A 115,343-nucleotide genomic window follows, 5' to 3' on the forward strand; every position below is an offset into this window, starting at 1 on the left:
AAAGCAAAAAGTTATTGTAACTTTGATATACCTAATTATATAAACTTTGAACCTTTATTAAGAGAAGTTGAAAAACAGCTTAAAAATAGAAAGTTATCTGATTTTTATAATGGAGCAAAACCAAGAGATTTTGAAAATGTTAACCATAAGATTTTAAATAATAAAGATGGTAAATACTCTTGGAGACCATTTCAGCTAATACATCCAGCACTATATGTCGACTTAGTAAAATTAATCACTGAAAGTCAAAATTGGCAACTTATTCAGGCAAGATTCCAGAAATTTTCTTCTGACGAGCATATTCACTGTTTAAGTATCCCGTTTCGCTCCAATTTAGGTACTTCTAATAAGTCAGAACAAGTAGCAAATTGGTGGATTGCAGTTGAGCAAAAATCGCTAGAGTTAGCATTAGATTTTCAATATATAATACAGACAGATATCAATGAGTGTTATAGCTCAATTTATACTCATTCAATAGCATGGGCAATTCATGGCAAAACTGACGCTAAAAGCAAACAAAAAGATAAGGCATTGCTAGGAAATAAAATAGATAATCTTCTACAAGATATGCACCATGGGCAAACTAATGGAATCCCTCAAGGGTCTGCTTTAATGGATTTTATAGCAGAAATTGTCCTAGGGTATGCCGATGAACTGTTAATTGAAAAGTTAAAAAGTATTGAGTCTCAAAATGATTTTTTAGGCGAATATCTCATACTAAGATATAGAGACGATTACAGAATTTTTGTAAATAGTCCAATAACAGGTGATGTAATAATTAAATATCTTTGTGAGGTGTTATCTAATTTAAGTTTAAAATTGAACCCGGGAAAAACTTCTGTTAGTTATGATATTATAACTGAGTCAATTAAATCGGATAAATTATTTTGGATGAATAGTAAGCATTATGATAAAAATCTTCAAAAGCATTTACTAATTATTCATTCTTTATCCAAAAAATTTCCTAATTCCGGAAGCCTAATAACAGCCTTAAAACAATACTATGAAAGGCTCTTCAAAATAAAAATTGGCTTGGGGAATGTGAAGGTATTACTAGGGATTACTGTTGATATCGCACAAAAAAATCCTCGCTCCTATCCAGAATGTGCAGCGATTATAAGTTGCTTGATTTCTAATATTAAATATAAGAAACAGAAAAGTGAACTGATAAATAAAATTCATAGAAAATTTGAAATGACCCCTAATACAGGGCATTTAGAGATTTGGCTACAAAGGGTATCCCTGCGTTTTTATAAAGAATTTAAATATGAAGAGAGTATTTGTAAAAAAGTTATGGGTAAAAAAATCAACATTTGGAATTGTGATTGGTTAAGCACTAAATTATCTAGGTTAATAAATGAGTTTGATATAGTTGATCAAGAAGTTCTAAATAATCTTCCTGATATAATTAGGGCGAATGAAGTTGAACTATTTCATACTAGACAGGATTATTAAAAAGGATTTGATATGGCTAATAGAATTTTATTAACCGGTGCTGGGTTTACTCATAATTTTGGGGCCCCTTTAGCTAAGGATATGGCTACACATATATTTAATTCTTTAAATTATCCTGAAGAAAAGAATATTAAAAAAATTTTAAGTGAAAAAGCATATGACTATGAAAGCGCATATCAGACTATTATCTCGGAAGAGTTTTCATCAGAAGAACAATTAGCTATGAAAACAGCATTAATTGAAGCTTACAACTATTTAGATAAAATTATCAATAAAATAGGTAATGACTATATCCATACTATATATTCTATTGAAAATGAATTAATTAAAAATCTACAAGTTAATCGTAAAGGTTCAGGTTTTATTTTTACTTTAAACCAGGATTTAATTATAGAAAGAAAATTTAGGCGTAGTGGTGGTATTACATATACCCTTCCTGCTGCAAAAACACAATTTTTAAATAACAATAATATCACGGAAGATTTTGAAAATAGTTTATATTCACAAAATAATAATTTACAGCAAATTGAAGAAGAAAAAAAACAATTTATTACTAAATTAGATAAAATTAGAAAGGGAACTAATCATACCAATTTAATTGCCTATGTAAAGCTCCATGGCTCAATGGATTGGCTTTCAGATGAGAATAATCAACTAATGATCGTTGGTGGTAATAAAGCCGAATATATAGATAAGTTCCCCTTACTTAAATGGTATTATGAATTATTTAAAATTGAGATAAAGAAAACTGGCGCAAGATTACTTATCATTGGGTATAGTTTTATAGACGAGCATATAAACTTAGCCATAAAAGAGGCAATTGAGAAGAATGACCTTAAACTTTATATAATAAATCCTACTAAACAAACAGATTTTGAAAAAGAGTTAAGCAATAAAAAATATGGGAAGGAAATTTTAGACGCTATAAAAGGTTATTATCCTTATGAGCTAAGTGTGATTTTCCCAAACGATCCATGCGATCCAATAACAGCTCAATGGCTTAATATTAAAGAACAATTTTTTAATTAATCATTCTAGTTGAATAACTGCATTTCGGCTCTACGCCCTTTAAGGAAGCTATTTAATCTAAGTTAATTTACGCTGTAATCTGTCTACATGAAAATTCTGAATTTCGCTGATAAATTCTAATTAGAAGTGCTTGGTTCTAATAGTGGCAAGAGGTAGAGTCGAGCCACTGACGCAAGGATTTTAAATCCTCAGGCTCAATCTTCAATACTTGATTATTAAAAATCTTCTGCGGGATTTCTCTATAAATTTCGTAATGTGGCGTATGGTGTCCTCCTTAAATATGATTTCCAAAAGGAATATTTATTGTGAATTTTAGTATATTACACATATAAGTTAATTAAATAACATAGAATGAATGAAAAAATAAATTATTAAAGTTAAGCAGGTTGACTACTATCATTAATGAGTCTTAGCCAAAGAAAAGGATTAACTGGTGTTTTAAAATGCCTTGAAGCAATTATTGATAAAATAATACTATGTGGCTCTTGCCAGTCTGTTTCTAATTGATCACTTTTCTGTGAGAAGCTTAATAATGATTCAATTCTTTGTTTTAGTTCTGATAGATCCTTAGGTAAATAGATAGGCACTTCAGAAACCCCATAATCATTACCAGTATAGCCTAATGATAAATTTTCTTTTATTCCTTTTGTAGGGTACCACATTTGCAAGTTACAATGTTGAAGAGCATTTTGTATTAAATCAAGCAACATATTATATATATCAGTGAAATTAAGAATTGCACACCAATATGCAATTGTAGGTAGCAGAGAAGACATTGACGTCATGTCTTCTTTAGAATGTTCTTCGTTATATTCAAATTCAATTAATTTATCAATGGAGTCATGAGAAACCGGGAACCCTCTGCCTAAAACGTATGAAAATGAAAACCTATCTATTATTCTTTTAAACCATCCTCTGAGAAAGTCATGTTCCCCTTGAAGTGCCAAAAGAAATACAGCTAGACAAATCTCTATAGTAAAACCATCAAAGGCAGGTGAATTAGAAATGCTGTTATTTTGAATTAACGACATTAATGCTTTAGTGATAACTTGATTATTCTTTGCTGATGGGGCACAAAATATTAAAATTAATCCATAGGTACTTAGTAATCCAATTTGCTTAAAAACAACTTCTGAAGCTCCAATTCGTTCATAGCAATTTTTACATATGCCATTTTTTACAAAACATGAAGCATATATTTTATTAAAATATACTTCACTAAAATGAGCATACATTTGGAGGACTTTATTATATTGTTTAACTATTTTACCTTTTGGTTTATCAAGGTTATTCTGTTGAATAAACCCCCAAAATTTTAAGATACAGTATTCTGTTGCAACAATAGAATGTATTAAATTTTTATTTTCATTCGAATACTCATTAATCATTCCTAAACAAACAGAGATCATGCTTAGAGTTTTTTCTACGAAATTATGCAATTTTCTAGGTTTAATTGATTTCCAGTCCTTTTTAAAAAGAAGTTCATCGATCATTACCTTAAAATGAACTAAGTCGTAGTTTACATCAGAAAGAAGAACTAACGTTCTTCTCATTTTCTTTTGTTCTTCTTCAAATATGATTAATTCATTTAAAAGATTATCTTGAATGTCTCTTGATAAACTACTTCCATTCCATAAGTCGAATTCATAATCATATTTTTTTTGGTATGCGTCCCAATTTTCTTTAACTTCTTGATTTAACATACCACCACAACAAACTATAATTTTGATTGGCAGATTTTTTTCATGTTTACCCATTCTATTCTGAATATAAACATCAATAATTTCATCTAAACTATCGCGTATACCGGTATTTCGTTCATTCCATATAGTTCGATTAATATCCCCTCTCTTAATAGTAATTAAAAAATTTTTTCTAATGCCGTCTTCATCTTTACCAATAGCATGTATATCCACACCACTTTGTCTTACCCCTTTCTGAGGCTTTGCTCTAACTTTCATCCCCATTGATGTTACAAGTGAATTTAGCAGTGATTCTAATTCGCCATCCTCTCTTAACATACTTAAATATTCTTCAATAAAGCGTCTCAAGATTCATTCCTTTTTGCACGTTGACATGCATACTTTTCCAGATAATAACCAATTTCATCGAGCATCATTTCTTGAGGAAATTCTAAGGTATGTGAATGTTGATACATTGGTATAATTTGGGAATACTCTCCATTATTATAAAAGAAGCACCCATTTCCAGCCTTTATTGATCTTCTTTCCATAATACTCATTAATGGAGAGCTCCTTAATGCATCATCTGAAGCTTTATGAATTAATTTTTGAAAGGCCTGTGATAATTTAATTTGCTGATCGATGTTTGGTTGCAATTCATTTAATTTCCCTAAAGATTCCAGTGTTTCAATTTTATCGGTAATTTGCTTAAAACATGTATTAATTATAGATCTTGCTTTTCTAGAATAGGCGCATTTACTTTTTAATAAGTTTTCTAAAATTATTTTTGTTTTTAGCGGCGCTCTATCGCCATATACTTCAACTAATACCTCAGAAGTTATTTTTTCTATATCAGGAGTTATTTTCTTTACTTTCAATATAGATGTAATCAATTTAATGGCTATATAATAATCGTCGATATATCCCAGAATCTTTTTTACTATGTATAATATGTCATTAAATTGGAGTGTGTTTAATATATTAGAGTCTAGCTCTATTGATTTATGAGTATATGTAGATAAAGATTCAAATATACTCGTCAAGGCATAATGATAACGTGAGTCATCAGAGTTGAGCCAATTAGTGGTTAGTTTTTTCATAAGCTCATTATTCTGAAACATTTCATGAATAGATAGATTGAATATTGTTGTAATATTTGCTTTTTTTATTACTTCGATTGAGTGAAAATATATCCAATTATTTAATATTTTAAGTAAGTTTGGTATATCTTCCTTTTTCACTAATTTATAGCAGATTGAATCAATATAATTAGAGATTTCTCCTAACTTAAGATCATATTGGCAGATATTAAAAATTATTTCCAAATCCGTTTGATCTATATCTTCTTTAGTACTTAATAATCTTATTATTTCAAGTTGGATCTCTGGTACCTTTTTCTCGGATAAGAATAGAATTTTTTCTTTAATATCCTGCTCGTATTCAATAAGTTTATAGAGTGTAAAAACTGCACTAGAAGCTATATTTGTATCTTCAGAATCACAGAATTTTAGACAGATTTTTTTTATTTCTAGGAACAGTTCTTCTGGAATATTAGGGAGAGAACCTAGCCCTCGTAACCCATAAGAAATAAGATACTGGTCACCTGACTGAACCATACTCATTAATCTTTTATATCCAATTGTGAGATCCCTAGTTGCAAACCCAATATAAATAATATTTAGATATCCATATAATCTTTGCTCTCTTTGTTCAATAATTTCTATTTCTACGTTTTCTAAGCCATTATTTATATTTTCTGCCAGTTTTTTTATCGGCTCATAAAACATGTTTGAAGCATAATCATTTATTGATTTTTCATAAAATAATATTAAAAAATTAACAAAAATTTTAGGATTTATTATTTTGATATTATTTGCCATTCTTGAAAGAAGATTCGCGACGATAAAAACGTTTTTTCCTTTTGAGATTACAATAATAGCCGCATCATAAATATCTATTTGTTCATTATTAATAAAATTTGATATCTCATTATAAAACTCTATATTTTTATAAGATATTTCTTTTTCTAATGATAAAAGTTCTTCTATTAACTTACAGGGATCATTTTTTGCTTTTTGTAGTCTATTTCTAATTTTTGTATATTCCATTATAATCTAATGTTTTATTATTACTGCTGTGGTTTTTTTTATTTTAATGTACTACATTTTCGATGTTTATAAAACAAAGAAATAGAGAGCATGGTATAATTAGCATTTGCTAATACTTATAGATATGTTTAGATTTTTATGAGTCACCATTTATACCTCGACTACTTTAATCATTTTTCTTAGTTGGTTCTGGATTATTATATTACCTGATTCTAATAATCCTGTAATAGAAACCTCAAAAAATTGTATTAACTTCGGGAGAAGCAAGGTTCTAAGTTTTTTAGTTTTGTCTGATAAAAGATGATGTATCGTAGGTTGAGGAAAATCAATTTACCTAGATAAATTACAGGCGCAACCCGGGTTTATTTAATGGATTTAACACAATATTTTTTTAAAGGCATAAATTAACTCAATTATCTACGAATCTGATAGAATTTTACTGCCGCAGCCTTTCCGTGTCATTAAGTAAGCATGTATTTAAGAACGGAGAATAGTTTTACCTTATAAGCTTATTAACTTGATTGATAACACTCTCATTATCTTCACAATACTTTGAAGTTAAAGGAAGCGGTATCCTAACTTTATAAAGCTCTCCACCATTCACCAAAACAAATGCCTGCCCCTTGGGCAAAGAAATAATATCATTCACCTCAATCATAGGTACGGAATTAGTTTGAACTCGATCTTCATTTGTCGTATTAAAATAAACGCCATCTTCACCATGTGGCGTATCATTAACCATAGATACTTGTGTATGTCCGACTACACCAACTTGGGGTAATACTTTTACTAAAAGATTAGCCGTTTCTTCATTCTTAACTCTTAGCATAATCAAAGTATTGAAGTTACCTTCGGAAACATCAGCTTTTGCTTTTGAGCCAAGTGCTACTTCCATATCTTGAATTGTTTGCGCATAGGCTGTGACTTGGAAACCTGCGCCACCGGCTTTATTTAAGATTTTCACAAATGAATCTTGGATAATTTCTGAGAGTTCATCGCAGTGGAGATTTAAACGGTAATGAGCGTTACTTTCTTTATATATTTTTCCAGCAGTTGATACTAAGTCAGATAGAAAGGCTTTACCCACAGCTTGAGCGATATTGGGATTGGTTAAGCTATCAAGGCCTATATAAATTACTTCCTTTTCTTTAATTGCTCTCATTAGCTCAATTTCATTGTTACTTTGATTAAATGAAAATACCTTTGAGGCATTACTTTTATTAATTTCAGACAGAACGGGGCCAACGCTTGCGGTAATTTTATCGTAGTAATGTTTATCCATAATAGCGGCATCATAGAGATCAATGAGTATTTGATCGTGTAGGCTTTCTACGTTTCCAGAGCTGATAGTTCTAGAAATATAGTTTTTCAGGTATTCAATGACCGCTTTTGTTCTATCCATAGGCGCTATATGTTTCTTCTTGCGGTTTGATTTCTCTTCATAAGTAGTAAGAATTTCTTCAATTTGGGAATGGTAGTCGGAATAATGTTGTGGCATGATCGTGTCAGCATAGGCCATAAGTAATTGATTTAAGCGGCTAATGTAAAAAGCAATGGATTTATAAGTGATTGGCTGCTGCATTTCCTCGAGGCAGATGGCTACAATATTGACGTACTTCCAAGCAAATGCAGCAAACTGCTTGCCTTCTCCTTCGGCAGCGATTGCATCTGTGATGCGTGTTGCTACTTCGCTTACTTGATCATAATTTTTTAATGGGTTGTATTGGGCAGACAAGTTAGGGAAGCCTAAGTGTACAATACGAAAATCTTTTAGCCGCCCTGATACTTCACAAGCAGCGTACATATCATGAACTAAATCTAAGTCGCCTTTAGGATCAACAACAATAACTGCCTCACCATTTCTAATGTCTTGATTAATTAAAATACTAGCTAGCCTTGTTTTTCCTACACGCGTTGTGCCAACAACGAAAGTATGCCCCACACGAACCTCTTGCGGAATATAAATGGGGGAGTCTTTCTCACCTAAGCCATGCAGATAGGGGCTACCGCCTACGGGTGGATCGGGCCTGAAGGGATTAAGTTTAGTAGGCCAGTTAAGCCACTTAGCTAAAAAGTAATTTTCATGGTTTTGACAAAATTCTCTGGCTTTCCGGTAACATTTCCCTCGTTGCATAAATGATTCATTTTCAATTTGCTTAATCTGATGCAAACGTTGAGTATGATGAGGTAACCAGCGAAAGCCTTTGCCTAAAAACAACCATTTTTTTGATAAAGGAATTTGGGCAGTAGATAAGGCGTAGTAGGGCATAGCTAATAAACGCCAATGAAAGCGCTTAACTTTTAAGCCTTGTAATCCTCTTAATATACTTAAATAGCTTAGTCCTGTTGCTGCATAGCATCCCATGCTTTGTGTCAAAAGAAAAAGATGAGGTTTATGTAGTGCAAGGAAAGCTAGAGCAGCACAGGTAAAACTAGTATAAAGTTCAGTAGGCTCACGAAGCAAGTTTTCAACTGGGTAATCTGCCATACTTATCTCCACCAAATTAAAGCTTCTAGGAATAATATTATGCCAAGTAAGTACCAGCGCACGCTTAAGGCTAGCTTCATTTGTAATGGAGTAATGTCATACCCTTTATAATAAATGAGAGTTTGAATGAATTTTGGCCAAAGCATATAAAGAAGAAAGCAGAATAAAAGATGGCTTACTAAAAGAGTAATTTGATGAGCTTGTAAAAAATGTTGTACTTCATTTAAAGGCTTGCTTAAGTGTATTAACTGTGGCGTAAGTAAAAAGAGTAGAAGGGCTGGTAGGAATATTTTAATTAAGTTTATAATGATTGAACGAAAATAATAAAACATGGAATGTCTCCTTATGATTAAATTTATCAAAAGTCATCAATCCATGGCTATTACGGCATTAAAAATCCTTTGGAAGGGAATACTTATAGCATTACAAGTAATGCTTATGTTTGCTTCTGATCGTCGTTCTAATTCGCGCTATTTGCCTTATCAAGCTCAAGATTTATATAAAAAAGGATTGATAAGTGCTGCTGAATACAATAAAGCAATAAAGGCTGATTCATTATAATCTTCCTGCGCTAGCTACCTTAACACCTGCTTTTAAGGCTTGAGCACCAGAGTGTGCTGCATTTTCACTATGAGTGTTAGCTTCATTAATTAATCCCATAAGACCTGCTCCTGCCTCGGTGCCAAAATGGCTGGAAAGCTTAAGTAATAAGAAAGGAGCGATAAAATAGAACATAACGGCTATATTGCGCATCGCAGAGAGTGCATCGTTTTTTCCAAGGGGATCGAGTACGCTTCGTTCTACAAAGCCTACTAAGTGCCAGAGATACTGGATAAAAATAGCCATAATAAATAAGCCGCATAAGCTTCCTAATGCTCTAGTACTATAGCCACTTAGCGCTAAGATGAAGGGTGTCATAATAATTAAGAAGAAATAAATAAAGGCTTGCATAACAGGTAATGTTTGCATAATTGATTCTCTTTTTAATGGTGTAGAAGTCCAAGATTTGGCCCACTGACCCATATTAATCAATTCTTGCGTGATAGTGCTGCTGACTGAGCCATTTGTATTATCAATAAGGTTTCTAACACTGTTAATTTGCATGTCCTTGCTATCATTTAATAGCATTTTGGCAATATAGTCCTCAGAACTTAAATTTGAATTCCATGCTTTAGGGTGCTTATTCTTATACTCTCGGACGCGATCGAGAACAGCAAAATAGTTAAGATGGCTATCAAACATACCAGCTTTATTAGCTACATCAACTAAGTCACTACGAAGCTTTAACCACCACTGATTACAGGTTGGATAACCTTCTTCAGGTAGATGTTTTGTATCAATATCACCACGCTCAGCTGCGTTTTCTAAATTACTATTAGGCGCTTCTTTAAAACTAAATCCAGGCACAGGTTGGCGGGCATGGATTTTGTCATAGTAAATCGTTTGATAGACTTTTGATCCTATCCATTTGAGATCTTCCTCACCGCCATATTTTTTAAGAATATCCTCAGCTTTTGTTTTATCATGAGATTCGCTGTAATAACTGTTTCTCGCTTCTAAAAAACATTGACGATGAAATTTTAGCGCTGATTCACGAACATCCGCTGGAAGATAAGTTGATATTAAATCGCCTTCTATGGCTTGCAGGCTATCTGTACAGCCAGTTACTTTCATTAAGCCATAGGTTAATCCTGACATGTAGTTTTGAAGGATAGCAAAGCCAATTGGCATTTTAACATCTGATGTTAATACATCAGCAAATGCTTCATCATAAGTTGTGCCAGTATCTTTTAAGATAGATGTTTTAACATTGCCTTTAAGTCCGCACATTGGTTTAAAATTTAGAGCTTTTTCTTCTAAGGGTACACAGGGATAAACAAAGATAGCACAGATCAAAAAAGTCACTGTTAACTCATAGAGAAAATTATTAAGGGCGTATTCAGCGGCATGATGAGTTGATCCTGAAGGAGCTAATACATTTTTTAAGAAACGATACGCCACCATTAAAAAGCCTAAATAAAGCGCTCCTGTTTGCCAAAGAGCATTAAATAGGATTTCATACTGTTGCCAGCCTAAGTAAGTGGTATAAAGAGATAAAGGGCTAAAGACAACCATATCAAGCTCCTTTATTCTCAGGTTTTAAATAGACGGCGCCATTCTTAATGATGGGTTGCTCGTGATCGTCACCTGGTAAACCTTTCGCAATATCTTGATGGCGTATGTCCATTAACATGCCTAATGTTTCTGTCATCATTTTCTTGCGAACTTCATTTTCAAAAGCAAGTGAATGAATGTCATCATCAAGCTTTTTTAAAGCGAAGCGCACCATGTCTAGAGCTGGTTTTAAATTTTGCACTTCTTGTACTTGTAATCCTGTCTGTAAAATACGTCGCATCATTAATGCTTTATCCAACATATTTTGCACGGCAATTTCTTCAGCAAGTTTAGAAGTGGTTAAAATCTGTTCTTCTCGCGGCATACGCTGTACGGTCATGATAATTTCATCAGTAATCATCAGGGTTGATGCGCTAACAAGTTTTAGTTTATCCTCGGTAAGTGGCCATTTCTTATCGACTAATTGCCAAAGAGCTTTGGAAACGTTATTGGTGCAAGTATTGCTGCTATCGCAACTCTGTAATAGGGCAGATAAACCTATACCCGCTTTAGCATCATGATTAGCTGTTTTTGATTTATCTTCAGTGGCACTGACATGAATATCACCTAAGACTTTTACGGCCCAATTTGCTGCTTCAATTGGATTTTTCCAGCTTTGGGTTAATGGTGTTTTGACTGTAGGCGCTTGTTGAGTATCGAGCGGTGTTCGGTTGAGTAAGATATTGTAGCCAGCAATAACCACATCATTAATTACTTTAATTGGTCTTTGATATTTTCCACCAGCGTTCCCTTTTTCATGACCTATCCAAGGTAGGCCATATTCATCTCTCTTTTGAGCGATTGTTTTTGCTGTTTCGCGTACATCTACATTACTGGTTTTAGCACGCTTAGCTGCTTCAAGCCAACCTTGACTGTCTGAAACAGACAGTATGCTTTCCATTGGCGATTGTCCTTCTTCTAGTGTTTTTTTGATGTCCTGGCAATCTTTAACTTTGATTAAAAACTCATTTTGTGCCCCAGCTGCGGTGTTTTGTAACACGTTATATAAAGCTGGCATCGATTGCTGCAATTTATACATAGGAAAACCAGCTACAGAACCTTTTAAGTTCTCAATAATGCTGCCTGGAATATTCATGGCGGATGACTTCATATCTTGAAAGGTATTGGTAATGGAGACCACAGGATTAAAGCCATTGCAAGTGAAGCCAAGTCGACTATTAACATGTCCACCTATGGTTATCGTTTGATCATTGTTCACAGGTGGGATATATAAATTAGAAACGCCGCCTAATTTATAATAATATTCAGATTCATTAGGAAGAAACGAGCCAGCTAAGACAAGTGATGAGGTTAAACTGGTAATTAATATAATTATGGGCTGCTTCATTGCTACACCTACCTTTTTTCTGGATGTTTAACTTTTGGGAAGGATAAGGATGCGATGTATTTACCACGATGCTGAACGCAACCTCGATATTTACGCCAAACTACGAAAATATAATTACCGTTACCCGCTGCCTCATCAGCAATGCCGAAATCATTTGCATTGGCCGCATTGATATTACGGTTTCTAGGATAAACCTCTTGCCAGATGACATGTCTTTGGCGTGGGTCAAATGTAACGTTGGCAACAACGCAGTTTTTGCCACATGAATTTTTAGTGCTCTGTGTGACATGGAGACTATTCTTATTGGTAACGATATCAGCAGCATGCATTGCAGCAACTACTGATGCACGAAAGCGGGAGGGCTGAGTAACACGCATCAACCTTGGAACTTCGTGCCCCCATATTTGCCCAATGCTACCAATATCATGATTAATGAGTAGCTGAGCGTGGGTAAGCATATAAGCTATTTCTGCTACTTCTGTTCTATCAGAAACCGCATCGGCTTCACTAATATAATATGGGGAGCCATAATGAGTTTCTGCTCGATGTGAAAGATAAGGAATTCGATACAATCCAGCAGGGCTGCCAATGACATCAACGACTCGAGTACGCTCGTCATTAATATGCATGCTATTAATTTGGCCAGCATCCTCACCAAAACCTAAAGTAGAGCCAGTGGCTAGTTTATAAGTGTGTTGATAAACGGCTTGACTTGCAGAATTTTCAAATAATGCTTTTGCTTCAATCCACGGATTAGTCTCAGGCTTGTTAGCAACCGTCACAATTAAATCAGGTAAAAATTGTTCCACTGCTGGAACAGCAACAAGTTTTGGTGGGAATTTTCCTTCAGCCCAAGTGCAGCTACCGATAATTTTATAATGTGAATTACTTAGTGTTTTACTTATAACGCGTGTTGCAATAGTAAACGTACTAATTGGATGAGGTGGCTGAATACTTTCTTTAGCTTGTACAGTTAAACAAGTTATTAGTGTTAAAATTATTAGATTAATCGTTGTAAAAGCAGTCCTCTTGTTTTTGCTTTTGACTTTTGTTTTCCAAGCGTTTAGCAATAATTTCTGCAGCTTCAAGGACATCATGTTCATTCTCCAAAGCATTTCGCTCAGCCTTTTCTGCCTTTTCATTCATAAGCAAGGCAAGTAGGTAGCGCGGTGGAATAACACGAAATAATCCTTGATAACGTGAACCTAATAAGACAGCTTCTGCATACAGGCCTTTTTGTGAATCAATATCCCTGATTAAGGCTTCCTGCTGCGAGGTTAACTGTTTAAATCGTTTAACATCATTAATTTCTTTTTCATCTAGGCCTAACAAAATCCAAGTTTCAATGAGCGATAAAATTTTGGTAGCTTTTTCAGAATTCATATCGGTAACGTTTTGTGTAATAGCAGCAAGCCACAATCCCAGTTTTCTTGCGACTTTGGCTACCAATAAACAGGCTGTGACAACTGAAGGAATCTGAAATTGCAAATGTGATTCGTCAATAAATAGAAAAGTGGGCCGATTATCATTTTGTGTTGCTTCTGCCATGCCAAGTATTCTTGGCAGCAAAGACACCATCACTAATGCTAGTTTCCCTGGCTCGTCTTTAATGGCTGAAATGTCAATATGAAAAATATCAAAATCACCTAAAGGTTCAGTAGGTACATTAAAAAAACGGGATTTCGCACTGTTAATGACATAACTGTTAAGGCGATCGTGCATATCTAGGATACGGTCTTTCTTACGTGCAACTGTTTCTTTCTCCATGCGCCGTTTAAAGGCTGCTACAACATGTTCAGTTAACATTTGCGGTATATCATTATTAAATGAAGTTAAAATAGCATCACTTAAGACTTCAATTAAAAGTGTTTCATCAGCTAGAGTAAATTGCTCTTCCTCTAAAGGATTTGCTTCGGTAATCATAGTACGCAAAGCTAAAGCAAGTTCAGCAAGGTAGGAGCGAGAATCATTGCATGCAAGATCCGCAGGATTGGCAGGCTGCTTTAGGTTTTCTTGCATATCTATTATCTTTTGCGCAATCAAAGCTGCCTGCTCTGAATTCAGATTATCTGTGATTTCAGGGATAGCTTTGTAAGCCTCGCAAAAAGGGTTTAACGGAACGGCTTCACCTTTTTTATTGCTAAGCAATAACTGTTTAGTATTTTTACCATAAGCCTTAGCATGAATAAGCATACGGTCAAAGGAATTACCCATTTCAAATAACACAATGCGGGCATTTTTAATCGCCATTAAAGTATTAATCATCCAGCCAATTAAGACTGACTTACCACCACCTGAATTAGCAAATATGGCACAGTGAGAATTTTGACTAATAAATTCAGTATGTAATAAATCAAATAAAACAGGCTCACCTAAGCGATTAAAAAAAGTAAAGCAGGGTAGGTGCTTTGTACCTTGGTTGCGGCCATAAACAGGCAGTAAGGCAGCAAGCTCTGATGCATAAAGCAGACGGTCAAAGCGTAAATATTTTCGCGCGAAGGCCGGAGCAAAATTAAAAGGAAGCGCACAAAGATAACTATTTAGTGGATGTAAATCATACTGCGATGGTATGAGTGGCATTTTAGCGTCCACGAATAGATCTTTTAATTCTTTTTCAATGTGAAGCGCTTTTTCTTCTGTCTCTGCGCGATAGAAAACAGCTTGAGTAACCCAGAAGAGTCGATTGCCTGTTGCTAATTCATCACGTGCTGTTTTGATATCTTGTTTTACTTGCGTTGGCTTTAAACTTGTTCCAATAATACCTTTTTCTAAGCGCATTAAGTGCGCATCAAGCGCTTCATCATTGCTAAAAATTACTTGGATTGTGTAAGTAGCTCCTTCAGGTAATTTATCGAGTAGCGCATAGCGATGTTTAGGATTGGCTTGTAGGCGCTCTCGTGACAGTAAACCAATATCTGGTGCCTCACGTAAGCCATCGACATATAAAATGCGATGATAGTAGTTATCAAAAATAAAGCTCCGATTATCACTTTGAGGAGGCGTAAAAAACACAGCTTGGGCAAGGGTATATCCTGCAGGTTTTTTCTTTATTGGATAGGGAAAACGCGCAAGTAATTCCTCTATATTCCCTTGGGTTAATTGAGGATTAGGATTAAACCATCTTAACCACCAGTAGTAATAATCTTTACCGGTTAAACGTTTTAATTGTAATCCGGGCGAGCGCAATTTACTTTCAATTTGTGCTATTACCTCTACGTGTTCAGTAAGAGTATGTTCTCTCGTTGGCTTAAGTTGTTGATATAAGCGATAGAAAAGAACTCGAATTCGCCGACGCCGTCCTCGATAGGGCATATTTGTTTTAGGATCATGAAAAAGCCCTTCGGGCTTGGTCATTTTAGTCATTAAGCTAGCCAACCGGTGACAATAATCTTGAGTAAAGGGATTGTTGGCAAGACTAGGATCAAGGTGGCCTTTAATATGTTTAAGCACGGGATTTAAGCTGTAGTCATCATTAACATACATTTGCATAACCCACGGGTCTTCTTTGTAAAGTGGTACAACTGAAGCAAAGGTTTCTTTTATTTTTTGAAAGATTACTTCCAGGTGGTCAGGTGCGGAAGCTTCTGCTGGAATACTAGCAAGTTCAAAACCAGAACCGATGCTAATCCCATCTTGTAATAAGAAAAGATTTTCCTTATCGCAGAAATCGACAATAGCCCATTGATCAGGTAATGAAAGTAACTTATTTTGATAACGTGCTTTAACTGCTGCTTCAGTAATTGGGCAGGGGTTACCTTCTCCAATCAACCAGTTATTTAATGATTTTAGCCATTGCTTCATAACTTTCCTTAGTAATGCTCGGACGCTAAAGCAAATTGATTTTGCTTATACAGGAAGAAGCTGGTTGTATAGCCGGGTTTAATTAATTGCTCATCACCAATTAGTGCTACATGTGGAAAGACATAGATTGGAATGTGCGGATTATCTAAGGGCTTAAATAATGACTGAATTTCATTTGCTGCTGTACGAGTATAGCCAGCATAATTGACCAGCTTTGCTTGCTTCACATTCCAGCGCTCTATAGGCTTTTCAATACTTTTTTGATAAAGCTCGCTAACTGTTAAACCGCCTTCTGGTAAAGGCTGTGTTGATTTTATAGACGAAGCACAAGCGCTTAAGGCAAGGGCACTAGCGCAGACTAAAATCGTGTAGCGTTTTTTGTGATTGACCATAATCTAATACTCTCCCGTTGACATCTTTATCTAGGTGAATGGTTTGGGTAATATGAAGCGATAATTGTGTAGGTTTATAACCGCTTGGCGTTAAGAAGCTAGCTGGTACAAACACCATGTCAAAGCTGCCTTGAATGCGCTTTTCAAGCCATTCGGCTCCTTTTATAGTGCCTTGTGATAAAGCGCCACCAAGCGCATAATTTCCCAGCGAGCCTGTTGGTATGCTTGTGGTGCCATTGATATTAGCGTTGTAAGACATTTGCCATTGCGATAAGGCGTTGCCAAATCCTTTTATGCTGTCACTGGCGACCATTGTCGTTAAAAATTGTGGCGCGTTAGTAAAGTACTGCCCTTTAATACAAGGATTGCCGAAGGCGGTAGTGAGATAGCCTAAGCTTTCATTATTAACAAGTTCAGCTGTACCAGTCATTTTTTCTTTTCCTACCGTTACGAAGTGGCCATCAGTAAATACAAATAAGGCAGACGTAACGTAAGCTCGCACACAGCTGATGTTATCGAGAAAAGAACCAACCCCAATCGCATAACCATTTACTTTCATGCCAGAGATAGTTGGAGGTAGGGCGATGCCATTGGCTGCTATTAAATCACCACGATTAATGATTGCAGAAAAAGGAAATAGAGGTTGCATTAATTTTCCCTCAACGGGGACTTCTCCGATTAAGGCTGACAGTAGAGTGGTATGTCCTAAATCAGATCCTGCAGGAATGGTATAGTAAGGAATGGTTGTTTTTTCGCTCTTCTTTTTAGAGAGTGTTGTTTTTTTAGTAGTAGTTTGCCGCTTTGCCTTAAGTCGTTCCCAATAAGCAAGTTCGGCTTGATTACTTTCTTGCTTTATAAGTATTTGGTCAATGTCTTTAATTCCAGCGCTAGGTGATGGTTTTAAGTCTTGTGTGTTTTCAATAGAGTAGGTAGTAGATTCTGATCCATGCGTTGGCTTTATCGATAGTATTTGTTCTTTAAGTGTATTTAATTCTTCAAGTAAGTTTGTATCAAGTGAGGCTTGATTCTCTGAGGATTTGTTATTTGTTGCTTGATGTTCTGCTTCTAAAGATAATAACTTTTGTTCAGTCTCTTGTAAGCGAGCAGCGACATCCCGGATATTGTCGTTAAACTGACTGGCAATTGCCTCATTAAAATTATTCGGATTAGCGATTGGTTCGTGCGTTGACGTTACTGTATGATGACTGCTATTGAAAAAAATTAAAGCAGTAACGCCAACTACACTTCCTGTTAATACTTTTAGGCCTAGGTTTTTTGTCATCGTACGAACTCCTTATCGGCGGTAAAGGCCTCATTAAAAAGACGCTCTGAGACGAGAAATACGGTCGTAGTATCGTATTCACCGCGAGGCTTGAGTGTATTTGTAGGATAAAAGGAAGCTGTTTGCCAACGGCCAAGAAGGCGGCGAGGATCTAAAATAATTTCTTTATTTAATAAATTTTTTAACTCAACCGCAGTTACATACAGATCGCCACCTTGCCATGAGATTAAAGGATATGCTTCCACACTAGCTCCATAGAAAAGATTAATTTGGCGATAGGTTTGCATAGGTACACGATTGACTCCTTCTGGAATAGTTAGAAGGCGAGCTGGTACGTAAAGAGATTGGATGGCAAAGCGGGTAAGCGTAATTGCGTTAAAATCGAAATCATTAATAGGTTGGTTTTTGTCTTGTTCGGTATTATTGTTTTCAAGTAATACATCAATTGGTTTAACTGCTGATATTGTTTCTGAAGCAGATAGGGTTAACATGATAACCTCACCTTGCGGCATCAGCTGCACAAGTAAGCGCTGATTAACAAAGGGCTCTTTTGCTTTTACATAAAGGCTATCTTGTACTTTTAATACAGCTACTTTCTCAACTGCTTCATTATCAATAATACTAATGGCTTGTGGAAAGTGAATAAGCCGCTCTTCACTTAGAGAAAGCGTTACGGGAATTGGCGTTTTATCCCATAAAATATGCTCGGCATCGAATGCAAATAGATTAAAATTACAACCTAGCATGATTAAAATCATAAAAAGCTTAAATCGAATCATGTGATTTATTCTCCAGCGGGTTAGCGAGCAGGTCTTCTAGCAAGGTCTCAGGTTGGGTATAACCATCTAGGGCTAGTTGGAATGGGTTCTCAAGGCGAGATAGATTTACTTTAACAACACGTACGTGGTAATCGACAATTTTATCGGTGATAACAATGGGGCTGTTATTTTTTAATCGTTGTGTAATACGTAAAATAAGGTGCACTTCCCAGGCATTATTACCCAGCGGTTTAACATCATTACTCTCAATAAAGCGATAAAGACTGGCTACTTGTGTCCTATTAAATAACTGAGCATCTTTATAAGCTGTAAGTGCTTGGTCTAGGAGCTTGCGATGACGAGCAGTAAAATAATAATGAAAACCAGCTAAATTAGTAGAGAATTCTTTTTTGCCACCATTTGACCAAGTATTTAAAGCGGGCATAAGGGTAGCAACAAATCCATGAATGTATTCTGCTGGGATTTGTTCTGCTTTGATGAGTCCACCATTAGCTGCCATGCTAGGCGAGAGCCAGAACTCGTAGCGTTTTGGTAAAGAATAAAGTGTGGTAATCAATCCTAAAATTATTACTAACAGTGAAGCAGTAAAGGCCAACAACAAGCGATTTAGCTGATTTAAACTGTCAATTTTTTGCCAGTATTTAAACATCATGTTGACCTACCAATTTACTTATTTGCCAGGCCCCTTGATAATGAAGATAAGGTGAGCGTTTAAGCCCTAAATGTGTAAGTGTAAGAAGTGTTTTTTTCATGACATACCCATAAGGTTTTCCTGCTTTGATGCGAGAAATCCACTTAGGGATAATGGTGATGGCTAAAATAAATCCCAGAAAAAAACCGACGCATCCTAAAGCCAGCGGATAGCTTAAGAAAAAGCCAATAAAAGTCATTAATAAACTAGTTGCTGGAGTTGCTAGTAAAACAATCCAAAATAATTCACGTAAACTTAGCCCTTTATAAGCTTTATAGTCATGAGAAAGATGCCTTGAGGAAGGTCGGTTCATGGTGCTCACCTTAGATTTTAAATTTAGTAATCATCATGTAGCCGACGTAACCTGCAACAATGCTTATAGCAAGATAGGTAATACCCATAACGGCAAACATACCAAATGACACCATTGAGCCGTCATTCTTCTTAGCTTCTTCAATACCATGTTGTACAGTGGTGATGAATTTAATAAAGCTAATGACTGATGCAATAAAGAGTAAAAGGCCAAGCCCCTGTTTAACGTAGTTACTTGTCACAGTCATTAAGCTTTTATTACCGTCGCTAATATCATCTGCATTAGATACTTTAGGAAACCAATTATCGGCTAGCAGGGCTGGTGCATAATTTAAGCTAATAAAGCCTAAACCTAATCGCTGCGTCCATTGTCTTAGTTGGTTAATCTGATTTTTCATGGGTAATTCCCCTTAACGATTAAAATGAGTATGAATAGACACAGTCCTATGACTAAACGCACTAGGCGTGAGCCAAGAATAATGAGGAATCCTTCTTGCGCTTTTTCAGCGCTATCCATGAAATAATTAATGCACCAAATGATAGCGATAATGGTGAGCATAATGGCGATAAAGCGAATACAATTAGAGAAAGTGCTAGCAGTGATATCGCCTGTAGCTTGTCTGAAACTTTCTACAAATGTTTTTGCAATATCTATTTTGCTCATATCTATTTTCCAATATAGTCAAGCGCTAACGGCTTAACCGTTTTGGGTTCTATTGCTGGTTTATTAATGTATTCAATTAATGAATTGCGAATTTCTAATAAATCTTGTCGTAAGCCTGGATGGGAATTTCCATCAGCACTTTTAAAAGAATCAATATGTAATTGCAGGCGAGTGTTAGGCTCTATTTCATTGTTTGCTTCATCTAGTAAGGGCATAATTGCATTGATTTGGTTTATTACGCGCACTAAAGTTTTATTTAGCGCAGCTTCACTAGCATAAAGACAGGTGTTAAAAATTAATGCAGATAATAAAAGCCAATATTTCATTTCATCTCCCTACAAGTATTTTTTAAATCGGCTAGTTGTTATTGACACCATCACACTCAAAAGAATACTTAGTGGTACAAAAAACAATGCAGGATTAACACTAATAGGCATAGCTAGCCATAAGGTTAAGAGCAACAATAAGCCATATTTAAAATAGTGATTTAACCGGTGAAAAACGTAAGATGATTCACGCCCGAGAGAGGCTGTACGTATGGCACGCTGATTTAAGCCATCAACTAAGCCAGCAGTAGTAGCCATTGTAAATAAAGGAAGGCTAGCAACTAAAATTATGAACTTAATGTATATCACTTCTGTGGTTATACACATAAGATTCCAGATTTGCTGGATTACTTGAAATGCATTTATAAAAAGATCATCAAAATCAGAAGCTGTGTGAGTTAGCAAATTATCAAATTCGCTTTTTATAAATACACGAGTACTTTCTACTTTATTTGTTAGCTTTTGTGTAGGTACGGTCTTTATTTTAGAGTCAATGTAGTTAGCTATAGAGGCATCATTAAACTCTAGAACAGCAGAAGATTGTTGTTTAGCTAGTTTATAAATACGCTGCCAAGCAGTATTAAAATCTTTTAATCCCCAAAGGGCTAAACCCCAGCTTAATAAAATCAGCCAACTTAGAAAAACAAGTAGGAATGAATTTAAGAAAATTCTTTTTGAGTGTTTTTGCTTATCTTTCTCTACTGCCATATTTCATCCTTATAAATAATAAAGGGGTAATGGTTTTCATGAAATATAACAAGTAGCTCATCAATGTTAGCTGGTAGAAGAGGTGCTTTAGTTAGGCGTTGAAATTCTTCTAAGCGGCTAGAGTTATCAATATTAGTTATAAAACCAATAGCGTGTTTTTCTTCTAATTCAGTGGCATGCTCTTTAAGCCAGTTAAATGAGAAAGGATCGCCGCCTAGGATAAAAAGAGGCTGAGAAAAACTAGATAGATCTATTTTGCGTTTTGTAATATGACCTACTTGTGCTTGACTAGTTACTGGTAGTCGAGCATCCAGTTTCTCTTCTAGTTTTAGAGATTCTTCAGTAATCTTTTCTTTTTGTTGGCTAAAGCAAACCGTTGCTATTAACAGACTAATTAAAAATAGAGATATTTTTTTCATTTAAAATCTCCCTAAATCAACAATATTGGATTTGCCATCTTTTGCTAAAATCAACAAAGGGGTTAATTTGTTTTTTATCTGAAGTGACTGGAAATGTAGATCACCATGGTTAAGGGTAATGCGACCATTATTAACTAACTGCTGTGAAAGTTGATGTTGGTTAGCCCATAATTGGATAGCTATATCATCGGACTCTAATAGCATGATGTGTAGGTAGGTATTGGGCGTGCTGTTAATAGCATCAACAATACTTAAAATAATGCTTACAACTGGGTCATCAGGTTTAATAAAGAGATATAACATCTCCCCCGGACTTAATTGGACAGGTTTATGTGCATAAGGAGAGTAAGGAGTTGGATCGAAATCTCCAACAACTGAAATATTGGCAAAAAGTTTGTTATAGGCCTTATAAAAAGCATTATTCCAAGCAATATTTTTTGCTACTTTTTGAGCTTCTTGCGCTGCTGCTAATTCTGCAAAATGATTACGTTCTGTTTCATTACGGGCATTAAGCCCAAGAATATCTAAAGGATTTAATCTTAAACCCTTATAATAAAACTGACTTCTATTTTGCATGAGAAAAACATAGCGTTTCTCTTCTTCTATTGTTAATCCCCAAACCTTAGCCTCATGTATCTGTTTAGGATTTAAAACAAGCTCATTGAGATTTTGATCAGAGGTTATGTCATCTTGATTTGACGTTAAACCAGCCCGAGCTAGCGTTTGATCCTGTGTGGCTAAAGGATTTAAATTTTGAGAGCTGATACCAGGAATAAGTAGTTCAGCTTGTGCTGCTTGAGCTATTATCCAAAGAAGTGGTAGAAGAATGTTTTTAGTCATGTTGCTCTATCCTCATCAAGGTTTACAACAACACGCTTTTTATCTTTATTTTCAAACTCAACACATTGTTTACCAAAATCGATATGAGTAACTATCCAGCCTGCTAACGTGTCACCTTTTTCTAAAGGTATCGTTTTGTAATCGTAAGTTACACTTACAACGCTAACTTGTTGGATACTATCAATGCTTAGAAGCTTAAAAGGTAAAGCTGAGGTAGGAAGATAGTGAACAGGGTTTTCTTTTTTATCTAAAGAGTTTACAACTTGATGTATATCTTTTAACTGTTGCGCTACCTCATTACGGTTATCAGTTAGTAATTGACTAAGTTGATTTTCTCCACTTATTTTAAGTTGCTCAATTTTAGTTGTTAGAGCATTAAAATTCTGACTCAGTGGCGTTAAATCAATTGTTTTATGGGGCTGTCTTAATTCTTGATGAATACTGCTAAGCTGTGATTGAATATCATTTAAAATGATATTTGTAATGTTAATCTTTTTAGTGATTATTTCGCCTTCATTTTTAATTAAAAGGCTTAGACAAACTAACAGAACAAGCAGAGCCAGAGAGGCTAAATATTTATTAAAGCATGTTTTAAAGTAATTCATATTTCACCCTTTGATGGATGTTTCATGGTTTGCTGATAAGCAGGCTTTAATTTAAAATTAACTTCGCGTTGTATATGATCTTCTGACAAGATAAAAATTTGCGGTCCAACTAATATTTCTAACCCTTCTCTAACCGATAGCGGGCCTAAATTTCTTTGGATTTGTGGTAATTTTTTACCCATTACCGTTTGTAATATTGCTGGTTGCTTTTCCTTAGGTGCTAGCGTGTAACCTGAATATTGCAACCAGTAATTAATTGCTTCGGCAATGGTTTTAATATCCTGAGAAAATCGTATTTGCTGTATCGCTAGCAGAGGATTAACTTGTGCCGCTAAGGGTTTATTAGCTACAGTTGTGTAACGATTAATTTGAGTAACATTGGCCGTTTGCGCCGTTAAAGCACAAAGGCTGAATGAAATAAGCAAAAACACTTTAAACATACACAAACTCCAGCCGGGCTTATGCCCGGTTATTTAATTTGGTTTGGCTAATGATTCTTGGCTAGCTAATAGTTGTAGACTTTCTCTTTTTTTAAGAAAGATCTCTTTGCGATCGACATCAATATGCTTAGGAGCCTTAATACCTACAGCGATATTACCTCTGCGGATATACAAAATTTTAATTTCAATTTGACCCTTATCGATTAAAATTTGCTCACCAATTCGGCGGGTAAGAACAAGCATGAAATTCTCCTTATTTAACCTCTTAAAATGTCTAACATGGCTTTAATATTTAGTTCAGCTGCCTCTAGGAAAGCTTGTTTATCAAATTCTTCAGTTGATTTGCGAAATATATTTGTCTGGGAAATGGCTTTGCAGCACTCAATGAATTGGGGCAATGTTGGTGGGAACTGATGACGCTCGCGAAAAATCAGCAATGCTTCTTTAATAGTTCGGGTATCAAAGCGTTGTAGACCGGAAGACCATTCTTTTTTTGTAGTAATAAGTGCATGTTCACTTTGTAAGCTACTCCACCACATATAACCATAAATAGCGCCTAAGCGGGTAAATAGCGTATCAATACGTTTATCTTGCATATCAGTTTTGTCTGAAGGCAACGACATTATCTGAGCTTGATTGTCTTGATTCATCTTCATCGAAGTCGAAGTCGGTCCCAGCACACTCCTGCCAGAAAAATTCGCTTGAAGATTTTTTTCGAGAATATGTTGTAGTTTTTGCATGATTACGCTCCAAGGTTGTAATAGGTGTAAGTTCATCATTCCAGCATTGCTGCGCAAGCCAGTTAGCTGGATATTTCCATGGAGGAATCCAGTTTCCAGTTAGTTGTAAGTCGTCACGATTTTTAATCTGCGCATGAAGTGCTTGAAGCATTTCGCTCAGAAGATTTTCATTGGGATTAATTCTTTGAAACTCTTCTAGTGCTTTATCTTTGGATTTTTTGTGTGGATAACTTGCCCAAAATTTTTCGAATTTTTGTAAGATATATAAATAATTATTATCTTTATGAGGTGTGTCGGCTTTTTGTAATTTACCCATGTCGGCTTTTAAATGCTTTGCAGCTTCTTGCCCAGTTTCTTCAAGGGCTTTAGCAGCATTTACCATGACGCTTTGGGCTGACGGCTTTGTGACGGCTTTTTTTTGAACAAAATAATCCGACGAGGCTAATAAACATTTTAAAATTAATTTCTCGCTTGTTGATTGCAACTGAATTAAGCCCGCACGTTCAAGGCCAGCAAGGGCACGCCTAACTTGCGCACGAGAGTAAGTGACACTTTTAATGCCTTGGTGAGATTCAACAAAAAGTTGTTCAGCAATAGATTGATGGCTAATGCCGCGCTCAAGTCCAACGATACCTGTCTTTACATTCATATAGGGCCTAATGCCTCTTAAGTAAGCCAGCTGCTGTATATGAGGTAGTGTATACAGTGCTGCTAGTTCTTCTCCGTTGATCATGAAGTACATTGAATCCTCTTCAATTTTGTAGTCTAATTACACATCATTTCGGGTAGAAAATTGATGGAAAATAGTCGAAATAGCTCCAAACGTATATTAATGCTCGATTCGAGTATTAAAAATTAAACATTAACACATATTGAGAAGTAGTCAATATCTGTTATGATATTTTTGAACGGTATGGATCGTGAGTAACTTATGAGCATTAAAGAGAAAATAGGAAAGCGTATTAAGGATGAGCGCATCGCAAAAGGGTTAACTAGAAAAGCATTGGCGGGATTAACCGATGATTTAAATGTGTCGCGCATTAATAATTATGAACGCGGCGAAAGAACGCCAGGTCCACTGGAAATAAAGCAGCTTGCTAGAGCACTAGAAGTCTCACCCGCGTTTTTAATGTGTTTATCTGATGACAAGCAAGGCGCTTTGAAAAAATCACCTGGACTAGGTGCTTTAATTCCTATATTAACCTATCAACAAGCCTGTAACCCCATCCACACTATTGATCAAATTAAAGAACCTAGCTATTCAGAAAAGTTAGATTTAATTCCTATTGCGCCTAAATTAAGTGAGCGAGTTAGTGAATATGCTTTTGCCTTAGAGGTACAAGATTCAAGTATGACTCCAGAATTTAGAGTAGGGGACATTCTTATTGTTGATCCACAATTGTTACCAAAGCCTGGTGATTTTATTGTTGCCAAGCTCAATGAAGATAAAGAAATTTTAATTCGTAAATATAAGCAGCTTTCTGCTGTAAAAATGAATCCAGAGTTTGAACTAATTGCACTTAATGAGGATTGGGCAAAAATATCTGTTAATTCGGATATCACTATTAAAATTATAGGAACAGTAGTTAGCTTAAATAGGATAATTATCTGAAAGTAGTTATCAATTAGCTCATTAACGTTAATTCTTATTTTAATAAAATTATAAAGAAGAGATTGATTGAGAAATCAAATGACAATTATTCTAGAAACGAAAAGATTAGTTCTAAAAACAATGACAGCCAAAGATTTAGCTTGCTTATTTAATCTACGCTCTAATCCTAGAGTAATGAAATTTATTGGTAATGGTAAAGTACAAAAAAAAGAGCAAGTCAAAGAATTTATAAAGCTTGCTCCAAATTATTTTAAAGAATATGGTTTAGGATTTTTTAACGCGTTTAAGAAAGAGAATGGCAGTTTTATCGGTCAGGCAGGATTGTTTCATTTAGGCTTTGATGTTAATCAACCTGAAATAGAACTTGCTTATCGTTTGCTTCCAGAGTATTGGCATCAGGGTTATGCAACTGAGTTAGCGACAGCTTTAATTAAATGGGGCTTTAACGAAAAAAAGCTTAAGCGAATTATTGCTATGGTTCATCCTGAAAATGAGCGTTCCCGGCGAGTCTTAGAAAAATCAGGTATGAGCTATTTAGGGATGATAAACTTTCGTGAGGAGCGAAATCCCTGTTATGAAATTAAAAAAACTATTATCTTTTCTGATCGAATAAAATTACAACCTGCTTCTATAGATGATTATCCTATCATTCAAAATATGACTTCTTATTATGCCTATGATGTTAGTGAGTATATGCAGTGGCCTATGGAAGAGACTGGTGTTTGTGATATTGGCCTAAATTATTTACGTTATTTTAATAAGGAGAATACTTATCCTTTTTTGATTCGTTATGATGGGGAGCTAGCGGGTTTTGCTATTATCGATAAAGAAGTAAGCGATAGCAATAATGACTACAATATGGCGCAATTTTTTATTATTAGAAAATTTAAAGGATGCGGATTAGGTAGGCAAATTGCTTTTCAGTGTTTTAATCAATTCCCAGGGCGTTGGGAGGTTTTTGTGATGCCGGGTAACGAAGGCGCTTATCGCTTTTGGCGCAAAATTGTGAGTGAATATACTAATCATAATTTTCATGAAGTAAGTCGTGAGGTTAATCAATATCCCCGAAACATTTTTATTTTTAAAAGCAGCAAGTTGAAAAAATAAAGACCAATTAGTTTAGATCTATCTTATTTCTAAAATTTAATACCAGTGGATTTAAAACATTCAAGCAAATAACCCAAGGTTAGAGCTTCTTTTGAAAAGAAGCTCATGCAAAAACAAAATTAAATTCCAATTTGTATTTCAATTAAAGGGTAAATGAGCTTTGATTCCTTGCTTTTTCTACCTGAGCATTTTCAATTATTTCGCTTAGCTTTCTTTGAACATCTTTAGCAGGTTGTAAATCACTTAACAAGAATTTCTCTTGCGTTAAAGGATTAGCTCTGTAACCTTCTTTATCTACCTTCAAGTTAGTCAAGGTATCTAAATCAAATAAATCACCATCTAATCTAACGGGCTTGTTAACAATTTTATGAGTATATGAATCTTTAAATTGTTCTAATTGTTTTTCATCAACATTAAGCTCTGCTAATAAAGATGTATTTGACTCTTGCTTATTAATTAGTTGAAGAAAAGCTTTTAATGAAGAGCTAAATTCATTATTGACTAAAACAGCTGGTAAAAACTCGAGTTCTAAATTTACACCACGCTTAATCCGAGATACATATTCATATTGGGAATTCGCCATAGTAATGAATGCATCATTACCTAATTTCTTTAAATAAGAAAGGGGGTCATTCTTACCTTGTTTATATAAAGCCGACATGATTTCTTTAGCAGCATAAGTATTGTTGAGGTATAAATGACGAGTAGTAGGATCCAAATCGAAAAAAGTTTGTAATGGGTTTGAATAATTTATTTTCTGAAAGAAATTAATAAGTTCAAATGAATTATAGTGATTATCTAATACAAGTTGACGGTTCTGTGGCTCTATAGAAAAGAAAGTTAAAAATGGATCGCGATGCCCTAGCTTTAATAAAGACTTCATTACTTCAAAGCAATTATAATGATTGTTCACAAGCACATTATTCTGCTCAGGAGTAAGCGCTAAAAACTTATTAAATGCATTTTGATACCCTAGTTTCGCAAAGCCTTTTATAACCTCAAAGCAATTATAATGATTGTTCACAAACACATTATTCTGCTCAGGGGTAAGCTCTATAAACTTATTAAATGCATTTTGATATCCCAATTTCGCAAATCCTTTTATTACCTCTAACGAATTATAATGATTATTAAGGAGATTTGTTAATTTTGATGCTTCTATTGAAAGTAGTAATGTTAGGGCATCTTGATAACCAATTTTTATTAATCCTTTTAAACATTCACCTGCATTATAAGCATTTTCTAATAAAATATTTAAATAAGTGGGCTCTATATTCTTTAAAGTAGTAAGTGGTGATTTATATCCTAATTGATTAAAAATTTTTACTAATTCTTTAATATTACTTGCTTTTTTTACAAGCGTTACCAATTGGTCTTCTTCCCAATTTTGCAAGTCTTGTAAAGCATCTGTATGGCCATACTGCTTACAAGAAGATATTAGTTTAGCAAAATCAGAAGCATTGTTTATGATAGCTAATTTTACTTTTTCTGAATTAAATCTATCTAAAGAGATATCGTTTTTCACTAAGATTGCACGAGCATAAGTGCGGTATAAGTCAGAGTCTTTAGCTTTTTCAGAACAAATACTCCAGAAAGTCTCCCGTGTTGATTGTGGCATATTAACTACTGCATTAGGGTCATCTAAAGAATAGCGGTGTCCATCGATTTCTAATAGATTAGTAGAGTGAGTTTGGTTAAATGTTATAGACGAACCATTAGAGAAAACCACACTTGTTTGTCTAGAACTATTAAAAAATCTTGTATCACTTAATAGTTTTAATATATCAGCTGTATTACTAGCCATAACCAACTTCTCCAATTTGTTAATTTTTAATTATTCAGGCTGCGGATTTTATCTTAATTCTTTTCCAATAGAATAGAGGAATCATTTGATTTAAATTTAATATTTAAAAGTAATAGTTAATTCATGAATAAATTGGTCAACATCTACGGGACTTATGATTTTGATTTGAGACAATCTAAATGATTAATAATAGAATGAATAGCGTCTTTGTTAAAATCTGGACAGAAACGAGGGTAAGTCCTGCCTAATCCATAAGACCATTTTTCTAGAAGGTCGTGGTTATACACTAACATATCATCCATGATATATCCCTCATCATAATTTGCCTCTGTATGAATGCCAATACCTCCATCATACAGTTCACCTGTTGGCAAACGTATCGCAATATGCCAGCACTCTTCTTTTGACGCTACCATCACAAACACAATATGTACTTTTTCTTTAAATCGACTATTCCAAGCATCAAAAAATAATTTGGCAAAAACGCCACAGGGGCCATAGTTGATTCGCGGTGTCCCTTCATGAAAGCCTAGAAGCTGATTAACATCATTTTTCAAATCATTAAGTATTTTAGTTTGCTCTGCATCCATGGGTATGTTTACCTTATTTAAGCGGTTTTCTAGCTAAAATAACCTGACTCATTTAAAAGGAGTCAGAATTTATAGTTATTATTGCTTTACTGTAGGTTCCCAGGCGCCATGAGAAATATAATTAACTTCATCACTGCCTGGCCAGGGTGGCATGGTGACACAAATAAAGACCAGATCATCTTCGTCACTTCGATATTGAAAACTTGTTCCTAACGGAATATCGATACTCATTCCTGCTGACAAAGGTGTAATTATCTCTTCATCGCTATTCTTGCGCCAAATTGCGCCTTTTCCAGAAAGAATATGCCAAAATTCAGAAACAGTTTTATGGCAGACCACTTTTGAAATAGTTCCAGCTTTTAAAGTACAATGCGCCATGCCGCCTAGATGATTATTCATCAATAAACGTACTTCTGCACCGGCGGGCGAGGTGTGCTGATAGTCTTGTGGTATAGCTTGTGTCTTCATTCATAACCTCGATTATTTTCTACATTCATAAACGATACTTTCATCATGTGTACTGGGAGATTGGGAGCGGTCAAAGGCTTTAATTAATTCAATTTGCCTAAAGCCAACTCTTTTAAGTAGATCAAGCAAAAAGGTGGGATCATTGTAAAGACGAATCTTGTATTCTTCGATTTCAGTTTGAATAATAGAGTGACCGTGAATAAGCTCATACTTGCCGATTGAGTAACAGATATCTTCTTCAAGCATAGCTAACTGACTAAGTAAAATAAATTTGTTATTGTCTAAGCGCCATCTTGAACCACGCCATAGTCCTAATTCTTTTGGTAATGCAGCAAAAGTTTCTACTTCAAATACAAAAAGACCACCGGGAACCAAATGTCTATAAATGGCTGTTAGGGCATTTTTGATTGTTTGCAAATTAGTTATTAAACCAAATGAGCCACTAGGAATGAAAATTAATTCATAGGTTTTAGGTTGATTAAGATCTTCAATTAAACCTTGCCAAATAACAGGCTTAATTTTCTTTGCAGATGCTTTTGTTTTTAATGCGCTTAACATGCTAGAACTTGCATCGAAACCTTCAATAGCAAGGCCGTCAGCTAGCATAGGAAGGAGGAATCGTCCAGAACCACACATAGGCTCTAAAATGGCGCCATTAACTTCTTTAACATAGCTTAAATAGAAATCATAAGCTTCTTTTGGTGGATTTGGTTTACTTAAATCATATACTTGCGTACATAAATCTAAGTAAGTATCTAGCGATTGATTCATCCATAGACCTCTAAACTGTCATGATATTTTTAGGTTAATTTACTTTCTTTTTCATAATACAAATTGCTAAAAAGAGGTTGAAAACCAATTCTTTTATAGACATTTAGTCCTAATGCTGAGGCTTCTAAGAAGCATGTTTTTATTCCAAGATTGGTTGCATGACGTAAAGCTGCATGAATAAGCTTAGTTGCATAACCTCTTTTTTGATAAGCAGGTAATGTTGCAATATCATCTAATCGTGCACTATTTTCATCGATAGTTAAGGTAAGGGAGCAAATAGGATTATTTTCGACAAAACCCGAGAAATGGTAAATGTTGTCATTAACATATACTGCACTTTGATGTTGTTTAGTATAAATACTAGTAATTGCTGGTGTAGATTCAAATCCATACAGTATTGGTATGCTCCAGGTCTCTAATTCATGTTTCATTTCTTTAATTTCTAGCTCTAATGGTATTGAAACATATGACTTTAAATCGAGTTCCATTGCCACACCTTTATCAACGAGTGATAATTTCTGAGCGTCAAGCAAAGTGGAACTATCTGCAGTTAATAAGTAATCAGGTAAAATTAATGCCCAAGGTAAATTTTTCTGCAAATAAAAACATTCACAAGTTAATAAATGGTTTTCAAGAAGAGGCTTAACTGAATTTACAATAGCAGGGTTTAAGTTGGGCGCTTTTACGCCAGTTGCAAAGGCAGTTAAACATCCTAAGTCAATTTTTTCAAAACTAAGTAGTGAAAAAAATTGCTGTTCAAGTTTATGGTAGGAAGTAAATTTATGCATGTTTTTATAGCAGAAAAGCCTTACAATATTAGTAGTGGGTATTCAAATCGTTCAAATCTAATTTGAGCATATAAACAAATAATATTTTTATTACTTTACATAATACGATGGATTCATTGATTAGTTTTTATAAAAAACAATTTGGTCTGCAGCATGCGACATTCATTCGTATTGAGCATAATGATACAATGGTTGCCATTGTTTATAAAGTTATAGTGCCATCTAGTTTGCCACTTATTCTAAAAATAAGTACGCGCCCTGGTGACTATTATCGTGAAGTCTATTTTTTAAATTATCTCGCTAATAAATTACCTGTACCTCGTTTACTTGATAGCAGTGCACCTTCGGAGAGCGCTTACGGCGCAGTGTTAATGGAATGCTTATCTGGTGATCTACTTATACTATCTAATTTCTCAAATATGGCTTATCAAGTTGGCGTACTATTAGCTAAGATTCATGCAAACCGTGTAGATGGCTATGGTGATTTAATTCATCCTCCTTTAAGTTCTAACCCATGCAGTGATTTAATATTTAAATTTGAAGAAGGATTAGCTGAATGTGCTAATCACTTACCACAAGCTTTACTTGAGCGCTGCCGTCATTATATTAATGAGCGACTTTATATACTTACAGACGCTGACGGGCCTTGTATCACGCATCGCGATTTTCGTCCTGGGAATATTATTGTTGAGAATAATAAGATAAGCGGAATTATTGATTGGGCTTCAGGGCGGGCTAGTTTTGCTGAGGAAGATTTTTACTCTTTAGAACATGCACGTTGTTTCTCTTCACTTAAGGCCAAACAATTATTTTTACAAGGCTATGCCAGCGTTCGGCCTCTACCTGATTATGATAAAATGTTGCCAATTTTAAGCTTAAGCAAGGTAATCGGTATGATTGGTTTTATGGTTAAAACAGGAACCTGGAACACAAGCCATAAAAAATTATATCAATATAATTACCAGCTTCTTGAACAGATAATGACTACCAATAAGGGTTATGGCTTCTAGTTTTTATCAAGTACACCCATATTACAGTTGGCTGTTTCTATATTCTTTATCCAATCCGCTATTTTCCAAGCAACTTCTTTTAAAGCGAGAGCTGTTGTATCAAGAATCAGAATATTATCTAAGTGACTATAATTTTCTAGCTGATTAAATCGACTAAAATCCATCATACTTGCCGCAGATTCTTGAATAACATGTACAGCCCATGTTGGGTCTTGATGATGCATACGAAGCCACGCAGACCAGTTAAGCATATTCTGATCTGCGCCATAGGTGTTGCGCTTTTTAAGACGTTGAATACGCTCAAAATCACTGACATCTAGAAGACAAAAGTTAATTTTATCAATCTGCCTGGCAGAAGGGCTACTTAGAATTTCACCTAAAACGATTTGTCCTAGCAAACAAGCATCTTTGCCTTCATTTAGTAATTTTTTGATCCATCTCTCAGTTGATTCCTGACGCCATTTTTTATCAGCATTCTCAGGAACACCAATATCATCAAAATCATAAACAGCAATATTATCTCTTAAAATTTCTTTTAGATATGGCATTACAGCTGTTTTACCACTGCCACTGGCACCACCTATAAAATATAATTGAGTCATGAAATTAATCCTGCTTTGATTGGAAACTTAAGATATCTATAGTAGATTGATGAGAATCATAAGGAATCCGGTACACTTTTCCAAGTAATCGTCATGGCTAAACACTGAAATGACTTTTCACCAGGAATTTAATGCTGGTTTATAACTATTAGTCTAAGTTTTTCACCATATACACCATATTCCATTCATACTTCTTCGGCTTTAAATCAAAAAGAGGATTAAAACCAACTGATTGATAGAATAAGTACGTTCTAAGATAATTCTCATCTGATTCAGAAGGACTTAGTGTTTCAACGGTTATAGTTCTAGCACCTTTTATTTTAGCAAATTGGCAAGCTGCTTCGATTAATTGCTTTCCTATACCTTGACGATGAAAGTTGCGTTTTACAGCCAGCCAATAAATATTGGCATTATTAGGATAAGGAAAATCAATAGAAACTAGACCAATCGTGTTATCCTCATCTTTCGCTGCAAAATTAGTACGTGATTTTACGCCTATTATGTAATGCTTATTCGCTTCTGGTAAGCCAAAATATTCAGGTAAATCTTCTGTGATTGTTCGACATAAGGTTTGAGCCAATTCTCCCGTTATTTTTTCAATTTGAATCATAATATCTTCCCTACTGCAATATCTCGACCATCCCCTTTATAGTCGTCCGGATCATCAAACGGCATATTAATATAACCATTATTTCTATAAAATTTTAACGCAGCGGGTGAGGACTCAACATGCAAGCTATGATAGCTCTGGCTTTTAAGCCACTTTTCGCATAAAGCCAAAAATTGGCTACCGTATTGATGGTTTCTCTTAGGCTCATCAATAACAATGATCCGTAATGCTGCTCTGTTATGAGGCCATAGTTGCAAGTGTGCATAACCAATAATGTCACTTCCTTGAAATAAAACAAAATGGACATGAGAATTATGATCAAAAGTCCAAATGTAAGGGTCTGAAATCCCAGCCGTGTCAAAAAAATAAAATTGCCTGAAATAGCGTACCTTATCCCATTCATGAGGCGTTAAGGCCTTAACCACTCTTAGTCCATTAAATCCTGTTTTTTTATTAATGGTTGCAATAAAGTTCTCTTTTCCCAAACAATAGGCGTTAATATCATAGGGGTGTTGCTGCGCCAACGTTTCTTTTAAGCGTGCATAAACCTCTTTATCTTCTGAATGCGTTCTCATCCAGTCCCTAAATTTTAAATGCCGCTCAATTTCAGAATTGCCTAATTCATAAACATGAACATGGTGTGTTCGTTGATTACCCCCTTTTTGAAAATAGCGGCGAAAAGGCATGCCATATTCTCCTTTTGCTTCATAGCCAAGTGTTTGCATAGCAGCATTGGCGTTTTCTACCTTAGTAATATCTAAAACAACAGGAATCATATCAATAACTGGTTTTGCAGCTAAACCCGGTACAGAGGTTGAACCGATATGATGAATCTCAATGCAATTATTACCTAATGCTGCTTTAACTTTCTCTGCTTCTTCATCGAATTTTATAGGCCAATTAGTATCATAAGGCACTACTTCGATGCGTCGTTCTTTTTGTTTGACTGACATTACTTAGTCTCCTTAAATTTACTGAACTATGTCATTGGTTTTAGGGTGGATAGTAGTTCAGTTAATAAATCACTCATGGTCAAAAATAGGTGAGTAATTTATTCATAAACTATCTCACTAGCTAAGTTTTTCTTATATTGCTTACTTGGCAAAAAACCACCAACTTGAGCATTCCAGAGAGTTTTATACAACCCATCTTTCTTAAGCAATTCATGGTGGGTACCATCTTCAACAATACGCCCTTTGTCAAAAACAAGTATTCGGTCCATCTGCAAAAGTGTCGATAAGCGATGTGCAATAACCAGCGTTGTTTTACCTTGTATAAGTTCCCATAAACTTTCCTGAATAGTTGCTTCGGTGATGGAGTCGAGCTGGGAAGTTGCCTCATCAAGTATTAAAATGGGCGCATTTTTTAAAATAGCACGTGCAATAGCAATACGTTGACGCTGTCCACCTGAAAGCTTAATCCCTCGCTCTCCGACTAGCGTTTCATAGCCTTCCGGCAAGAGATGGATGAACTCATGCGCATGTGCTTTTTTGGCAGCTAAAATGACTTCTTTATTGGTAGCATCTGAATTGCCATAACGGATATTATCCATAAGACTGCGATGAAAAAGAGTTGGTTCTTGCGGAATCATAGCAATAGCTCGCCTTAGGCTCTCCTGAGTAACATCAACTATGTCTTGGCCATCAATTAAAATTTGACCAGCTGCAACATCGTAAAGTCTTAAAATGAGATTCACAAAAGTTGATTTGCCGCTTCCCGAAAAACCTACTAAACCTACTTTTTGTCCAGGCAGAATTGTGACTGACTTATCGTGGAAAAGACATTTGCTGCCTTGGTAATGAAATTTAACCTTAGAAAACTCAATTTTTCCTTTAGTAACTATTAAGGGAGAGGCGTTATTTTTATCGGAAATGTCATGTACCACTATTAATGCATTTAAGCTTTGTTTTGTCTTCCCTAATGCTTGGTTAAATTGGTCTACCTGAAACATGGTGTACCACATCATATGCCCCAATTCCATGGAAATACCAAGGATTAATGCAAAATCACCAATGCTAACCAATCCTCTGCTATACAAATGAATTAGAGTAAAGCAAGCTAAGCCCATCAATACTGCAATCATTCCACCTTGGGCACAACATAATAAAACAATAAAAAGCTCTTTTCGTTGAAATGCTTTTTGCACTACATGAAAGAAACGATTCATTCGATTCACTTCATAGCGCTTTTGCGCAAAGAGGCGAATATTAACCTGATTAGATAAACTATCTACTAATTGGCCAGATAACTGCGATTCTGAACTGGCATGATCATCAGACAGTTGCACTAAACGCCTCGACATCCAGACGCTAAATGATGCAAAAGCAATGAACCAGAGTAATAAAATGTAAAAAAATAAAATATTGACAGAATAGGCCGTAATAAAGGAGACAATTAGAAGGGACGAGCCACGCAGGAAATCCATCGATACGCGGTGTAGAATAATTTCAAGATTATCAGCAAGGGTTGTGATTTGATCGGCAATACGTCCAGATAGATTATCCTGAAAAAACTGCGAGCTTGCTCCTAATACATACTCAAACGTTTGGCTAATAATTTTGTTTTTTATAACCGCTTCATACTTATAGTTCAAAAACCCAAGTGTACGCCAAGTGATATTGTCAAAAAAGATAAAGTTCAAAACTAACAAACCGGCTGCCCAATACAAAGAGGACATGTTGCTGCTTGTTTTTGCTGCCAAGGTATTAATGAAAAATTTAATCAATAAACTATTAAATGGCCCCCATAATCCAGCCAACACGGCAAGCAGGATAAATAAAAACACGACAGCTCGATACGGCTTTAAAAAATACCATATAAAAGAGCCTAAGCGATTTGGCAAAACATTGGCTTTAGATTTAGTAATAAGACGTAGGTCTTTAGATGAAATTGATTTATGGTTCATAATTTACTCTTAAGCATGTCTGTTAGGACATTAAAAAACAAAAAAGTCAAAAATGACTTCATTCGCTTTGCCCTATAGATTGGGCGTACTTAAGATGTAATTTCCATGATGATATAAACCTACTTTTAGAATATTTTCTCTAATTAACGCACAATTTTAAAATAAAGTAATTAAGTGTGTCAATATTATGTCCAAAATTATTTTAATTTTCACACGATTTTCCTTAACATGCAAAAATTTTTGAGTAAACTGCAATACTACTATTTCAAGGTTTCAGTGAAATCTGCTTATTTAATTTTTCCTTGATATTAAGCTAGTCAAATCATCAATGAGTTTTTTCGTACATCCTGAAGTTGTGAAGTTCTTATTATCTAAAAATGGGTATACATAACTACGCTATGGATTAGTTTGAAAAGAAAGCGAATTTTCTTGTTTTACCGTTTCTTCCTTATTCCGAACATCATCCACAACATTTCGATATCTTTGATTTACTTCTCTAGCAGACTCTAAATGGGCTGTATTGGTTATTTCATTTATTGAATGTTTTTCTGATAATCCTTCTTGGGGCTTTTGTAAAGGATGTTTATCGAATTGTTTAGGAGGACCATCGAGAAAATCAATGCTTACTTGATTTCCATTAAATCTTATTCTATAAGATTGATCCTTTTCCGGTAAAAACTCTGTTTCTGATACTCTAATAAGCTTTATTTCTTCTCCAAATTGCTCATGTATTAAATTACCTTCTCTAATAAATAGTGTTCTCTGTTCATTATATTTGTTTGTTAATATGCCTGCAAAGTGTTCTAGTGGTTTATGAAATGTCTGCGTTTCAGAAATGGGCGGGTGAGCTTGATTAAACCATTCTAAACGCAGTCTACTGGATTCGTGGTTATTCGAAAACTCAAGCGCTTTAGTAAACTTACTTCGAGCAAGGTCAAATTTTCCTGCATTTTCCGCAATCAAACCTTCAAGCGTATTTTGCCACACTGGATCGTAGCCCTGAGGATAATTAGGCATACGTTTAAATAGGCCTTCTGTATCACCAATTGGAGCGAAATCAGGAGCGCTGAATAGCTCGTTCGCAATCCTCATTCCATTTTCAGAATTTGTAAAAAAAACGGCACCTTTTTTATCTGTTACATTAATTGCAACAAAGGATCTTGTATTAGGGTTTTCACCATACTGATAGGCGATTATCTCATCTTTGTTATCTTTATCTTTATTTTTATAGTTATAGATATGCCAACCTAAACCACAAGTTGGAAAACTATCAGCGTTCTTTGGCTTAAATGTGTCTCCCATATTCTTTAACCAAGCCACCATTAACTTTGAAAAATCCTGAGCTGTTGTTATTAGTGAGCCTGCCGCATGCACTGGCGGGTCGCCTATATAAATGTTTTTTGGTTGACCTAGCTCTGTATGAACTTTAACAATAGTGGGCGTGTTCTCTGATTGAGGCAAAAAAGTTGAGTTTTCCATTTCTAAAGGGTCAAACACATACTGTTTTGCTAGCTCTTCTAAACTTTTCCCCGTGGTGGCCTCAAGGACTTTTTGTAAGTAAAGAAAAGATTCACCTGAATAGGAATATTCCTCGCCTGGTTCTGAATTAAATGCTAGTGTTGAATGTAGATTAGTCCCCACATTTGGCAAGCCTGTGGTATGGGATAATACATGTTTAATGGTTAACTTTTTAGCTTGTTCAGGGTATTTTCCCTTATCTACAAATCTCTCATATTCCAAAATATCATCTAATTGTTTAGCTTGTTCCTCTAATTGTGTAGTTTTTTTTGGAGATTCATCTAGTTGCTTGCGCACTTCGATTTGTTTTTCATTGACGATCTCGTAAATTGGTTTATCCAATTGAACTTTATTTTCCTCAGCCCATTGTAACACTAAATAAGTAAATACAATTTTGCTAAGGGAGGATGCTGGAAATTGGGTATTATTATTTACGTCAGTAGCGGGGGAGTCGGCGTTTTTTTTGCCAAAAGCTATTGCAGTACTTTCAAATTCAGTGTTGTTTTGCTCTTTTGGCTCAACATAAGCATAGCTTATTGCTGGAATATGAGTAGGTACTGTTATTCTTTGTAAAATATCAACAGACGGCTTAGGCATAATGTATTGAAAATAATCTAAATATATATTCATTATAAAACAAATCTTTGGGACTGGTAGTTGCAGACTTTACCACTACAAGTAAACTTATCTTAAAGAGTGTATTGCTTTGTTTTCATTAGAATAGAAGCAAAGATTAGTTATTTGCTTTCAATTATTAATAAATTTAGGTCTAGTTTAATTACTCTTTAAAATCATTTGTAGGCCTTGGTCCTTTCGATATATCAAATGGATTTGGTGATTTATAAGTAGAATCAGTCATGTCTTTTACATCAACTTTTTGGTTATTAAGGGGATTCGGCTTATAAGCAAGATCTGCATTATAGTTATTGTTTGGAATAAGGTTTTTATTCAAAAGCTTAGTAACAAATTGATCATATAATTTTTGATCTGGGATACTAATTTTCAGGTCATTCCCTTTTCTTGAGACGCTAATATTTTGTCCCTTGACTTCCTGAGTAAATAGTTTGAGTTCCTCTTCAATTTTATCATAAAGCTCGTTAAGATCCTTTGCATCTGTATCATCAAGAGATTCATCACCTTCAAAATGGATTAATCCCTTTGCTAAGTCTAATCCCATTGAAAACACAGCAGATCCATTATTAAAATTGTAAAGGAAATCATCTTCAGTTTGCCAAACTTCACTATGTTCTAGGTAAGAGGATAATGCTCTGACTTCTAGATTTGTAGGTTTATATTCTGGAGTAGGCGCACTACCATTTTGGGCTGTTTCACCTTTATCGCCACCGCCTCCTCCGCCACCACCATGGCCTTTGCAAATAGGTGAGCCCATTGCACGGCATATACCGCAAGGGTTGCTATCTAAAGCATTTGATCGTTCCTCGCTTCGCTTTCCTTTAGTTTTGGCATTAGTTGGCATTTCGCACTCCATAACATCATCTACTTGTTCAAATTTTAATATATTAAGGTTATGTTATAGAGCAATTTTTTGGATTTTTACGAATTATTAACAAATATATTTTACGGTAAAGTTAGGTTTCAAACACTTACTTTATTCAATGGCAAGATAATGTTTACACTACTGCCGTCCTTTCTCAGTTCTCAGTTAAAATAAGGACTCGTGATTGTTTAGCAAAGCGAATTAGTCACTAATAATCACTAGGAACCATTTATTCTTGATTTAAATCTTTTCGTAAAAAATAAAATATCGAATTCTTATTAAAGCCTTTTCTTTCAAACTCAACGTAGTATCCCAGTTTTTTATAGAAACCAAGTGCTTCCCAATCAAATGTATTAACCGCTATAAAATTACAATGACTCTCTTTTGCAAGTGTTTCTGCTTTGTGCATCAATTGAGTTCCATAACCTCTCCCACGAAGTTTTTCATGGACCCAAAGCTGTCCCACAAATAATCCTCCATACATATTATCACCCGCACATCCACCAATGATGTTTCCCTCATTATCGCGTATAAAAAATGCAAAAAAATCAAGTTGAGCCATATCTTTTTTGACTTTGGCTTGCTCCATAATGGCATCATTTAATATTTGTATATCTTCGGATTTTGGGTTTGGTTCATAGATAATCTGATAATTCATTGTCCATTCTCTATAGGTGGTACGTAATAATGCCGCTAAGATATTATAAATCAATCGTTATTCGAGGTTAAGGGAGACAATATATCTGGAAAAATAAGTCTTGTCATTTTGTCAGATAATATCACTTCAGGTTTTATTTTAGTGAGCAATCAAGAATACATTCTATTGGCGTAATTAGTCACTAATAATTACTAGGAACCATTTAAACAGTTTATTTGCGACTTCCTCTTCAAACGTAGCTTTGCCACTGGCAACTTGGTTTAAATAAAACGGACTTACATCTAAAAGTTCAGCTAACGCTATCAAATCATAATTACCTTGAAATAATATAAACTCGATTAGATACTTCTGAGCTTCTTTCTTATACTGAACAGTTTGATCAGTAGAGGTTAATAATTTAACTAGACTTCCCATGTAAAAACTCCTGTCTACAACTTAACAACAATGAACTGTATTTTCATAAACAGAAGTTAACCATAATGGGATCGGTAAAAAAATTAGTATTTTTACCTCGAAAAAATTACTAATAAAATACAATTAAGTAAGGACTCTCTCAGCTAAAACAGATTCTTCTTGATTAGAATCGTCCATATATTGGCTGATTTTGTTAGCAATGAAGTAAAGAAAGATTGCCCCTGCGAGAGCCCACATTCCTAGTTCTTGAAAAACATATAAGTAATTGTTATTAGTTATTAATGGGTGAATGGAAGATGCCTTAGTCATGGCATTGGAAAAGTAATGAGATAACGTTGCAGCAACTCCAGATGTCATTGTCCAGATTCCCATAAGTAAGCCCTGTAAGTTTATAGGGACAATACGGCCTATCATAGCGTACCCTACAGGTGCAATTAATAATTCAGCAATAGATTGAAAGAAGTAGTGTCCTATTACCCAAGTTACGCTGCTATAGCCTTCACTATTAGCAAATTTAATTCCATAAGCTAAGCAAAAGAATGACACTGATAACATGACAAACGCGCTAAAGAACTGTCTTGAAATTGAGAAAATAAAACCTTTATTGCGTAACTTATCAATGACTATAGAAAGAATAGGCGCCCCTAAAATAATGACAACCGTGTTAACATTCAAAATCCATTGAGTAGCGATTTCAAAATTAAAAAGATGTTTATCCACATTATTTTTAATAAAAAGCGTAATGCCCATGGGTCCTGTATAATATATCATCCAAAATATAATAGAGGTGACTGCTAAAATAAGATAAGCAAGTAGTTTTTGTTTATCAACAAGGCTTTTCTGTTGTTTTCTTAAATAGAGAACTACAGCAAACATAATTAGGCTGAGTGTAATAATTAAATAGTTACTTAAGGTTGCCCAATTAAAACAAAATAAAATTAAAGGAATTAAGAACATTATAAGAATAATGCCTTTAATATTTTTGGCTTGCTGCTTTAATGTGTTATTAATTTTAAGCAAAGGTGTTTCTCGATCGGCTAGTACTTTCCAATTAGCGATCAAAAAAAATAAAGATAATGTGTTAGCTAAAGTGCTTAAATAGAATAAAGGGCCATAATGGTTAGAATAATCATAAAAGCCACTACAAAAATAACCTACAAAAAAACCAAAATTCAACACAGCATAATTAAAAAAGAAGGCTTTCTCACGCCGATTATCGTTTGCGTCAAAACGTTGAGTCAGCATATTATAGTAACTTGTTGTATTAAGCCCACATCCCACTAAATATAAGCTTAAGCTTATATAAAGTAGATTACTCTGAAATTTGGCGAGAAAAAATAAGCCACTACTTTGTATAACTACAGTGATAAGAAATAATACTCGATTACTTAAGTAGCTTCCGCCTAATACTCCTCCAAATAATTGCATGACATAATTAAAAGCTAAAAACAAGGCAATAATATTATTTGAAAAAGAGCTCTCTAAACCTAGTTCTTTAGTAATAAACAGTGCTAATGAAGAATAAAGAGTAGCATACGAAAAGGTAGAGCATGCTTTAATAAAATAGAGAGTGATAACTCCTTTGGGCATTTTTGCTTGCTGCTTATTCATTTTTACTTCCTATACATCCTGAAAGTGGTGACTCTATCATTAAAGATGGCTATTATTAAGGCTTGCTGCTATTTATCTAGATCTTTAAACATTATAAGTTTACAGCCTGTTGTTAAGGTGTTTAGGAATGAACCGTATTAAAAGAGTATTCTGGGAAGAAGTTAAAAACAAAGTTAAAATAGTTAATCCCGCCATTTATGAAGTCTTAGAGCAACTTCAACTTGATAACAATATTCCTTTCTTTTTAGCTAATTACCAATTTGGCGCACACTTTGGTGTAAAAAATCATGCTTATCTACCTACTAACTCTGGCCAACTCGCTAAAATTGGCAGCTCAGCTATTGATAACGAGTTAAATACGCACTTAGGTTATGGTAAAGACAGTCTTCCCTTAGGGATGATTTTAGACAAATATTGTGAATGGCATTATTTTGGTGAAAATGAACGTATTTTTCCTGAATACGTTCAAGGCCCTGGTGCTATTTTTAATATGAAAATTATATTTGATGAAGATAAGACCGTTGATAATAATATTTTATCGGTTTCGTCAGGAGCGCTTTCATCTTACCTGTTGCCCAACATTGGTTGTGCGAGAAAGCATGGGCAAATTCAAAAATATTTTAAAACCACAACGCCTGCACCTAAGTCACCTTATGAACACTATCAAGTTTTTAAGGAAATAATAGATAATGAGGGAAGCAGTTGGTGTAGCGAAGTTTTATATTTTTCTAAGTCTTTTATTGATAAAGTTAAAAATGATGAACATTGGCTTAAGTTAAAGCTTTATTTTTCTGAAGCTCTGAGAAAAAAAATTATTAGAGATACTTTTGATATGTCTTCTAATAATTTATTTTTAAATGCCAAAAAGGTTAATCGTTTTAGGCCAACACCATTTATTATCGATACAGCAAAATACATTTTTAATATTTGTATGGGGCCTGGCATTGGAGCAAAGCCAGCCAATGATGAGCAATATTTACCTTTAAAAACTATTCAGCACGCTTATGCTGAATGTTATGGATTAGTTTATACGCCTACCGTCATGGTGCCAGCCTCACTTAATGGCTGTAAAGATATGATCTATTATCCATTACAGTGTCCATTTACTAATATTAATACTTTTAAGTCGAACCAAAGCAAGAGTACTCTTACTGAACTTGAAACATTAAAAAATGTTTTGCATGCTTATCAAGAGGAATTTACTGCGGAAAATAGTGATGCCTATGGAAGTCCTCTTTACCATTTAAGCAAAGAACTTAAGTTTACATTTTATCATTATCAAGCGAATGAACAACATTCGATAAGAGGACCTGCTGAATTATTAGAGCAAGATCAACGCTTCTTATTTTCTTACAGTCAGAATAGCACGACATTTTCAGCCGATGCTAAATTGTTTCGTGGTTGTGTTCAGTTAAGTAGATGATTCAAAATCGTGTGGATCAATTTCTAAAAGAGCTAAGTAATTTTGGCTTATTTTCTTTTTTACAGTAGGTGGAAGATAAAGCGTTGATACCGGAGTAATATTTAGCAATCCCAACTCAGCTACCTGATGCCAATCAATTCTAGGTTTGTATGTTGGTAAAAGAGCTGCTTCATAAATACAAATAGGATGTGTTGGAGCGTAATACTTTTCCAAATAGTTTTGCAAGACACTTATTTTAGACGTAATTTGAGTATCTGCTCGACCTAAATTGGCAATTTGCCAAATGAGAAGATGTCCATGCACATCTAGAGCGCGTTCATAAATTAAAAGCTCTGTAGCATCTATTGTAAAGCAGCCATGTTGTCCGGGATCTATTCCCAAATCACTAAAAAGGCAATCCATAGCTGTGACAGCAGGTAGGATTATAGCATTTCCTTTTTCTTTTTTGATTTGTTTGACTGCATCTAATCCGGATTGCGCAAAAACAGTGGGATGTCCATAAAAAATAACACACAGATTTTTTACTTGATAGTACTGATTAACAATATACTTCGTGATCTCTTTATATGCATCAGCTCGTTTAATTGATTTAAAATAAATAGGCTCTAAGGATTCTGCTTCTATTGCTTCACGCTCAAGCCAGGCTTTGAAATTATTTTCATTAACTAAATAAAGAACCTTATCTGCTTTTTTAATAACTTGCCTAGTTTCTGCTGTTAAATGGGCAATAGACTTAATCCCTGAGCCAGCAACAATGAGTGTATGCATTTAATCAGTTATATCACAGATTGTATTAGAATGTGGTTGAACTAATAGATTAGTTAATTGTTCTTTAGTAATTGAAGAAAGTAATTTTGAATCAATATGCTCACAATCACTTAGATACTCATTGCCAACTGCAAATTCAATTTCGTCTAAAAAATTCATGTTATTTCCTTTAAGTCTAAGTTGCATTCATATTGTATTGATAAAATACTCAGAGGTATAGAGTTACTGTCTGTTTTAATTTGAGACAGATATTTGTTTGGCAGTTTTAATCGTCTATTACTTAATATTGTTACTCGCTATGATTTAATATATACTCGATTCGAGTATTAAATTAGATGGTAACAGGAGTAGCAATATGCAAGATGTTGAAGTGAAGCAACAAGTTTTATTTATAAAAGATGTTGAACAAATGATTGGTCGTGATCGAACCACCTTACGACGATGGTGGTTAAGCGGCAGATTTCCTAAGCCAGTTAAATTGAACGATGCTGTTCTTTCCTGGAACTATAAAGCGATAGAACAATGGATAGATCAGACTCTACCAATCATTAACTCGTAAGCAGAAGGAGCCTAGAAAGAAACTATAATCCTGGGAGTTTTATATGAAGTACAAAAGAAAAATAATAGGTGCCTTATTGCTGGCGCTGGCAATTGTTTCTCATGCCGGAATTTATAATACTACTGCACATAGCCGAGCTAATTGTTTTAATAATGAATCTATCACTTGGTACTTATGGCACAATTATAATTGGCGTGTTGTAAGCTTTCATAACTATGATTTAAAACATCCTAACAAAGGTTATCATTACATCGATACAGGTATGGGGTATACCTGGCGGCAAGCAGCTGTACATTGGAATGAATCTGCACCTGGGGGAGCTTATTTTGTATCAGGATTTCATTATTACCTAGACCGCGGCCGTGAAATCCTTGATACAAATACTCAAGCCTCAGATTGTAGTATCTATGATGGCTGGTGGGATCAAAATTAAGGTAAGAAATAATATGAAGAAAATAATAATAGCATTAAGCCTTATACCTGTAGTCACATTTGCTATCACGAATGATCAAAAAGAAACTGTAGTAAAGGCTAGTATTCAAGCACTCAAGAAGCAAGGGCTTGTTACACCTGATTCAGGTGTTCAAATAGTGCCAAGACAGGATCTAACGTCACCTGACTGGCAAAAGAAAAAAGAAATAGAGCAAGCACATCAATTAAAAACTAAAGGCTATATTCATGAAACATCCGATCGTGCTTATGAGCTATTACACTTTAAAGATGTAATAAAGCGTAATGAGGCTATAGAGGCTAAAATGCATCGACCCGATGAATCCCACATGCGACATAATGTAGCTGACATGCTTATGGCTTACCCGTATGTTGGCGTTCCTCAAAGTGAAATGACAGAATTCATTGGTATAGCGCCAGCAGGAACTTATGTAAAAGAACCCGTAATTGGCTGGTCAGGAGCAGTTGAGTTCTTCAAAACGAAATTTGGAACGTGTGCCTATATCGAGAATAATCTACATATTTCCCATGGCGCAGCTCGAGTAGCTGAAGAAGACGCAACTTTTGATGTTAATGGCAAAGTTACTCTTGTTGATGTAAGAGGCAATGAAAGTTCAGGCTTCTTGTATCAAGTTGAATGGTTCGACAATCATTTTATTCGTACCCTAGAGTGCGCAAATGAAAAATATTCCCCCGCTATTAAAAAAGCAACATTAGAATTGGCCAATCGCATAGATAAAGCTTAAATGTAAAAATAATTTTTTATGAATGACGCTGATTTTTATCTATTCCTGTTGCAACTTTAATCAAGGTGCAAATTCATGTATTTTACCCAATGGGATTTGCGCCCCTAATTTTTATCAAATAAAGTAAGTTTATTTTTAAGTAACCATTCGATTAATTCTGATTTTTTGTAGCAGCTAGTTTTATTCTTTATTGATTCTATATAGGATTCTATACTTCTAGGAGAAAGGGATAGAGACACAGCAATTTCCCGATAAGTTTTACCTCGTATTAATAAGTAGGCGCAATCTAACTCACGTTTTGTTAACTTTATTTTATCCCCTTTACTATTGAGCAAGTTATTTATAGTGTAATTTTTGTTGAAATAAGATTTTTTCTCTACGTAGAGTATTTCATCATTATGATTATTGTGCTTAGTTAAGTAGTTATTTCGCCAAGGCTTAATAAGTGGATCTTGGATTGCTTTATTAATAATAAAAGAAGCTTTCTCTTTAAAATAAACTTTAAATTGTTCAAACATATCAAGATGATTTAGAAAATAATTATTGATGTCACGCACATGTTTAGAAGAGGCAAATTGAAAATACTCAGTGTAGTTATTATTCCGTTCTGCAATCAGCAACTTGTTACCAATATCAAGAATATTCTGATGATGAGCTATTTTATCCTGTAATATCCTTTTAGCAGGATTTTGTAAATTTTCAACCCATTCTGTTGTTAATAAATACCTTTGGTTAACGGGTATTAACTCTGGCGTATATAGCTGTTCAAAAGGTTTTATTCTGACGAACGTATGATTTAAAAAAGGGAGGTTATTTGATAATTCTGTACGACTGCCGTTAGTATAAATACGGGTATATTCAAAGAAGCGGATTAATGAATGCTCAATTAAAGGTTTACAAATATTCTGAATCTCAGTGCATGATACAAAGGAAATATGTTTATCGTTGGCCACAGCTAATTCAATTAAACCAAAGCACTTATTATAAATAAAGTTCCAATATTGCTCAAGATTTCTAAATGATAATCATATTACCGTAAAATTTACGGTATTTTTAAATTTGCTCTTTCTATATTTTCCTCATATCAAGAATTAAATTTTAAATAAATGAGGAATAACTCTATGCACCAGGTTGGCCATTTTCCAAAAACTAGGCTTAGGCGTCTACGACGTAATGAAACAATCAGAGGTTTGACTCGAGAGATACACCTTAATATTGATAAATTAGTGTTACCGTTATTTATTAAGTATGGAAGTGGAAAAAAAGAAGCAATTCCCTCCATGCCAGGTCATTTTCAACTAAGTGTTGATAAGTTAGAAGAAGAAATAAATGAGATTTTAAGCTTAGATATAAAAAGTATGATTCTATTCGGTATACCGTCCATTAAAAATCAGTTAGGAACCGATTCCTATTCAGATGATGGGATTATCCAAAAAGCCATTAAATTAATTAAAAAAATAGCCCCTCACTTATTAATTATCTCTGATATTTGTCTTTGTGAATATACTGATCACGGCCATTGTGGTTTTGTAAGTGCATATGATAGCCATCATGTAGAAATTGATAATGATAAAACGATTGAATTACTAGCTAAACAAGCAGTAAGCCATGTTAAAGCAGGGACTGATATAATTGCGCCTAGTGCGAATATGGACGGCATGGTGTCTGCGATTCGTGGCGCTTTAGATAACGCAGGCTTTTACGACATCCCCATACTTAGCTACGCAGTTAAATATGCTTCTTCAATGTATGGACCATTTCGACAAGCCGCGGAAGGCGCACCTAAATTTGGTGACCGTCGTACTTACCAAATGGATTTTGCTAATGGTAATGAAGCTTTAAGGGAGTGCCTTTTAGACATAGAAGAAGGTGCTGATATGTTAATGGTCAAACCTGCGCATACTTATTTAGATATTATTTTTCGTGTAAAGAGTGCTTATCCAGAAATACCTTTAGGTGCTTATCACACCAGCGGTGAGTTTGCCATGATTAAAGCGGCTACGGAAAAAGGATGGATTGTCGAACAAGGTGGCGTTATAGAAACATTAACAGCTATCCAGCGAGCAGGGGCTGACTTTATTATTAGCTATTTTACTAAAGAAGTAGCTCAATGGTTAAAAGATAAAGCTTAACATAAAAATTTTAGGATATAGAAATGCCAATTAATATTTCAGGTAAAAATATAATCGTTACAGGTGGGAATAACGGGCTTGGTAAGGCAATTGCGCAAGAGTTTGCTAAGAACGGCGCTAATGTTTTAATTACTTACCATTCAGATAAAGAAAGTGCAAACGAAACGGTAGAGGAATTAAAAAAATATAATATTAAAACAATGGCTATTCAAGTTGACCTTACAAGTCCTGTAAGCAGAGATTATTTAGTAGAAGAAAGCTATCGATTCTTTCAAGGTAGTGTAGATATTGTCGTGAATAATGCTGGAACCTTGACAAGACAGCCCATCCTTCAATTAAGTCCTCAAGAAATTGAAAATGTTTTCGCACTTAACTTCTTTGCACCTTTTTATCTTACTCAAGCCTTTGGTAAACGCATGGTAGTGCAGCAACAATCCTTAATGGCTTCTGGCGAAACTGAATTAAAAGATTATTGTATTATTAATATCAGTTCTATTAGTAGAAAAGTAGTAGTACCAGGACTTGCTCACTATGAAGCGAGTAAGGCAGCATTAAGTCAATTCACTAAATCAGCAGCGGTTGATAAAGATTTTTGTAAGAACAATATTCGAGTAAATGATATTGCACCAGGCCTTGTTCCCACCAATCTTAATGCAAGTCTATGGAAAAATAATTCATTGTTTTGGAAGGGGTTAGTTAAGAGTATTCCACTTAATCGCCCAGGGAAACCACAAGAAATTGCAGCAGCTGTCTTGTCTGTAGCAACTAATCCTTGGATGACTGGTTCAACCATTACCATTGACGGAGGCAGAGCTCATAATTGGTTTGGTAGTGAAATTAATAATTCCAGTGGGCCTGATAATTTAGAACCAGATTTACCTAGTTCTAAGTTATGAAATGATGCATAGGACATAATATAAAATAAAAGAGCTCCCAATTGTGCTTTCATGCTTTCAAAAGAATACTTTATGCCAGTTATCCGTCAGAACTGCATTTGCGTATTTAAGGCTATTTGTATGATATAGCTGTTTATTAAAGACAGCGAATAAGGGTTTCTAATTTATTTCTACTAATTGTTTTTTTCTACCCAAATTGGATGGGTTTGCCAGTTCTCAGGTAAGCCCATGGAGTTGGCACTCCACTGATATTTCTTCAAGATTGGCAAGATAAGATTGTTATAGGTATTTATCCAAACCCTAGTTGTATCTGATTCATTTAGCAAGTATTTAAGTGTAATCAAAATAAAAAAAGAGCGATCATTTCTAGGGGTAATAGGAGGACGCCATAATTCATTTAATCCCTCAAGGGTTGGTCTTATTGCAAGTTCTTTATTCCAGAGCCGGCTATGGTGGGCGCATATATTTCTAACATAAGTTAGAAAATGTAGAAAATTAGCTAATGTTTTGGGGTGTAAATTATAATGATTTTTAGCAATGATTCGCTTATCTTCATTTTTTAATCCTTTATATAAAAAGGAAATTGAGCCAAAAGAAGTAACTTCGGTTGCCATCCATACAGGTAGGTTAGGGAAGTCTTCATACTTATTCATGTAATGATCAATAATGGCTCTTTGGAACGCTTAATTTCATCTTGGACTTGTAAAAGCCAAGTCCTATGCGCAAATTGATTATGAAAATTCTTATTATTGTTAAGAGCAAAGGGCCCATACCGATCAGCTAAATGATAGGTAATATGTGTCCTGATGGATATCTCTATTCGCTCTAAGGCATCCATAATGAGAAGCCTTAGCTTTCTATCAAATTCATAAAGTTCTAAAATATTTTCTAAGGAAACATTATCTTGAAATTGCTCCAGAAGATTGCCATTTTTGTCTCTTTGTTTGAAAGGAAACCAATAGGCACTTAAACGATAATAATTTATATTGGACAATGTTTCTAAAGCGGATTCTTCACTGGTTATCATTAAACCGCGGTTTTTTAATTTTTCTAATTGCTCTTGAATTTTAAGTGGAGGCTTAAGATATTTTTCTTTTTCAGTATTTTTCATAATACACATATAAAAAAACCGCCAAGGTTACGCAAGAGTCGAAACTCTCTAGGCGTGGCGGTTATGTTAATTAAATTATACATAATTGCTCTTGTTTTTGCAAAGTAGCTTGTCCTGTAATATAGGTTTGGATACAGTTTGCCCATCTTTCAAGTGCATCTTTTCTTTGAGGCAACATTTCATTTTTATTATAAGTTGCCATAATCTTTGGCATTTTATGCCCTAGGCACTTTTCAATAACTACAGGATCAATATGTAGCGTTTCGCCTAATTGAGTCGCAAATGTACGTCTTAAATCATGGGCAGTCCATTCTGGAATCCCAACCTTTTCTTGAATACGTCTAATTGCTCGTGGTAAGGCATTTTCATCAAGCGGTTTATCGACAACTAATCCTGGTAGAACATAATGAGAGTCCCTTATTTCATGTAGTTCTTTGAATATAGACTTCGTTAAATTAGTTAAATGAATTTTAACAGTAATGCCGCCTTTATTATGTTCTGGTGGAACTATCCAAAGAGAATTAGTAAAGTCAATTTGCTGCCATTCAGCTAAACGTATTTCCGCCGTTCTAACGCCAGTAAGAATAATAATCTTAATTGCACTTTTCGTTTGCAGTAACATATGGCACTGTGGACTATCTAAGAAGTGCCAAATTGTTTTGATCTCATCTAAGCTTAGGTAACGATCTCGGTGTTTTTCTAATCCGCCAATATCACGTGCGCGAATGTTGATGGCTGGATTTTGCGGCATACTTCCTCGACTAACCGCATAATTAAAGACTTGCTTTAAGGTACTTAATACTCGATTTGCTTGAATAGGTGCGCCTCGTTGAACAATAATGTCTAGAGCATTTGAAATATCTAAAGGTTGAATTTTTTCTAATTCAAAGCTGCCGAGCAAGGGAATAATATCAGCATCGATTTGTTGTTTAATTTGAAGCGGTTTTTTTCTGTTTTTTTCTACGTAACTTACATACCAAGAGGTAATTAACTTTTCAACTGTATGTTTCTCGCGCTTAAGTTCTTGCTCGATGAGAATTTTAGGATTAGTACCAGTGCGACGAATTTCTCTTAACTCATTAAAACGTTTTCTTGCATCTGCAAGACTCATTGTCGGATAATGACCAAAAATAATATAATCCTTTTTATTATCTATTTTATAGCGATAAATCCAACTTTTAGTACCTGCTGGATAGATTAAAATACCAAAACCAGCACCTTCAAATTTTTCAATTCTCTTATCTTGAGATTTTAAGCGTTTAATATAAGTATCAGTAAAATTGGCCATTAGTCATCCTTGAAATTCAATGGGCACTTTAATGGGTACTTTTTAATGCGCTTACTTGAATTTAAATGCTATTGTTTGCCATATAGAATAATGAAAAAAATCATATGCATCAAGGATTTTTAGCGATTTTTGCTATGGTTTGCTCCTATTTGCAACTGCGATAAAATAGTCTCGTAATCAATAGTCCAGCGGTTCGATTCCGCTCAACGGCATAGTAAAATCAATAACTTACGAATTTAACTTTTTATTTTTGTTTTGCGTGTCGAATACGTGTCGAAGTTTGGGAAATCTATTTTAGAATATTTTGGTAAATCTAGTTGCTCTACTGCAACTACTATTACTTTAGCTGTAAGTCTCAATTGTTCAAAATTTCTCCTATAATTAAGCTAAAGGATTATGGCTAAGGATAGGTAATGAAAGCTTACATTACAAATGATAATTTAGCTAAAATCTCAGCAACGTATAGGCATAAAAATAAAGGCTGGGTAAAAAGTTATTTCGACCTTGATTTGTTATTAAATATAAAGAATGATAAATATGCAGTACTAATTCCAAATTTTTATAACAACAATATTGCTATTGAGGGTTCTATTACATGGGGTAAATCTGGTTTTTCCTTCAATCTAGAGTCAACCGTTCTAAGTAATCAATTACCGTATGTGAGCTTTCAAACTCATAATGGAGACTTCCAGTTAACTGAAGAATGTGTTTACAACATTATCGGTAGTTTACTTTATTTTGCTAATGAAAAAGCAACAGTTCTTTCTACTAAAGATTATAGGGGTTGGAAATTTAAGGCTCCAACTTTAAAAGCGTTTCCTCGAACAAGAACGATAACTGGAACAAATAAAAATAATATAAGAAGGCATACGGCTAATGGGGTCTTTGATCCAATATTTGCGCAGTTTCTTATTAGGCATGAAGATAAAGGGATTAGATGCGATGGCTAGATTATTCCGTAATTAATTTTTGCATAGCATTCAAAATATTATGTTTGCATTCTTCATTTCTGGGCACTCCAGATAGCTTTTTGCCTATTCCACAGCTACAACCTTCACTCATAATTCCTACATAATTTTTAGTAACATAGGGGAAAATGTTAGATAATTGCTTACCACATAAGCATGTTAGTGGATAAATTTTAGCTAAAGCCGGATAAATTTTAAACCATATTGAAAGTTTAACGTTAGGGTTCCACATAGACAACCTAAATTAAAAAATAACATTATACATAAGTAACACATAATTAGGTATTTACTAACTATATGGATTGAAGTGTATAATTTCATTACAATAAATTAAATCTAAATTAGACTTTAAATTAAGTATAGCCATTAAATAGCGAGCGTAGGTTGGGCTGAGGCCCAACATAAATACTTTAAGCCAAAGTTAGTTTGTTCATAATTACATTATGTTCAACAAAAATGAACAACATAAAAAAATGAACAATAATCCACTTGAAAGAATAATCAGTAACAAATAGATAAAGGTTAACAGTCTTATCAAAAAACACCGGGACATTTGGGATAAGCAGGGCATTCGCATAAACACAGGCTAAACCTGTCCCATTTTTAAAAATATCTTAGGACAACTGAAATAATACATGGCGAAAAGCATTCTTTCACTATTGTTCGCTGTTCGCGAACAGCGAACAATATGCTATACTAATCTTATTATTAAAGAATGAGAGCAGCATGATTAAGCCACAAGATTGTCTTATTTTGCTTAAGTTATTAGCCAATCCACAAAAAAATTGGACGCAGCGATGTTTAGCAGGTGAGTTGTGTATTAGTCTTTCTGAGATCAATGCGGGCTTAAAAAGGTTAGAAGAAGCAGGTTTAATTAGGAAAGATAATCTTAGCTTACTAAATTCTACTCAATTTATCCCCATTCTTCCAGCAGCAGAGGAATTTTTAATTACAGCAGTGAAGTATCTTTTTCCAGCTAAACTAGGTTCCTTTATACAAGGGATGCCTACAGCAGTTGCGGCCCCCATCTTCGAAGGCAAGATAGCATTAGGCAATGATCCTATACCTGTTTGGCCAGATGTCTATGGCAATAAAAAAGGAGTGGCATTAGAGCCTATTCACCCCTCAGTGACTAAATCTCTACATAAAGCACCCGATGAAAAATTTTATGAGTTATTGGTATTAGTAGATGCAATCCGCGCAGGTCGAGCACGAGAGCGAAATATTGCAAAAGAATTATTATTAGAAAGAATACGTGGAGGTAATAATGAATTCAGTCAAACAAGATAGTCTAGACAGGTTTAAGCATGTTGCCAAATAACTTGGACCTTATTAAAGCTTAAAGATGAATATGTACCTCTGTTATTCGTTCTCATTTAATTTAAACGAAGCAAGCAAATCTGCATGGCCTGTCTCTGAAGATAATCCCTTGATGAGATCAACTTCTTTAAATGGAAAGTGATTTCTCTTTGTTGCTTTAACGACAGTGAAGCCTTTTTTAGTAATTTCAACATCCACTTCAGTTCCCTCTTTAAATTGAGGTATTTTACGCATTGGGCCACTGATACGTAGAGCTAAGCTATTACCCCATTTTTGAATTTTCGTATGTATTTTCATTTTGTGCACGATATATCATTCAGTTTTTTAACTAATTATAATATTTATGTGATAACTAGGAGAAATGTTTCAAGCTCTTCCTGTAATTATTCAATCATTTTTTCGGTCTGATTGATGCCTATACTGCCATATAATTGATGATTACATAACCATTTAATCAATGATTTATGCAGCCAAATGCTATTAAATGTAGGTTCTAACAGTTGATGTGCTTTAGTGAACTTAGGCAATTTCATAATATTCATAAAAAACGCTGGGACATTTGGGACAAGCGGGACACCCATATAAACACAGGTTAAAACTGTCCCATTTTAAAAAATATCAGTTGGGACAAATGGAACAATTTGTGGCGAAAAAGTTTTTTCAGTAGCAAACAATATCAACCAGGTGCATTTAAGATCACCACCTTTAAAGTGCTTGACACTCATTCTAATCTAGAGCAATAATTTCTACGGACTTTGAGAAAGCCTTAATTAACGTAATAATTAAGCTTTTAGGATAATATCAAAGAATCCCCAGTCTCTTTTACCGCATTTATGTAGATAAAGAGTCAACTGGTTTTCAAACAGCATGGACGCTGGTGGACGGCATTAAGCTGATTGATCATCATTTGACGAGGTTATCCATGTCTAATACTAAACTTTCTCGTTTACAACTTTTAAACGAATTTGAATCTGCACCACATTCTTCTTTATTTAATCAACAAACTTTAGCTGCTGTTTTAAGTTGCTCGACTCAACTTTTAGAACGTAATCGTTGGGCAGGCACAGGCATTCCCTATCTTAAAATTGGCCGCAAGGTTTTGTATCGCAAAAGTGATGTTTTGGCTTTTCTAGAGCAACAACAAGTCTATTGTTCAACTAGTGATGAAGGGCGAAGCCTAGCGCTGGTTAACGAATAAATTCAGTAAAATAGATTTCTGTTCAAGAAGAGGATGATGTCTACTGAGATTATGCCTTTCATGAACGCTGTTGGAGAAAGAGTCATGAGTCAAAATCAAATTATTAATATAAAAGATAAAGCGGGTAGTTCCTCTGTCATTTGCGAGTACGCTGGTGGACACTTTAAATTAACGGAGAAGGGTATCTCTTTCCTTGGCAAGGATAAAGATGGTAACCCAATGGCACCACGCTGGATTTGTTCACCGCTTTATGTAATTGCTAAAACTCGCGATGCTAAAAGTGGTGAGTGGGGTCGTTTATTAGAGTGGCAAGATGACGATGGCATTATCCATCAATGGGCAATGCCCTTATCGCTACTACAAGGGGATTCCTCTGAAGTGAGAAGAGAGTTAGCTAATCTTGGCTTATCTATCTCACCGAATAAAATTGCTCGGGATTTGCTGGCTACCTATCTACAAGTGTTTCCAGTGGAGGCGAGGGCCCGTTGTGTCGATAAATTGGGTTGGCATGGCGAAACCTTTATCACGGCATCGCAAGCCATAGGTAATTCGTCAGAAAGAATTGTCTTTCAAAATACTAATGCCATTGAATCTGCATTGTCTGTATCAGGTAGCGTTAAAGATTGGCAAGACACTATCGGTGCGCTTTCTGCTGGAAACTCACGCCTGGTTTTTGCTATTTCAGCGGCCCTCGCACCAACGTTAGCAACGATTGCCGGTGAAGATTCGGGTGGGTTTCATCTCCGAGGCGCTTCTTCGTGTGGCAAAAGCACTGCTTTAAAAGTAGCAGCCTCTGTTTGGGGAAATCCACAATCTTATTGCCGTTTATGGCGGAGTACCGCGAATGGCCTTGAAGGATTAGCAGCCCTTCACAATGATGGGCTGTTAATTCTGGATGAATTAAGCCAGATGGATCCTAAAGAAGCAGGCGAAGCTGCTTATTTATTAGCTAATGGTCAGGGAAAAACAAGGGCTACTCGGCAGGGAATAGCGAAGCCCGCTTCTCGTTGGTCACTATTTTTCTTATCAGCTGGTGAAGAATCACTTATTTCTTTAATGGCAAGAATTGGGCAGCGAACCAATGTTGGTCAGGAAATTCGCTTAGCTGATATTGAAGCAGACGCTGGGTTTAATATGGGCATCTTTGAAAATATTCATAATCAACTAAGTCCCGCTACAATGGCACTATCCTTAAAGGAATATTCCGGCAAGTATTACGGCGCAGTTGGCCTGGAGTGGTTAAAAAAAGTAGTGGCTAATCGCCAAGCTATTGCCAGCAAGATAAATGGTTTAATACAGGAATTTATCAACAAGCTTGCTATAGCAAATGCGACTGGTCAGATTATACGAGTAGCGCGACGTTTTGCACTCGTTGCCATAGCTGGTGAGTTGGCTAGTCATTATGGATTAACAAGCTGGGAAAAAGGCGAATCATTTTCTGCAGCGCAAAAATGCTTTAACGTTTGGTTAGACGCGTTTGGTAGCGAAGGGAATCGAGAAGACAGAGCAATACTCGCGCAAGTGCGAGCTTTTTTTGAATCACATGGCGCAAGCCGTTTTGATAATGTAAGAACGCCTAATAATGAACGCGTTTTAAATCGTGCTGGATTTTATTCAACTGACGATGAAGGCTATCGGGTTTATATGGTGTTGACGGAAGTCTTTAAAAAAGAGTTATGTCAGGGCTTTGAGCCTAAAATGGTTGTTCGAGTGCTCATGAACGAAGGTTGGTTAAAGCCTGGAGTGGACGGCTCACCTACTCATAAACCAAGGATTAGGGGAGTGGGAACGCCCAGAGTCTATAAATTCACTGATAAAATTTGGGGCGGTGAGTAAGTTAGTTATTAAGGTTGTCCCATAAATTTTAATTCTTGGGACAATTTGGGACAGTGTGAGCCCAGTACTAATGCGCTGTCCCAAGTGTCCCAGTTGTCCCGGCCGATTTTACATCCTTAAGATATAACCATAACGTATTACGCGATTTTATGCCCATCTCATATTGTATCAATAAGCAAGTTTTATAGTTACCATGCTCCGCCAGCAAGCTTGCATACATTTGTTGCGCATACAAATAGCGCCAGCTTTTAGCGCTAGATAGACGATGTTTAGCTAAAGCGCTGCGCCATCTTAAGCGGATTTCTTCATAGGGTATTATTTTTATGAGGCTATCTCGTTTACCAGTTAACTGATTAAAAAAGTCTACCAGTAAACGTTGAGTGGTTGTTCGATAAGGGATATGACGGTCGCTCGAGTTAAACGCAATATCTCTGGTAATCCAAAAATGATCATCTTGAACCTGGATGTCCGGTTTTATTGTAATGGCTTCTCGAAAGGTTAAACCAAACTCAGTTTGCAATGCCATAATGATTCGAGCGTATGGATCGGGCATTGATTGCCAAATATCTGCTTTAATAATTAACTTGCGCTTTTTGCGTTTAATAGGACGTATTAAGTTAAGCGATTTGTTATCAATATTGCTAATAGGACACTCACACAGGGCCAAGAAACGACGAATGATGGTCATATAGCGCATGATCGTCACCGGATTAATCTTGCGCTTTTTCCAATAAGAAACTAGTTCGGTAATATGTTGCGTGTTTAATGCTTGCCAAGAAGGTGGTACTTGCCGAATAGCAAATAAATCATCAATCATTTTATGAATAACATAAGCACGATGCTTGCGATAAAGGTATTTACCTTGTCTATCCAATTTTATTTGTTGATTAGCGAATCGTCTCAATGATTGTGTGCGCATGGTTCACCTGCAAAGGTATTTTAAATAAGTGTTTGCCCTGAATGCTGTTTAGTGTTGGTCGAGCAGCTCACTCGCTAGTGAAACTCGGCAAAGCCGTAAAGCTCGAAGTAGGGGGCAAAGCAATCGTTATAAGGCAAACGATGTGGCCATAGATAAGCTTTTTTGGTTATTTTTCTCCTATTAATGCATGTAAAAAGATTAGATAAAACGAAAGCTTTATCCGCCATCCATTTCATATTGAACAATAATTTAGCTCTATCGAACGACAGAGTTCCTTCAAGGTTTCCCGACTAAACGTCCAACCATGAAGTTAGGGAATAAGCATGGTTTTAGTATAAGACGCCTAAACGTTTCGCCGGATTTCCACCGGCTCATCAGTCATACTTCATTTGAAAAAGTAACAAAGTGCAGATCTTGAGACAAGGGGTTTGGCAGAGATTTTTTGTCCTATCTTATTTGTTGCGTTAGGACAGAGGGCTTTCTAAGGTAGGTAGCAATTAGGGAGTTAATTGGAAAATTTCTGCGTCACTGCTGAAAAGGCAGTGACGCAGAATATTTATTTATTTTTATTAGAATTTGATAAGGCTTCTTCAAGATTAATTTTGGTAAAGTACTGTATTGCATACATTACATTAATTAATAAAGAAAAAAATGACCAGAAAAAAAGAAATTTTGCGATGGATTTTATTAAACTAAAGTGAATGCTAATGCTATTAAATATTACTAGCGCTAATAACAAAGCAGTGCTTGTAAAACAAATATAACCTAATAATAAAGCTATAAAAGCCTTTCTAGAAAGCTCTACTTCTATTTTATGACTGTTTCTATAAGTCTGAAAAGTAATAGGTATTACTTCTGGACTCATTATTTTATTTCCCCATATTTTCTCTAATAGTTGTTCGGAATTAAGTTTTGAAAAACTTATTATTGCAGCAAAAGAGAAAGCGGAAATAAAAGTTAATATAGTATATCCAGATGTAATTAGTGCTTTGGAGTCTGATGTACCAAAACATGTTAATAAAAGAGTTAAAATTAAAGGAATAACAATATGGTAGGTTATTTTAGGATATCCTTTTGTATAAATTATATAATCGGTAAATGGTTTAGCCAGAAATCTTAAGCTTCTCATTAGTTAAAACCTCATCGAGAACTTTATTTACAATTTTGTGTATTATTTTATCATAGTTTGCATCAACTATATTTTCATCAAACTCTACTAATTCTTTATGACAGAAACATTGGTGCAAAAGTTCCTCAGCTGTTGTCTGGTTAGATAATTTATATTCATTTGTCTTTGTTGTCCCAGATAAGTCTACTGTTACTTTTAATAAATCATATTCTGATTTGCGTGTTGTTATCATTTTTATAAAACTAGATACTTTTTTATCAGGACTTAAATACACTTTTTTTGGTGGTTTTAATTTTAACTCACTTCTAGCAGTGCATGTAAATGGAAATTCATCTTGCCTCTGATTCATAGGTATGTTTTTAATAAGCGTTATGCCCTTTATTTCACCAGTTCTTAAAATTTCTTCGAGAGTTTCGCTTTTACTCGCTAAAACTTCTAGATGGGGATGAACTGAAATTTTTCGTTCTATATCTTCATAGTCTTTAGCCCATTTTTTTAAAATAATATTCAGGCTCTTTTGAATCTGGCCTGGGTATATATGTGGATATGCTTCCAAAGCCACAAATAAGTGAGGCTCATTAGTTATTGAGTTTTGTGCTATTTTGAAAATTATATGTGAGACTAAGCGTACCCCTTCATAATCTTGTTGCTCAATTTTTCTTTCAGAGTCGGTATTAAAATTATATAAATCATTCGCTTGTATATCTTTGTTAGCAAAATAGAATAAACAGGCAGCCACGCTTTTTGACTCATTAAGAAACTGAAAATGTTCAAATTTAATAAGAGAGTTTGCTATTGGGCATATCAGTTTAGTGGAATTTAAATAATTTAATAGGTTTTTAAAATCATAAGTATTTCTAAATTGACTATTATTTTTTAACAAGTTATCAAAAAAATCGTATTTTATTTTTTCTTTTTCATCATCTGTTAGTTCTGGGTTATTCTGGATAAATCTACCTTTTAGGGATAATTTTAATTCAAAAACGTAAAATTGTGATTTGTTATTAAGTCCCATAATTTATCCTCCAATTAAATTGGCATTAAAAGCAGGCCTCCATGCTATTAAGATCAAATGGAACTATGCACAATAATATACATAATATATATTATAACATTTATTGTTTAACCAAGGGCTTACAAGCTAGTTTAAATAGGGGAGTGACTATAAATCATTAAAATTTCGTAAAGCGATTGAAGAGCTCGAAAATTATAGTGATAAAAAATTTCTGTCATTTAATCAATGATTGATAATGTAAATGATGGATATGCCTGAATCTAAGCAGCAGCTAAAATTATTAATTAAATTAGGAGCCTCGGATCGACTAAAATGACAGAAAATAACTTTCCAACTTCTAAGAGTTCCTATTTAACAATCCAGGAGGCTGCAGAAATTTTAAATGTTTCAATTCCTTACATTAAAAAGCTTTTAGAGGAAGGGAAGATTCCGTTTAATAAAGTAGAGCATAGACTAATTCTCGCTAGTGATTTAAAGAAATTTAAAGACAATGCCTTACAGGAAAGTAAGGAATCATTGCAAAATTTAGTCGATCAAGCTCAGTCTTTAGACATGGGATACTAATAAATAGGTATTATTAATTTGGTACACGCTGTGTTCCATTTTCATTTTAATATCCGCAATTAGCTATTAGTTTCATTATCTCGGATTAAATTAATAATGAGTTGAATCATGACATCTTTTTGAGCAGGATCACTTTGTGCTACGAGAAGAGCTATGGCGACTAGCGCATTATCATTAATCTTAACTTCCCCGCTATGCTTTAAATGATGTCTATTCAGCTGTAAAAACCAAATAAACATAAAGGCCCCGATACGTTTATTACCATCAGCGAAAGGATGATTTTTGATAATGAAATACAATAAATGAGCTGCTTGTTCTTCAATGCTAGGGTACAAATACTCACCTCCAAAGCTTTGTACAATATTTCCAAGAATACCTTTGAAGCTTTCATCTTTAGGCCTACCAAATAAAGAAGTTGCCTCATTTGCGTTAATTAATCTTTGTTTTAAATCCTCTATGGCTTTAACAGCTGAGTCATAATTTATTTCGCAAGTAATATTAGTATTAAGTTTGCCCGAAGGGAAATTACCTGTGTCGTATTGGTTTAGTAAAATGAAGGTATGAGCATAATTCGTTAAAATTGATAGAAGGCCATTAGCCTCTATTTCATTCAATGCAGTTAATTGAGCTTGTTGAAAAAGATTTAAGGTATTTTTCAATTCTAACAATTGTTGCTCTTGCTTTTGCAGGCGACTGCGATCAAGTGCATAACCACGTACTAAATATTCTTTTAAAACATTATTTGCCCAGATACGAAATTGAGTTCCTTGTTTTGATTTTACGCGATAGCCAACAGAAATAATAACATCCAAGTTGTAAAGTTGTATTTTATAGGTTTTTCCGTCTGCGGCAGTTGTCAAGGATTCCTTGACAACTGAATTTGCGTCCAGTTCACCTTCTTTAAAAATATTGTTTATATGGAGACTGATATTTTGTTTCGTTTTCTTAAATAATTCGACCATTTGAGCTTGGCTAAGCCAAACTGTCTCACCCTCTAACTGCACTTCGGTATGAATACTATTATCTTTATCCGTGTAAATTAATACAGATTTCTTCATTTTTGAACCTATTAAATACAAGTAGAGATGATGCCTTAAACTATTATTTTATATTCTTTATCTCTTTTAATCATTCAAAGAATAGGTAGGTATCAGATTATCATTGCAAATTTTTATAATCCTTTTCGGCAGAACAATAGAAAAAACAAGAGCCTCTGCGCCCTAGGAGAAAAGTCCTAGGGGAAGTAGTATTATAATTATACCTAAAAATTATAATAGCTAGCAATTTTGGTAATTGTGGTTAGTTCTATTTAATAGACTTGCAAAATCCCGCAGGAAAGAATTTTCTAAGGGCACAATATACAAACTTTGTTTGTGGCGAAAAAATATACTTATTTGCTATTAAAGTTAGGTAAGTTGATTTTAAATGAAATTTATAGTTTTAAGTTAAAGTGAGGGTATGAAACCGCTAATAGAAACGAATCCTTATTTAAAAAATAAAGAGTATCGAGAATTTACAAATGCTCGGTCTGTAAGGACTTCTAGCGGAGTTAAGGGAATTTAGTAAAGCCTCTTTCTAAAAAAATAATTATTGATCCTTCACGAACTCAAAGAGCGTTAGAAGAAATTAAAGCGCGCATTAATCGTAATTAAACGTATAACTTAATTTGCAAATTAGTGAATCTGACTCGGTCAAATGAATTTGGAACGCAGTGCGTTCCATTTTGTTTAGTTGCCAATATTATAATTTGGACCGCACCGCGGTCCGTTTTAAGTAAGTTGTTATAAAACGTAAATTCTAACTTGAACTACATTGTTATGATAATGAGATTAATTTGGCAGACAGTGTCTGCCAAATTAAATATGGGATAAAACCTTTTTGTTATAACTGCGTTTTGGTTGCTGCTAGAAAGATCCCAAGAGCAAATAATAGCTCGTTTGAAACTGGCTACTCATTTTAATAATTCCATTTTTTCTTGGATTGTAATCACTTCAGCTGATTTTATTACGCCCATGCATTTTAAAATATAATCGGTAATTAGTTGCATTGGTTTTCTCAACCGCTCTACATCCGCAATAATATAGCCTGCAGTAACATCACTCGTCATTTTATGATTTAGTAAACGTTTAAGCGCATAAGCTGGGATATCTAAGCTTTCCGCAATAGTAATAAATGTTCTTCTTAAATCATGCACTGTAAATTGAATACCTGTCAGCTCAGTAACTTTAGTCATTTGTCTTCGTGGTTCAATAATGTGGCCAGCAGCGCCTGCGCCTGGAAATACGTAACTGTTTATACGACCTTCGTATCGCGTTTGCAGTAAGTTATATAGAAAGTCTGAAAGGGGTAGGGTGTGGTTATCGCGATTTTTTGTGTCGTGAATGATTAATGTCTTTGCCTTTAAATCAATTTGCTCCCATGTCAGCGTTGCTGCTTCCTGACGACGTAATCCCGTAAATAAAATTAATAATAAATAATCACGAAGCGTTTTATTTTCTAGTTGCTCAAGGGCGTTATACCAAGGCGCTAACTCGTGTGACTTGATAAGGGTTTGGCGGCGTTCAATGCGATACCAAGCACGTGTTTGTGATAAACGTCTAACCGGGTTTTCAGGAATGAGTGATTTACCTTCAGCATCTTCATACTGGCCACTTGCAAAATTAAAGAGGGCACGTAAAACGCGCATGGCTAAATTAGCGTAAGCTTCACCATGAGCATCGCCTAATTTTTGGTGGTGTTTAGCTATTTTGTCTTTAGTGATCGAAATTAGCGGTTTATTCATCCAGCTTGAGAAGCCTTTAGTTAGAATTTGTTTGTAATTGATAAGAGTGCTTTGCTTTAAGGACTTTCGTGCTTGGAGATAATCATTAAATACTTCCTGTAAGGTGATTTCTCGCATTTTGGAGGTTTTCTTTTGCGCAACAGGGTCAAAGCCCATGGCAATTTGGCCGAGCAGCTTTTGAGCTTCTTTACGTGCCATTTCGACAGTTAATTCTGGATAACGTCCTAACGTAATCCGACTCAGTTTATTTTTAATAATTTTTTCAACAAAAAACGCTTTAGTGCCGCCTGAAGTCACTCGCACACCAAACCCTTTCATATTGTCATCGTAATAACGCTTTTGTGCGGATTTACCATTTTGGGTACTTAAAGGGATAGGCAATTTATCTACAACTGATTTAGTAATCTTCATTTAAATTTTCCTAAGCGTGTCGAATACGTGTCGAATATGTGTCGAAGAATTGTTTAAAATTTGTTAAAAGAACTTATAACTTATTATAAGTATTACTCTTTGTAAATAAAAGGTTTTTAAAATAAATTAAAAGAATGTCGAAGTGTATAAAACACCCAATTTTGTAACTCGTAATCAATAGACCAGCGGTTCGATTCCGCTCAACGGCATAGTAAGATTAAGGCTTGTGGATTTAGGTTTTGTTTTTGCTTGGTGGATTAAATGTGTGTCGAAGGACAGAGAATATATAAACCTTGATTACGCTTCGCTGCATCAAGGCTACGCTTGGTAGATTGATTCCTTCCATCTTTAAGACTCTTAATTTAGTACAGGAGTGTTACAGGCTGTTTTTTGAATATGACTAGTCTGAATTAAATTTCTTAACAATGCTTGCGGGCTTGTATCTATTTCTGGTGCAAACTGCCCATGGACAAGAAAACCGTTTTCTTTGCAGTTATTAATAAATTGGAATCAGGTATCAAAAAAGTCATTGACGTTGAGGAAACCTATTTTTTATGTATTTCTTGGTCGTTCATTATATAACCAATTTTTTCTGACCCGAACTTTTCATTAATTAATAAAACAGCTCTATTAGAAAAACCTATTAATTTATTTGAATGTAAAAATCTATTCAAATAAATTAATAGGTTTTGGCGCTACTCCAATTAAACACATGCCAATAAACTACCTACTATTTAGCTTAATATAAACTATATTAAAATTAGAATACTTTATTGCTATGACTAATAAAATAGATAATTTGAGACAAATTTAATGTATAAATCCTTATTAAAGTTTATTAATGAGGAAGTTAGTAGGAATTTGATTTGGCTTTTAGTTGTTATAGGAGGTTTTAATGCGGTATCGAGCTAAGCAAGTGAATCGAGCTGTATTTTGTGCTTATGATATCCGTGGTGTTATTAATAAAAACTTTGATGAACATGCCTTTTACACTATTGGTCGTGCTCTTGGCTGTCGTATGCATGCATTGAAACGCCAAAAAATATTTATTGCTCGCGATGGACGTCTAACAAGTAACAGTTTAGCAATGGCTTTAAAACAAGGTTTACTTGATAGTGGCATAATAGTATTCGACATAGGTCAAGTACCTACGCCAGTTATGTATTTTGCAACCTTTGAATATGGTATTGATTGTGGCGTTATGGTGACAGGAAGCCATAATCCAGCCGATTACAATGGTATTAAGATGGTTCTAGCTGGTAAAACATTAGTCCAAGCTGATATTGATATACTTTATGAGCTTATTTTAAAACATGAATTTGTTGATGGTCAGGGCCAATCTAATTTATTGGATATAATACCTAATTATATGCAGCGAGTTATTAAAGACATAATATTAAAACGTAGCTTAAAAGTAGTTGTTGATTGTGGTAATGGTATTGCGGGCGCTATTCTTCCGCAGATTCTCCAAAACCTTGGCTGTAATGTAATTCCATTATATTGTGAGGTTGATGGCCACTTTCCTAACCATCATCCTGATCCAGCAGTTGAAGAAAATCTAGCTGACTTAAAAAAAACTGTTGCTAAGTACAATGCTGATATTGGTCTTGCATTTGATGGTGACGCTGACAGGTTAGGAGTTGTAACAAATAAAGGTAAAGTTATTTGGCCTGATCGCTTAATGATGCTGTATGCTCGTCATTTGTTAAAAATTAATCCTGGAGCAACTATTGTTTATGATGTTAAGTGTTCGTCTCACTTAACAGATGTAATTGAGTCTGCTGGTGGGCATGCTCTAATGTGCCCAACGGGACATTCAATAGTTAAAGGTATAATGCAAAGTACACAAGCTGCATTAGCTGGTGAAATGAGTGGTCATCTCTTTTTTAAAGATAAGTGGTATGGTTTTGATGACGCGCTCTATAGTGCTTGTCGTTTGCTAGAAATAATTAGTGAAAGTCCTTTATCAGCTGATGAGCAATTTTTAGCATTACCTGACAGCGTGAATACGCCTGAAATTAAAATTTCTATTAGTAATAGTCAAAAATTTACTTTCATGCAACGGTTTATTGAGTCTGCTGTATTTGATGCTATTAAAGCTATAAAAATCGATGGCTTGCGTGTTGAATTTGAGCATGGTTGGGGACTTATACGTGCTTCAAATACCACTCCTTGTTTAGTAGCACGTTTTGAAGCTCAAGATTATATTAGTTTAAAACATATACAGGGATTATTCAGACAACAGTTGCTGAGAATTAAAAAGAATCTAGTTATCCCTTTTTAAAAGGTTAAATAAGTTAGAATTATTATAGTAGGCTAAACTAATTTCTGACTTTCTATCAACTCTCTATTTTAACTAGTTCCTGCAAAACCTTATCTCTAAATATAGCTTATAATAATTAATATTTACTCGTTAGGATTGTTAATGATATTACCCCTAATTTTAGCTGGTGGTACTGGAAGTCGTCTCTGGCCATTATCTCGGGAGCTTCACCCAAAACAATTTTTAAATATATTTGGCTCACATACTATGTTACAAATGACTCTAATGCGTTTACAGGGTTTGGAGCATACACCTCCGTTTATCATTTGTAATGAGCAACATCGATTTCTTGTTGCAGAGCAACTAAGGCAGATAGATAGTAATGGCGTAATTATTCTTGAGCCTTTTGGGAAAAACACTGCCCCTACAGTTGCGATTGGCGCTTTGTTAGCATTAAAGCAAAATGATAATTTCAAGTCTGAAATTCCGGATGAGCCAGTTTTGCTAGTTCTTCCGGCAGATCATATGATTAATGATATAGATAAATTTCAACAAGCTGTCAATGAAGCTTTAGTTTATGCTAATCAAGGTAAATTAGTTGCCTTTGGAGTATCTCCAGATAAACCTGAAATAGGTTATGGTTATATTCGAGCCTCGAAGAAGAAAAAGGTAATGAATATTGAACAATTCATAGAAAAACCCGATTTACCAACTGCTCAATCTTTCTTAAAAAGTGGGAATTATTATTGGAACAGTGGTATTTTTATGTTCCGTGCAAATGATTATTTAAATGAATTAAAACAATTTAGAAGCGATATTTATGCTAGTTGTGTAGAATCAGTTGAACATATGCATAAAAATAATGGATACATTTATATTAGTAAGGAGCATTTCTTCAAATGCCCAACAGAGTCTATAGATTATGCAGTAATGGAGAAAACTAAAAATGGTGTTGCTATTCCTTTAGAGGCTGGCTGGTCAGATGTAGGCTCATGGTGTTCAATTTGGGAGATTTTGCAGAAAGATTTACATGATAATGTACAGACAGGTGATGTTGTACAATTTGATAGCCATAGTAATTTAGTAAATAGCGAAGATAAATTGGTTGTGACAATAGGACTTAAGGACACAATCATTATTAATACTAAAGATGCCTTACTTGTAACCACGAAAGATAATGTTCAAAAAATTCGACAAGTGGTTGATGAGCTTGGTAGAAAAGAGCGTAATGAAGTTAAAATCCATCGCGAGGTACACCGTCCCTGGGGAAAATTTGATTCGCTTGAATGTGGGAAACGCTATCAAGTAAAACATCTAACAATATTACCAGGTCAAAAAATTTCTACACAAATGCATCATCATCGAGCTGAGCACTGGATAATCGTTTCAGGGTCAGCTTTAATTACTAAAGATCAAGATAGCTTTTTACTTACTGAAAATGAATCGACTTATATTCCATTAGGGACTGTACATACTTTAGAAAATCCTGGCCTTATTCCTCTGGAAGTCATTGAAGTTCAAACTGGGTCTTACCTTGGAGAAGATGATATCGTCCGTTTTGAAGATCAATATGGACGTTGCTCTTCAAAAGATAATTTATCAGAGTCGGAAGATAATGACCTTAAATAATTTTATCTAATAAAATATATACTTTATCTAAAGCAGAGGAGAAAAGCGTACTGGGAAATGCAACAAAAAACTGTTAATGCGTCTAAAGATAGCAAGTGTCGCCTTGATGCGTCGAAGCGTAATCAAGGTTTATTACTCCCATATTTTAATTCACTTCTATTCGTTAACTTCAGCCAAAGTAGGTCGGGTTTTGGCCAACATAGATATTTATATTTTTTAAAAAATTTTGTAGATAGGAGCTGGTTATTGTCTAATTATTGTTTAATTAGAATCTTGAAAAAGCCTATCAGCACCAATTAAAGGAATAATGCGATATAAAACTTCCTCCATTACTTTAGGCTCAGCATCTGCGATAAATTTTGCTTTTCTATCTTTCCAAGAAAGAGTTTGAATAAGACTTGCAGCAACAACTGAGGGCTCCTTAAGTGTATTAACTGGAACCTCAGTACTGCCACCTCGAATTTTAGTACTTATAGGGCAGCAAATAATTAGGCCAGTTGCTTGATTATATTCTTTTGAAGATAACACTAAAGTAGGGCGGTACTTGCCTATTTCTTTGCCTTTAGTTAGTTCAAAGTCTAGCAAGATAATGTGATTTCTTTCTGGAATATAGGTGTTTGTCATTATTACTCAACTTCATTAGGGCTAGGTATATCAAGCAAATCGGCATGGGCAGTTTCTGCAGATAATCCTTTGATAAGATCTGCTTCTTTAAATGGAAAATGTTTTCTTTTTGTTGATTTAACTACCGTAAAGCCTTCTTCAGTGATTTCAACATCAACTTCAGTTCCCGCTTTAAGACGAGGTATTTCACGCATCGGACCACCAATACGTAAGGCTAAGCCATTACCCCATTTTTGAATTTTTGTATGTATTTTCATGTTTACGCCTAATGTATCAACAATGTAGATATTAATAAGTATACACAATGTATCACCAGTTCTGCAACCTCAGCAAAATAAAGTCTATTTAAAGTAGGTTCTAACTGTTGCTGGTTGGATGAAGCAATAGTAATTAAACGATTGGAATAAACAAATCTTGTTTACGCTTCGCTATATCAGATAATAAGCGACACACCTCTATTAGAAAACATCATGGTTTTTCATTTTCTTATTTTGTGCATAAAATCTTTGATTTGCCATAATTTGTTTTAAGTCTATCCTTAAATAAGATAGCTAATAATCATTTTAATCATATTCAGGGAAAGGAGATAAAAAATGGATCATTTACATCAAGATCAAAATCGAGGGCAATTTAAACCCAATCCAATAGGAAATGGGCATAGTACACCTGAGCCTGAGCAATTAAAGCCTTACTCATCAGAAAATTTACAGCAAAAACAATTCAGCCAAAAGCCTTGGCTTAAACGGACTAAACAGCGATTTGTGGAGTTATTTCACGACAGCCGTGATAAAGTAACTGACACTCAGCATGCTATTAAAGATTATTCTAATACTGCTATAGAAAAATTTACTGCAAGACCTATGCCTTATCTATTAGCAACTAGTGCTATAGGATTTTTGCTATCTTCTATGCTGCACCGAAAAGAGAATAAAAAGGATTATTTTTATCATGAATCGATGAAAGATCGTTTAATGAAAAATTTACCTCACATGCCTATCGGTCAAAAACCTTTATTTAGTCGCGTTAAAGACCAATTTAATGATTATTTTCATCAAGAGTCGATGAAAGATCGTTTAATGAAAAACTTACCTCATATGCCTTTCAGACAAAAACCTTTATTTAGCCGTGTTAAAGACCAATTTAATGACCTATTTTATGATAGCCGGGATAAAATCAGTGAGACTCAAGATACTCTCAGAGACTATTCTGACACTGCTATGCAGAAGGTTAGTGAAAAACCTTTTCCTTTCTTATTAATGACTACCGGTTTAGGATTTTTGCTATCTTCTTTGTTTCAACAAAAAAAAATAAAAGTAGTTCATTTATATCAAGAACAAGACCACAACCCTATGAAACAAAATAAAATGGAAAACAATTATAATGCTCCTCATCAAGAGCATACAGGGCAACATTCAATAGAAAATTTATCTAATATGCAATTTAGCAGAAGACCTATGCCTTATTTATTAATAGCTGGTACTGTAGGATTCTTGCTATCCTCTGTGTTTTATCGTAAATAAAATCAATTAGATTAAAAGAATTAACGAGCGTAGGTTGGGCCCTGGCCCAACTTAATGCTCATAGCGCGCATTGCCTTGATGCAGCGTAGCGAAATCTAAGTTTTTACTCTCCGAAGCCAGAATCATCCTTAGGATTTAGGATGAAGTTAGCACAATTTATAGGCATAATTCCTTTATAGACGTAATGACGAAGCCAGTTAATGTGATTTCTTTCAGGGACATATGTATTTTCATTTATAAATCTAGGGAGCGATCATTGCACAATCTATAGCCTTATCAAGCGATTATTTAATGTAAATCTAACTAATTGATCTTTAAATGATCAAACTGATAAAATTATGTTAAAAATTTAATAACCGGCAATAAATTACATTAATTAGGGGGGGGCTATGCCACATATTACCTTAGAAAGTGAAGAAAGTCAGAAGCAACAATTGCTTAATTTCTACTACGATTTTATGTCTAAGAAAAATGCAGAAGCACAAGCATTTAGTTCTCTGGATGAATTTAGAGCGAGTGCTACTTATCAAAATCTACCTGAGGAAGAAAAAGAGCAATTAGGTCAACATGAAGGGAAAAATGTAATTGTTTTGATGTTTGATGATATAGAGCAAGTTCAAGCGTTTATGGAACAGGCCCAATCAAAAGGCCTTATCAATAAGGAGCAGGCTGAAGAGGTAATATCTAGACTTAATGAGAAGATGCAATCGGCATATAAACTGGGAATGTAGTGTTAACACAATGATTTATTATTCGTAAAGCTAAAGAACAAGCATAGCACTGTTCAAGTCGTTAACTTATGTTCTTCATATTTGGTCTGTTACTATCAACTAAAAGAGCAGTTTCCTTGGGTTTAATAATTTTGCCTTTTTTCAATACTAGTAATTTATTTATTTCAACGCCTATAAATAATATTTGTGATGAAAAATAAAACCAAATTAAAATGACAATTAAAGAACTGGCAGCGCCAAACATTGAGACTCGGTTACTATGATTAATATAGTAACTAACAATAAATTTTCCTAAAGTAAATAAAATAGCTGTAATAAAAGCGCCTATCCATATGTCCTTCCAATCAAGAATAACGTCCGGTAATACCTTAAACAACATGGCAAAGAGTAAGGTAATGATGAGAAACGAAATGATGTACTCTAGAATTATGAAACTGTATACACTACCGCCAAACATTTTAACGAGCAAACTACTCATCGCTGCAAGAGTAAAACTTAACACGATTGAGACTAATAGAAGAAAGGCGATCCCCAGAACCATACTAAAAGATAAGAAACGGCCTCTAATTGTATTAAACCATCCTCTACCAGGTTTAGGCATAACTCCCCAAATTCTATTTAAGCCATTCTGAAGTTCAGCAAAAACTCTAGTGGTAGCAAAAATTAAAAAGAAAATTCCAATGATCTGAGGTATTTTGCTTTTACTAACCTCTTGGCTATTTTCTATCATGGTTTGAATTTGCGAAGCGACTTTTGTTCCTGCTAAATCAGAAATATAATCTATAATACGGCCCTGTACAGAAGCTTCGCCTAAGAAAAAACCGATGAGAACTATGCAAATAAGTAAGATGGGCGCCAATGAGAAAAGAGTATAGAAAGATAAGGCTGCAGCTAAGCTGGGAATTCTGTCTATACGCCAAAGTTTAACTAACTCTTTAAATGATTGCCAAACCTTTTCAGTGCTCATAATATACTTCCATGTTAGATGCTAACTATGTTAGACCAATTTAGCAGATTTGCGAATTAATTAGTTATCAAAGTTGATTAGCTGCGTAGCTTACTAGTTATAGTCTACAATTAAACCATAAGACTGTATAAACATCTTAATCATTCCTAAAGCTGTAATCACATTATACCGTTTTTGAACACTTTATAGTACGTTTTATGACTTTTATTGAGAACAATGATGTTTACTTATACAGCGACGATTTATTTTGGCTCACATGTAATTAATACAAAATCCAGTGATGATTTAGACGCTCTTTTTATCTGGATGTTGACTGAAGGGGATAATGACTTTGGCGATTATAGTGGCCAAATTGTTAATAATAGTAATCTCGAAGTCATCAGACAATTTAAAAAAAATTCTTTTTTAAATTAAATGCAGATCATTTTTCATTTATGACTTTTTATCCATTCAAGCTATATCAAGAAAAAATTTTCATTATCAAATAGTTAGATGTGAGCGCTGATTTTAAATGAATTGACACTCACTATAGTCTATAGCAATAATCTTGATGGCCTTTGATAAGACATTTTTGACAATCACTTGAGGAGAAAATAAATGAATAAAGGATTTTGTGTAGGTTTATTATTCTCTTCTCTATCGTCATTATGGGCAGGTAGTATGGGACCTGTACTTCCTGAAACGCAGTGGTCAGGATTTTACGTTGGTGGTAATCTGGGTGGTATGTGGCTTTCATCAAAATGGATTTATAAAAACATCAATCCCTACGATGCTTCAGGCCCAAGTGGTCCAATCATTGCTACAACCAATCGCTTTGATATGTCAAATGTATCTGGTGGTGCTCAAGGTGGTTTTAATTACCAGCTTAACCAATGGGTCATGGGTGCTGAGCTAGCTTATGTTTGGACTGATTTAAGTAAAACGCAATCTAACGTAGCGCAAGCTTTTTCTGCTCGTGGTTCACAGCAAATAGTAAATACGAATATCAAAGGGTTTTTCTTAGCTACAGGTAGACTAGGTGCCTTAATTAATCCTGATTGGCTTTTATATGCAAAAGGTGGTTATGCAAGGGCTACGATTAAAACGAGTGGCAGAACACTACCAGCACTTCCTCCGCTGAATTTAAATTGGAACACGTCTAAGGACCACAATGGATGGGTAGCAGGCGGTGGTATAGAATATCAATTTATGAAAAATATAACCCTAGGCGTTGAATATAATTATATTGGTTTAAGCAATAAATTACATACTGGCCCTGTTTCTGGCGGTCAGCTTATTGGTCCAAATAACCAGGTTGTGCATCAAGTCAATGCAAACACGCAAAATGTAATGGGACGTTTAAATATTTTATTTGGATGATAATAAAGTAGTCTTGATGCAGCGCAGCGTAATCAAGGTTTTTATTTAGATATAAATGCTATTTAAGGCGATTAAGTATATCTATAGATTATGACATAAATGATTTGCACAGCATTGGTGATAATAATCATAATAAAAAATAATACGTGTGCAATGCTATAAGCTGCAACCTGAATTTCATATATCAAGCCGCACCAGCCTGCAAAAAAGTGACAAATAAAATAAATTACGGATATATTATTTACATTTTTTGATTTAATAGTTAGCCACGTTTGTGGTAAACATCGTGATGCACCTAATAGTAAACCTATATAACTTAATGTAATAATAAATTCACTCATTACTTTCCTTGTTTTGCATAACGCCTTATAACAATAAAAGAAATAAAAAATAACAGACCTATAGCTGAAAAAGGAAAAACCATGATATAGCGTTCAAAGTAAATGTCATAAATTATAAAGAGCAGCGATTGGGTTGAACCCATCAACATCATTACAGGTGACACGCCTTGCGAATTTTTATTTTTGATGATTTTAATAAGGAGCGGTAAAAAGGAAAGGATCAATAAAATTGTCGCTATTATAAGTAATAGATTAGTACTCATTGAATTACCTTTAAAGCAGCTTGCTCAGTTGGAATGTTCAATGCTAAGGATAACTGAATCAAATTGTTAACAATATTTTTTAAGTTAGCAAATTTTTCTTTGATTCTTACTGTATTAATTTTCTTATTACCTAACTCATTAAGAACTAATATTAATCCGCCACTATTAGCTATGTAATCAGGTACATATAAAATTCCCATCTTATGCAATTGTTCACCTATATTGTGGTCAACAAGTTGTTTATTCGCGCCACCACAGATCACCCTACATTTCAACTCTTTAACATTATCGGGATGAATAACATTGCCATAAGCGCAAGGACATAAAAAATCTATCTTGATTTGATAGATAACTTCTGGCTCTACAACGTTAATAGCTGGAAACCTTTTTTTATAATAATTCACTTTATTATTATCAACATCGGTAACAAAAATTTTGCCGCCTTCTTGATAAATTCGCTCTAGTAAATGGCCACCAACTTTGCCCAGCCCTTGAATTGCAAACTTTTTTCCTGCTAAATTCGAATTAGAAAATATAAAATTAGCTGCGCTTTTAATAGCAATCAAAATCCCTTCTGCTGTATAAAAAGAAGGATCAGCATGATAACCGATAACATATGGCGTTATTTGACTAAGGAATTTTATATCTGTACAAGTTAAGCCCATATCTGTACCTGTTACAAATTGACCCCTAAATTCATTAAGTATTTTAGCGTACCTCGCTAGCCACTTTTCCCTTTCAGCAGATAAGTGACTCTCAATAATACAGGCTTTTGCTGAGCCATACTCTTGATAACCACAGGCTTTAAGCTTATATGACATGTTTTGCGAGAGTTGTAAGACGTCATTCAACGCTTCAGGTTCGTTTTTATAATTTCTTACCCGTGTGGCGCCAACGGCCATTTGTGGTGTTTGCGTGTGGATAGCTAAATATCCGCATAGTCCTACCTGATCATCTGTAAAACGATAAACACCAACATGATTATTGAAATTAATATTATGTATTAATAAATTATTTCTGATCCGTTCAATAGGCATCTAAATACAAACTACTTACACTTGTCTTTCAAGTTTAGCACTTTTTTGCGCATATCGTTTCAAAAATATTTAAGTTTTTGATTTTGATTTATAAATACCATACTAAATTAGACATATTTATGGCTTAAATGACAAAAAAGGTAGAATAGAAATACCAATTGCTCATATTCTAATCGTAAAATTTATTCTTTACACGGAGATAATTGATTTTTTAAGTTTGACTTAAAAGTTAATAAAATTTAATATGCACATTTTTCACACTTACAATCCTTTTTAAGGACATAAAGAATGAAAATATGCAGCTCTCAATCTGCAAGTTTAAACTGTTTATTTAAAAGGATAGTATGATTCCTAAAGATTCCCCTTCATCTACTGATAGTTTGCCCTCTGATCTATTAAGCGGAGAGACTCATGAATTTCATAGGCAGGGGGGTGATCTTACCGAAAATTCTTTTGTGACTATTCCGCTAACAAATGACTTAGAGAATGTAGAACCTGATGATATTGAAGAGTTTTATAGTTTTGGAAGGGTGTTCAAAACAATTAGCAAACTTTCAATTCCAATGGCATTATCCTTCACATTTAGTATTGAAATATTTTTAATAGTTATATTACTTAATAATTTAAATGAAAATGACAATGAAAATGATGTAGCCGCAGCAACCCTAATTTCCGTATTACTTAATGCTTTAGCAGTAATTGGCATGTCTCCATTATTTTCTATGAGCGTTCTTGCATCTAATAAAATTGGTGAGTTAAATGAAGCTGAAAAACGCGGCGAAGATTTAATTTCATTGCAAGAAAAACGAGAGTATATAGCAAGTATCAATAGAAATGGCCTCTGGATGTCTGCAGTACTTACTCCTCCCGTGATGGCAGGTATGTTTTTTTCAAAACCTTTATTAACTAACCTTTTTGGCCAGAATGAAGATGTAGCTCAAATTGCGCAAAATTTTTTAAGAACTTATTCACCTGCAATTGCTGGATTAATGGTTCGTATCTCTTCTGAACAAATGATGTTTAGCTTTGGTCGAGCGATGCCAGCTATGTTGATTGGGTTGGCAAACCTTGGTTTAGGTACAGGACTCTCTATTTGGCTAGGAAAGGGGGGGGTAGGTGTACCAAAATTGGGCGGTACAGGTATTGCTATAGGTTTTGTAGCTGAAGCCTATTTAACAGCATTATTTTATTCTCTTTACCTTGCTAAGCATAAGGATTTTAAGCAATTTGAATTTTTTAAAATATTTAAGCGATATGAAGGACAATTTACGCAACTTCGCCAACTTTTGAAAATAGGTGGCTCTATTTCTTTTGCTGTGGCCAGCGAAATGAGTATGTCTTTTGCTGTAGGAGTATTTTCAGGCTTAATAGGAACTAGGGCACAATCAGCTATAACCTATGTAAATCAATTTATATTTCTAAATTTTTTAGGTTTAGCTAGTTTCGGACAAAGTAGTTCTCAAGAGGTAAGTAGGCTTATTGGTGCAAAAAGCTATGAAAATGCAAGTCGCATGGGTAAATATTCTTTGCTAAGCACTATGATTTACACTTCTCCTATTCCAGCATTTTTTGCCATTATGCCTAGTTTTTTGATTATATCGGGCCCTAATAAAGATGAGTTAACCGCTATCTTAAAATATCTTGTTCCAGCTATGGCTCCAGGAATTATTGCTGATGCTGCACGCTATAATCTTTTACAACAACTACGACCTTTAGGTGACATTAAGGGTGCTACTTTTGTTTCTGTTAGTGGATTATCTATAGGAATAATTCTATCTGCTGTGTTGGGTCTCAAAACTTCTATGGGAATTTATGGGGTAGGCGCAGGCAATACTGTTGGGGTTCTCATAGCCACAGGTGGTTTACTGCATCGTTGGCAATCTAGAATTAAACCTGAAAATATAAAAAAAATGGCTGAAGCGCCGCTTACTAATCCTACGTTACTTAGCTCACCTACAAGGAGTTGTTATAGCTTTTTTAATGGATTATTTAATAAATATAAAGAACAGAATTTACTGATAGAAGATAAAAAAAATTATGGTACGAACATTGATTTTCAACAGCCTTAGAGGAGAAATAGTCGGTACTTTTTAGGATTTTAGAAGGTTTTTTTATCATACTTAGCTATCTAAATGAACTGATTTATAGCATAACTTCGTTAATGTTATTACTTTAGTTAATTTAATGAACTCTAATCAATAAATAGAAAAAGAGCTTAAGTAGATAGAAAAGAAAATAACAAAATTAAGGATGTTTTGTGATGCGTAAATTGCCTCTTAAAACAGCTTTTTGTTTCGCAATTTTTAGCAAAATTTGTCAAGGAGGAGGAGAGTACTTTAATAGCGATATTAGTATTTAGTTATAATTATAAAAAAGGTTGTAATATGAGTGGTCTCTTTTCAATTAAATCCTTAAATGAAATATCAAATGCAGATAAACATATTTTTAATACGCATAAAGCTTCATTTCGTGCTGACTTTGAAATAGATGATAAAGCAAATTTCTTCAGGGGAAAAAAAGCAGTTTTATTTATTAGTGTTGGTCAAGCTTATCATGAAAGTGGAAAATTTCTATCTACCATAAAATTACTTAATAAATATGATTTTAAAAGTATCGATCTTATGATGGCTGATACACTACAAAGACATAATTTCATGGGAGCAATGGGTAGACAAGCTGCTTATGAGTATACCCAAAATGCGGGAGATTTATGGCTTAAGAGAAACCAATTTTCATTAGAGCAACTTGCTTTAGAGCACCAAATCATTCGTTGGGATGAGCTTTTAGCCCATAAAGATTATGCTAAATACCGAAAATTAATTGATGAACATTATAATCTTAATGCTGATTATAGAGAAGCGTTAACCGTAAATGCTAGTGCTTATATTGAGCGCTTAAAAGCAATTAATCCCAATGTTGAAGAAGAAGAATTGCTTGCCAATGGACTGGAGTACCTTATTGAGGAAATGCCTATTGTAATGCCAATGTGGGCAAATATGGGCTATGATGTCATTATTTATCCTAAGCCTCTTACAGTAGGCATGAAAAAAACCTATGAGGTATTCATAAAAGATGTTTATCCAGATAAATGCCTATGGGTTTATTTACGTTTTAAGAAAGAAAAATCTAGTAATTTCCCACAGCTTAAGGACGATTTTTTTACTGACCGAATGGATGCTTTTACTACAGATGAAAACCGAGCTGTATAAGTATTTTTATTTAAGGTTTATGAGGTACCTATGGCCAGTATTTTTTTAGAGAAAAAAGATCAAACAGAGTTAGTAGATAAATTAAATAATTTAATGAAGTATATGACTGAAAATTTTTCAGCTTATAAAAGTTATATTGACTCTCCAGTTAATACGCAAATCGAATGTCTTGAAGATTTAGTTAAATTTCCGATTTTAGATAAAAAAGAATCTGTTGCATTACAATTATCAAAAGAAGTTTTAGATAGAAATCCTTTGGCTTATTTTGAAACGAGTGGAACATCGGGTTCGCCATTTCCAGTGATACCGGATTTTGCTACGAATCGAAGCCAAGAATTCGCAGATTTTATTAATGAATGGTTGGATTTGGATAATCATCCTATAAAAAGAGCGGTAATAGCCTTGCCCTTTGAAATGAATCCTGTGGGACTAAAATATTTTCTTGCTTTAAATCAATTAAATATTATGTCAATTCCTGTTGGTGTGCGAACTCATTTGTGCCCACCAAAAAAAGTCATTGATATTTTTGAAAGGTTAAAACCTGAGTTGTTAATTGCAAGGCCAATGGAAACATTAAGATATGCAGAAGCAATGGAAACTCAAGGGCTGGATCCTAAAAAGTCATCAATTAAAAAGATTATTTTAACCGGCGAGATTGTTTCTAAAGCAAAATTTGACCGCATTTCTCAACGCTTCGGTGGCGCAGATGTCCATAGCGTTTATGGCTTAACAGAGCTAGATAGTGGTGGAATGGTATCCTGTCATAAACATCAATATCATCTACCTTCTAAACCTTATCTTGTTGCTGAATTATTACAAGATGATTTTAAAACCCCTGTTATGAATGATGGAGACATTGGAAATATTGTTCTAACCAACACGCATCAAAATTATATGCCTCTTTTTCGTTATAAAACAGGGGATTATGGCGTACTAAAAAAACAATGTAATTGTAATCAATTTCAAACGCCAATTATAAATTTGCTAGGAAGAAGTAGTGACAAAATCAGTTATAACGACAAGGTTATTTTCCCAATTCAAATTGAAGATATTATCTTTCAATTTGATCAAATAGCCTCAGATTATCAAATTATCAGCTCACAAGGTGAAATTTCATTAAGGCTTGAATGGTTAAATAAACACTATGATCCCAAAGAAGTAGAGGCTGTTAAAGATGAAATTCAAGCTAATATTTTCAATCAGCTAGGTATTAATCTAGATGACATTCAAATATTAGAGACTGGCAAGTTATATAACAAATTAGGCATAGCAAAAAGCAAAGCAGGTACTTTAGTTCAATTGGATAAAGAGTCTAATCCTGATGCAATCAAAGCAGCATTAGAAATTAATTTTAGCTGTATTGAGGAACTATAAAAGTAACTATAGATAGAAGGCTTAACAAGGTGAATTATGATTAATTGGGATAGTTATCGGGATCTTTTTCCTGTAGTAAAAGATAAAACTTACTTTATGACTGCTGGTGGGGGAGCGATGCCAACGCCAGTTTATGAGGCTATAAAAGATCGATATTGGCAAGTAATGCATCGTGGTGGCGATGCTTTTGGTGAAAATATTGGAATTATGGAATCATGCCGGGAAAAAATAGCTAACTTAATCAATGCAGAAAAAGAAAATATTGCTTTTATTCCAAATGTGTCTTATGGCATGAATGCCATAGCAAACTCTTTAATATCCCAGAATACTGTATTAATTCCAGAAAATGACTTTCCATCTACTATAGTACCTTGGGAAAATATTAATGCGCCCATTGAATTCATTTCTACAACTCCGGATTTACAAGATAATATTTTAGAAATATTAACTAATCAATCTACTGAGAACTGTTCTCTTGTTACTAGCAGTATTAGTTATGCAAATGGTTATCAATTAAATCTAGATGAGCTAGCAAAGCATAAAAAGCAAACTCACTTTATCATTAACCACACGCAAGGTATTGGCGTTTTTCCAGTTGATGTTAAAAAACAAAAAATAGATGCCTTAGTTTGCTCTGCTTATAAATGGATGTGCTGTGGTGAGGGAATATCGTTTATGTATATCAGCAATGAATTATTTAAAAAAATGAAACCAGCTTTAGTTGGATGGCGTAGTATACAACAAGCTATGAGTTTTAATGGACAAAAGCAATATTATAACGATGCGCGAGTCTTTGAACTTGGCTGGGATAATATGACTATTTTTTCTGGGCTTAAGGCAGCATTAGAATTACTTAGTGAGATAGGTATTGAAAATATAGCGGCACGGGTTTCTTCTTTATCGTCTTATCTAATCAATGCTTTAGAAAAACAAGGCATCCCTGTTCTTACACTTAATAATAAAGAGCATATTTCAGGAAATGTCTTGATTGGTCCTTTAAAAAACCCTAATGCTGTTTTTGAAGCCTTACAGAAAAAAAATATTTGGGTTAACGCTAGAGGTAATGGCATACGTGTTTCACTTCATTTTTATAACACTTTCGAGGATATTGAAAAGCTTGTAAGGGTTATGCCAGAAATAATGAAGGCAGATAAATAGTAATAAATAGTTAGTTAAGTGGGATAAAATAATGAAATTTAATTATGAAATACCTGTTATTGATGTATCGTTGTTAGCAACTGCAAAATCTATTGATGAACTACGCCCCTTAGCTGCAAGGTTATATGAGGTCTACTCTCAAATTGGGTTTGCCTATATTGTTAATCATGGCGTTCCACAATCTATATTCGATGCTATTTTTGAGCAAGCGCGTTTATTTCATCATTTACCTGAACATGAAAAAATGAAGATTGTGCAGAATGAGTTTTTTCGCGGTTATATGCCTTTTGCATCCTCTATATTAAAAGTATCAACGCTTGGAAAAGCAGTAAAACCAAATCAAAGTGCTGCTTTCATTTTAATGCATGAAGTAGACAAAGCAGATCCTGATTATATTAAAGGGATTAATATGGCCGGACCCAACCAATGGCCTTCAGAGGAATTACTACCTGACTTTAAACCGACATTGTTACACTATCGCGAAGAAATGACGGTCTTATTAAAAAATCTTATTAGGCTTTTTTCCTTATCATTTGAGCAAAGTTACTATGCTTTTGATCACTTCTTTTATAAGCCGACTAATTATCTAAGACTTCAATATTATCCTGCACAACCAGATGTTATCCCGGAAGATCAATATGGTATTGCGCCACATACTGACTATGGGTTTTTAACCCTTTTAGTTCAAGATAATGTTGGTGGCTTGCAGGTATTAAGCCCTGAGGGCGATGGGCGTTGGATAGATGTTCCTCCACTAGAAGGTGGCATTATTGTCAATACAGGCGATATGTTACGCCGCGTAAGTAATGATACCATCATTTCAACGCCACATCGTGTTATTAATACATCTGGACGTGAACGATATTCCATTCCCTTTTTCTTTGAACCTAATATGCATTCGATGATTTCACCAATCAAAGGGAAAACATCTTATCCAACTATTAAATACGCTGACTATATCATGGAAAGAATCCAAGGAAATTATGATATTGGCGCTAAGAAAGAAGAGAATATTATCAACTAGAGTCATTTAATCGAATTTTAACTGGGTGAATACTACTGGAATTAATATGGAAAATACGTTAACTCAACAAATACAAATCAGACAATACTTACCTTTATATACGGTAATATTATTAGGTTTTTTAGGGTATGCATTAACAATCACTCTATTTATTCCAATGCTTATGGATACTAACTTTTTGCTGCTCCCAGCTGATGCATCAACTTCAATGAGGTTATCCTTATCAGGGCTGTTATTGGCTATGTATCCATTAGGACAATTTTTTGGTTCACCCATTATAGGAAATTTGTCTGATCATTACGGTAGAAAAAAAGTATTAATTCTTAGTCTTATCGCGTGTAGTTTTGGATTTCTGGGGATGGCTTTGAGTATTCAATTTCATCTATTAAATTTTTTGTTTGTAAGTTCTTTTTTAACAGGCTTATTTGAGTCAAATATGGCTATTTCGCAATCTGTAATAGCCGATAGGGTCCAAGATTCAGCGTTAAAAAATAAATTAATTGGGTATGGCTATTCGGCATGTAGTTTAGGATATATTATTGGTCCTTTATTAGCTGGCAGCACATTTAGCTATAACACACCCTTTTTTATAGTTGCTTTATCTGTGCCGTTATTGATCATATGGATTTATCAAAGTTTCGATGAACATAGTAGTGTACCTAATAAAATTGAGAAAATTAAATTTACCAAGTCACTACTCTCAATTAAGTCAGTATTTCAGAACTCTAAGTTGAGAAGAATCTATTTGATTAATTTTTTAATTTTCTTTTCAGTGCAGGGATTATATCGAGTTGTTCCTCTTTATATTGAAGACACGTGGACTATTTCCTTACATACTTTTTCGTTACTTATATCTTTTGTATCATTTATGTGCTTTATTGCCAATTTGCTAATCCTAGAGAAATTAGCAAGTCGTTATCCAACCAAAGTACTATTAAGCGGTTTACTTTTTTTTAGTGGCCTATCTATTTTGTTAATTGTTTTACCCAAGGACTTTAATTGGATTTGGTTGACTTATGGAATTGTAGCTATACCTACTGTGATGGCACTACCCACATGTACCACTTGGCTTTCAGAGCATGTTTTGGCAAAAGAACAAGGCCAAGCTTTAGGTAACAATCAAGCATTACTTGTATTCGGTGAAGCTTCCTCTGCTGCTCTTGGAGGAATGGTTGCAGCAATCATGGTTCCCTTACCGATAATAATGACTGCTTGTATTTTGCTAGTTACAGGGGTATTAGTTAGAAGTAGTAAGGCAGATTAAATTAATTAAAAGTAGTTGCTTTACTGCAGACAGATGCAAAGATTTTATAGGATAACCTTGATTACGCTGCGCTGTATTAAGGCTACGTTGGCTATATAATGTTTATTTTACTACTATAAAATGGAAATATTTATGCCTAGAATTTACTTAGCGGGCCCTATGGTATTTACGCCTAATGCACAGGAATTTTTCGCAAAAATGAAAAAGATCTGTCAAGACCATGGGCTTGAAGGTGTTTCTCCATTTGATGGCCAAATTAGCATAAACAGCAAGCAGACGGGGAAAGCATTAACATTAGAGATTGTTAAGGCAGACTTTGAATTAATGGATCAATTAGACGGTGCAATCTTTTGTCTTGACTCGTTTAGACGATCAACCGAAATGGATCCCGGTACTGCTGTTGAGATTGGCTACATGAAAGCGCAAAATAAACCAATGTATGGCTGGACAACTGATAAAAGAGACTACCCGCAAAAAGTAAACGATTTCTTTAACCAAACATATCATCTGCAAATTGAAAGCAATGGATTATCTAATCAATTACCTTCATCTGGTTTACAACGCGATCCAGATGGCATTTTAGTGCATTCAGAAGGTATGTATCAAAATGGTATGACTCAAGGCGCAATTGAATTAGCAGGCGGCGAGGTGTTTTGTTCTCCCAAGTGGGAGGACGCCTTTCGTTTGGCAGCCGAAGCAATAGCTCAACAATTTAAGCTAAATTTAAACAATAGCACTTCGCAACCACCCTATCGGCTATTAATTGAGAAAGGGTTCCATCAGAAAAAAAGTGAAGAAACTCAAGATACTAAATATTATGGTAAAAAAAATTCATGTAATATCATCTAATAGCTGTAAATTACATTTGATAATGTCAGCACTCAGGGTAAGTTGGACTTAGGTATAGGACAACCCAATAATTCCAGCTCTAAAGTATATTCAATATCTATAGCAGAGCTTAGCAAGCTGACAATAGCTTTAAATATTTACTCATAATAATTCTCACATAAACCAGCAATTTATGTTTGTATTAATTTCTATTTGTCACTATATAAAACAACTTTTTAATAATCAAACTGGATTATTCATGATCTTAAAGTATAATTAAAATGCAATCATACACAAAGGAATGTGATCATGAAAAAAATATCTACTGCATTATTTGTCCTTGGCCCAACGATGTTTTTAAGTGGATGTGTCACTGACAGCACTTATACATCTAGATATAATACTAGTTATTATCCTGGTTATAGTTCTACTTATGTTTATGGAACCAATCCCGGTTATTCCTATTATGGTTATAATAATATGGGGTATTATGGTAACCGTGGATGGTATGGTAATCGATTAGGGCTAGGATATAGGGGATTAGGAGTAGGATATCGTGGATTTGGCTTTAATAGAGTAGGTAGATGGCGTTAACATATCGTTATCTCTTATAAAGCAATGGACTATTGCATTTGATTTTCTGTGTCATACTAGGCAATTTTGGCGTGACGCAGAAAATGCGGTAAAAAAGGAAAAAGCAGCCTTTTATTATTTTCCTCATGGAATTGGTAAGCGTAAATAGCACCTTAATGATGCTGTGCTGTAACAAGACTACATTATTATGTTACTGTAACATGGTAGGGCCGAAAGGAGGACTTGCGTTCACTAAAATGCCATTACGTGCTTTTATATTTACTTTGGAAAACGTTATACCATCTTTTTGTGCTTCTAATATGTAATTGCCTGGCGGAATATTAGGAAATGCAATGCCACCATCGAGTGATGTTGCAGTTAATTTCCTAGAAAAGGGGTTTGTTTTCTGGGTAATGGGTAAAATACCAAAATAAAAGGGTTTTGCATTTATAGCTGGAGATAGAGTAACTGTAACGCCTTCAATACCTTGTGGTAGGTCATCTAATGTTTTATTAGGAGGCGTAATGGTTGCCGCAATTTGACATGCGTTGGGATCTTCCTTAATTCCCATAGCTAAAGAAAAAAACTTATAAGCTATATTGGAGGGTACTTGAAATGAAATGTTTTTTAAAAAATTAGTATTGTTAATACCTTCAGGTGGGACAATTAAAGTTGCCGTTTGTGTAGTTTTATACCCCGACCAAAAAGTTCCTGGCTTTTCAAATACTAGAGTAAGAGGTTGCCCAACAGGCCATTCAAAAGGTCCAAATAGTCCCTTAGAATCAGTTTTAAATTTTAAATTTTCATCTTCAAGGACAGTAATTGTTGCGTCAGCAATTGGTTTTTCTGATAAAAATGAACGTGCAAAGCCAGATATTAAGACTGTAGGATTTTTTATATCACTTTGCATAAATTAATTCCCTTTAAAATTATATTTACAAATTTAGTGTAGCAAACAAATAAAAAAGAGAGTAAGTTATTTAATTTTTAAGATAGCATAGGGTTTTTTAAGCTTAATAGGGTATAGCTTAATCAAAGTTTCTATTATCCTTGGTAAGGATTATTTTACTTTTAAAACCACAGCCATTTTGATTTTATGATTTAGCAGTTGTTTTTTTAACAAACCGATTTTAATTAATTACCATAATTATTAACCGTAATAACCTAACAAATTAGCAATTTCAATAGTGTATTTGAAGTTACAAACACTATCAGCAGACATATTCCAGTTAAATAAACCCGCTAAATTGAAGTAGGGTGGTATATCAGGATGGCAATTTTCAGTATCAATTCCATTAGCGATTTTTGTAGTAGGGTAGCCAATTTTAATTAGGCTATTTAAAAAGTCTTGCCCAAAGGTTTCACTACCATTGAAATAAGTCTGAATATTAATAAGATCAAAATTGAAGGCATTTTTTGCATTAACTTGCGTATAATTAAGTCCGCCTCGCTGAGGATTATTACCTGCAGGTGTAATAGTTAAATAATAGGGCTTGCCATCTTGTAACGATGCAAAATTTAATGCATTTCTTAAATTAGTGATGACGCTATCAAAGTTTAACTGAGGAATAACACCGGTAGTACCACCAATCTCCTCATCATCGATATCTAATCCGTCTAACTGATGAGTACGAATGAACTGAACGACACTTGGAATAAAAATATTGGCTTGATTAATATAATCTTGATTGATAAAAGTCCAATCATTTTTGCCCCATCCTAAAGAAATTAATAATTTTATTGCCGGATTGGCTGCGCGAGCAGTTTGCGATAAACGGTTGATTCGTTGAGCTTGCTCATTTTGACCAGCTTCATAGGTTAATACTGCGCCATTAGCAAAAGGGTAAACATGGGCAAAGGCAATAAAAATAGTATTGATACGGTTAAAAGGCATAGCTAGATTAGGTTCAATCCATTGGCCGGGGCCGGCATTATAAATAGGGTAGAATGTACCGACGTAAGGCAAAGAAAAAGTAGGTTTTGGTAGATTTGGATTCACAATAAGCGTGACACGATTATTTAATATCGGTATCGAGCATACAGATTTGTTAAAAGCACAAACACGAGGCGTTAAGCTTGCAAATACGGCTTGGCTTATACTTTGTATACTTAGAGTAAACTTACAACTTGCCTGAGGCTTAAGTTGTTTACATTGATTGTTACTTAACGATAAAAATAAACCATTATTTATGTTGCCATAATTTGGATCGATATCCATTAATTTTAGGGTTTTCGTTGTGTTGTTCTTAACGATGTAGCTTAGGGAAGTTACACTGTTTCCTGAAATAGCAATGGGGTAACTGCTCGTTGGAATAATTTCTAAAATGGCAGCTGCATGTGCGCTACCAGAAAGTAAAAATAATATTGGTAGAAATACGTTAATCCATTTTTTCATGCAATTTACCTTAAAATCTAGCTTTCAGTAAATGAAACGTTTAATTCAACAGCAATACTTTGCGTAGAAAGATTTCTAATTTGCAAAGAAGGGCTGGACAATTGCTGAGCTAGCCTACCTTGACCTAAACTGAAATAGCGATAGCTTAATGAAGTAAAATAATTGATGTGATGAGATTTATCATTAAATAAACTATAAGTTATTCCTAATCCTAATTCGTAGGAAAAATCTTGTTGAGTTTTATTAGTAAAAGGCGTAGAAATCGCAGCACTTAAGTCAGGATTGGTAGGGTATTCGCGATAATGATAGAAATGATTCCAGGATTTCCCAATGCCGACTACCGCAAAAGGTTGCCAATTAATTAAAGTAGTGTAGGCTAAACGGGACTCTATTAGTAGAAGTTTATTCTTTACATGAAAATGATAATTTAAGGTATCAAATAGGCCTTCATTAAAAAATGGGTACTCAATACCTCGTATTTTACTTAACGCTAATGAATAACTGGCAATGCCTAAAGATAATGAAGTAGTACGAGAAAAATCTATAAAGGTTTGATTAAAACCACCGCCCCAAAATCCATGTGACTGATATTTACTCTTTGTTTGGTATTTATTAATTACTTCCCTATTTATTTCTACTAAGTCATTGGCGCTTAGTTTTGCAGCAGTAATTCCGCCGGCAATAAAAAAGTTAAACTGATTAGCATAGAGAAAGGAAGGAAAGGTAAAAAGCAAAAAAAATAAATTCTTCAAAATAAATCCATTTAAGCGTTAAAAATATAATTGCTAAATCTAAGCCGCTGAGCCTTGATATTTTAAGAATTTGTAAATAAAAATCAACTCTTTTATCTTATATGCGCTTTAATTTATTATTAATAGTTGTCTTATTCTAACAAGCAAATTAATTTGTTGATAAACTCATCTAAAACAAGACCAGCATCAGCTGCACTAGCTAATTGTTGATTATATAAAAGACCTAACATATCACCGTGCACACTACTTCTAATCAATAGATTAAATTTTTCGGGATTCTGGTAATTCCATAAAGAAACCTGATTTTGACTTGCTTTTAACAAACCTTCAATTAAATAGTCTGCAGATGATAGCAAGGCTTCAGTCTCGTTTTCAGATTCGTTTAATGTATATTGATTAAAAATAAACGGCGGTTGCTTATAATCAAATTTCTCTAGATCTTTGCTTAATATTGGATAAGAAAAGCGCTCAATCACTTCAAGAATTTGCATTTGGGTGCTTTTAATTTGCTGAATAATATTTATTGTATCAGGATTGATTTCTAAAATAATAGGCAAATTATCTGCAAAGTAACCTATCATACCCGTTTGAGATAGCTTGCCACGATTAGATTTTACAATACTGATATAAATTTCTCTCTCTGAAGAAAGGCTAGCTAAAACTGTACCGAAAATGTGAAGATAAAAGGCATAAGGTGAAATACTATGATTTTTACAAAAATCAATTACTTTGGCTGAGTTTTCTTTAGAAATTTTTTGATATATAACCCCACCCAAATAATTATTTTCAGTTAATTTATTGCAGTGATAGTCTTTTAACCGTTGATTAATCTCAGCTAAATAAGTTTTATAATCAGCAATATTTTGCGAATAAAATTTTTCTTCTTTAAGGTGTTCGTTTAAATAAAATATTTGCTGTTCTTTGGATACAAATACCTCACTTTTATTCATATAATTTTTCTCAAACTCTTTAGCAAATAATTCTGCCGAAATACCATCAACAATAAGATGGTGAAAGCGAAATAACAAAATAGGTTTTTTGCCGTTAGCATGATGAATAAGATAAATTTTTAATAATGGGGCCTGATTAATGGCAATAGGCTCTAATAATAATTCACCCATTTTTGTATTGAGATCATCCGCTGTTATGGTTTGTATAACAGTAGTTGCCGCAGAATTTATATCCCATTTAAGTTGATTTTTTTCTTCCACAAAATACACTTGTAATGCTGGGTTATTATCAATAGTTTGTTGTAAAGCTTTATTTAAGTGTTTAATGTCAATATTTGTATTAATTTCTTTAAATAAAAGTACATAATAGGGTATACCATCAGGATGATTTTGCAGTAGCTGCCATAAATTTTGTTGTAATGCAGAAGCTGTGTATAATCTAGGCATAGTCTTAGTAGCGATTTGTAAATCACTGGCTTCTTGCTTTAATAAATTATTAGCCCAAGCCTCTAAAACACCTTGTGCCAACTTACTTTCTATTTTATCGTGTCTATATTTTAGACTTAACCGTAAATTTCCTTCTTTCACTAATACTTTAAAAGACAGTAAGCGAGGTTCATCTCCCCACAAATAATTTTGTACATTGCTATTTTTAACTATATTTATTTCTAAACTACTTTTTACACTGTAATTGGGGCTACGTTGAAAATCAAAAGAAATCATAGGCGTAGATAAGCCAATTTCTTTAAAAATTGGCATGCGAAAATATTGATTATCGTGCATTGATAAGATTTGTTCTTGTAGTTTTTGAGTTTGAGTAAGAATATTTTGCTCGCGCTCAGCAACGATTAAAACATCATTAGATGTATCACCAAAAACAGTAGAAAATTCACCGCTTTCTCTACCAGAAAAGAAAACAACAATGCCTTGTTGATCTTGTTTAAAATAATCGAGCAGAATTTCAAAAAGATTTGCCAGCAAATAATTACTTAATGAAAGTTTATTCTTTTCTAAAGCCTTGATTGATCGACTGATATCCGTTAACGATAATTGATGATTAATGATACAAGCTTCTTTAGGTTGATGCGTCTCTTTAGCTAATGCCACACCTACAGGTACTTCTTGTAAGCGTTGGCGCCAAAATTCTCCCATCTCATTAACTAAATTATAATGAATTTTATTCCATTGCCAGCTAACATAATCACAATATTTAACCGGCTCTTGGTCTAAAATTTCTCCTTCATAAATTGCTATGGCTTCGTTAATAAAGGATGTAACTGTATAACTATCACCAAGTAAATGGTGAAATACGAGTAACCAACGATATTTATCTTTTTCCTGACGAATTATACGAGTTCGTATAAGTGGCGGTTTTTGCAAAACAAAGAGTGCACTTAAAAAATCTGCTATTTCTTTCTCGCTATCATGTTCTCCAAATTCTAATTTTAATGAGCATTCTTTATGAATATGCTGTTTTGCCTGATTTAACACCTCATGGAAACTACAGCGTAAAATGTCATGACGTTTAACAACTTCGGATAATGCCTTCTGTAATCTCTCTACAGAGAGGGGACCTATAATACTAAGTTCTATAGGAATTTGATAAGCTAGATTGGTCGGTGAATTTTTTATAAAATTCCAAATCTCTTGCTGCTGTAATGATAGGGGCAATGTATTCATTTGTTGATAAACGTGCTTATCATCTAACCTATCGACATTATTTTCACTAATGTGTTCTTTAATGTTAATTGCTAATTCTTGCACTGAAGCATAATTAAAAATGTCTTTAGCAGATGTTTGGGCTTCGGGGTACTTATGGTTTATTTTATAAGCAAGCTGACTGGCCATAATAGAATCCATTCCTGATTTAAACCAATTGTCATGAATAGATAACTCACCTGGCGCAAGCCGCAAGGTTTCTTCAGCAATTGTTAAAATAGTCTCTGTTAGGCTGACTTCTTTATTATGACTAATATTTCCTTCGTATATAGGCTCTTCTTTAGGTGGCTGATTAGGTAATTGTAGGAAATGACTGATGATAAGATTATATTCTTTGATTTGACTTTGAAAGACAGCTTGTATTTCTGTCCTTAGTAAGGGTTCTACACCTTTTACTTTTAAGTAACTCGTTAACTTCTCTTCATTTTTCTTAAATAGTCCTGTATTTTTTACAGGTCCTAGAATGAATGTTTGACTGGGAAGGTTTTGTTCATGTCGATACTCACTAAGCGCATTTAAAAATGCATTAGCTGTAGCATAAATTGCTTGCCCTTCATTACCTAATACGGCACTAAGTGATGAGATACAGTTAAATACTTTAAGATCGCAATGAGTAGTAGCTTTATGAAGGTTCCATGCTCCTAGCGCTTTGGCTCCTAGTATTTCAGCAATGTCCTCATCAGTAGTTTTAAGCAAGGGCTTATTATGATTGACACCTGCTGCATGGATAATAATACCTAAAGGTGGATAATCAGCAGGTAAATTTTGTATTAGATGTTCTACTGCTGTTGAGTTAGAAATGTCGCATGCATAATAACGTATTTGAGTACCCTGGCTTTTTTGCATCATAATTATATCTGACCATTTAGACTCCTTTTCTTTACGTCCTACTGCAATAATATAACGAGCGCCCATTTGAGTTAAAGACTCAATAAACGCTTGGCCTATATCACCACAGGCACCTGTAACTAGGCAGGATGTTTGTAGCGAAATTTTCCAGCTATCTCCTAACTGCTCTGGTTCTAAAGGCTTAATTTGCTGTTCATAATAATCACCATTATGATAGCGCAATGCCCAATAGTTAGGATTGGAAGCGCCAATAAACTGCAGTTGGGTTTCACGATCTAATAATATTGTTTCTAAATAATGGATTGGCCATTGAGGATATTCTTGTTTGACCGATTTAAGTAATGCTAATAAAGATGTTCCTACTAAAGAATTAGAGTCACAAAGAAATAGTAAAGGTTTACTAGGCCATTGTTGTATAAGTTGCTGAATCATTTGGTTTAGAAATGTAGTCTCTTCTAATAAATCGGTTTGCTCAGCTTGACAAAAGTATACAAGCCAATCTGCTTCTTTAACTTCTTGGCCTGCTAAAGTTTCAGATAAAGTTGAATTTTGTACTGAGCCAAGAGTGATAAAGGTTAGCTTTTGGCATGCAATCAGGTGACTAATATGTTTGCGAGCTTTGTTAGTTATTAGAGCTATATTTTTATCATTTAAGTTAATAAGGTTAGGTTCTAGCGAAATTTTTTGCCATAACTGATGGTATAGATAACTTTTCCATTTATCTTCTGCGGATGCAATTTTAATATCAGGTAACCAATACTCTTTACCTTTAAAAGGGTAATTTAAAAGATCTTCTACTTTAGTATTTATATGTTTATTTAGTATGGGCCAATTAATCTTTACTCCTCTTAAATAAAGTCTTCCTAAAGTTTCCATAATACCTGGCCACGGATTATCAGGCGCACTTACCGAGGGTAGAGTTATAAAATTATGTACATTTTGGGCTTGGGTAATTAAAATTGGTTTAGGTCCAATTTCTTGACACAATTCAATGCCATTATCAACTAAGGTATGTAATCCTTGATGAAACTCCACAGTTTGGAGCAGATGTTTACACCAATATTCAGCATTCATTTGCCCATCTTTAAGAATTTGGCCCGTGATGTTTGAAACAACAGGTATTTGTGCGGATTTATAGGTAATTTCAGCAGCAAGTTTTGCAAACTGTTCTATAATAGGTTGCATTAATGGAGAATGGAAAGCATGTGAAGTCGCAATATTTTTACAATGGATAGAATGATGCTGGCAATAATTTTGACAGTCAATAATTGCATTATCTTGGCCAGAAACGACTATTTGCTCAGGACCATTTTTTAACGAGATTACAAGGCTATCAAAATTGGTAATAAGTGATTCTACTACTTCTAAGGGTGCATTGATTGCAAGCATGGCACCATTATTATTTAGAGAAGAAATTAATAAGGCACGGTTACAGACTAAATATAAAGCATCTTCAAGCGTAATAATATTAGCAATACATGCGGCTACATATTCACCTAAACTATGGCCTAATAATATGTTTGGCTTTAGCCCTAAAAGCAAAAACCATTGTGCTAAAGCGTATTCATAAATAAAGAGGGTAGGCTGCGCATACAATGTGTAATTTATATCAATAGATTTTGGTGTGTCTAATAATACTGCTCTTAAATCATAGGGGAGCAAAGGTTGAGCAATAGCGCAACATTTTTCTATAATAGCTGCAAACTCTGGAATAGTTCGATAAAGCTCTGTTGCTATATTAGGCATTAGACTACCTTGTCCGGTAAAAAGCCATGCCAGTTGGTTATTTTCAGAAATAACACCTTCTTGCCATCGGTTATGTCTTAAAGCTTGTAACCAACTTTCCTGATCAGGGGCTATTATAAAAGCTCGATGAGCAAAGTGCGTTCTTTGCGTTAAGCTCTGATTACACAGTGAAGGAAAATGCAATGATGGCTTTTGCTCAGCATAGCGACAGTAATCTTGTAAGTACTGTAGCAATACGGCCCTCTCTTTAGCACTAATAACCCATAAATGCTCTGTGCGAATGGTGGTTTTTTCTTTAAACTCAGACTTTTGCGAGTGTATAGGCATGCCTAAAATAAGGTGGGCATTAGTGCCACTAAAACCAAATGAGCTCACGCCGGCATAACGATTTTCTTCCTCCCAAACTATAAGGCTAGTAGGAACAATCATATTATCCTGCTGATGCAATTTAGGATTGAATTCTTTTAAGTTTAAATGCGCTGGAATTTGACTGTTTTTAACTGCTAGCGCCGTTTTAATTAATCCTGCTATACCAGCGGCTGCTTCTAAGTGTCCAATACGGGTTTTTAAAGAAGTGATGTAAAGTGGGTTTTGGCGTTCTAATCCATAACTACGTCTAATTCCTTCCCACTCTATAGGATCACCAAGTGCTGTTCCTGTTCCATGCGCTTCAAGATGAGTGATTTGTTCAGGTCGTAAATTAGCTAAGCTTAATGCCTTTTCCATCACGTCTACTTGCGCTATTAAATTTGGTGCAGTTAAACCATTACTTGCTCCATCTTGATTAACCGCACTACCGTATATTACAGCATGAATTTTATTACCATCCTGCAAAGCATCTTTTAATTTTTTTAATACGATCATGCAGCAACCTTCTCCTCGTACGTAACCATCGGCTTCTATATCAAAGGTACTGCACCGATTTTTTGGTGATAACATGCTACTTTTACAAAAAATGATATTACCTTCTGGCGAAAGTATAAGATTCACGCCTCCAGCAATTGCTAATTGGCAATCGCCATCTTGTAAGGCGCGACAAGCCTGGTGAACGCTTACCAATGATGAAGAGCAAGCGGTGTCAATTGCCATACAAGGCCCTTGCGTACCTAAAAAATAGGCTATGCGTCCTGCCGCTGTTGCAAAGCTCGTACCTGTTGCTTGATAGGTGCTAAGCTCATCTAGAGGCACTTGTTTTTGTATTAATTGATCATAATCATGGGTGCTGATACCCAGATAAACGCCAGTTTGTGAATTTTTTATATCATCTTCAATAATTCCCGCATCTTCTAATGCATGCCAAGTTGTCATGAGGGTTAGACGCTGTTGGGGATCAAGATATTCGGCTTCCCGGGGTGAAATATTAAAAAATTTTGTATCAAATTGCTTAACATTGGTTAAAAAACTTCCTCCAGTCGTATACATCCGTCCTTTTTTAGTAATCTCTTGATCATAATACAAACGATTATCCCATCTATCATTAGGGATTGCTCTAATACTATCATTGTCTGCTTGCAAGTAACTCCAAAAAGCGTTGATCCCATTGATATCTTGGCCATCTGGGCCCGGAAGTCGACAATCCATACCAATAATGGCTATAGGCTCGTAATTACCTACTAATTTGTTTGTTTTATCAGTATTATGGGTAGTTAATTTTTGATGCAAAGCTTCAATAGTAGGAAATTCCCAGGCGAACCAAGGGTCTAAGGGTTGGCCGATCACTTTTTCTAAATCATTAATCATTGTTACCAATTGGATTGAAGTAAGCCCATATTCAGCAAAGGCTCTATCAATAGCAACTTGCTCAATAGGCAGTTTTGCCTGCCTAGCAATCCATTCCTTAAGCCAGGATATAATATTGGTATCCAGGGTTTGCTCTATTATATTATCCTTAAAGTTTGGAGGTTGGGAATCTTTAAGGCGAGCTAACACCTTAAATTGATTAGTAATATAAGCTTCCTTACAAGCACTGCGTTGGATTTTACCGCTGCTAGTTTTTAGTACCTCTCTAGATGGAACGAATAAAATATCATAGAGGACAAGATCAGTTTGCTCGAAAACTTCTTTTTGAACCTTGCGCATCATTGCCTGATAAATAGTCTCTTCTAAATTTCCCTTAACCCCCGCAACTAAGACACATTCTTCTGAACCGTTGATAGTAAATGAAAATGCAGCTGCACAATTAGGTACTAACGCTGAATCACTTCGGAAACATGCATACTCTACATCCTGAGGGTAAATGTTGCGACCATTAATAATAATTAAATCTTTTAGTCGGCCACAGACAGTTATATAACCATTTTTATCTATAAATCCAAGATCACCTGTTCTTAGAAACGGTCCTTCTGCCGTATCCTCAGTAAAAGCTTGAAATATTTCCTTTGTTTTCTCAGGATTTTGATAGTAACCAGATGCTACAGAATCTCCTTGAATCCAAATTTCGCCGATTGTATCAACAGGTAGAGTATATAACGTTTTCGGATCAACGATTTTTACTAAATAATCTGGGTCTAGTTTGCCACAAGAAACCAATTCAACTTGTAAGTCGAATTTTTCTTTAAAATCTCGATTAATTATGCCTTTATCTAAACCATTATTATTGACCATAAAGAAACGTTTATCACTCATTTCACATGAGATGTATAACGTGGTTTCTGCCATTCCATAACCTGGTTTAATAACACCGTCTTTTAACTGGTAAGGTTTAAGGTTCTTTTCAAATTCTCTAATAGTTTCTGGATTAATGGGTTCTGCACCATTAATAAGGCAATGAACATTGGAAAAGTTAAGTTCTAGCTGAGAAGGATCTTGGTTTTTAAACGCATTAATTGCTAAGTCATAAGCGAAATTTGGTGCCATTGTATAAGTCCCTTGCTCCGAACTAATTATTTTTAGCCAGAAAAATGGATTCTTAAGAAAGGTTAAAGGCGCCATAAAAACGCAAGTTCCGCCACTATATAAGGGTAGAAGGGTGTTACCGATTAAACCCATATCATGGAATATTGGTAACCAAGAAATGCATTTTTCCACGCCGGCCTCGCCTAAAACTCTTTTCATTAGACTAAGATTGGCACTAATATTTTTTTGCGTAACAACCACACCTTTAGGCATCCCAGTAGACCCTGACGTATATTGTAGAAAAGCAATATGATCTGGTTTAATAATGGGTAGATTTTCACTATTAGCTCTAAGCTCATCATTTAATTGATCCACGCAAATGAATAAAGTCTCTTTGGAAAATTGAAAGTTTTGTAGATCACAGTAATTTTTTATTGTACTCGTAGTTAGAATGATTGACGCCTTTGAGTCTGCAATAATTTTTAATAAACGATTAAGATGCCGTAAATGTCGTGGTGGATAGGCTGTTACAGCAATGTTTCCAGAGCGTAATACAGATAGAAATGAAGCGATATAATGAATACTTGAATCAAAAATTAATAGGATAGGTTTTTGTGTAAATGATTGATTGTCGTTAAGGGAAACAAGTGTATTAGCAAGCAAGTGGATTCTTTCATTCAGCTGTTGATAAGTCAATTCTTGGTTGTTTTGATAATCAGATTCGAAAAATTTTAAGGCGATTTTATGGGGAGTTGACTGCGAAAATTGACTAATTTTATCTAGAATTAATTCTTGCTTATTTCTCATAGTTCTATCCTATTTTACAACTTAAAATATGATTACTATTGCAAGCAGCACCCAAATCATTAAATTAGATAGTCAATTTAGATATTGGCAGATACTAGTTTTATAAAATTTTAAGAAAAATTTGGGCATTTTGTATTTAGGGTTTGCAATAGTAAAAATTAGAAGCATGTAGCTTATTATAGAACAATAATGTATATATATTGTTCAATTTGTTAATTTTTATGGTTTAGCTAGACTGATAAAGGAGGGCTTGAATTTCTTTATTGAATAAATTTATTAGATTATTGAGGTTCGCGATGACAGTAGGGACCGAGAAGGTTGCAGCAGTGGCTATTTTTGATTTTGATGGCACTATAACCTATAAAAGTACCACACTCCCTTTTTTAAAATTTATATATAAAAAATCATTTTTTCTAAAATTGATGGCTAAATTACCTACGATTTTAGCTTATTACTCAAAAAGAATAAATATTGATCAATTAAATCAAGCCATTAGCACCACGTTTTTTCAAAATCTCTCACGGGACTTTCTTTATGAGGCAGGCCAAGAGTTTGCCACTCAAATCATTCCAACTCTTGTTAAGAAATCAGCGATGGAGTGTATAAAAAGGCATAAAGATCAAGGTCATTACTGTATTTTAGCTACGTCTGCTTATAACATTTATATTGATTATTGGGCTAAGAATAATGGGTTTGATGATTTAGTTTCCACCAAAATTGCTTTTAATGAAAAAGGGTTAGCGACTGGCTACCTTGATGGTAAAAGCTGTTATGGGACAGAAAAATTGCAGCAGGTTTTAAACTTAATTGGGACTAATACACAAGTTATTTATGCTTATGGCGATAGCTCAGGCGATATCCCACTTTTAAATTATGCGACTTTTGCTCATTACCAACTATTTAAATAAGCTATTATTAAAAATCAGTTGGCCTCTTTATTTAGCGCCTGTGCTAGTGATATAAACATTAAAAGTATGCCACTTAGTAAATAGGGCAATTTTGTTATTGAGGATGCCAAATAACCAATAATGAACGCAGCAAATAACCAGGCAAATCCAATGATACTATTTTGAATTCCAATTGTTTTTCCTTGCTCATGATCTTTTTTTAAACTAACAATTTTTGTCATATAAATAGGCGTGTTGCAGGCAATAGCCATTACAATTCCTATATTAAAAATTAAGAAAAGATAATAATAATTAGTACCTAATCCTGTTAAAATCATGCCCAATCCACCCATAACAAGACTAATTATAGATACAAGGCGCTCACCCATTATTTTTTTAATTGCAGGTAAAATAAATAATAAGGTTGCGATATAAATGAAAACGAGTAGAGAGAAGAAAAGCCCAACTCCTAGAGGCGTAAATTTCCACCGAATAATAATATATGGCGTAATGGCAAGAAAATATAGATACCATGCCAATTGTAAAATAAAGAAAGCAATGTAGCAGGTAATTAGGGGTAAAGTAAAAAATGTTTGCTTAAATTTTTCTTTACTCGTTGATTTTGATTTTTCAATATTTGAATTAAGAATTAAAAATATATTAACAACAACACCTATGAGCATTATTAACAAAGGCAAAGAATAATAATATAAGGGCACTTGGCCAGAAAAATTGACTAATACTCCACAAAGGATGGGTCCAAAGAAAAGACCTAAAGCGTTAGCAATTTCAAAATAGCGAAAAGACTTAAGCTTATCTCTAGAGGCTAAGGAAACCATAGAAAGCGCCACTGTTCTTCGTCCGGCCATTAAGCCATCTACCAAACGGCCAATAAAGAAAAGAAAAAAGATAATAGAAAATAGACTTATAAAGAACAAAATATAAGCAATAATACTGCCAATTAAGGCCCCAATAATTGCTTTCTTTCCACCTATTTTGTCAGAAATCACGCCCCAGACTAAATTTCCAATAATATTGCCAAAAGCATAAATACCCATTAAAAGTACATAGGCCTGCATTTTAAGTTCAAAGCTGCTAGTTAAAAAAAATCCTTGGTCAGAAAAAATAAGTGGCCCCATTAATGGGTTAATAATTCCAGAACCCATAGAAATAAGAAAAACAACTAAGAGTAAACTATTCATTAAATTCTTTAAGTGGGTAATGTAATTTTAATTGCTTCACGAGGTCACCTTCAATTAAAAAAATAATTAAGGTAATTGAATAATAAATATGCCACTGATAATGCCTCCATTGCTTAGGATTACTAATAATTTTTTTGATGCAAAATGCTAACCAGAAATACCACTTTAATAAAACCACTGGCATACTTTTTTCCAGTTGATTAATTTCCTTGAGAGGATAAGTTGATATAAATATTTTTAATTTTTGTAAATCTAATACAATTTGATTTTTATTGTATAATGTACACCAAGCAATAAGCGTATCTAGATAATCAGCATTTAAATCAAAAAAGCCTGTCGTTTCCCAGTCTATTACGCCAAAATTATGTTCATCTTGCCACAATACATTTTTTGGTTTCAAATCATTATGACATATGGCTTCATATTTTAAATTATCCATAGCCTGATGCAGTGTATTTTTGTTATTAATTAGGTAAGTGGAAATAAAATTTAATTTAGGAAAGAAGAAGCGTCTTTGTGTAATTGCTTTTATTAACCCCCAGAATTTTAGAGCTATAATTTGATGACCGATTTTTTTAAATATAGCCATTTTTTCTTCAGCAAATTGAGAGTCAAAAGAAAAAGAAGAGCGATGGATTATTGCAAGAAATTTAGCAATTTTCTCTACCATATTTAATGAAACTTCCTCATTTTCTCGCACACTGCCTTGGATAAATGGAAAAACGATAAATAAATTTTTACCCTTTTTTAATACACATTTTCCTTGAGTAAATACAGCTGGCGCGACATGATTAGTATAGAGTAGTTGTTGTGCAATATTTTCACTAAATGTTATAGATTCAATAATTTTATCTAATGCAATATCATAGTCTTTGGCATGCTCAGATTCATAAATTTTTTTGATAATATATTGATTGACACCGTCTGTTGCGAGATATGACTCATTTACATCTCCACCTGATAATTTGTTTATATTATTCAGTAAAGATAAATTAAAAAAATGGTTTATGTGTTGAATATCTTCGGCTGTAAGCATTCCCTACTATCCATTTTTATAAGTTGATTATATTAAAACGTATATCCATAGAGTGCTTACGGCATTCTTGGAATGAATTATGCAATCAAGCTCTGCTACAATTTAACACCTAATCGTTACATTAAATCTAATAGTATTTTGGGACAAAATCAGTCATTTGTAAAAAATAAATAAATTAGCCTAGGCTTTTATTTTGTTATTACAATCTCAAATTTCGTAATTAGCCAATTTTTGCTTGGCTTTTTTTAATCCTTCAAAAATTGGTTCAGAAATATTCTTAGGAAAGGATGTAGGTAGATTTTTTGCAACAACTTCGATAACTGTATCTGTTTTAGCTAACATATCATGAAGTATATGTTCAGCCCTTGCAACGGAATAATTCACAAATTTTGCAGTTTCTAGAAAATGTATTTGCTGCATAGTATGCCAATGATAATGGTTATGTTTGCTTTTTAAAGCCATAGCCATTTTGATTTTTTGACTTTGCAGTTGTTTTTTCTTAATAAGAGGATAGGCTGAGAGGATGTCATATAAGGGTGTTAAGTGATATTTTCCTTCTGGCTCAATAAATAGACTGAAATTTTTAGCATGTCCATCAATACCAGCAATCAACCAAAAAAAAATTTGGCTACGATAAAATAGATCTCGATCTTCAATAGCATTTGTAGATCCCAATAATAATTGCATTATATCTTTGATACCTGGTCCACCATCGGATTGATATTTTAAGTTATATGAAACACCTAATGCTTGACAAAGATCTTCTTGCGGTAAACGCATTAACCAACTTTTGTCACTCGATAAACGTCGGTCAAAGCGTTTGACTGATAAAACCTTAATTTCTTCAAAATAAAGTATTTCACAATCTGCAGCAGGTAAGCCATACGCTTTAGCGAGAAGAGAACATAACCATTCATTTTCACAACTGTCGCTTAAATCCATTTGTTGGTGTGCAATAAAACCAATAGGTAATTTAAAAATATGAGTTGTTGGTGTTTCTTGAAGAGGTTCGCACCAATGATCTTTATAATATAAAAATGCCATTTTTTCTTGTGCACCCGCAATAGAAATACGAAAATCATCATTGCTCATACCTAAAGGGTTCAACTGATAATTACGTAGAAGTGCTGCAATTTTTTGATCATTTAAACGTTTATATTTAATTTTTTTTTCAAATTCTAGGATAGGGCCTGCAATTAATTGTATGGCTCCCACGCACTCTCTCCCAATACTTGTTAATAAATCGAAAGGTTGATTAGTCGGTATTTGAAAGCGAGCTTGAATGCGAGCACGTATCTGTTGGTTATCAGGGAGAAGATTATCAAAAAAATTATAAACCAAATCATCACTATAGATTTGCTCAATGAGAGGTAAAGATAATGAAATGGGTCGTGCACCTGGTTGTGCTAACCAATCTCTATGGTAAGTAAATGTTAAAGCACCGTTAGACGTTTTTACAAGTTCCCCTACCAAAAGACCATTCATTAAAACATGAAGACGTTGAGATTTTTTTACCATTCCTCTTTCCATTGGCTTGTAATTTCAGTGGCGTCTTTTTTTGCAATAAATTTAATATCTATTTCAAGCGCTGACAATATCCGAAATAAGGTACTTAATTTTATATTTTCGCAATCATTTTCTATTGCAGAAATAGTCTTTTGCTTTAAACCAACTAAATTACCTACTTCCTGTTGGCTTAAATTAAGCTTTTTACGTTGAGCTTTTATAAAAATAGCCAATTCACGAGGAGAGTGTATAAACATATGTATCTTATAATTTATACCTTATAGAGGATATTATTAATTTTATACCTCGTAGGGTATAATGTCAATTTTACCCCTTTTAGGGTATAAATAATTCCTGCAATTATAAAAGAAATTAATTGGCCAAAGCATAAATTACAGTGTTAGCTTCAGCCAAATTGGATGTGTAATGGTATAATTTATTACACTCTTTACCTTTGCACTTTCTGCCAATAAGCTTCTTCAATATAAAAAGGCACAATTTCAGTTTGCCTCATTGAAAAATTGGTTTTTAAACCCATCTCTTTTTTGGCATATTGAACTTGGCTTGTATGTTTTAGTTCATTCATAACAAAATTGTAAGCACCAATTAGTTCGCCATCTAACTTATGATATAAGTCACGTGGAGTATTATAAATTTCTACATCAGGTATGGTACCTATCCCTTCTAAATATCGATCATGGTTGGAAAAGCCCCTAAGAATTGAGAAACGAAAATTGCCGAATTGCCAGGGTAATTTAAACCATAACGGATATCCTGTTCCTCCGCCTGTTTGAGCTCCCAGCACTTTACCTAAATGATTGGATGAAAAACTATCAACGAAAGTGTCACAGGCTGAAAAGCAACGTTCATTAGTTAAAATATATACCGGTTTATCATAAGCAGGTTTTTCTGTAGACAAAGGTTGAATGTCGTAATCAATCCATTCTGAATATTCAGAAATAGCTGGATCAGTTTGCTGAAAGAGTTCAGCGAGTTCCGGGCGAGCATAGATAGCCTGATATGAGTTTTTCAATTGGGCTTGATATCGTTTGACTTTTTTATTAATAAAATGAGCAATTACACTATCACCAATTTCACCATAACCACCGCCATTATTACGTACATCTACAATAAGTGCTTTGGTGTTTTTTAGAGTATCCATAACTTGCTTTATGAATGCTATATGTGCTTCATTTCCTGATTGATAATGCATCGAGGTTAGTGTTAATATACCAATGTTACCCGGTAGAATTTTAGTTTGAACGATATCAGATAATGACTGTCTATCTGAACTTGGATTTTGGTAATTAAGCCAGGGCAATTCAATCATTTTAACTTGTTGTGTAGCGTATTTTTCGATGGTTAGTTTTAAGTTATCTTTCGGGGCGGTTTCAAATTTATCCATGGCATGCATGGCTGAGGCTGTGCGTGATTGCAGCGCATAGGCGGTTGACGCTGACATCATTTTACCTTTTTCTTCGATATAAGCATCAATGGGTTGGTTATTGACTGCTAAAACTTTGTCGCCAGGCTCAATATCAACTCGGTAGGGCCACATTTTATCTTGCTCTATTTGAGAAATATAATAACCATCAGGTAGTTTTTTTACGCTGATGGGTGTATAAAATACTTGTTGAAGGGAATCAGGAATATAATTGACATGGCCATCGTGTAGACTAGAAGCTACACCAGTAAGAATTTGTTGAAATTGCTTGAAAGTGGTATTGTCATTTACTTTATTTTTAGCATCATTAATAATCGTCTGCCAATCAACACCGTGTTGCTCCTTTTTTATATCCCAATAACAATAAATATCTTTTGCCGTTTTAGCCACGTAATCAATAGCCTGCAGATATTGCTCTTTGCGAGAATCCGCTTTTATAGTTATAGGTGGTGTAGCATGGGTAAGGCCAATACAAGTGAGTAACAATAGTGAACACGGTAGATTGTTATAGTTATGCATATTACTTCCTTATATTAATAGCATCCTATTGCTTTTAACTAAGGAAAATAGTGGCATTAATTATCTAAAGCTGTCAATGCAAGGCAAATGTATGGTATTTGTAGAGAAAATTATGAATCAATTTTATATCTTGACTGGTCCGCCAGGTAGTGGCAAAACTTCCATATTAGCTGAATTATCAAAACAAGGTTTTCCAATTATTGAGGAGCCAGCGAGAAGAATTTTAGCACAACAAAGGTCAATTGATGGCGAGGGCGTTTATGATAAGAACCCCTTTTTATTTAAAGAATTAATGCTAGCAAAGATGCTCTCTGATTATGAAAATGCCTCACAATATGACCTAGTTTTTTTTGATAGGGGGCTTCCTGATTTGCTGGCCTATAGTAAATGTTTTAATTTACCTATTGGTTCAGAGCTAAAAGCAAGTTGTACTTATCAATACAATCCAACGGTATTTTTTGCACCAGCCTGGGAAAATATTTATATTAAGGATGCTGAACGGCAGCTCAATTTTGAAGCAGCTAAAGTTTTTGAAAATGATTTAAGACAGGCGTATGCAGAATTAGGATATCAATTAATTGATATCCCTCTACTAAGTGTTCCGGAGAGAGTCGACTTTATTCTAAATTTTATTCAGCATCCTTAAAGGTAAGTTAAACTCTTATTTAGCATTCGACGTATTTATTCTGTTTAATTAGAATTAAAAAAAACTCTTAGCAGGAAGGAATAAAAATATAATCTTTCAACCTTCATTTGGTAATAAATAAATTATAAAACTAATAATATAGCAGCGTTAGGCTGGGTGCAGGCCTACAAGGCCGAAACCCGGGTTCCACTTTGTTACACCCAGGCTACTTATACTACGCCATGCTAAACCCAATCTTAATTGATGACGTTCATTAGCTATTTTAATTTAAATTAGATTACAAAATCGTAGATCGGAACTCGCGTTATTTTTTTCTTTGCGTTTAAATTTAAACGATATCTGATTAAGCTCTTCGGTTTTTGCTAATAAATTATCAATTGGCTCAATTTCTATCATCATTTCTTCAATTTTTTTTAGCAATATTTCTTTTGATATTCTTTACTTGGGACTGCGCCCGCATACTCGATACCTTTTAGTAATCTAGCCTGATCAACGTACATAGGCTTATTACCATTGCTATCTACTCTAATATAAAAAAGGTCATGGTAAGTCCTTATGCCATATTGAGATTCTTTAACGCCTTGCGTAATTCCTGTTTCGAAGACAGCTTTTGCCGGAGGGATGGCTCGATGCCATCCTTGCTGTGGAACACCTGTATGTGTATTGGTAATACCTTCCTCAGGACCTGGGATAGCAACTTTTTTGACTAATGATTTTAGTAACTTCTCTAATAAATATTCATTATATTGCAGACGAACATTTTCGGGATCTTGATTATATAAACCTATATCATCTATCAATATTTGATCTTGATGCTTATCTTTACCTCCATTAATGACAGCTTCAATCAGATGCTTGTCTGTCTCAGATACATTTTTTCTGTAAATAGTTTGTTTATCTCATCTTTTTGATTAGTAAGTTTAAGGTAGATATAAGCTCTTTGATCAATCTCATATTTTTCTAAGAAATCACTAATTGTATTAATTTCTGGCAAATTTAATTCCTGTTGTTCATTTAAAATACAGTATAATATAAATTTTTATAGTTAATTAAAATGTATTATAGAATTTCAAAATGTAAGCTTTAAAGATGTTACTTATCAATAAGTTGCTCATAAATAAAAATAACTTACTTAAGCTAAGTTTTATTGTATATGCTATTTACAGTATTAAATTAAGAATTCTTTTTCTGAAGTTTATTTCCTCTTACTATAAGTTATTAATTTTATCGGCTTTTGCTGTTTCAATAAGTGAATAGTAATTTAATAGTATTAAGTAATGGTGGCTTTTAAATATTCTCTACTTTACGAAAGAACTTGTTATGATATGGACATTATTTGCTATATTTTTTTGGTATTTAATTTATCGAGAATTAAAAGCGACTATATGCAGATTTCTAGGATTTCAAATAGATATTGCAATACCTGTATCTAAGGGATATCTGTTGTTGTTATTTATTCTCGCTTTGTCATGTACGTGGATTCCTTTATCACGCTGGCACTTTCAGCGCTATCTAACTAATATTGCGCGGCAGTTATCACAAAATCCAGCAGCTGTTGTTCATTGTAATACTTTATTTGATACGATATTTGATGAAGAGGTAGGTGTAGCTGGTCATGCAGATATTAAGAAAGGCTTTATAGTTATACAGTATCCGAAATGCAAATTATTAAGAGACTATATTAGTCATCCTGAACAAGCAACGGTAGATGAGCTGATTAGCTTAAACATATTAACGCATGAAAGCATGCATGTGCGAGGCGAATACGATGAAGCGAAAACTGAATGCCAAGCAGTGCAGAGAAATTTTCTTACCGCAAAGTTACTTGGTGTTCCTGCTTTAATTGCTAAAGAGAATGCATTAGATTATTACGCGCGTGTTTATTTAAAGCGTCGTGATAGATATTTTTCTAAAGATTGCGCTGCTGGCAAAGCTTTAGATGAACAATTACCTGATTCTATTTGGTCTGAACAATAACGTTTTGCTACATCTCAGTAAGCCTAAGCCGGCCTTGGCCCAAAGATAAAATAGCTAATCTGCAAAACCTTGATTACGCTGTGCTGCATCAGGGCTACTTTACTTAATAAAGTCATGTTAAAAACAGTAAAACATCGCAGATTAATTTCGTATTTTATATTACTTCTCTATATACTCTTTAACTAGTAAGTTAGAATTATAGTCAGTTTGTTACTATATAAATCTAGGTGTGCTTTGTGAAACAACTTTTTTTAACTACAGCAACTGTACGCTGCATGATAGGGCTAATTCAAGGTACTATACTCTATTTTCTATTTGCGGTTAGTCAAAATAAAATTCAGTGGTTAGTTCTTAATCCTTATATTTTTCTACCTATGCTCATGATTACTATTTTTGTTCCACTGCTTATTATACAAGGACTTGCTAGCTTACGTTTTAAAACGATTAGTATGGTAAGTCTCTTAATTACTTTAGTTATAATAAGAATTGCTGACTATGCTGTTTATAGGCAGATCTTACCCAATTATGATGGCTTGCCACTAACATCTATGATTTTTTCCATGCAGTTATTTTTTCTGACTAGTATCGTCTTATTTATTACGCAATCGTTAGTATTAAGTAGTGAGCAGGATCAACGCTTGGTGGCTAATTATGCGACTTATTTTAATATGGCATGGAAGTTAGGGGTACAAATTATATTTACTATAGTTTTTGTAGGTGCTTTTTGGTTACTCCTAGCTTTAGGTTCTACTTTATTTCATTTAATTCACTTAACTTTTTTCGAATATCTAATTACTCAAGCTTATTTTGCTATGCCGGCGACAACATTTATAATAGCAATTGCATTGCATATTACTGATGTTAATGTACGTGTTACTCAGGGTATTCGGGCACTTTGTTTAACTTTATTATCTTGGTTATTACCGCTTATTGCAGGCATTATAAGTTTATTTTTAATAAGTCTTTTTTTTACAGGCTTATCGCCCTTATGGCATACAGGTCATGCTAGCGCATTATTACTTTTAGCGGCAGTTGTATTAATCATTCTTATTAATGCGGTTTACCGAGAAGGTGCTTATGATAATAAATCCTTATTCTCTATACAGAACTGGGCAGCCACCTTGTCTTGTTATTTGTTAATCCCACTTATAAGCTTAGCTATTTATGCACTGTATTTACGGGTACAACAATATGGTTTATCAGTAGATCGTATTTATGCTGCTGTATGCATGGTAATAGGTAGCACGTATGCAGTTGGTTATACATTATCAGCACTTTTTTCTAAAAACAGATTTGTATTCTTTGCTTACTGCAATATAGCAACAGCTTTTTTAATTCTCATTATTTATTTGGCTTTACATACACCCTTAGCTGATCCAGTACGACTGTCAGTAGCTAATCAATTATTGCGTCTTCAGACGGGAAAAGTGACGCCAGAAAAATTTGATTTTGCAGCACTTCGTTATAAGGGGTTACGTTTTGGTCAGCAAGCATTGCTAGAATTACAAAATACTTGGCAAGGACCGCAGAGAGAATATGTACGCATTCATGCTACGGAAGCTTTTAAATTAAAGTTAAAAGCTTATCCTAATAGTGGAGAAAAGCCTAACCCGCTAATTATTCATACGGCTAATGGTAAATTACCGTCGTCTTTTCTTAACCAACATTGGCTTGCTATGGAAGGTTCAATAAATATTCCTTTTTGCTTATCGAATGGAATGGGAAAATGTGATGTTTGGCAAATGCAAGATTTGCAAAAAAATCCACTCATCTTAATTTTAGAAAATGGTACATTTACTGGGTTTAAAAAAACGACGAGTGGTCAATGGACTGCTATAGGTTATTGGTTAATTCCTTATAAATGTAGTGAAAAAATACGTAAAGCAGCAGTTGCCGGAGAATTTAAATTAGTCTTACCGCCACCGTCTAATCAGGATATTGAAGTCATGGGTGTCTCAATGAGTTTTAATCAAAAAATTGACAACAATATTTGTAATAATTAAAGTAGCCTTGATATAGCGAAGCGTAATCAAGGTTTGAAAAAGTAATATTAGACCTCTTGCCTAACTGTTTATTTTACGCAATTGCTGTGTTGCAAGGTTTTCTCCGGTGCTCATTTACGCCATGTAAACTCCTCAAAACCATTGCGTCTTGCACTCACAAAAAATAAACTAGTTAGGCAGGAGGTCTAATATTTTAAATCCTCTGATCAAGTTCGGCGCTAATTTGCATAAACCAGTTATTTAGGAAGAAAACTGATGAAATGTTATATGCTAGCCACTGGTAGTAATTTATCAAACATCACCTGGACAACTCCTAACTTGTCAGTCAATCAAAGCGCTTTTTTCACTAAAAATTTTTTCGAAAGAATTAAATTAGATATTCTTTCCTTTTTAGAAAATTTAAAAATAGATGCATGTTATGGTTGTGAAAGAGAAGGGTATTATTTATATGGTCAAAAAACATCTTCTAATTTTTACGCTCTTGCTTGTAACATCCAGTTAAATAAAAAACAATTAACTTATCTTTACCATCATCTCTTTGAGTGTCACTGTAAACCGGCCTTAATTGCTGCTGAGCTTTCTAAATATGTACAAGATTACCAATTGCTACAAGCACAAGCTGAGCTAGAAGAAATTCAAGAAATCATAAGGAAAAATATTGAAAGAGTAATTGTTAAAGGTGAAAAATTTGAGAGTTTAATGGCTAAGGTGGAAGAGCTCAAACAAAGATCTTCTCAGTTTAAGCATAAGTCTAAGATGAAAGAACTCACTTCTTTTGAACCTCAAGATTATCTTGAAACGCAGGCTCAAGTTAAGGTAGAAGAAACGCCAGAAATATTGCTAAAAAAAATTGAAGAAATGATGATAGAAATTGAGCCAATTGATAATTTATTAGCAAAAACCGAAGAGCTTAATCAGGTATCTTTTAAATTTAAACGCAAAGAAAAAAATAACGCGAGTTCCGATCTACGATTTTGTAATCTAATTTAAATTAAAATAGCTAATGAACATCATCAATTAAGATTGGGTTTAGCCTGGCGTAGTATAAGTAGCCTGGGTGTAACAAAGTGGAACCCGGGTTTCGGCCTGGTAGGCTTGCACCCAGCCTACCAGTGTGATAGCGCCTACCAACTGTAGTCTTTATAAAAATGATTCTCACAACCTATATTAATGTTGCCACTAATAATCTATCGTAATGAGTCACCCCAAGTTTACTTTACTTTAAATTGTTATTGATTTAGTTTAAATTTAGAAAATCAAGATTAATTGGTTTTTTATTAGCATTCACTGCAGTTGTAAAAAATTTACCTTTAGTATAAATATCATTGTTTATATAAATAGTTTGTTTAAATAAACATCTAGCTTTAGATATACGTTCCAATTCAACACTTACTTTACATGTCTTATTAATTGTTAAAGGAGCGAGGTAATCTATCTCTGCTCTATAAATTACTAAGAAGATGCCTTGTTGGGTAAGCTCAAAAAAATTAATCCCTTTTTTATCTAAAAAAAGATGTCTGGCATGTTCAAAATAATGTTGATAGACAGCATTATTAACAATACCCTGAATATCACACTCATAATCCCTAACTTGTAATTCAATTTGAAACAAAACTTAATCCTTCTTTCACTAAATTTAATATTTTAAGAAAATAACCAATGTATTACTGGGATTAAGCGGAATCAAGGTTTAAGAAATAAATAGTTAAAGTATCTGAGCAAAGCCTTGAGCTAGATTTGCTAAGCGAACAAGTTAAGTTAAATTAGAATAAGCAAGTATTTAACAATTTTGAGCAATACATGACATGCAAAATATGCGCATGAAAATGGTTCTGATAGATATTCTTGAAAAAAAGTTATTATTGTGAGTGTAATTTTTGTCAAAGCGAGAAAGTAGAGCTAACCCCTTTATATCTTGAAGGTTTAGTTTAATATTTTACTCTTATTTATCATTCAGCTATCTTATTGTTTTTGAGGTCTGATTGTATTCGCCTCTTTCCCTTCCTCTTCTGTCTTTAACTCTAGATCCCAATCTTCCTCTCCCTCATTTACAACTGGCTTTTCTATTTTGGAGGCAGTAAACGATCTTGGTTTTAATACGCCACTAAAATGGCTAACTGTAAGGTCTTCTTCGAAATTTTCTACTTTTTGCGGATTAATGGCTAAAATTTCTTCATTTTCTAAGAAGTTTAATATGGCTGGATCGTTATATTGTAGATCGTCATGAAGAGATTGGATGTTTTTATGGATATTGTTAGCTACCGAGTGATTTAGAGGCATATCTGAAAGCTCTTGAGCTTCTGCAACGCAAACAAGGTTGCTCAGATCCTCAATAAGTTTCCGCATAATTCCTTTGTATATTCCAATATTACTAGTAGTGTTTGAGCTTTCAAGATTTGCTAATTTTCCTTCAAGAGTTTCTTTTAAATTTTCTAATTCTGCTACCTTAACTACCACCTGAACCTTACTTTTACCCATATATCTCTCCAAAGATAGATATCTTATCTCTTAAAATATTGTATGACTTGTGAATAACTACAATTAAGTTAGTATAAATATCTTTTACTATGCTATTAGTATAGAATAAAAACAATATGTATCAAATATTATCAATAAAGCCATAATAAATGAATTAAACTCAATAAACCTTGGTTATAGTACCACCTGGCCTACTTCGCCTATTCTTAAAGAATAATTTATACTATCTATCAATTTTCCATGAATATCGTAAATAGGTTACAAGGAGGTAATCCAGCTATGAAAATTAATGATTTTCTGGGCGCATCAGCCGAGGGTTTCCATCGAGTTGTATATACTGAATGGGGGCAACCTGCCTCAGCAAAACCTACTGTGTTTTGTGTTCATGGGCTTCTTCGTAACCGACACGACTTTGATGCTCTGGCTAATTTTTTAAGTCTGCAAGATTATCACCTATTTTGTCCTGATATTGTTGGTCGTGGCGATAGTGAATGGTTCAAAAATCCTCAGCATTACAAATTTGAACAATACATCGCAGATATGACGGCTCTTATTGCTAGATCATCAGCTACTCAAATTGACTGGATTGGCACATCAATGGGCGGATTGATTGGTATAATGATGGCAGCGATGCCCAATTCTCCTATTCGCCGTTTGGTGCTAAATGATGTTGGTCCTCAAGTGCCACTGCATGGTTTGCGACGCTTAGCAAAATATTCCGATACACGTATTTCCTTTTCTAATAAAGAAGAAGCTAAACAATATTATCAAAAAATCTATGCAGATTTTGGTAATTTAAGCGAAGTTCAATGGATTGAATTTACAGAGCACAGTATTAAACTGCGAGATGATGGCAAATACATTGCCAAATGTGATCCCAATATTGCGCATAATAAAACACCCACCCAATTTATGTGGGAACTCGTACAGCACCCTCACAAAACATTAGAAGGTATCTTTTTCGATATTGATTTATGGTCTATTTGGCAGCAGGTTACATGTCCTGTACTTATCATTCATGGTCGCCATTCAGATATTTTATTGCCTGAGCACATCACTAAAATGCAAGAGACCCATTCCCATACAGATTTGCTAGAAATAGAAGATGCAGGTCATGCGCCAGCATTATTAGAATTGGCAGAGCATGAAAAAATTAAAAACTGGTTAGAAGCATGAGTAAGAATTTTAAACATAGCGTATCCTTATTTACGTGTTACTGCATTAAGGATACGTTAGTTTGCTTATAGAATTGAGGCTAGAGAACAAAAATTAATTATTTGTCAAATCATCAATTTTTTCACCTGCTTTTTGTGCAGGTCCTTTATTTTCAATTTTGTCTTTAATATTTTGCACAGTATTATCAACTTTTTTACCTTTTCTTTCAGCAGGTCCTTCCTGGCAACTAGTTAAAAAGAATACGCTTGAAATTGCAACGCAGACAATTAATTTTTTAAAAATTTTCATAATTTTCCTATTTAAATTAAGTATAACCTGCCATACCAACTATGGTTAAAAAATCGCATCAGAGTATACAATCTTGCTAAGTACAAAGAAAATAAAATTAATTATTTTCATCAAAATTAAGACGGTATTTATTCTAATAATATTTTAATTTGATTAAATATCGTTTTATTTTTTTAAATATTGCTAAAGGTTAAGCTGATATTAGTCCAATTTAAAGGTAATTATAAAAAGCAATTTGACTTCAGAATTTTCTAAAAATAATCAGGAAGTGCAATAATATGCTTGATTACGCTACGCTGCATTAAGGCTACCTTCTAATTTGATTACATATTAGGCTTATTAACAGTTTTGATTTCCTCATCAATTTTAGTTCTTAAATTAATAAGACTAGGCTTTTTTTGGGCATCCTAGCGCAATTAGTGGTAACATAGCCTGTTTTATCTTTAAGGTAACTATAACTATGAATCTACTGCAGTCTAATAAAAAAGTTATTGTATCTTTCCTAATTTTTGTTGGTGTAATGATTGGTTTGCTTTATACGAAATACTATTCTTTTAAGCAAACAGGCTACATTTCATTTTTTGAAAAAGATAAAAAGTTAAAACAAGCTATCGCCATTTATCAAAAAGCAGCGGCAGAGCCTTGGGAGAGACTACAACCTAAGCAATTATTACAGTTAGGCGTTACAGATAAAAGTGTTACCTTGCTACGTAAACGACTACAATTGATTGGCGATCTTTCTAATTCTACTAATGTTAATAACTCTAATTTTGATCATGAATTAAAAGAGGCAGTTTCTCTTTTCCAGCAGCGTCATGGTTTGGCTGCTAATGGCATAGTTGATAAACCAACATTAGCTGCTCTTAACGTTCCACCTAAAACGAGATTAAAGCAGTTGCAAGCTAACATCAATCGCTGGGAGGATTTTGCAAAAAAACAAAAAGGACATTATCTTTGGATTAATATTCCAGCTTTTCAAGCGCAGCTTGTTGAACAAAATAAAATAACTTTAAAAGAATCTATTATTGTCGGAAAGCCATCGCATCCCACCCCTGAAATGGCTACGGAAATTACAGACGTGATGTTAAACCCTTATTGGATTGTGCCTTCTAGTTTAGCTAAAAAAAATATCATTCCCAAAACAATACAAGATGCTAACTATTTAAAAAACCAAAACATTCGTATATTTGATGCTACTAATAAAAAGGAATTGTCATCACAGGAGTTAGACAATTTGCAATTAGATAGAAATCCCGATAATTATTTTTTTCGTCAAGAACCAGGACCAAAAAATCCTTTAGGGCAAATCAAATATAAAATTACCAATTCTCAGTCTATTTTTCTGCATGATACGAACGCTGTAGATCTTTTTAAAAATCATAATAGGGCCCTTAGCTCAGGCTGTATAAGGTTGCAAAACCCATTTAATTTATTTACTAAAATTGTGCAAAATGATCCATCTATTCATAAAATATCTTCTAACATCAATAAAATATTAGAATCAGGCGAGCCTGTTAATATTAAATTAAATAAACCTCTACCTGTTTTAATTACTTATTTAACTGTTTGGGTGGATGAAAAAGGTAACCTTAATTTTAGAGATGATATTTATAAACAAGATATAGGTTAAATCTTTTCAGATTTATAGGGATTGTTTATTGTGGGCAAAATAAGCTCATTATGATATAATTTTTTCTTTTCGCAATAATAATTGCATTTAAATTAAATCATCAAATGAGTATTATATGTTTATAAATAAACTTAAATTGTATTGTTTTGTGGTATTAATTGCAGGTAATTATTCAGTTTTTGCAAAAACAAATACAGATAAAGAGATTGATACACAAATTAATATGTTGTATGAGCAAAATCCTGTTTTAAAAGAGCAGAATGTTTGTAGTAAAACAAATGATCAGGCGGTTACTCTTAAAGGTTGTGTGCAGAATTCTGCAGAAAAAGAATTAGCGGAAGATTTAGCAAGCTTAGTTGAATATATTAATAAAATTGATAATCAGATTAAGATTAATCCTAATCTTCCTAATACTAAAACTAAAGCGGCAGTATCGGATTCATTATCGGATGCTTTAATTAGTGGATTAATTCATACAAAGTTAATAGTTAACCAATCAATTAATCCATCCAATTTGCATGTTAAAACCTTAAAAGGAATCACTATATTATCTGGCAGTGTTTCTTCTCTAGAAGCGAAAAAATTAGCTTATAAAATAGCGCTTGAAACTAAAGGCGTAGTTGATGTGAAAAATAAACTAAAAGTCCACCCTTAATTTATTAAATGTAGGCCGGGCCTTCGCCCGCCATCATAGATAAGTCCCTAAAATTGAGTATAATTTCTATTTTTAAAGGACTCTATTTTACAAACTAAGAGGGAGCATGCAGTATTTATTAGGATTTCATAAGTGGTCACGAAGTTTCACTGAATATTTAAAAATATAAATATGGAAATTAATCTAGACAAAATTCATTGTTAAGGGTAATATGTCAATAAGCAAGGAAGAAAGTTTATTGTTTATTATCTCCAATTCGTTGTTATATATATTACTCGACGTCCTGAAGTTTCTAAGTTTAAGTCTACTTTTTCACTGCTCAAAGCCCTTAAGGCACATTTAAATTAATTCAGGATATTATTATGTCTAATACAAAAATTGGAACCGTAAAGTGGTTTAACGAAACTAAAGGTTTTGGCTTTATTGAGCAAGAATCTGGGCCAGATTTATTTGCTCACTTTAAAGCGATTGTAAGCCCTGGTTTTAAAACCCTAGCAGAAGGTCAAAAAGTAGAATTTGTTATATCTCAAGGTCCTAAAGGACTTCAAGCAGAGAATATCGTAGCTATTTAAAGATAGCCTTGAAATTAATTCCGTATTACATTTAGTAATACGGATTATTATTATAATCAATTACATTTGATATGAGCTTACCCAGCCATCAATTTGAGCATCAATCTGCTTAATACTTTGTAGAGATTGAGATTTAGAAGGCTTAAATTTAGAAAAAAATTTTATATTATTATGATTGGGTACTAAAGAGATTTTCTCTTCTAAAGCAGGTAATTGTTCACTTAATTCTCTTAAGGTATCTTTTAAATAGTAGAAAGATAACTTACCTTCTGAAAAGCGTTTTTCAAAATCTTTTAACGTATCTTTTACAATATCATATTGATTTGCCAGTACTGCTAAGGATTCTTTTATAATTTGATATTCCTTGTGAATATCAAGTGCTGTATAGGCGTCAATGATTTTTTGATAGTATCCGTCGTCTTCCTCAGTTTTTAATATAATAGGACAAATATCCGCTAAATCTTGTATTTCTGTTTGTGTAGTTATAAAAAAATATTTGTTATCTTGATTTAAATTTTTTGTTTTAATTTTTTCTTCAATAGCAGATACAACCGAGTGTAAATTTTTATCTTCAGTTAAAAAGCACCGCTGTCCAACAATGATTTTCTGGGAGCTTAAATCTCTATGTAATTGAATATAGTTTTTTTGTGAGCCTTTAGATGTGTCAATAAACCATACTTCATCAAATAATTTTAATGCCGATGTGAAAGCTTGAGCATAATTTTTTAAGCTTTGATTGAGAGTAGGTGAAGAAATAGGTTCTTCTTCATGTATATTATTTTGCGTTTCATTTAGGTAATGTAAATATTCATCAATAGAAAACAATGCGATCTTTCTAAAAGGTTTAGGCAACAAATTGGTGCAGGAGTATTGCAAGGTTTTAAAAAATTCAATAGCCTGTTCAATACAAGGCCTATCTTTAGCCTCATCATCTGCCATATGATAATAACAATATTTATACAGTTTATAATAAAGCTGAACTTCTTTTTTTGCTAAATAATAGCCATTTAAATCTAATAAATGAAGAAAGGTTTTGCCAAGCGCATAAATATCAGTTGCTTCATTATAGTGTGTTTTAAAAAGTAATTCGGGTGCTACGTATCCCATAGTATAAATTTCTTTTTCTTTTTTTAATGCAAAAAAGCTTTTTTTTGTTGAGCCACCTAAGTCAATAATAGTTGCTTTATTTTTACTGAAAGAATAAAAAATATTTTTTGGTTTAAGATCTTTATGGATTATACTTTTATCCTTTAATTGCTTATATTCTTTTGATACTTGCAAGATAATTTCAATCCATTTGCTCATGGGTAAATTATAATTGCTGCGAGCTAATTCATCTAAATCTATACCCTCAGCTAGTTTC

General features: G+C 34.2%; 109 protein-coding genes and 1 pseudogene (2 of these 110 running past the window's edge). 40 read left to right on the forward strand and 70 right to left on the reverse strand.

Features of this window, described 5'->3' with window-relative positions; all coding sequences use genetic code 11:
• Positions 1-1,455, forward strand: the 3' portion of a protein-coding gene (locus DYH30_RS04985) for an RNA-directed DNA polymerase (protein ID WP_207385753.1). The gene continues 75 nt to the left of window position 1, outside the view; the window shows 1,455 of its 1,530 coding nt (coding positions 76-1,530); the start codon falls outside the window, past its left edge; the stop codon is at positions 1,453-1,455.
• A 12-nt stretch (positions 1,456-1,467) separates the two neighbouring features.
• Positions 1,468-2,484: an SIR2 family protein gene (locus DYH30_RS04990; protein WP_115330587.1), complete on the forward strand. Its 1,017-nt coding sequence runs from the start codon at positions 1,468-1,470 to the stop codon at positions 2,482-2,484.
• A gap of 377 nt (positions 2,485-2,861) precedes the next feature.
• Here the strand turns inward: DYH30_RS04990 and DYH30_RS04995 are convergent, their stop codons facing one another.
• The 4 genes from DYH30_RS04995 to DYH30_RS05010 form a co-directional block, all read right to left on the reverse strand.
• Positions 2,862-4,535, reverse strand: coding sequence for a hypothetical protein (locus tag DYH30_RS04995; protein WP_115330588.1), 1,674 nt, complete (start codon positions 4,533-4,535; stop codon positions 2,862-2,864).
• Positions 4,532-6,274 carry a hypothetical protein gene (locus DYH30_RS05000; RefSeq protein WP_115330589.1) on the reverse strand — a complete coding sequence of 581 codons (1,743 nt, stop codon included), beginning with the start codon at positions 6,272-6,274 and terminating at the stop codon, positions 4,532-4,534. Before DYH30_RS05000 ends, DYH30_RS04995 begins: the two co-directional genes overlap by 4 nt.
• A gap of 496 nt (positions 6,275-6,770) precedes the next feature.
• A complete protein-coding gene (gene traD / locus DYH30_RS05005) occupies positions 6,771-8,762 on the reverse strand; it encodes a type IV conjugative transfer system coupling protein TraD (protein WP_115330590.1) in 1,992 nt (663 codons plus the stop codon).
• Between the two features lie 2 nt (positions 8,763-8,764).
• Positions 8,765-9,094 (reverse strand): hypothetical protein, encoded by a 330-nt coding sequence (locus DYH30_RS05010; RefSeq protein ID WP_115330591.1) that lies wholly within the window; start codon positions 9,092-9,094, stop codon positions 8,765-8,767.
• 13 nt (positions 9,095-9,107) lie between these two features.
• On the opposite strand from DYH30_RS05010, the gene DYH30_RS05015 reads away from it, so the two are divergent.
• Positions 9,108-9,323 carry a hypothetical protein gene (locus tag DYH30_RS05015; protein ID WP_115330592.1) on the forward strand — a complete coding sequence of 72 codons (216 nt, stop codon included), beginning with the start codon at positions 9,108-9,110 and terminating at the stop codon, positions 9,321-9,323.
• On the opposite strand, the gene DYH30_RS05020 is transcribed toward DYH30_RS05015, so the two are convergent.
• The 20 genes from DYH30_RS05020 to DYH30_RS05115 are packed head-to-tail and all read right to left on the reverse strand — an operon-like array spanning position 9,318 to position 24,996.
• Positions 9,318-10,877 carry a conjugal transfer protein TraG N-terminal domain-containing protein gene (locus DYH30_RS05020; protein WP_115330593.1) on the reverse strand — a complete coding sequence of 520 codons (1,560 nt, stop codon included), beginning with the start codon at positions 10,875-10,877 and terminating at the stop codon, positions 9,318-9,320. The two genes, DYH30_RS05015 and DYH30_RS05020, sit on opposite strands and share 6 nt — an antisense overlap.
• Position 10,878: 1 nt before the next feature.
• A complete protein-coding gene (locus DYH30_RS05025) occupies positions 10,879-12,264 on the reverse strand; it encodes an integrating conjugative element protein (RefSeq protein WP_115330594.1) in 1,386 nt (461 codons plus the stop codon).
• An 8-nt stretch (positions 12,265-12,272) separates the two neighbouring features.
• The gene (locus DYH30_RS05030) at positions 12,273-13,361 is read right to left on the reverse strand and encodes a TIGR03756 family integrating conjugative element protein (RefSeq protein WP_115330595.1); all 1,089 of its coding nucleotides are present in this window, start codon (positions 13,359-13,361) and stop codon (positions 12,273-12,275) included.
• Complete coding sequence (locus DYH30_RS05035; protein ID WP_115330596.1) at positions 13,270-16,065, reverse strand: conjugative transfer ATPase; 2,796 nt, start codon at positions 16,063-16,065, stop codon at positions 13,270-13,272. The genes DYH30_RS05030 and DYH30_RS05035 overlap by 92 nt, the downstream gene beginning before the upstream one ends.
• 8 nt (positions 16,066-16,073) lie before the next feature.
• Complete coding sequence (locus DYH30_RS05040) at positions 16,074-16,457, reverse strand: TIGR03751 family conjugal transfer lipoprotein (protein WP_115330597.1); 384 nt, start codon at positions 16,455-16,457, stop codon at positions 16,074-16,076.
• A complete protein-coding gene (locus DYH30_RS05045; protein ID WP_115330598.1) occupies positions 16,414-17,739 on the reverse strand; it encodes a TIGR03752 family integrating conjugative element protein in 1,326 nt (441 codons plus the stop codon). Before DYH30_RS05045 ends, DYH30_RS05040 begins: the two co-directional genes overlap by 44 nt.
• Entirely contained in the window at positions 17,736-18,518 is a 783-nt protein-coding gene (locus DYH30_RS05050) for a TIGR03749 family integrating conjugative element protein (protein WP_115330599.1), read from the reverse strand. The genes DYH30_RS05045 and DYH30_RS05050 overlap by 4 nt, the downstream gene beginning before the upstream one ends.
• Positions 18,505-19,167: a DUF2895 family protein gene (locus DYH30_RS05055; protein ID WP_115330600.1), complete on the reverse strand. Its 663-nt coding sequence runs from the start codon at positions 19,165-19,167 to the stop codon at positions 18,505-18,507. Before DYH30_RS05055 ends, DYH30_RS05050 begins: the two co-directional genes overlap by 14 nt.
• The gene (locus DYH30_RS05060; protein WP_115330601.1) at positions 19,160-19,522 is read right to left on the reverse strand and encodes a TIGR03750 family conjugal transfer protein; all 363 of its coding nucleotides are present in this window, start codon (positions 19,520-19,522) and stop codon (positions 19,160-19,162) included. The genes DYH30_RS05055 and DYH30_RS05060 overlap by 8 nt, the downstream gene beginning before the upstream one ends.
• A gap of 10 nt (positions 19,523-19,532) precedes the next feature.
• Positions 19,533-19,919: a hypothetical protein gene (locus DYH30_RS05065; protein WP_115330602.1), complete on the reverse strand. Its 387-nt coding sequence runs from the start codon at positions 19,917-19,919 to the stop codon at positions 19,533-19,535.
• Positions 19,916-20,185, reverse strand: a complete 270-nt coding sequence (locus tag DYH30_RS05070; protein WP_115330603.1) for a hypothetical protein — start codon at positions 20,183-20,185, stop codon at positions 19,916-19,918. The genes DYH30_RS05065 and DYH30_RS05070 overlap by 4 nt, the downstream gene beginning before the upstream one ends.
• A gap of 2 nt (positions 20,186-20,187) precedes the next feature.
• On the reverse strand, positions 20,188-20,511 hold the full coding sequence (locus DYH30_RS05075; RefSeq protein ID WP_115330604.1) for an RAQPRD family integrative conjugative element protein: 324 nt from the start codon (positions 20,509-20,511) through the stop codon (positions 20,188-20,190).
• Positions 20,512-20,520: 9 nt separating this feature from the next.
• Positions 20,521-21,219, reverse strand: coding sequence for a TIGR03747 family integrating conjugative element membrane protein (locus DYH30_RS05080; protein WP_115330605.1), 699 nt, complete (start codon positions 21,217-21,219; stop codon positions 20,521-20,523).
• Positions 21,210-21,638: a PFL_4695 family integrating conjugative element protein gene (locus DYH30_RS05085; RefSeq protein WP_115330606.1), complete on the reverse strand. Its 429-nt coding sequence runs from the start codon at positions 21,636-21,638 to the stop codon at positions 21,210-21,212. Before DYH30_RS05085 ends, DYH30_RS05080 begins: the two co-directional genes overlap by 10 nt.
• Positions 21,639-22,478, reverse strand: a complete 840-nt coding sequence (locus DYH30_RS05090; protein WP_115330607.1) for a TIGR03759 family integrating conjugative element protein — start codon at positions 22,476-22,478, stop codon at positions 21,639-21,641.
• Positions 22,475-23,083 (reverse strand): hypothetical protein, encoded by a 609-nt coding sequence (locus DYH30_RS05095; RefSeq protein ID WP_115330608.1) that lies wholly within the window; start codon positions 23,081-23,083, stop codon positions 22,475-22,477. Before DYH30_RS05095 ends, DYH30_RS05090 begins: the two co-directional genes overlap by 4 nt.
• The gene (gene pilL2, locus DYH30_RS05100; RefSeq protein ID WP_115330609.1) at positions 23,080-23,523 is read right to left on the reverse strand and encodes a PFGI-1 class ICE element type IV pilus protein PilL2; all 444 of its coding nucleotides are present in this window, start codon (positions 23,521-23,523) and stop codon (positions 23,080-23,082) included. The genes DYH30_RS05095 and pilL2 overlap by 4 nt, the downstream gene beginning before the upstream one ends.
• A gap of 33 nt (positions 23,524-23,556) precedes the next feature.
• Entirely contained in the window at positions 23,557-23,766 is a 210-nt protein-coding gene (locus tag DYH30_RS05105; RefSeq protein WP_115330610.1) for a carbon storage regulator, read from the reverse strand.
• 14 nt (positions 23,767-23,780) lie between these two features.
• Positions 23,781-24,146, reverse strand: a complete 366-nt coding sequence (locus DYH30_RS05110; protein ID WP_131740569.1) for a Vir protein — start codon at positions 24,144-24,146, stop codon at positions 23,781-23,783.
• Positions 24,121-24,996: a hypothetical protein gene (locus tag DYH30_RS05115; protein WP_242604633.1), complete on the reverse strand. Its 876-nt coding sequence runs from the start codon at positions 24,994-24,996 to the stop codon at positions 24,121-24,123. Before DYH30_RS05115 ends, DYH30_RS05110 begins: the two co-directional genes overlap by 26 nt.
• 198 nt (positions 24,997-25,194) lie before the next feature.
• Between DYH30_RS05115 and DYH30_RS05120 the strand changes: the two genes are divergently transcribed.
• On the forward strand, positions 25,195-25,875 hold the full coding sequence (locus DYH30_RS05120; protein WP_115330613.1) for a helix-turn-helix domain-containing protein: 681 nt from the start codon (positions 25,195-25,197) through the stop codon (positions 25,873-25,875).
• 78 nt (positions 25,876-25,953) lie between these two features.
• Positions 25,954-26,982 carry a GNAT family N-acetyltransferase gene (locus tag DYH30_RS05125; protein WP_115330614.1) on the forward strand — a complete coding sequence of 343 codons (1,029 nt, stop codon included), beginning with the start codon at positions 25,954-25,956 and terminating at the stop codon, positions 26,980-26,982.
• A gap of 142 nt (positions 26,983-27,124) precedes the next feature.
• Here the strand turns inward: DYH30_RS05125 and DYH30_RS05130 are convergent, their stop codons facing one another.
• From DYH30_RS05130 to DYH30_RS05150, 5 genes are all read right to left on the reverse strand, one after another.
• Positions 27,125-28,786, reverse strand: coding sequence for a hypothetical protein (locus tag DYH30_RS05130; RefSeq protein ID WP_115330615.1), 1,662 nt, complete (start codon positions 28,784-28,786; stop codon positions 27,125-27,127).
• A gap of 152 nt (positions 28,787-28,938) precedes the next feature.
• Positions 28,939-29,376, reverse strand: coding sequence for a hypothetical protein (locus tag DYH30_RS05135; RefSeq protein WP_115330616.1), 438 nt, complete (start codon positions 29,374-29,376; stop codon positions 28,939-28,941).
• Between the two features lie 78 nt (positions 29,377-29,454).
• Complete coding sequence (locus tag DYH30_RS05140; protein ID WP_115330617.1) at positions 29,455-29,844, reverse strand: cupin domain-containing protein; 390 nt, start codon at positions 29,842-29,844, stop codon at positions 29,455-29,457.
• Positions 29,845-29,856: 12 nt separating this feature from the next.
• Entirely contained in the window at positions 29,857-30,615 is a 759-nt protein-coding gene (locus DYH30_RS05145; protein ID WP_115330618.1) for a class I SAM-dependent DNA methyltransferase, read from the reverse strand.
• Between the two features lie 29 nt (positions 30,616-30,644).
• Positions 30,645-31,403 carry a GNAT family N-acetyltransferase gene (locus DYH30_RS05150; RefSeq protein ID WP_115330619.1) on the reverse strand — a complete coding sequence of 253 codons (759 nt, stop codon included), beginning with the start codon at positions 31,401-31,403 and terminating at the stop codon, positions 30,645-30,647.
• A gap of 107 nt (positions 31,404-31,510) precedes the next feature.
• Between DYH30_RS05150 and DYH30_RS05155 the strand changes: the two genes are divergently transcribed.
• The gene (locus tag DYH30_RS05155; RefSeq protein WP_115330620.1) at positions 31,511-32,413 is read left to right on the forward strand and encodes a phosphotransferase; all 903 of its coding nucleotides are present in this window, start codon (positions 31,511-31,513) and stop codon (positions 32,411-32,413) included.
• Here DYH30_RS05155 and DYH30_RS05160 read toward each other — a convergent pair.
• From DYH30_RS05160 to DYH30_RS05200, 9 genes are all read right to left on the reverse strand, one after another.
• Positions 32,410-33,015 carry an AAA family ATPase gene (locus tag DYH30_RS05160; RefSeq protein ID WP_115330621.1) on the reverse strand — a complete coding sequence of 202 codons (606 nt, stop codon included), beginning with the start codon at positions 33,013-33,015 and terminating at the stop codon, positions 32,410-32,412. The genes DYH30_RS05155 and DYH30_RS05160 overlap by 4 nt on opposite strands.
• 148 nt (positions 33,016-33,163) lie before the next feature.
• Positions 33,164-33,625 (reverse strand): GNAT family N-acetyltransferase, encoded by a 462-nt coding sequence (locus DYH30_RS05165; protein ID WP_242604634.1) that lies wholly within the window; start codon positions 33,623-33,625, stop codon positions 33,164-33,166.
• A complete protein-coding gene (locus DYH30_RS05170; protein ID WP_115330622.1) occupies positions 33,622-34,578 on the reverse strand; it encodes a GNAT family N-acetyltransferase in 957 nt (318 codons plus the stop codon). Before DYH30_RS05170 ends, DYH30_RS05165 begins: the two co-directional genes overlap by 4 nt.
• 98 nt (positions 34,579-34,676) lie before the next feature.
• Positions 34,677-36,530 (reverse strand): ABC transporter ATP-binding protein, encoded by a 1,854-nt coding sequence (locus DYH30_RS05175; RefSeq protein ID WP_115330623.1) that lies wholly within the window; start codon positions 36,528-36,530, stop codon positions 34,677-34,679.
• 396 nt (positions 36,531-36,926) lie between these two features.
• Positions 36,927-38,678 (reverse strand): serine hydrolase domain-containing protein, encoded by a 1,752-nt coding sequence (locus DYH30_RS05180; protein ID WP_115330624.1) that lies wholly within the window; start codon positions 38,676-38,678, stop codon positions 36,927-36,929.
• Positions 38,679-38,826: 148 nt separating this feature from the next.
• Positions 38,827-39,525: a hypothetical protein gene (locus DYH30_RS05185; protein ID WP_115330625.1), complete on the reverse strand. Its 699-nt coding sequence runs from the start codon at positions 39,523-39,525 to the stop codon at positions 38,827-38,829.
• 250 nt (positions 39,526-39,775) lie between these two features.
• Entirely contained in the window at positions 39,776-40,204 is a 429-nt protein-coding gene (locus tag DYH30_RS05190; protein WP_115330626.1) for a GNAT family N-acetyltransferase, read from the reverse strand.
• Positions 40,205-40,378: 174 nt separating this feature from the next.
• Complete coding sequence (locus tag DYH30_RS05195) at positions 40,379-40,618, reverse strand: hypothetical protein (protein ID WP_115330627.1); 240 nt, start codon at positions 40,616-40,618, stop codon at positions 40,379-40,381.
• Between the two features lie 123 nt (positions 40,619-40,741).
• Positions 40,742-42,229 (reverse strand): peptide MFS transporter, encoded by a 1,488-nt coding sequence (locus DYH30_RS05200; RefSeq protein ID WP_115330628.1) that lies wholly within the window; start codon positions 42,227-42,229, stop codon positions 40,742-40,744.
• A gap of 127 nt (positions 42,230-42,356) precedes the next feature.
• On the opposite strand from DYH30_RS05200, the gene DYH30_RS05205 reads away from it, so the two are divergent.
• Positions 42,357-43,652, forward strand: a complete 1,296-nt coding sequence (locus tag DYH30_RS05205; protein ID WP_115330629.1) for a hypothetical protein — start codon at positions 42,357-42,359, stop codon at positions 43,650-43,652.
• Here the strand turns inward: DYH30_RS05205 and DYH30_RS05210 are convergent.
• Positions 43,641-44,420 carry an SAM-dependent methyltransferase gene (locus DYH30_RS05210; RefSeq protein WP_115330630.1) on the reverse strand — a complete coding sequence of 260 codons (780 nt, stop codon included), beginning with the start codon at positions 44,418-44,420 and terminating at the stop codon, positions 43,641-43,643. The two genes, DYH30_RS05205 and DYH30_RS05210, sit on opposite strands and share 12 nt — an antisense overlap.
• On the reverse strand, positions 44,421-44,579 hold the full coding sequence (locus DYH30_RS17920) for a hypothetical protein (RefSeq protein WP_160116156.1): 159 nt from the start codon (positions 44,577-44,579) through the stop codon (positions 44,421-44,423).
• 196 nt (positions 44,580-44,775) lie between these two features.
• On the opposite strand from DYH30_RS17920, the gene DYH30_RS05215 reads away from it, so the two are divergent.
• The 3 genes from DYH30_RS05215 to DYH30_RS05225 are packed head-to-tail and all read left to right on the forward strand — an operon-like array spanning position 44,776 to position 46,175.
• A complete protein-coding gene (locus tag DYH30_RS05215; protein ID WP_115330631.1) occupies positions 44,776-44,979 on the forward strand; it encodes a helix-turn-helix transcriptional regulator in 204 nt (67 codons plus the stop codon).
• Between the two features lie 43 nt (positions 44,980-45,022).
• Positions 45,023-45,412 (forward strand): hypothetical protein, encoded by a 390-nt coding sequence (locus DYH30_RS05220; RefSeq protein ID WP_115330632.1) that lies wholly within the window; start codon positions 45,023-45,025, stop codon positions 45,410-45,412.
• A gap of 13 nt (positions 45,413-45,425) precedes the next feature.
• Entirely contained in the window at positions 45,426-46,175 is a 750-nt protein-coding gene (locus tag DYH30_RS05225) for a hypothetical protein (protein WP_115330633.1), read from the forward strand.
• A 104-nt stretch (positions 46,176-46,279) separates the two neighbouring features.
• Here DYH30_RS05225 and DYH30_RS05230 read toward each other — a convergent pair whose 3' ends face one another.
• Complete coding sequence (locus DYH30_RS05230) at positions 46,280-47,128, reverse strand: helix-turn-helix transcriptional regulator (RefSeq protein ID WP_115330634.1); 849 nt, start codon at positions 47,126-47,128, stop codon at positions 46,280-46,282.
• 168 nt (positions 47,129-47,296) lie between these two features.
• Here DYH30_RS05230 and hemB point away from each other — a divergent pair, with 168 nt between their 5' ends.
• Positions 47,297-48,307: a porphobilinogen synthase gene (gene hemB, locus DYH30_RS05235; protein ID WP_115330635.1), complete on the forward strand. Its 1,011-nt coding sequence runs from the start codon at positions 47,297-47,299 to the stop codon at positions 48,305-48,307.
• Between the two features lie 23 nt (positions 48,308-48,330).
• Complete coding sequence (locus tag DYH30_RS05240; RefSeq protein ID WP_115330636.1) at positions 48,331-49,203, forward strand: SDR family NAD(P)-dependent oxidoreductase; 873 nt, start codon at positions 48,331-48,333, stop codon at positions 49,201-49,203.
• Positions 49,204-49,376: 173 nt separating this feature from the next.
• Here the strand turns inward: DYH30_RS05240 and DYH30_RS18685 are convergent.
• Together DYH30_RS18685 and DYH30_RS05250 are read right to left on the reverse strand one after the other, a co-directional pair.
• Positions 49,377-50,323 (reverse strand): annotated as a pseudogene (locus DYH30_RS18685) (Abi family protein).
• A gap of 61 nt (positions 50,324-50,384) precedes the next feature.
• Positions 50,385-51,602, reverse strand: coding sequence for a tyrosine-type recombinase/integrase (locus DYH30_RS05250; protein ID WP_115330637.1), 1,218 nt, complete (start codon positions 51,600-51,602; stop codon positions 50,385-50,387).
• Positions 51,603-52,015: 413 nt separating this feature from the next.
• On the opposite strand from DYH30_RS05250, the gene DYH30_RS05255 reads away from it, so the two are divergent.
• Entirely contained in the window at positions 52,016-52,552 is a 537-nt protein-coding gene (locus tag DYH30_RS05255; protein ID WP_115330638.1) for a hypothetical protein, read from the forward strand.
• Between the two features lie 744 nt (positions 52,553-53,296).
• A complete protein-coding gene (locus DYH30_RS05265) occupies positions 53,297-53,860 on the forward strand; it encodes a helix-turn-helix domain-containing protein (protein ID WP_115330640.1) in 564 nt (187 codons plus the stop codon).
• A gap of 72 nt (positions 53,861-53,932) precedes the next feature.
• Here DYH30_RS05265 and DYH30_RS05270 read toward each other — a convergent pair whose 3' ends face one another.
• Both DYH30_RS05270 and DYH30_RS17925 read right to left on the reverse strand, forming a co-directional pair.
• On the reverse strand, positions 53,933-54,187 hold the full coding sequence (locus DYH30_RS05270; protein ID WP_131740571.1) for an AbrB/MazE/SpoVT family DNA-binding domain-containing protein: 255 nt from the start codon (positions 54,185-54,187) through the stop codon (positions 53,933-53,935).
• 86 nt (positions 54,188-54,273) lie between these two features.
• Positions 54,274-54,423 (reverse strand): hypothetical protein, encoded by a 150-nt coding sequence (locus tag DYH30_RS17925; protein WP_160116157.1) that lies wholly within the window; start codon positions 54,421-54,423, stop codon positions 54,274-54,276.
• 389 nt (positions 54,424-54,812) lie between these two features.
• Here DYH30_RS17925 and DYH30_RS05280 point away from each other — a divergent pair, with 389 nt between their 5' ends.
• Both DYH30_RS05280 and DYH30_RS05285 read left to right on the forward strand, forming a co-directional pair.
• Positions 54,813-55,088 (forward strand): helix-turn-helix domain-containing protein, encoded by a 276-nt coding sequence (locus DYH30_RS05280; protein ID WP_115330643.1) that lies wholly within the window; start codon positions 54,813-54,815, stop codon positions 55,086-55,088.
• Between the two features lie 84 nt (positions 55,089-55,172).
• Entirely contained in the window at positions 55,173-56,924 is a 1,752-nt protein-coding gene (locus tag DYH30_RS05285; protein ID WP_115330644.1) for a DUF927 domain-containing protein, read from the forward strand.
• Between the two features lie 67 nt (positions 56,925-56,991).
• Here DYH30_RS05285 and DYH30_RS05290 read toward each other — a convergent pair whose 3' ends face one another.
• The 3 genes from DYH30_RS05290 to DYH30_RS05300 form a co-directional block, all read right to left on the reverse strand.
• Positions 56,992-57,843: an integrase gene (locus tag DYH30_RS05290; protein WP_115330645.1), complete on the reverse strand. Its 852-nt coding sequence runs from the start codon at positions 57,841-57,843 to the stop codon at positions 56,992-56,994.
• 556 nt (positions 57,844-58,399) lie between these two features.
• Positions 58,400-58,972: a hypothetical protein gene (locus DYH30_RS05295; protein WP_115330646.1), complete on the reverse strand. Its 573-nt coding sequence runs from the start codon at positions 58,970-58,972 to the stop codon at positions 58,400-58,402.
• A complete protein-coding gene (locus DYH30_RS05300) occupies positions 58,947-59,987 on the reverse strand; it encodes a hypothetical protein (RefSeq protein ID WP_115330647.1) in 1,041 nt (346 codons plus the stop codon). Before DYH30_RS05300 ends, DYH30_RS05295 begins: the two co-directional genes overlap by 26 nt.
• A gap of 312 nt (positions 59,988-60,299) precedes the next feature.
• On the opposite strand from DYH30_RS05300, the gene DYH30_RS05305 reads away from it, so the two are divergent.
• Positions 60,300-60,551 (forward strand): excisionase family DNA-binding protein, encoded by a 252-nt coding sequence (locus tag DYH30_RS05305; protein WP_115330648.1) that lies wholly within the window; start codon positions 60,300-60,302, stop codon positions 60,549-60,551.
• 59 nt (positions 60,552-60,610) lie between these two features.
• Here the strand turns inward: DYH30_RS05305 and DYH30_RS05310 are convergent, their stop codons facing one another.
• Positions 60,611-61,609 carry a virulence RhuM family protein/type II toxin-antitoxin system death-on-curing family toxin gene (locus DYH30_RS05310; protein WP_115330649.1) on the reverse strand — a complete coding sequence of 333 codons (999 nt, stop codon included), beginning with the start codon at positions 61,607-61,609 and terminating at the stop codon, positions 60,611-60,613.
• A gap of 893 nt (positions 61,610-62,502) precedes the next feature.
• Positions 62,503-63,744: a tyrosine-type recombinase/integrase gene (locus tag DYH30_RS05315; RefSeq protein ID WP_115330650.1), complete on the reverse strand. Its 1,242-nt coding sequence runs from the start codon at positions 63,742-63,744 to the stop codon at positions 62,503-62,505.
• An 895-nt stretch (positions 63,745-64,639) separates the two neighbouring features.
• On the opposite strand from DYH30_RS05315, the gene DYH30_RS05320 reads away from it, so the two are divergent.
• Entirely contained in the window at positions 64,640-66,028 is a 1,389-nt protein-coding gene (locus tag DYH30_RS05320) for a phosphomannomutase/phosphoglucomutase (protein ID WP_115330651.1), read from the forward strand.
• Positions 66,029-66,169: 141 nt separating this feature from the next.
• Entirely contained in the window at positions 66,170-67,636 is a 1,467-nt protein-coding gene (locus tag DYH30_RS05325; protein WP_115330652.1) for a mannose-1-phosphate guanylyltransferase/mannose-6-phosphate isomerase, read from the forward strand.
• 261 nt (positions 67,637-67,897) lie between these two features.
• Here the strand turns inward: DYH30_RS05325 and DYH30_RS05330 are convergent, their stop codons facing one another.
• Positions 67,898-68,260: a type II toxin-antitoxin system PemK/MazF family toxin gene (locus DYH30_RS05330; protein ID WP_115330653.1), complete on the reverse strand. Its 363-nt coding sequence runs from the start codon at positions 68,258-68,260 to the stop codon at positions 67,898-67,900.
• 2 nt (positions 68,261-68,262) lie between these two features.
• Complete coding sequence (locus DYH30_RS05335) at positions 68,263-68,517, reverse strand: AbrB/MazE/SpoVT family DNA-binding domain-containing protein (RefSeq protein WP_115330654.1); 255 nt, start codon at positions 68,515-68,517, stop codon at positions 68,263-68,265.
• Between the two features lie 336 nt (positions 68,518-68,853).
• Here DYH30_RS05335 and DYH30_RS05340 point away from each other — a divergent pair, with 336 nt between their 5' ends.
• Positions 68,854-69,780 carry a hypothetical protein gene (locus DYH30_RS05340; protein ID WP_115330655.1) on the forward strand — a complete coding sequence of 309 codons (927 nt, stop codon included), beginning with the start codon at positions 68,854-68,856 and terminating at the stop codon, positions 69,778-69,780.
• A 389-nt stretch (positions 69,781-70,169) separates the two neighbouring features.
• Complete coding sequence (locus DYH30_RS05345) at positions 70,170-70,511, forward strand: hypothetical protein (RefSeq protein ID WP_115330656.1); 342 nt, start codon at positions 70,170-70,172, stop codon at positions 70,509-70,511.
• A gap of 61 nt (positions 70,512-70,572) precedes the next feature.
• Here DYH30_RS05345 and DYH30_RS05350 read toward each other — a convergent pair whose 3' ends face one another.
• On the reverse strand, positions 70,573-71,478 hold the full coding sequence (locus tag DYH30_RS05350; protein WP_115330657.1) for a YihY/virulence factor BrkB family protein: 906 nt from the start codon (positions 71,476-71,478) through the stop codon (positions 70,573-70,575).
• A 216-nt stretch (positions 71,479-71,694) separates the two neighbouring features.
• On the opposite strand from DYH30_RS05350, the gene DYH30_RS05355 reads away from it, so the two are divergent.
• Together DYH30_RS05355 and DYH30_RS05360 are read left to right on the forward strand one after the other, a co-directional pair.
• Positions 71,695-71,892, forward strand: a complete 198-nt coding sequence (locus tag DYH30_RS05355; RefSeq protein ID WP_242604635.1) for a hypothetical protein — start codon at positions 71,695-71,697, stop codon at positions 71,890-71,892.
• Positions 71,893-72,075: 183 nt separating this feature from the next.
• Positions 72,076-72,837: an outer membrane protein gene (locus tag DYH30_RS05360; protein ID WP_115330659.1), complete on the forward strand. Its 762-nt coding sequence runs from the start codon at positions 72,076-72,078 to the stop codon at positions 72,835-72,837.
• Positions 72,838-72,908: 71 nt separating this feature from the next.
• Here DYH30_RS05360 and DYH30_RS05365 read toward each other — a convergent pair whose 3' ends face one another.
• From DYH30_RS05365 to DYH30_RS05375, 3 genes are read right to left on the reverse strand one after another with little or no spacing between them, the layout of a single operon-like run.
• Positions 72,909-73,178 carry a PQ-loop domain-containing transporter gene (locus DYH30_RS05365; protein WP_115330660.1) on the reverse strand — a complete coding sequence of 90 codons (270 nt, stop codon included), beginning with the start codon at positions 73,176-73,178 and terminating at the stop codon, positions 72,909-72,911.
• Positions 73,178-73,441, reverse strand: a complete 264-nt coding sequence (locus DYH30_RS05370; RefSeq protein WP_115330661.1) for a SemiSWEET family transporter — start codon at positions 73,439-73,441, stop codon at positions 73,178-73,180. The genes DYH30_RS05365 and DYH30_RS05370 overlap by 1 nt, the downstream gene beginning before the upstream one ends.
• On the reverse strand, positions 73,438-74,478 hold the full coding sequence (locus DYH30_RS05375; RefSeq protein ID WP_115330662.1) for a Glu/Leu/Phe/Val dehydrogenase family protein: 1,041 nt from the start codon (positions 74,476-74,478) through the stop codon (positions 73,438-73,440). Before DYH30_RS05375 ends, DYH30_RS05370 begins: the two co-directional genes overlap by 4 nt.
• A 344-nt stretch (positions 74,479-74,822) precedes the next feature.
• On the opposite strand from DYH30_RS05375, the gene DYH30_RS05380 reads away from it, so the two are divergent.
• The 8 genes from DYH30_RS05380 (at position 74,823) to DYH30_RS05415 (ending at position 83,929) form a co-directional block, all read left to right on the forward strand.
• Complete coding sequence (locus DYH30_RS05380) at positions 74,823-76,547, forward strand: MATE family efflux transporter (protein ID WP_115330663.1); 1,725 nt, start codon at positions 74,823-74,825, stop codon at positions 76,545-76,547.
• 315 nt (positions 76,548-76,862) lie between these two features.
• Entirely contained in the window at positions 76,863-77,687 is an 825-nt protein-coding gene (locus DYH30_RS05385) for a tRNA-dependent cyclodipeptide synthase (RefSeq protein WP_115330664.1), read from the forward strand.
• Between the two features lie 30 nt (positions 77,688-77,717).
• Entirely contained in the window at positions 77,718-79,061 is a 1,344-nt protein-coding gene (locus DYH30_RS05390) for a phenylacetate--CoA ligase family protein (protein ID WP_115330665.1), read from the forward strand.
• 36 nt (positions 79,062-79,097) lie between these two features.
• Positions 79,098-80,219 carry an aminotransferase class V-fold PLP-dependent enzyme gene (locus tag DYH30_RS05395; protein WP_115330666.1) on the forward strand — a complete coding sequence of 374 codons (1,122 nt, stop codon included), beginning with the start codon at positions 79,098-79,100 and terminating at the stop codon, positions 80,217-80,219.
• Between the two features lie 31 nt (positions 80,220-80,250).
• Positions 80,251-81,243 carry an isopenicillin N synthase family dioxygenase gene (locus DYH30_RS05400; protein ID WP_115330667.1) on the forward strand — a complete coding sequence of 331 codons (993 nt, stop codon included), beginning with the start codon at positions 80,251-80,253 and terminating at the stop codon, positions 81,241-81,243.
• Between the two features lie 46 nt (positions 81,244-81,289).
• Positions 81,290-82,507 (forward strand): MFS transporter, encoded by a 1,218-nt coding sequence (locus DYH30_RS05405; RefSeq protein ID WP_115330668.1) that lies wholly within the window; start codon positions 81,290-81,292, stop codon positions 82,505-82,507.
• 132 nt (positions 82,508-82,639) lie between these two features.
• Positions 82,640-83,356, forward strand: a complete 717-nt coding sequence (locus DYH30_RS05410) for a nucleoside 2-deoxyribosyltransferase (protein WP_160116158.1) — start codon at positions 82,640-82,642, stop codon at positions 83,354-83,356.
• Positions 83,357-83,644: 288 nt separating this feature from the next.
• Entirely contained in the window at positions 83,645-83,929 is a 285-nt protein-coding gene (locus DYH30_RS05415) for a hypothetical protein (protein WP_115330670.1), read from the forward strand.
• A 190-nt stretch (positions 83,930-84,119) separates the two neighbouring features.
• On the opposite strand, the gene DYH30_RS05420 is transcribed toward DYH30_RS05415, so the two are convergent.
• The 4 genes from DYH30_RS05420 to DYH30_RS05435 all read right to left on the reverse strand — a co-directional run bounded on the left by DYH30_RS05420 (position 84,120) and on the right by DYH30_RS05435 (position 95,961).
• Positions 84,120-84,818 (reverse strand): carboxypeptidase regulatory-like domain-containing protein, encoded by a 699-nt coding sequence (locus tag DYH30_RS05420; RefSeq protein WP_242604636.1) that lies wholly within the window; start codon positions 84,816-84,818, stop codon positions 84,120-84,122.
• A 240-nt stretch (positions 84,819-85,058) separates the two neighbouring features.
• A complete protein-coding gene (locus tag DYH30_RS05425) occupies positions 85,059-86,303 on the reverse strand; it encodes a glycoside hydrolase family 18 protein (protein WP_115330671.1) in 1,245 nt (414 codons plus the stop codon).
• A 17-nt stretch (positions 86,304-86,320) separates the two neighbouring features.
• Positions 86,321-87,055 carry a hypothetical protein gene (locus tag DYH30_RS05430; protein ID WP_115330672.1) on the reverse strand — a complete coding sequence of 245 codons (735 nt, stop codon included), beginning with the start codon at positions 87,053-87,055 and terminating at the stop codon, positions 86,321-86,323.
• A gap of 131 nt (positions 87,056-87,186) precedes the next feature.
• Positions 87,187-95,961 (reverse strand): type I polyketide synthase, encoded by an 8,775-nt coding sequence (locus DYH30_RS05435; RefSeq protein WP_115330673.1) that lies wholly within the window; start codon positions 95,959-95,961, stop codon positions 87,187-87,189.
• A 296-nt stretch (positions 95,962-96,257) separates the two neighbouring features.
• Here DYH30_RS05435 and DYH30_RS05440 point away from each other — a divergent pair, with 296 nt between their 5' ends.
• Positions 96,258-96,869, forward strand: a complete 612-nt coding sequence (locus DYH30_RS05440; protein WP_115330674.1) for an HAD-IB family hydrolase — start codon at positions 96,258-96,260, stop codon at positions 96,867-96,869.
• Between the two features lie 14 nt (positions 96,870-96,883).
• Here DYH30_RS05440 and DYH30_RS05445 read toward each other — a convergent pair whose 3' ends face one another.
• The 5 genes from DYH30_RS05445 to DYH30_RS05465 form a co-directional block, all read right to left on the reverse strand.
• On the reverse strand, positions 96,884-98,050 hold the full coding sequence (locus DYH30_RS05445; protein WP_115330675.1) for an MFS transporter: 1,167 nt from the start codon (positions 98,048-98,050) through the stop codon (positions 96,884-96,886).
• Entirely contained in the window at positions 98,043-99,086 is a 1,044-nt protein-coding gene (locus DYH30_RS05450; RefSeq protein WP_115330676.1) for an aminoglycoside phosphotransferase family protein, read from the reverse strand. Before DYH30_RS05450 ends, DYH30_RS05445 begins: the two co-directional genes overlap by 8 nt.
• A gap of 207 nt (positions 99,087-99,293) precedes the next feature.
• Complete coding sequence (locus DYH30_RS05455; protein ID WP_115330677.1) at positions 99,294-100,604, reverse strand: type II toxin-antitoxin system HipA family toxin; 1,311 nt, start codon at positions 100,602-100,604, stop codon at positions 99,294-99,296.
• Positions 100,598-100,849, reverse strand: a complete 252-nt coding sequence (locus tag DYH30_RS05460) for a helix-turn-helix domain-containing protein (protein ID WP_115330678.1) — start codon at positions 100,847-100,849, stop codon at positions 100,598-100,600. Before DYH30_RS05460 ends, DYH30_RS05455 begins: the two co-directional genes overlap by 7 nt.
• 191 nt (positions 100,850-101,040) lie before the next feature.
• Positions 101,041-102,555: a S41 family peptidase gene (locus DYH30_RS05465; RefSeq protein WP_115330679.1), complete on the reverse strand. Its 1,515-nt coding sequence runs from the start codon at positions 102,553-102,555 to the stop codon at positions 101,041-101,043.
• A 91-nt stretch (positions 102,556-102,646) separates the two neighbouring features.
• Between DYH30_RS05465 and DYH30_RS05470 the strand changes: the two genes are divergently transcribed.
• Positions 102,647-103,201: an AAA family ATPase gene (locus DYH30_RS05470; protein ID WP_160116159.1), complete on the forward strand. Its 555-nt coding sequence runs from the start codon at positions 102,647-102,649 to the stop codon at positions 103,199-103,201.
• 413 nt (positions 103,202-103,614) lie between these two features.
• Here the strand turns inward: DYH30_RS05470 and DYH30_RS05475 are convergent, their stop codons facing one another.
• Positions 103,615-104,001: a hypothetical protein gene (locus DYH30_RS05475; RefSeq protein ID WP_115330681.1), complete on the reverse strand. Its 387-nt coding sequence runs from the start codon at positions 103,999-104,001 to the stop codon at positions 103,615-103,617.
• A gap of 520 nt (positions 104,002-104,521) precedes the next feature.
• On the opposite strand from DYH30_RS05475, the gene DYH30_RS05480 reads away from it, so the two are divergent.
• The 3 genes from DYH30_RS05480 (at position 104,522) to DYH30_RS05490 (ending at position 108,171) form a co-directional block, all read left to right on the forward strand.
• Positions 104,522-105,178, forward strand: a complete 657-nt coding sequence (locus tag DYH30_RS05480; RefSeq protein WP_115330682.1) for a hypothetical protein — start codon at positions 104,522-104,524, stop codon at positions 105,176-105,178.
• Positions 105,179-105,414: 236 nt separating this feature from the next.
• On the forward strand, positions 105,415-107,181 hold the full coding sequence (locus DYH30_RS05485) for a DUF4153 domain-containing protein (protein WP_115330683.1): 1,767 nt from the start codon (positions 105,415-105,417) through the stop codon (positions 107,179-107,181).
• A gap of 255 nt (positions 107,182-107,436) precedes the next feature.
• Positions 107,437-108,171 (forward strand): hypothetical protein, encoded by a 735-nt coding sequence (locus tag DYH30_RS05490; RefSeq protein WP_115330684.1) that lies wholly within the window; start codon positions 107,437-107,439, stop codon positions 108,169-108,171.
• A 247-nt stretch (positions 108,172-108,418) separates the two neighbouring features.
• On the opposite strand, the gene DYH30_RS05495 is transcribed toward DYH30_RS05490, so the two are convergent.
• Positions 108,419-108,793, reverse strand: coding sequence for an acyl-CoA thioesterase (locus tag DYH30_RS05495; RefSeq protein WP_115330685.1), 375 nt, complete (start codon positions 108,791-108,793; stop codon positions 108,419-108,421).
• Positions 108,794-109,143: 350 nt separating this feature from the next.
• Positions 109,144-109,659 (reverse strand): hypothetical protein, encoded by a 516-nt coding sequence (locus tag DYH30_RS05500; RefSeq protein WP_115330686.1) that lies wholly within the window; start codon positions 109,657-109,659, stop codon positions 109,144-109,146.
• A gap of 279 nt (positions 109,660-109,938) precedes the next feature.
• On the opposite strand from DYH30_RS05500, the gene DYH30_RS05505 reads away from it, so the two are divergent.
• Positions 109,939-110,835, forward strand: a complete 897-nt coding sequence (locus tag DYH30_RS05505; RefSeq protein WP_115332506.1) for an alpha/beta fold hydrolase — start codon at positions 109,939-109,941, stop codon at positions 110,833-110,835.
• A gap of 93 nt (positions 110,836-110,928) precedes the next feature.
• Here DYH30_RS05505 and DYH30_RS05510 read toward each other — a convergent pair whose 3' ends face one another.
• A complete protein-coding gene (locus tag DYH30_RS05510) occupies positions 110,929-111,123 on the reverse strand; it encodes a hypothetical protein (RefSeq protein ID WP_115330687.1) in 195 nt (64 codons plus the stop codon).
• Between the two features lie 460 nt (positions 111,124-111,583).
• Between DYH30_RS05510 and DYH30_RS05515 the strand changes: the two genes are divergently transcribed.
• The 3 genes from DYH30_RS05515 to DYH30_RS05525 all read left to right on the forward strand — a co-directional run bounded on the left by DYH30_RS05515 (position 111,584) and on the right by DYH30_RS05525 (position 113,980).
• On the forward strand, positions 111,584-112,753 hold the full coding sequence (locus DYH30_RS05515; protein WP_115330688.1) for a L,D-transpeptidase family protein: 1,170 nt from the start codon (positions 111,584-111,586) through the stop codon (positions 112,751-112,753).
• A 115-nt stretch (positions 112,754-112,868) separates the two neighbouring features.
• Positions 112,869-113,408, forward strand: coding sequence for a BON domain-containing protein (locus DYH30_RS05520; protein ID WP_115330689.1), 540 nt, complete (start codon positions 112,869-112,871; stop codon positions 113,406-113,408).
• 362 nt (positions 113,409-113,770) lie between these two features.
• Positions 113,771-113,980, forward strand: a complete 210-nt coding sequence (locus DYH30_RS05525) for a cold-shock protein (protein ID WP_115330690.1) — start codon at positions 113,771-113,773, stop codon at positions 113,978-113,980.
• A gap of 60 nt (positions 113,981-114,040) precedes the next feature.
• Here the strand turns inward: DYH30_RS05525 and DYH30_RS05530 are convergent, their stop codons facing one another.
• Positions 114,041-115,343: the 3' portion of a protein kinase domain-containing protein gene (locus tag DYH30_RS05530; RefSeq protein WP_115330691.1), read on the reverse strand. 530 nt of this gene lie beyond the right edge of the window; only the last 1,303 of its 1,833 coding nucleotides appear in the window; its start codon lies beyond the right edge, outside the window; it ends in the stop codon at positions 114,041-114,043.

It is taken from the genome of Legionella busanensis (assembly GCF_900461525.1).
In the GTDB taxonomy this organism is placed as follows: Bacteria; Pseudomonadota; Gammaproteobacteria; order Legionellales; family Legionellaceae; genus Legionella_C; species Legionella_C busanensis.

What these genes read in the sequence shown, in the direction of transcription:
- DYH30_RS05410 (WP_160116158.1), top strand. Translation starts at nt 82,640, where the DNA reads ATGCCTAGAATTTACTTAGCGGGCCCTATGGTATTTACGCCTAATGCA.
- DYH30_RS05450 (WP_115330676.1), bottom strand. Translation starts at nt 99,086, where the DNA reads ATGCTTACAGCCGAAGATATTCAACACATAAACCATTTTTTTAATTTA.
- DYH30_RS05055 (WP_115330600.1), bottom strand. Translation starts at nt 19,167, where the DNA reads ATGTTTAAATACTGGCAAAAAATTGACAGTTTAAATCAGCTAAATCGC.
- DYH30_RS17925 (WP_160116157.1), bottom strand. Translation starts at nt 54,423, where the DNA reads ATGAAATTGCCTAAGTTCACTAAAGCACATCAACTGTTAGAACCTACA.
- DYH30_RS05340 (WP_115330655.1), top strand. Translation starts at nt 68,854, where the DNA reads ATGGATCATTTACATCAAGATCAAAATCGAGGGCAATTTAAACCCAAT.
- DYH30_RS05470 (WP_160116159.1), top strand. Translation starts at nt 102,647, where the DNA reads ATGGTATTTGTAGAGAAAATTATGAATCAATTTTATATCTTGACTGGT.
- DYH30_RS05020 (WP_115330593.1), bottom strand. Translation starts at nt 10,877, where the DNA reads ATGGTTGTCTTTAGCCCTTTATCTCTTTATACCACTTACTTAGGCTGG.
- DYH30_RS05220 (WP_115330632.1), top strand. Translation starts at nt 45,023, where the DNA reads ATGAAGTACAAAAGAAAAATAATAGGTGCCTTATTGCTGGCGCTGGCA.
- DYH30_RS05455 (WP_115330677.1), bottom strand. Translation starts at nt 100,604, where the DNA reads ATGGTAAAAAAATCTCAACGTCTTCATGTTTTAATGAATGGTCTTTTG.
- DYH30_RS05150 (WP_115330619.1), bottom strand. Translation starts at nt 31,403, where the DNA reads ATGCATAAATTTACTTCCTACCATAAACTTGAACAGCAATTTTTTTCA.
- DYH30_RS05135 (WP_115330616.1), bottom strand. Translation starts at nt 29,376, where the DNA reads ATGGATGCAGAGCAAACTAAAATACTTAATGATTTGAAAAATGATGTT.
- DYH30_RS05120 (WP_115330613.1), top strand. Translation starts at nt 25,195, where the DNA reads ATGAGCATTAAAGAGAAAATAGGAAAGCGTATTAAGGATGAGCGCATC.
- DYH30_RS05095 (WP_115330608.1), bottom strand. Translation starts at nt 23,083, where the DNA reads ATGAATTACTTTAAAACATGCTTTAATAAATATTTAGCCTCTCTGGCT.
- pilL2 (WP_115330609.1), bottom strand. Translation starts at nt 23,523, where the DNA reads ATGTTTAAAGTGTTTTTGCTTATTTCATTCAGCCTTTGTGCTTTAACG.
- DYH30_RS05500 (WP_115330686.1), bottom strand. Translation starts at nt 109,659, where the DNA reads ATGGGTAAAAGTAAGGTTCAGGTGGTAGTTAAGGTAGCAGAATTAGAA.
- hemB (WP_115330635.1), top strand. Translation starts at nt 47,297, where the DNA reads ATGCACCAGGTTGGCCATTTTCCAAAAACTAGGCTTAGGCGTCTACGA.
- DYH30_RS05075 (WP_115330604.1), bottom strand. Translation starts at nt 20,511, where the DNA reads ATGAAATATTGGCTTTTATTATCTGCATTAATTTTTAACACCTGTCTT.
- DYH30_RS05265 (WP_115330640.1), top strand. Translation starts at nt 53,297, where the DNA reads ATGATTAAGCCACAAGATTGTCTTATTTTGCTTAAGTTATTAGCCAAT.
- DYH30_RS05255 (WP_115330638.1), top strand. Translation starts at nt 52,016, where the DNA reads ATGAAAGCTTACATTACAAATGATAATTTAGCTAAAATCTCAGCAACG.
- DYH30_RS05525 (WP_115330690.1), top strand. Translation starts at nt 113,771, where the DNA reads ATGTCTAATACAAAAATTGGAACCGTAAAGTGGTTTAACGAAACTAAA.
- DYH30_RS05425 (WP_115330671.1), bottom strand. Translation starts at nt 86,303, where the DNA reads ATGAAAAAATGGATTAACGTATTTCTACCAATATTATTTTTACTTTCT.
- DYH30_RS05240 (WP_115330636.1), top strand. Translation starts at nt 48,331, where the DNA reads ATGCCAATTAATATTTCAGGTAAAAATATAATCGTTACAGGTGGGAAT.
- DYH30_RS05000 (WP_115330589.1), bottom strand. Translation starts at nt 6,274, where the DNA reads ATGGAATATACAAAAATTAGAAATAGACTACAAAAAGCAAAAAATGAT.
- DYH30_RS05190 (WP_115330626.1), bottom strand. Translation starts at nt 40,204, where the DNA reads ATGAATTATCAGATTATCTATGAACCAAACCCAAAATCCGAAGATATA.
- DYH30_RS05440 (WP_115330674.1), top strand. Translation starts at nt 96,258, where the DNA reads ATGACAGTAGGGACCGAGAAGGTTGCAGCAGTGGCTATTTTTGATTTT.
- DYH30_RS05040 (WP_115330597.1), bottom strand. Translation starts at nt 16,457, where the DNA reads ATGGTCAATCACAAAAAACGCTACACGATTTTAGTCTGCGCTAGTGCC.
- DYH30_RS05395 (WP_115330666.1), top strand. Translation starts at nt 79,098, where the DNA reads ATGATTAATTGGGATAGTTATCGGGATCTTTTTCCTGTAGTAAAAGAT.
- DYH30_RS05015 (WP_115330592.1), top strand. Translation starts at nt 9,108, where the DNA reads ATGATTAAATTTATCAAAAGTCATCAATCCATGGCTATTACGGCATTA.
- DYH30_RS05370 (WP_115330661.1), bottom strand. Translation starts at nt 73,441, where the DNA reads ATGAGTACTAATCTATTACTTATAATAGCGACAATTTTATTGATCCTT.
- DYH30_RS05090 (WP_115330607.1), bottom strand. Translation starts at nt 22,478, where the DNA reads ATGACTAAAAACATTCTTCTACCACTTCTTTGGATAATAGCTCAAGCA.
- DYH30_RS05465 (WP_115330679.1), bottom strand. Translation starts at nt 102,555, where the DNA reads ATGCATAACTATAACAATCTACCGTGTTCACTATTGTTACTCACTTGT.
- DYH30_RS05025 (WP_115330594.1), bottom strand. Translation starts at nt 12,264, where the DNA reads ATGAAGCAGCCCATAATTATATTAATTACCAGTTTAACCTCATCACTT.
- DYH30_RS05080 (WP_115330605.1), bottom strand. Translation starts at nt 21,219, where the DNA reads ATGGCAGTAGAGAAAGATAAGCAAAAACACTCAAAAAGAATTTTCTTA.
- DYH30_RS05130 (WP_115330615.1), bottom strand. Translation starts at nt 28,786, where the DNA reads ATGGCTAGTAATACAGCTGATATATTAAAACTATTAAGTGATACAAGA.
- DYH30_RS05385 (WP_115330664.1), top strand. Translation starts at nt 76,863, where the DNA reads ATGAGTGGTCTCTTTTCAATTAAATCCTTAAATGAAATATCAAATGCA.
- DYH30_RS05085 (WP_115330606.1), bottom strand. Translation starts at nt 21,638, where the DNA reads ATGAAAAAAATATCTCTATTTTTAATTAGTCTGTTAATAGCAACGGTT.
- DYH30_RS05355 (WP_242604635.1), top strand. Translation starts at nt 71,695, where the DNA reads ATGATGTTTACTTATACAGCGACGATTTATTTTGGCTCACATGTAATT.
- DYH30_RS17920 (WP_160116156.1), bottom strand. Translation starts at nt 44,579, where the DNA reads ATGAATTTTTTAGACGAAATTGAATTTGCAGTTGGCAATGAGTATCTA.
- DYH30_RS05280 (WP_115330643.1), top strand. Translation starts at nt 54,813, where the DNA reads ATGTCTAATACTAAACTTTCTCGTTTACAACTTTTAAACGAATTTGAA.
- DYH30_RS05480 (WP_115330682.1), top strand. Translation starts at nt 104,522, where the DNA reads ATGATATGGACATTATTTGCTATATTTTTTTGGTATTTAATTTATCGA.
- DYH30_RS05390 (WP_115330665.1), top strand. Translation starts at nt 77,718, where the DNA reads ATGGCCAGTATTTTTTTAGAGAAAAAAGATCAAACAGAGTTAGTAGAT.
- DYH30_RS04990 (WP_115330587.1), top strand. Translation starts at nt 1,468, where the DNA reads ATGGCTAATAGAATTTTATTAACCGGTGCTGGGTTTACTCATAATTTT.
- DYH30_RS05065 (WP_115330602.1), bottom strand. Translation starts at nt 19,919, where the DNA reads ATGAAAAATCAGATTAACCAACTAAGACAATGGACGCAGCGATTAGGT.
- DYH30_RS05140 (WP_115330617.1), bottom strand. Translation starts at nt 29,844, where the DNA reads ATGAAGACACAAGCTATACCACAAGACTATCAGCACACCTCGCCCGCC.
- DYH30_RS05365 (WP_115330660.1), bottom strand. Translation starts at nt 73,178, where the DNA reads ATGAGTGAATTTATTATTACATTAAGTTATATAGGTTTACTATTAGGT.
- DYH30_RS05105 (WP_115330610.1), bottom strand. Translation starts at nt 23,766, where the DNA reads ATGCTTGTTCTTACCCGCCGAATTGGTGAGCAAATTTTAATCGATAAG.
- DYH30_RS05335 (WP_115330654.1), bottom strand. Translation starts at nt 68,517, where the DNA reads ATGAAAATACATACAAAAATTCAAAAATGGGGTAATGGCTTAGCCTTA.
- DYH30_RS05445 (WP_115330675.1), bottom strand. Translation starts at nt 98,050, where the DNA reads ATGAATAGTTTACTCTTAGTTGTTTTTCTTATTTCTATGGGTTCTGGA.
- DYH30_RS05205 (WP_115330629.1), top strand. Translation starts at nt 42,357, where the DNA reads ATGAACCGTATTAAAAGAGTATTCTGGGAAGAAGTTAAAAACAAAGTT.
- traD (WP_115330590.1), bottom strand. Translation starts at nt 8,762, where the DNA reads ATGGCAGATTACCCAGTTGAAAACTTGCTTCGTGAGCCTACTGAACTT.
- DYH30_RS05380 (WP_115330663.1), top strand. Translation starts at nt 74,823, where the DNA reads ATGATTCCTAAAGATTCCCCTTCATCTACTGATAGTTTGCCCTCTGAT.
- DYH30_RS05170 (WP_115330622.1), bottom strand. Translation starts at nt 34,578, where the DNA reads ATGTCAGTCAAACAAAAAGAACGACGCATCGAAGTAGTGCCTTATGAT.
- DYH30_RS05415 (WP_115330670.1), top strand. Translation starts at nt 83,645, where the DNA reads ATGAAAAAAATATCTACTGCATTATTTGTCCTTGGCCCAACGATGTTT.
- DYH30_RS05125 (WP_115330614.1), top strand. Translation starts at nt 25,954, where the DNA reads ATGACAATTATTCTAGAAACGAAAAGATTAGTTCTAAAAACAATGACA.
- DYH30_RS05070 (WP_115330603.1), bottom strand. Translation starts at nt 20,185, where the DNA reads ATGAGCAAAATAGATATTGCAAAAACATTTGTAGAAAGTTTCAGACAA.
- DYH30_RS05290 (WP_115330645.1), bottom strand. Translation starts at nt 57,843, where the DNA reads ATGCGCACACAATCATTGAGACGATTCGCTAATCAACAAATAAAATTG.
- DYH30_RS05115 (WP_242604633.1), bottom strand. Translation starts at nt 24,996, where the DNA reads ATGATCAACGGAGAAGAACTAGCAGCACTGTATACACTACCTCATATA.
- DYH30_RS05350 (WP_115330657.1), bottom strand. Translation starts at nt 71,478, where the DNA reads ATGAGCACTGAAAAGGTTTGGCAATCATTTAAAGAGTTAGTTAAACTT.
- DYH30_RS05310 (WP_115330649.1), bottom strand. Translation starts at nt 61,609, where the DNA reads ATGAAGAAATCTGTATTAATTTACACGGATAAAGATAATAGTATTCAT.
- DYH30_RS05345 (WP_115330656.1), top strand. Translation starts at nt 70,170, where the DNA reads ATGCCACATATTACCTTAGAAAGTGAAGAAAGTCAGAAGCAACAATTG.
- DYH30_RS05050 (WP_115330599.1), bottom strand. Translation starts at nt 18,518, where the DNA reads ATGATTCGATTTAAGCTTTTTATGATTTTAATCATGCTAGGTTGTAAT.
- DYH30_RS05360 (WP_115330659.1), top strand. Translation starts at nt 72,076, where the DNA reads ATGAATAAAGGATTTTGTGTAGGTTTATTATTCTCTTCTCTATCGTCA.
- DYH30_RS05320 (WP_115330651.1), top strand. Translation starts at nt 64,640, where the DNA reads ATGCGGTATCGAGCTAAGCAAGTGAATCGAGCTGTATTTTGTGCTTAT.
- DYH30_RS05405 (WP_115330668.1), top strand. Translation starts at nt 81,290, where the DNA reads ATGGAAAATACGTTAACTCAACAAATACAAATCAGACAATACTTACCT.
- DYH30_RS05045 (WP_115330598.1), bottom strand. Translation starts at nt 17,739, where the DNA reads ATGACAAAAAACCTAGGCCTAAAAGTATTAACAGGAAGTGTAGTTGGC.
- DYH30_RS05515 (WP_115330688.1), top strand. Translation starts at nt 111,584, where the DNA reads ATGAATCTACTGCAGTCTAATAAAAAAGTTATTGTATCTTTCCTAATT.
- DYH30_RS05195 (WP_115330627.1), bottom strand. Translation starts at nt 40,618, where the DNA reads ATGGGAAGTCTAGTTAAATTATTAACCTCTACTGATCAAACTGTTCAG.
- DYH30_RS05510 (WP_115330687.1), bottom strand. Translation starts at nt 111,123, where the DNA reads ATGAAAATTTTTAAAAAATTAATTGTCTGCGTTGCAATTTCAAGCGTA.
- DYH30_RS05505 (WP_115332506.1), top strand. Translation starts at nt 109,939, where the DNA reads ATGAAAATTAATGATTTTCTGGGCGCATCAGCCGAGGGTTTCCATCGA.
- DYH30_RS05270 (WP_131740571.1), bottom strand. Translation starts at nt 54,187, where the DNA reads ATGAAAATACATACGAAAATTCAAAAATGGGGTAATAGCTTAGCTCTA.
- DYH30_RS05200 (WP_115330628.1), bottom strand. Translation starts at nt 42,229, where the DNA reads ATGAATAAGCAGCAAGCAAAAATGCCCAAAGGAGTTATCACTCTCTAT.
- DYH30_RS05490 (WP_115330684.1), top strand. Translation starts at nt 107,437, where the DNA reads ATGAAATGTTATATGCTAGCCACTGGTAGTAATTTATCAAACATCACC.
- DYH30_RS05460 (WP_115330678.1), bottom strand. Translation starts at nt 100,849, where the DNA reads ATGTTTATACACTCTCCTCGTGAATTGGCTATTTTTATAAAAGCTCAA.
- DYH30_RS05210 (WP_115330630.1), bottom strand. Translation starts at nt 44,420, where the DNA reads ATGCATACACTCATTGTTGCTGGCTCAGGGATTAAGTCTATTGCCCAT.
- DYH30_RS05250 (WP_115330637.1), bottom strand. Translation starts at nt 51,602, where the DNA reads ATGGCCAATTTTACTGATACTTATATTAAACGCTTAAAATCTCAAGAT.
- DYH30_RS05165 (WP_242604634.1), bottom strand. Translation starts at nt 33,625, where the DNA reads ATGATTCAAATTGAAAAAATAACGGGAGAATTGGCTCAAACCTTATGT.
- DYH30_RS05110 (WP_131740569.1), bottom strand. Translation starts at nt 24,146, where the DNA reads ATGTCGTTGCCTTCAGACAAAACTGATATGCAAGATAAACGTATTGAT.
- DYH30_RS05145 (WP_115330618.1), bottom strand. Translation starts at nt 30,615, where the DNA reads ATGAATCAATCGCTAGATACTTACTTAGATTTATGTACGCAAGTATAT.
- DYH30_RS05155 (WP_115330620.1), top strand. Translation starts at nt 31,511, where the DNA reads ATGGATTCATTGATTAGTTTTTATAAAAAACAATTTGGTCTGCAGCAT.
- DYH30_RS05185 (WP_115330625.1), bottom strand. Translation starts at nt 39,525, where the DNA reads ATGCCAACTAATGCCAAAACTAAAGGAAAGCGAAGCGAGGAACGATCA.
- DYH30_RS05375 (WP_115330662.1), bottom strand. Translation starts at nt 74,478, where the DNA reads ATGCCTATTGAACGGATCAGAAATAATTTATTAATACATAATATTAAT.
- DYH30_RS05330 (WP_115330653.1), bottom strand. Translation starts at nt 68,260, where the DNA reads ATGACAAACACCTATATTCCAGAAAGAAATCACATTATCTTGCTAGAC.
- DYH30_RS05060 (WP_115330601.1), bottom strand. Translation starts at nt 19,522, where the DNA reads ATGAACCGACCTTCCTCAAGGCATCTTTCTCATGACTATAAAGCTTAT.
- DYH30_RS05160 (WP_115330621.1), bottom strand. Translation starts at nt 33,015, where the DNA reads ATGACTCAATTATATTTTATAGGTGGTGCCAGTGGCAGTGGTAAAACA.
- DYH30_RS05010 (WP_115330591.1), bottom strand. Translation starts at nt 9,094, where the DNA reads ATGTTTTATTATTTTCGTTCAATCATTATAAACTTAATTAAAATATTC.
- DYH30_RS05215 (WP_115330631.1), top strand. Translation starts at nt 44,776, where the DNA reads ATGCAAGATGTTGAAGTGAAGCAACAAGTTTTATTTATAAAAGATGTT.
- DYH30_RS05300 (WP_115330647.1), bottom strand. Translation starts at nt 59,987, where the DNA reads ATGGGACTTAATAACAAATCACAATTTTACGTTTTTGAATTAAAATTA.
- DYH30_RS05420 (WP_242604636.1), bottom strand. Translation starts at nt 84,818, where the DNA reads ATGCAAAGTGATATAAAAAATCCTACAGTCTTAATATCTGGCTTTGCA.
- DYH30_RS05305 (WP_115330648.1), top strand. Translation starts at nt 60,300, where the DNA reads ATGACAGAAAATAACTTTCCAACTTCTAAGAGTTCCTATTTAACAATC.
- DYH30_RS05435 (WP_115330673.1), bottom strand. Translation starts at nt 95,961, where the DNA reads ATGAGAAATAAGCAAGAATTAATTCTAGATAAAATTAGTCAATTTTCG.
- DYH30_RS05295 (WP_115330646.1), bottom strand. Translation starts at nt 58,972, where the DNA reads ATGAGAAGCTTAAGATTTCTGGCTAAACCATTTACCGATTATATAATT.
- DYH30_RS05175 (WP_115330623.1), bottom strand. Translation starts at nt 36,530, where the DNA reads ATGAACCATAAATCAATTTCATCTAAAGACCTACGTCTTATTACTAAA.
- DYH30_RS05325 (WP_115330652.1), top strand. Translation starts at nt 66,170, where the DNA reads ATGATATTACCCCTAATTTTAGCTGGTGGTACTGGAAGTCGTCTCTGG.
- DYH30_RS05225 (WP_115330633.1), top strand. Translation starts at nt 45,426, where the DNA reads ATGAAGAAAATAATAATAGCATTAAGCCTTATACCTGTAGTCACATTT.
- DYH30_RS05180 (WP_115330624.1), bottom strand. Translation starts at nt 38,678, where the DNA reads ATGAATATATATTTAGATTATTTTCAATACATTATGCCTAAGCCGTCT.
- DYH30_RS05030 (WP_115330595.1), bottom strand. Translation starts at nt 13,361, where the DNA reads ATGATGTCCTTGAAGCTGCAGAAATTATTGCTAAACGCTTGGAAAACA.
- DYH30_RS05315 (WP_115330650.1), bottom strand. Translation starts at nt 63,744, where the DNA reads ATGAAGATTACTAAATCAGTTGTAGATAAATTGCCTATCCCTTTAAGT.
- DYH30_RS05520 (WP_115330689.1), top strand. Translation starts at nt 112,869, where the DNA reads ATGTTTATAAATAAACTTAAATTGTATTGTTTTGTGGTATTAATTGCA.
- DYH30_RS05285 (WP_115330644.1), top strand. Translation starts at nt 55,173, where the DNA reads ATGAGTCAAAATCAAATTATTAATATAAAAGATAAAGCGGGTAGTTCC.
- DYH30_RS05035 (WP_115330596.1), bottom strand. Translation starts at nt 16,065, where the DNA reads ATGAAGCAATGGCTAAAATCATTAAATAACTGGTTGATTGGAGAAGGT.
- DYH30_RS05400 (WP_115330667.1), top strand. Translation starts at nt 80,251, where the DNA reads ATGAAATTTAATTATGAAATACCTGTTATTGATGTATCGTTGTTAGCA.